The 99357-nt window shown below is 33.1% G+C and carries 85 protein-coding genes, 2 other RNA genes and 6 pseudogenes (1 of these 93 cut by a window edge); 39 read left to right on the forward strand and 54 right to left on the reverse strand.

Annotation, left to right across the window (positions count from 1 at the left end; genetic code table 11):
* Together ADIWIN_RS06160 and ADIWIN_RS06165 are read right to left on the reverse strand one after the other, a co-directional pair.
* Positions 1-569, reverse strand: partial view of a threonine aldolase family protein gene (locus ADIWIN_RS06160; RefSeq protein WP_020897861.1) — the 5' portion only. Its footprint begins 448 nt before the window's first position; 569 of the gene's 1017 nt are visible here — the first part of the coding sequence; its start codon is at positions 567-569; its stop codon lies off the left edge, out of view.
* A 107-nt stretch (positions 570-676) separates the two neighbouring features.
* Positions 677-3079 carry a zinc-dependent metalloprotease gene (locus ADIWIN_RS06165; protein ID WP_020897862.1) on the reverse strand — a complete coding sequence of 801 codons (2403 nt, stop codon included), beginning with the start codon at positions 3077-3079 and terminating at the stop codon, positions 677-679.
* A 103-nt stretch (positions 3080-3182) separates the two neighbouring features.
* Between ADIWIN_RS06165 and prfB the strand changes: the two genes are divergently transcribed.
* The 4 genes from prfB to ADIWIN_RS06185 all read left to right on the forward strand — a co-directional run bounded on the left by prfB (position 3183) and on the right by ADIWIN_RS06185 (position 7878).
* Positions 3183-4293 (forward strand): peptide chain release factor 2 gene (prfB, locus tag ADIWIN_RS06170; RefSeq protein WP_152487224.1). Its coding sequence is split into 2 segments (ribosomal slippage): positions 3183-3245 and positions 3247-4293, totalling 1110 coding nucleotides; the frame shifts between segments, so codons are not numbered across the junction.
* A 32-nt stretch (positions 4294-4325) separates the two neighbouring features.
* The gene (gene arsC / locus ADIWIN_RS06175; RefSeq protein WP_020897864.1) at positions 4326-4667 is read left to right on the forward strand and encodes an arsenate reductase (glutaredoxin); all 342 of its coding nucleotides are present in this window, start codon (positions 4326-4328) and stop codon (positions 4665-4667) included.
* Positions 4668-4764: 97 nt separating this feature from the next.
* Positions 4765-5220 (forward strand): hypothetical protein, encoded by a 456-nt coding sequence (locus ADIWIN_RS06180; RefSeq protein WP_020897865.1) that lies wholly within the window; start codon positions 4765-4767, stop codon positions 5218-5220.
* A gap of 120 nt (positions 5221-5340) precedes the next feature.
* Entirely contained in the window at positions 5341-7878 is a 2538-nt protein-coding gene (locus ADIWIN_RS06185; protein WP_040756651.1) for a TonB-dependent receptor, read from the forward strand.
* A gap of 73 nt (positions 7879-7951) precedes the next feature.
* Here the strand turns inward: ADIWIN_RS06185 and ADIWIN_RS06190 are convergent, their stop codons facing one another.
* From ADIWIN_RS06190 to ADIWIN_RS06200, 3 genes and pseudogenes are all read right to left on the reverse strand, one after another.
* Positions 7952-10540 carry a zinc-dependent metalloprotease gene (locus ADIWIN_RS06190; protein ID WP_020897867.1) on the reverse strand — a complete coding sequence of 863 codons (2589 nt, stop codon included), beginning with the start codon at positions 10538-10540 and terminating at the stop codon, positions 7952-7954.
* A 251-nt stretch (positions 10541-10791) separates the two neighbouring features.
* Positions 10792-12159 carry a serine hydrolase gene (locus tag ADIWIN_RS06195; RefSeq protein ID WP_020897868.1) on the reverse strand — a complete coding sequence of 456 codons (1368 nt, stop codon included), beginning with the start codon at positions 12157-12159 and terminating at the stop codon, positions 10792-10794.
* A 54-nt stretch (positions 12160-12213) separates the two neighbouring features.
* Positions 12214-12881: pseudogene (locus tag ADIWIN_RS06200) on the reverse strand (HAD family hydrolase).
* 127 nt (positions 12882-13008) lie between these two features.
* Here ADIWIN_RS06200 and ADIWIN_RS20820 point away from each other — a divergent pair.
* Positions 13009-13164 carry a hypothetical protein gene (locus ADIWIN_RS20820; protein ID WP_020897871.1) on the forward strand — a complete coding sequence of 52 codons (156 nt, stop codon included), beginning with the start codon at positions 13009-13011 and terminating at the stop codon, positions 13162-13164.
* Between the two features lie 79 nt (positions 13165-13243).
* Here ADIWIN_RS20820 and acs read toward each other — a convergent pair whose 3' ends face one another.
* From acs to ADIWIN_RS06215, 3 genes are all read right to left on the reverse strand, one after another.
* A complete protein-coding gene (gene acs, locus ADIWIN_RS06205) occupies positions 13244-15151 on the reverse strand; it encodes an acetate--CoA ligase (protein WP_020897872.1) in 1908 nt (635 codons plus the stop codon).
* Positions 15152-15185: 34 nt separating this feature from the next.
* Positions 15186-15542, reverse strand: a complete 357-nt coding sequence (locus ADIWIN_RS06210) for a DUF779 domain-containing protein (RefSeq protein ID WP_020897873.1) — start codon at positions 15540-15542, stop codon at positions 15186-15188.
* A 254-nt stretch (positions 15543-15796) separates the two neighbouring features.
* Entirely contained in the window at positions 15797-17296 is a 1500-nt protein-coding gene (locus ADIWIN_RS06215) for an aldehyde dehydrogenase family protein (RefSeq protein WP_020897874.1), read from the reverse strand.
* A gap of 172 nt (positions 17297-17468) precedes the next feature.
* Between ADIWIN_RS06215 and ADIWIN_RS06220 the strand changes: the two genes are divergently transcribed.
* A complete protein-coding gene (locus ADIWIN_RS06220) occupies positions 17469-18383 on the forward strand; it encodes an AraC family transcriptional regulator (RefSeq protein ID WP_020897875.1) in 915 nt (304 codons plus the stop codon).
* Here the strand turns inward: ADIWIN_RS06220 and ADIWIN_RS06225 are convergent, their stop codons facing one another.
* Positions 18384-19760 (reverse strand): alanine/glycine:cation symporter family protein, encoded by a 1377-nt coding sequence (locus ADIWIN_RS06225; RefSeq protein ID WP_020897876.1) that lies wholly within the window; start codon positions 19758-19760, stop codon positions 18384-18386.
* Between the two features lie 171 nt (positions 19761-19931).
* Here ADIWIN_RS06225 and ADIWIN_RS06230 point away from each other — a divergent pair, with 171 nt between their 5' ends.
* The 4 genes from ADIWIN_RS06230 (at position 19932) to ADIWIN_RS06245 (ending at position 22764) form a co-directional block, all read left to right on the forward strand.
* On the forward strand, positions 19932-20468 hold the full coding sequence (locus tag ADIWIN_RS06230) for a hypothetical protein (RefSeq protein WP_020897877.1): 537 nt from the start codon (positions 19932-19934) through the stop codon (positions 20466-20468).
* Positions 20469-20576: 108 nt separating this feature from the next.
* The gene (locus ADIWIN_RS06235; protein ID WP_020897878.1) at positions 20577-21674 is read left to right on the forward strand and encodes a heparan-alpha-glucosaminide N-acetyltransferase domain-containing protein; all 1098 of its coding nucleotides are present in this window, start codon (positions 20577-20579) and stop codon (positions 21672-21674) included.
* Between the two features lie 35 nt (positions 21675-21709).
* Positions 21710-22162, forward strand: coding sequence for a hypothetical protein (locus ADIWIN_RS06240; RefSeq protein ID WP_020897879.1), 453 nt, complete (start codon positions 21710-21712; stop codon positions 22160-22162).
* A 143-nt stretch (positions 22163-22305) separates the two neighbouring features.
* On the forward strand, positions 22306-22764 hold the full coding sequence (locus ADIWIN_RS06245; RefSeq protein WP_020897880.1) for a nuclear transport factor 2 family protein: 459 nt from the start codon (positions 22306-22308) through the stop codon (positions 22762-22764).
* Between the two features lie 132 nt (positions 22765-22896).
* On the opposite strand, the gene ADIWIN_RS06250 is transcribed toward ADIWIN_RS06245, so the two are convergent.
* Genes ADIWIN_RS06250 through ADIWIN_RS06280 form a run of 7 tightly spaced genes read right to left on the reverse strand, consistent with a single transcriptional unit; the run spans position 22897 to position 28688 of the window.
* The gene (locus ADIWIN_RS06250; RefSeq protein ID WP_020897881.1) at positions 22897-23445 is read right to left on the reverse strand and encodes a 1-acyl-sn-glycerol-3-phosphate acyltransferase; all 549 of its coding nucleotides are present in this window, start codon (positions 23443-23445) and stop codon (positions 22897-22899) included.
* 1 nt (position 23446) lies between these two features.
* Positions 23447-24529 carry an iron-containing alcohol dehydrogenase family protein gene (locus tag ADIWIN_RS06255; RefSeq protein ID WP_040756652.1) on the reverse strand — a complete coding sequence of 361 codons (1083 nt, stop codon included), beginning with the start codon at positions 24527-24529 and terminating at the stop codon, positions 23447-23449.
* A 41-nt stretch (positions 24530-24570) separates the two neighbouring features.
* Entirely contained in the window at positions 24571-25194 is a 624-nt protein-coding gene (locus ADIWIN_RS06260; RefSeq protein ID WP_040756653.1) for a CatA-like O-acetyltransferase, read from the reverse strand.
* Positions 25195-25198: 4 nt separating this feature from the next.
* On the reverse strand, positions 25199-25903 hold the full coding sequence (locus ADIWIN_RS06265; RefSeq protein ID WP_020897884.1) for an HAD family hydrolase: 705 nt from the start codon (positions 25901-25903) through the stop codon (positions 25199-25201).
* Complete coding sequence (gene kdsB / locus ADIWIN_RS06270) at positions 25894-26622, reverse strand: 3-deoxy-manno-octulosonate cytidylyltransferase (protein WP_040756654.1); 729 nt, start codon at positions 26620-26622, stop codon at positions 25894-25896. Before kdsB ends, ADIWIN_RS06265 begins: the two co-directional genes overlap by 10 nt.
* A 46-nt stretch (positions 26623-26668) precedes the next feature.
* Positions 26669-27241, reverse strand: coding sequence for a DUF4126 domain-containing protein (locus tag ADIWIN_RS06275; RefSeq protein ID WP_020897886.1), 573 nt, complete (start codon positions 27239-27241; stop codon positions 26669-26671).
* Positions 27242-27248: 7 nt separating this feature from the next.
* Positions 27249-28688, reverse strand: a complete 1440-nt coding sequence (locus ADIWIN_RS06280; protein WP_020897887.1) for an ATP-dependent DNA helicase — start codon at positions 28686-28688, stop codon at positions 27249-27251.
* 300 nt (positions 28689-28988) lie between these two features.
* On the opposite strand from ADIWIN_RS06280, the gene ADIWIN_RS06285 reads away from it, so the two are divergent.
* The 3 genes from ADIWIN_RS06285 to rsmD are packed head-to-tail and all read left to right on the forward strand — an operon-like array spanning position 28989 to position 30923.
* A complete protein-coding gene (locus ADIWIN_RS06285; protein WP_020897888.1) occupies positions 28989-29567 on the forward strand; it encodes a hypothetical protein in 579 nt (192 codons plus the stop codon).
* Between the two features lies 1 nt (position 29568).
* Positions 29569-30375 (forward strand): DUF3822 family protein, encoded by an 807-nt coding sequence (locus ADIWIN_RS06290; RefSeq protein ID WP_020897889.1) that lies wholly within the window; start codon positions 29569-29571, stop codon positions 30373-30375.
* Entirely contained in the window at positions 30375-30923 is a 549-nt protein-coding gene (gene rsmD / locus ADIWIN_RS06295) for a 16S rRNA (guanine(966)-N(2))-methyltransferase RsmD (RefSeq protein WP_020897890.1), read from the forward strand. The genes ADIWIN_RS06290 and rsmD overlap by 1 nt, the downstream gene beginning before the upstream one ends.
* 54 nt (positions 30924-30977) lie before the next feature.
* On the opposite strand, the gene rnpB is transcribed toward rsmD, so the two are convergent.
* An RNA gene (rnpB, locus tag ADIWIN_RS19490) (RNase P RNA component class A) lies at positions 30978-31314 on the reverse strand.
* A gap of 135 nt (positions 31315-31449) precedes the next feature.
* Here rnpB and dnaX point away from each other — a divergent pair.
* The 4 genes and pseudogenes from dnaX to ADIWIN_RS06325 all read left to right on the forward strand — a co-directional run bounded on the left by dnaX (position 31450) and on the right by ADIWIN_RS06325 (position 36136).
* Positions 31450-33127 (forward strand): annotated as a pseudogene (gene dnaX, locus ADIWIN_RS19480) (DNA polymerase III subunit gamma/tau).
* A 270-nt stretch (positions 33128-33397) separates the two neighbouring features.
* Positions 33398-34024: a hypothetical protein gene (locus tag ADIWIN_RS06315; RefSeq protein ID WP_020897894.1), complete on the forward strand. Its 627-nt coding sequence runs from the start codon at positions 33398-33400 to the stop codon at positions 34022-34024.
* Positions 33984-34565 carry a MiaE family protein gene (locus tag ADIWIN_RS06320; protein ID WP_020897895.1) on the forward strand — a complete coding sequence of 194 codons (582 nt, stop codon included), beginning with the start codon at positions 33984-33986 and terminating at the stop codon, positions 34563-34565. Before ADIWIN_RS06315 ends, ADIWIN_RS06320 begins: the two co-directional genes overlap by 41 nt.
* A 35-nt stretch (positions 34566-34600) precedes the next feature.
* Complete coding sequence (locus ADIWIN_RS06325; RefSeq protein WP_040756656.1) at positions 34601-36136, forward strand: META domain-containing protein; 1536 nt, start codon at positions 34601-34603, stop codon at positions 36134-36136.
* Between the two features lie 48 nt (positions 36137-36184).
* Here ADIWIN_RS06325 and ADIWIN_RS06330 read toward each other — a convergent pair whose 3' ends face one another.
* The 4 genes and pseudogenes from ADIWIN_RS06330 to ADIWIN_RS06345 all read right to left on the reverse strand — a co-directional run bounded on the left by ADIWIN_RS06330 (position 36185) and on the right by ADIWIN_RS06345 (position 40266).
* Positions 36185-36715: a porin family protein gene (locus tag ADIWIN_RS06330; protein WP_040756657.1), complete on the reverse strand. Its 531-nt coding sequence runs from the start codon at positions 36713-36715 to the stop codon at positions 36185-36187.
* Positions 36716-36819: 104 nt separating this feature from the next.
* Positions 36820-37724: pseudogene (locus tag ADIWIN_RS06335) on the reverse strand (Ppx/GppA phosphatase family protein).
* 2 nt (positions 37725-37726) lie between these two features.
* Complete coding sequence (ppk1, locus tag ADIWIN_RS06340; protein ID WP_020897900.1) at positions 37727-39781, reverse strand: polyphosphate kinase 1; 2055 nt, start codon at positions 39779-39781, stop codon at positions 37727-37729.
* Positions 39778-40266 (reverse strand): SixA phosphatase family protein, encoded by a 489-nt coding sequence (locus ADIWIN_RS06345; protein ID WP_020897901.1) that lies wholly within the window; start codon positions 40264-40266, stop codon positions 39778-39780. Before ADIWIN_RS06345 ends, ppk1 begins: the two co-directional genes overlap by 4 nt.
* A 615-nt stretch (positions 40267-40881) precedes the next feature.
* Between ADIWIN_RS06345 and ADIWIN_RS06355 the strand changes: the two genes are divergently transcribed.
* From ADIWIN_RS06355 to ADIWIN_RS06375, 5 genes are all read left to right on the forward strand, one after another.
* Positions 40882-46338: a DUF6923 family protein gene (locus ADIWIN_RS06355; protein ID WP_020897902.1), complete on the forward strand. Its 5457-nt coding sequence runs from the start codon at positions 40882-40884 to the stop codon at positions 46336-46338.
* A 15-nt stretch (positions 46339-46353) separates the two neighbouring features.
* Positions 46354-47289 carry a PorP/SprF family type IX secretion system membrane protein gene (locus ADIWIN_RS06360; protein WP_020897903.1) on the forward strand — a complete coding sequence of 312 codons (936 nt, stop codon included), beginning with the start codon at positions 46354-46356 and terminating at the stop codon, positions 47287-47289.
* A gap of 12 nt (positions 47290-47301) precedes the next feature.
* Positions 47302-49224, forward strand: coding sequence for an OmpA family protein (locus ADIWIN_RS06365; protein WP_020897904.1), 1923 nt, complete (start codon positions 47302-47304; stop codon positions 49222-49224).
* Between the two features lie 137 nt (positions 49225-49361).
* Positions 49362-49652 carry a carboxypeptidase-like regulatory domain-containing protein gene (locus ADIWIN_RS06370; protein WP_040756660.1) on the forward strand — a complete coding sequence of 97 codons (291 nt, stop codon included), beginning with the start codon at positions 49362-49364 and terminating at the stop codon, positions 49650-49652.
* A gap of 219 nt (positions 49653-49871) precedes the next feature.
* A complete protein-coding gene (locus ADIWIN_RS06375) occupies positions 49872-50261 on the forward strand; it encodes a hypothetical protein (RefSeq protein ID WP_040756661.1) in 390 nt (129 codons plus the stop codon).
* Positions 50262-50287: 26 nt separating this feature from the next.
* On the opposite strand, the gene ADIWIN_RS06380 is transcribed toward ADIWIN_RS06375, so the two are convergent.
* Both ADIWIN_RS06380 and pdxH read right to left on the reverse strand, forming a co-directional pair.
* Positions 50288-50785 (reverse strand): CAP domain-containing protein, encoded by a 498-nt coding sequence (locus tag ADIWIN_RS06380; protein ID WP_020897906.1) that lies wholly within the window; start codon positions 50783-50785, stop codon positions 50288-50290.
* Positions 50786-51043: 258 nt separating this feature from the next.
* Positions 51044-51691 carry a pyridoxamine 5'-phosphate oxidase gene (gene pdxH, locus ADIWIN_RS06385; RefSeq protein ID WP_020897907.1) on the reverse strand — a complete coding sequence of 216 codons (648 nt, stop codon included), beginning with the start codon at positions 51689-51691 and terminating at the stop codon, positions 51044-51046.
* A gap of 81 nt (positions 51692-51772) precedes the next feature.
* On the opposite strand from pdxH, the gene ADIWIN_RS06390 reads away from it, so the two are divergent.
* Complete coding sequence (locus ADIWIN_RS06390; protein ID WP_020897908.1) at positions 51773-52204, forward strand: hypothetical protein; 432 nt, start codon at positions 51773-51775, stop codon at positions 52202-52204.
* Here the strand turns inward: ADIWIN_RS06390 and ADIWIN_RS06395 are convergent.
* From ADIWIN_RS06395 to rpsA, 5 genes are all read right to left on the reverse strand, one after another.
* Positions 52191-53099, reverse strand: coding sequence for a ribonuclease Z (locus ADIWIN_RS06395; protein WP_020897909.1), 909 nt, complete (start codon positions 53097-53099; stop codon positions 52191-52193). The two genes, ADIWIN_RS06390 and ADIWIN_RS06395, sit on opposite strands and share 14 nt — an antisense overlap.
* Before the next feature lie 78 nt (positions 53100-53177).
* Complete coding sequence (locus ADIWIN_RS06400) at positions 53178-53510, reverse strand: hypothetical protein (protein ID WP_020897910.1); 333 nt, start codon at positions 53508-53510, stop codon at positions 53178-53180.
* 3 nt (positions 53511-53513) lie between these two features.
* Positions 53514-54443, reverse strand: coding sequence for an aspartate carbamoyltransferase catalytic subunit (locus ADIWIN_RS06405; RefSeq protein ID WP_020897911.1), 930 nt, complete (start codon positions 54441-54443; stop codon positions 53514-53516).
* A gap of 95 nt (positions 54444-54538) precedes the next feature.
* The gene (pyrR, locus tag ADIWIN_RS06410; RefSeq protein ID WP_020897912.1) at positions 54539-55078 is read right to left on the reverse strand and encodes a bifunctional pyr operon transcriptional regulator/uracil phosphoribosyltransferase PyrR; all 540 of its coding nucleotides are present in this window, start codon (positions 55076-55078) and stop codon (positions 54539-54541) included.
* 160 nt (positions 55079-55238) lie between these two features.
* Positions 55239-57074: a 30S ribosomal protein S1 gene (rpsA, locus tag ADIWIN_RS06415; protein ID WP_020897913.1), complete on the reverse strand. Its 1836-nt coding sequence runs from the start codon at positions 57072-57074 to the stop codon at positions 55239-55241.
* A gap of 272 nt (positions 57075-57346) precedes the next feature.
* Between rpsA and ADIWIN_RS06420 the strand changes: the two genes are divergently transcribed.
* Positions 57347-57724, forward strand: a complete 378-nt coding sequence (locus ADIWIN_RS06420) for a LysM peptidoglycan-binding domain-containing protein (RefSeq protein WP_020897914.1) — start codon at positions 57347-57349, stop codon at positions 57722-57724.
* Between the two features lie 71 nt (positions 57725-57795).
* Here ADIWIN_RS06420 and ADIWIN_RS06425 read toward each other — a convergent pair whose 3' ends face one another.
* The 5 genes from ADIWIN_RS06425 to lon all read right to left on the reverse strand — a co-directional run bounded on the left by ADIWIN_RS06425 (position 57796) and on the right by lon (position 63063).
* Complete coding sequence (locus ADIWIN_RS06425) at positions 57796-58197, reverse strand: hypothetical protein (RefSeq protein ID WP_020897915.1); 402 nt, start codon at positions 58195-58197, stop codon at positions 57796-57798.
* Positions 58198-58260: 63 nt separating this feature from the next.
* Entirely contained in the window at positions 58261-58950 is a 690-nt protein-coding gene (cmk, locus tag ADIWIN_RS06430; RefSeq protein WP_020897916.1) for a (d)CMP kinase, read from the reverse strand.
* A gap of 2 nt (positions 58951-58952) precedes the next feature.
* Positions 58953-59972, reverse strand: a complete 1020-nt coding sequence (gene porQ / locus ADIWIN_RS06435) for a type IX secretion system protein PorQ (protein WP_020897917.1) — start codon at positions 59970-59972, stop codon at positions 58953-58955.
* Between the two features lie 252 nt (positions 59973-60224).
* Positions 60225-60572 carry a LysM peptidoglycan-binding domain-containing protein gene (locus tag ADIWIN_RS06440; protein ID WP_020897918.1) on the reverse strand — a complete coding sequence of 116 codons (348 nt, stop codon included), beginning with the start codon at positions 60570-60572 and terminating at the stop codon, positions 60225-60227.
* 37 nt (positions 60573-60609) lie between these two features.
* Entirely contained in the window at positions 60610-63063 is a 2454-nt protein-coding gene (gene lon, locus ADIWIN_RS06445; protein ID WP_020897919.1) for an endopeptidase La, read from the reverse strand.
* A gap of 229 nt (positions 63064-63292) precedes the next feature.
* Here lon and ADIWIN_RS06450 point away from each other — a divergent pair, with 229 nt between their 5' ends.
* The 4 genes from ADIWIN_RS06450 to ADIWIN_RS06465 are packed head-to-tail and all read left to right on the forward strand — an operon-like array spanning position 63293 to position 66243.
* Positions 63293-63832, forward strand: a complete 540-nt coding sequence (locus ADIWIN_RS06450) for an RNA polymerase sigma factor (protein WP_020897920.1) — start codon at positions 63293-63295, stop codon at positions 63830-63832.
* A gap of 8 nt (positions 63833-63840) precedes the next feature.
* Complete coding sequence (locus tag ADIWIN_RS06455) at positions 63841-64398, forward strand: hypothetical protein (RefSeq protein ID WP_020897921.1); 558 nt, start codon at positions 63841-63843, stop codon at positions 64396-64398.
* The gene (locus ADIWIN_RS06460; protein WP_020897922.1) at positions 64382-65473 is read left to right on the forward strand and encodes a hypothetical protein; all 1092 of its coding nucleotides are present in this window, start codon (positions 64382-64384) and stop codon (positions 65471-65473) included. Before ADIWIN_RS06455 ends, ADIWIN_RS06460 begins: the two co-directional genes overlap by 17 nt.
* Before the next feature lie 44 nt (positions 65474-65517).
* Positions 65518-66243 carry a head GIN domain-containing protein gene (locus tag ADIWIN_RS06465; protein ID WP_020897923.1) on the forward strand — a complete coding sequence of 242 codons (726 nt, stop codon included), beginning with the start codon at positions 65518-65520 and terminating at the stop codon, positions 66241-66243.
* 136 nt (positions 66244-66379) lie between these two features.
* Here ADIWIN_RS06465 and ADIWIN_RS06470 read toward each other — a convergent pair whose 3' ends face one another.
* The 9 genes and pseudogenes from ADIWIN_RS06470 to ADIWIN_RS21785 all read right to left on the reverse strand — a co-directional run bounded on the left by ADIWIN_RS06470 (position 66380) and on the right by ADIWIN_RS21785 (position 77425).
* Positions 66380-67732 (reverse strand): MFS transporter, encoded by a 1353-nt coding sequence (locus ADIWIN_RS06470; protein ID WP_020897924.1) that lies wholly within the window; start codon positions 67730-67732, stop codon positions 66380-66382.
* A gap of 144 nt (positions 67733-67876) precedes the next feature.
* Positions 67877-68703, reverse strand: a pseudogene (locus tag ADIWIN_RS06475) (M48 family metallopeptidase).
* 90 nt (positions 68704-68793) lie between these two features.
* Entirely contained in the window at positions 68794-71211 is a 2418-nt protein-coding gene (locus ADIWIN_RS06480; protein ID WP_020897926.1) for a glycoside hydrolase family 31 protein, read from the reverse strand.
* 239 nt (positions 71212-71450) lie between these two features.
* Positions 71451-71930, reverse strand: coding sequence for a hypothetical protein (locus ADIWIN_RS20315; RefSeq protein ID WP_152487226.1), 480 nt, complete (start codon positions 71928-71930; stop codon positions 71451-71453).
* Positions 71931-72301: 371 nt separating this feature from the next.
* Positions 72302-72709 carry a hypothetical protein gene (locus tag ADIWIN_RS06490; protein ID WP_020897928.1) on the reverse strand — a complete coding sequence of 136 codons (408 nt, stop codon included), beginning with the start codon at positions 72707-72709 and terminating at the stop codon, positions 72302-72304.
* 79 nt (positions 72710-72788) lie between these two features.
* The gene (gene glgB / locus ADIWIN_RS06495) at positions 72789-74699 is read right to left on the reverse strand and encodes a 1,4-alpha-glucan branching protein GlgB (protein WP_020897929.1); all 1911 of its coding nucleotides are present in this window, start codon (positions 74697-74699) and stop codon (positions 72789-72791) included.
* Positions 74700-74702: 3 nt separating this feature from the next.
* Positions 74703-75967 (reverse strand): annotated as a pseudogene (locus tag ADIWIN_RS06500) (glucose-1-phosphate adenylyltransferase).
* A gap of 35 nt (positions 75968-76002) precedes the next feature.
* The gene (locus tag ADIWIN_RS06505) at positions 76003-77130 is read right to left on the reverse strand and encodes a glycogen synthase (protein ID WP_020897932.1); all 1128 of its coding nucleotides are present in this window, start codon (positions 77128-77130) and stop codon (positions 76003-76005) included.
* Positions 77131-77179: 49 nt separating this feature from the next.
* A complete protein-coding gene (locus ADIWIN_RS21785; protein ID WP_020897933.1) occupies positions 77180-77425 on the reverse strand; it encodes a glycogen/starch synthase in 246 nt (81 codons plus the stop codon).
* A 150-nt stretch (positions 77426-77575) separates the two neighbouring features.
* Here ADIWIN_RS21785 and msrB point away from each other — a divergent pair, with 150 nt between their 5' ends.
* The 3 genes and pseudogenes from msrB to lpdA all read left to right on the forward strand — a co-directional run bounded on the left by msrB (position 77576) and on the right by lpdA (position 80365).
* Positions 77576-78061 carry a peptide-methionine (R)-S-oxide reductase MsrB gene (gene msrB, locus ADIWIN_RS06510; protein ID WP_020897934.1) on the forward strand — a complete coding sequence of 162 codons (486 nt, stop codon included), beginning with the start codon at positions 77576-77578 and terminating at the stop codon, positions 78059-78061.
* A gap of 230 nt (positions 78062-78291) precedes the next feature.
* Entirely contained in the window at positions 78292-78846 is a 555-nt protein-coding gene (locus ADIWIN_RS06515) for a DUF1572 family protein (RefSeq protein WP_020897935.1), read from the forward strand.
* Positions 78847-78989: 143 nt separating this feature from the next.
* Positions 78990-80365 (forward strand): annotated as a pseudogene (gene lpdA / locus ADIWIN_RS06520) (dihydrolipoyl dehydrogenase).
* Positions 80366-80457: 92 nt separating this feature from the next.
* Here the strand turns inward: lpdA and ADIWIN_RS06525 are convergent.
* From ADIWIN_RS06525 to ADIWIN_RS06545, 5 genes are all read right to left on the reverse strand, one after another.
* Positions 80458-80886, reverse strand: coding sequence for a hypothetical protein (locus ADIWIN_RS06525; RefSeq protein ID WP_152487227.1), 429 nt, complete (start codon positions 80884-80886; stop codon positions 80458-80460).
* 375 nt (positions 80887-81261) lie between these two features.
* Complete coding sequence (locus ADIWIN_RS06530) at positions 81262-81900, reverse strand: porin family protein (RefSeq protein ID WP_020897939.1); 639 nt, start codon at positions 81898-81900, stop codon at positions 81262-81264.
* A 182-nt stretch (positions 81901-82082) separates the two neighbouring features.
* Positions 82083-82565, reverse strand: a complete 483-nt coding sequence (locus ADIWIN_RS19485; RefSeq protein WP_020897940.1) for a porin family protein — start codon at positions 82563-82565, stop codon at positions 82083-82085.
* Between the two features lie 64 nt (positions 82566-82629).
* Positions 82630-83052 carry a type II 3-dehydroquinate dehydratase gene (aroQ, locus tag ADIWIN_RS06540; protein WP_020897941.1) on the reverse strand — a complete coding sequence of 141 codons (423 nt, stop codon included), beginning with the start codon at positions 83050-83052 and terminating at the stop codon, positions 82630-82632.
* A 166-nt stretch (positions 83053-83218) separates the two neighbouring features.
* The gene (locus tag ADIWIN_RS06545; RefSeq protein ID WP_020897942.1) at positions 83219-83839 is read right to left on the reverse strand and encodes an outer membrane beta-barrel protein; all 621 of its coding nucleotides are present in this window, start codon (positions 83837-83839) and stop codon (positions 83219-83221) included.
* 378 nt (positions 83840-84217) lie between these two features.
* Here ADIWIN_RS06545 and xerA point away from each other — a divergent pair, with 378 nt between their 5' ends.
* A complete protein-coding gene (xerA, locus tag ADIWIN_RS06550) occupies positions 84218-85126 on the forward strand; it encodes a site-specific tyrosine recombinase/integron integrase (protein WP_020897943.1) in 909 nt (302 codons plus the stop codon).
* A 65-nt stretch (positions 85127-85191) separates the two neighbouring features.
* On the forward strand, positions 85192-86379 hold the full coding sequence (locus ADIWIN_RS06555; protein ID WP_020897944.1) for a PAS domain-containing sensor histidine kinase: 1188 nt from the start codon (positions 85192-85194) through the stop codon (positions 86377-86379).
* Positions 86380-86474: 95 nt separating this feature from the next.
* Here the strand turns inward: ADIWIN_RS06555 and rny are convergent, their stop codons facing one another.
* The 4 genes from rny to ADIWIN_RS06570 all read right to left on the reverse strand — a co-directional run bounded on the left by rny (position 86475) and on the right by ADIWIN_RS06570 (position 88897).
* The gene (gene rny, locus ADIWIN_RS06560) at positions 86475-88052 is read right to left on the reverse strand and encodes a ribonuclease Y (protein ID WP_040756666.1); all 1578 of its coding nucleotides are present in this window, start codon (positions 88050-88052) and stop codon (positions 86475-86477) included.
* Between the two features lie 56 nt (positions 88053-88108).
* Positions 88109-88239: non-coding RNA, 6S RNA (gene ssrS, locus ADIWIN_RS19980), on the reverse strand.
* Between the two features lie 59 nt (positions 88240-88298).
* The gene (locus ADIWIN_RS06565; RefSeq protein WP_020897946.1) at positions 88299-88586 is read right to left on the reverse strand and encodes a cell division protein ZapA; all 288 of its coding nucleotides are present in this window, start codon (positions 88584-88586) and stop codon (positions 88299-88301) included.
* A gap of 20 nt (positions 88587-88606) precedes the next feature.
* Positions 88607-88897 carry a coiled-coil domain-containing protein gene (locus ADIWIN_RS06570; RefSeq protein ID WP_020897947.1) on the reverse strand — a complete coding sequence of 97 codons (291 nt, stop codon included), beginning with the start codon at positions 88895-88897 and terminating at the stop codon, positions 88607-88609.
* A 178-nt stretch (positions 88898-89075) separates the two neighbouring features.
* Between ADIWIN_RS06570 and ADIWIN_RS06575 the strand changes: the two genes are divergently transcribed.
* The 3 genes from ADIWIN_RS06575 (at position 89076) to ADIWIN_RS06585 (ending at position 95505) form a co-directional block, all read left to right on the forward strand.
* Positions 89076-90764, forward strand: a complete 1689-nt coding sequence (locus ADIWIN_RS06575; protein ID WP_040756667.1) for a M23 family metallopeptidase — start codon at positions 89076-89078, stop codon at positions 90762-90764.
* 299 nt (positions 90765-91063) lie between these two features.
* Complete coding sequence (locus ADIWIN_RS06580) at positions 91064-93532, forward strand: TonB-dependent receptor (protein ID WP_040756668.1); 2469 nt, start codon at positions 91064-91066, stop codon at positions 93530-93532.
* A 143-nt stretch (positions 93533-93675) separates the two neighbouring features.
* Positions 93676-95505, forward strand: coding sequence for a DUF8693 domain-containing protein (locus tag ADIWIN_RS06585; protein ID WP_020897950.1), 1830 nt, complete (start codon positions 93676-93678; stop codon positions 95503-95505).
* A gap of 46 nt (positions 95506-95551) precedes the next feature.
* Here the strand turns inward: ADIWIN_RS06585 and ADIWIN_RS06590 are convergent, their stop codons facing one another.
* Positions 95552-96700 carry a cysteine desulfurase family protein gene (locus ADIWIN_RS06590; protein ID WP_020897951.1) on the reverse strand — a complete coding sequence of 383 codons (1149 nt, stop codon included), beginning with the start codon at positions 96698-96700 and terminating at the stop codon, positions 95552-95554.
* A gap of 125 nt (positions 96701-96825) precedes the next feature.
* On the opposite strand from ADIWIN_RS06590, the gene ADIWIN_RS20825 reads away from it, so the two are divergent.
* Positions 96826-97800 carry a hypothetical protein gene (locus ADIWIN_RS20825; protein WP_051155425.1) on the forward strand — a complete coding sequence of 325 codons (975 nt, stop codon included), beginning with the start codon at positions 96826-96828 and terminating at the stop codon, positions 97798-97800.
* Here ADIWIN_RS20825 and ADIWIN_RS06600 read toward each other — a convergent pair.
* Positions 97797-98354: a DUF8465 domain-containing protein gene (locus tag ADIWIN_RS06600; protein ID WP_020897953.1), complete on the reverse strand. Its 558-nt coding sequence runs from the start codon at positions 98352-98354 to the stop codon at positions 97797-97799. The genes ADIWIN_RS20825 and ADIWIN_RS06600 overlap by 4 nt on opposite strands.
* Complete coding sequence (locus tag ADIWIN_RS06605) at positions 98344-98556, reverse strand: hypothetical protein (RefSeq protein ID WP_020897954.1); 213 nt, start codon at positions 98554-98556, stop codon at positions 98344-98346. Before ADIWIN_RS06605 ends, ADIWIN_RS06600 begins: the two co-directional genes overlap by 11 nt.
* 179 nt (positions 98557-98735) lie before the next feature.
* On the opposite strand from ADIWIN_RS06605, the gene ADIWIN_RS06610 reads away from it, so the two are divergent.
* Both ADIWIN_RS06610 and ADIWIN_RS06615 read left to right on the forward strand, forming a co-directional pair.
* Positions 98736-98951 carry a DUF2752 domain-containing protein gene (locus ADIWIN_RS06610; RefSeq protein ID WP_438874655.1) on the forward strand — a complete coding sequence of 72 codons (216 nt, stop codon included), beginning with the start codon at positions 98736-98738 and terminating at the stop codon, positions 98949-98951.
* Between the two features lie 22 nt (positions 98952-98973).
* The gene (locus tag ADIWIN_RS06615) at positions 98974-99306 is read left to right on the forward strand and encodes a CCC motif membrane protein (protein WP_020897956.1); all 333 of its coding nucleotides are present in this window, start codon (positions 98974-98976) and stop codon (positions 99304-99306) included.
* The last annotated feature ends 51 nt before the right edge of the window (positions 99307-99357 follow it).

Raw genomic sequence — 99357 nt, forward strand, 5'->3', positions numbered from 1 at the left:
AGCTGACCATATTGCATCGTCGTTTCATTTTTAGCAACCATAGCATTCCATAAACGCGCTCCATCTAAATGAAAACCTAGATTATTAGTTTTACAGACGTTTTTAATGTTTTCTAATTCCTCAAAATCCCAACACGCTCCTCCACCTTTATTTGTGGTGTTTTCTACCTCAACTAAACTGGTTTGACTGTAATAGTACGCCGAAGGGTTAATGGCTTCTTTTACTTGTTCTGCCGTAAACATACCACGATGACCATCTATGAGTTTACAAGACGCTCCACTATGAAAAGCCACTCCCCCTACTTCATAATTATAGATGTGTGCGTATTTATCGCAAATCACCTGTTCCCCTGGATTGGTGTGTAACTTTATAGCGATTTGGTTCGCCATACTTCCTGATGGAAAAAACAATGCTTTTTGTTTGCCAAATAGCTTTGCTAAACGTTCTTCTAATTCATTAACTGTAGGATCTTCTCTAAAAACATCATCTCCAACTTGGGCAGACATCATAGCATCTAACATGCCTTTTGATGGTTTTGTAACGGTATCACTTCTTAAGTCTATTATCATATATATTTCCCATGAAAATGGGAATCTTTTTAGTTAAACAATTTTTTTAATAGGTTTTGACTTTAACTTATCTTGAGCATAGCCGAAAGATTCGACAAACATAGAGTTCAATTTGAACTATAATTACAAACAGCACTTCCTATTGGTGAACCGTCTGGTATTTTTGGTGAACTTTCTAATTTGAATTTTTCTGGATGCTCGTAAAACTCTTTAATCATAATTCCATATTGCATATGCATCGCTTCAAGATTCAAAGATTGTCTTAGAAGGTCAGATATCGTTTTATTGGCAATCGCTCTAGTTTGAAAATAGCTTTCTTCATTTGTTGCTAAATTCATAAGATATTTTAGAACATTGACATTGATTTGATATTGTATTTCTGTTAGATATGAATCCGTATGTGTTTTCTCAAAGGACGCTTTTAAAAGCGCATCGATAACATCTTGTAAACTCAATTGATTTTCATCTAAACTTTTCTGCAAAATTAAACGATTAGCACGTTGCGGATGCAATAAAAATTTCAATGTCATATCACTTGCCGTATTTGCAGCACTTAAGGGATCAAAAGCCACTCCCGTTTTACCTTTAAAAGATTCTCGCGAACTTTTATAACCAAAAGCTCTAGGAGGAAATAAGTCTAACTTATCTTTTGGTATCGCTAAAATAGACGCCTCCAATGTTTTTAAAACAGCAGTTAAAGTTTCCTTTTGTGTAGATGCACTAACAGATTTAGATCGTAACTGTTCATCTCCTTTAACGGCATAATTATAATCTAAACCACCAATAACCTTTGTAGCTGCTTCTACCTGAAAACGATGGTAAAAATATAGAGGCACAAATACATCTTCTAACACAGAATAAGGTTGGTAAGCTTTAATATTATCTTCGGAAAAATTAGCAATGGCTTGTTTTCGTAATTCTAAAACAGCATTCAACTCTTCCGTTGGTGTTTTTCCATTATCCCACAAATGTGCCAAAGCATGTGCTCCGCCAGCTGCTCTCGCATCAGAATCGGTAATAAAACGTAAACCATCATTTTGTGATTTTTTCAATATGCTACGTAAGGCTTCTTCCTCATTCGTCTTTTTATCCAATTCAGAATAACTATAAGCGACTGTGACTTTATCCCAATCACCAATTCCTGTGGCATAGGCATTACTAAAATCAATTTCACCATCTTTTAAAGTTACCTGAGGATGTGGATAATCCATAACCGATGCTCTATTATTTGTACTTGCGGCAAAATTGTGAGCAAAACCAATAGTGTGGCCGACTTCGTGTGCGCTTAATTGTCTAATTCTGGCTAAGGCCATATCTAGCATCGGTTGGTAGTTATCATCACGTTCTGCAAACGGCTTATTCATTAAAGCTTGCGCAATCAGAAAATCTTGACGAATACGTAAGCTTCCTAAACTCACATGCCCTTTAATAATTTCACCCGTTCTAGGATCCACAACACTAGCACCATAACTCCAACCTCTTGTACTACGATGCACCCACTGAATCACATTATATCTGCAATCCATAGGATCTGCATCTTTAGGTAACATTTTCACCTGAAATGCGTCTTTAAAACCAATGGCTTCGTAAGCTTCATTCCACCATTTCGCCCCATCTAATAAAGCAGAACGCACAGGTTCTGGTGTCCCAGGATCTAAATAATAGATAATTGGGTCTTTAGCCTCACTCATTTTAGACCTCGGGTTTTTCTTTTCCAAACGATGTCTAATAATAAATCGTTTTGTGATATCCTCTTCAATAGGTGCAGCATAATCCATATAAGACATCGAAATCGCTCCACTGCGGGTATCAAAAACTCTTGGTTTGTAATTATTATCCGGTAACTTAATAAACGAATGATGCTGAACAACACTCACTAAAGAAGCTGTTGGCGTAACACTTCGTAAATTCTTGCCCGTTGGTTCACCTTTAAAAGTTAACAAAGCTTCAAACTCAACATTCTTAGGAAACGCTTTTGTGCGCCCTAAGGATAACGCGCTTTTTGAAGCATCTAATTTGTAAGCTCCTTCTTTCATCTTTTTTAAACGATAGGCCACTCCATGGGTATCCTCCATTAAAAACGGTGTAAAATCAATGACGTAAACATCATCTTTATCAGACATAATTTTAAATCCAAATAAAACGGACTTTGCAAAAGCCTGCTCAATACTCTTCTTTTCTAAAGTGTTTTTAGTGTTTGCTCGGTATTTTAAATTGGGCTGAATGAGTAATAATTTGTTTCCCGCTTTTTCAAAATAGACAACACGTTCACTCCCTAATTGACCTCTATCTAAACCGATGTTGTTGCTTCCAATTCCTGACGCTAGAGAATTCACGTATAAGAATTGCTCATTCAATTTCTTAACTTTAAGAAAGATTTTATCGGTACTTTCATCATAATAAAAATCGAAGTAGCCTTCATAGGCTTTTAGGTCTTTCTTATCTAGAATTTGAGCTTGAAATTGAGAGCAGATAAAAAAGAATCCAAACAGAACGTATAATTTTTTCATAGTAAAGTATTGAATCATAAAACTACGGAATTTCCAAAAAACCGATTCAAAATTATGGCACTTTATTAACGCGCCTTATATTTGTATAAAATTATCTTACACTATGATAACATCAGATCAAATAAAAGATCTCAATTCCCGTCTAGACGTACTTAGACAATATCTTTGACTTAGATGCTAAGCTCATAGAAATCGCTAACGAAGAAGAGCAAACTTTTGACCCTAATTTTTGGAATGACTCAAAAGCTGCCGAATTGATTATGAAATCTATTCGTGAGAAAAAGAGTTGGGTTAACGACTATAATGATGCCAAATCACTTTTTGAAGATTTAGAAGTTATTTACGAATTCTACAAGGAAGACGAAGCTCCGATGGAAAATGTTGAAGAACGTTATGAAACCGTAGTTAATGCCATTGAAAAGCTAGAATTTAAAAACATGTTGTCTGAAGAAGGTGACAGTTTAAGTGCTGTACTACAAATTACAGCTGGTGCAGGCGGAACAGAATCTTGCGATTGGGCGAATATGTTAATGCGTATGTATCTCATGTATGCCGAAAAAAGCGGTTATAAAGTTAGAGAGCTTAACATGCAAGAAGGAGATGTTGCTGGGATAAAAACCGTAACTTTAGAAATTGAAGGCGATTTTGCTTTTGGTTGGCTTAAAGGCGAAAACGGAGTCCATCGTTTGGTACGTATTTCACCTTTTGATAGTAACGCAAAACGACACACGAGTTTTGCTTCAGTTTATGTTTACCCTTTGGTTGACGATACTATTGAAATAGACATTAATCCATCTGATATTGAAATCACAACAGCCAGATCTAGTGGAGCTGGTGGACAAAATGTAAACAAAGTTGAAACAAAAGTTCAGCTTTTACATAAACCTTCTGGAATTCAAATTCAATGTTCAGAAACACGTTCTCAGCACGATAACCGAAATAGAGCAATGCAAATGTTGAAGTCACAATTGTACGAAATTGAGTTACAAAAACAAATGGCACAGCGTGATGATATTGAAGCTGGAAAAATGAAAATTGAATGGGGAAGTCAAATCAGAAATTACGTGATGCATCCTTATAAATTAGTCAAAGATGTACGTTCTGCTCACGAAACAGGAAATGTTGATGCTGTTATGGATGGTGCTATTGAACCGTTTTTAAAAGCTTACTTAATGATGATGGGACAAAAAGAAGATTCGGCATTAAAATTGTAATATTATAGTTACTAAAATAAAATCTGCATAAAATGATTGAAATATACCACAACCCAAGATGTTCCAAATCGAGACAAGGCCTTTCTATATTAGAAGAATCCGGTAAAGCATTTGAAATCATAAAATATCTGGAAGAAGATTTAACATCTGTAGAACTACAAGACGTGATTATAAAATTGGGTATTAAACCTATCGATTTAATCCGAAAAAACGAAGCTATTTGGAAATCAGAATTCAAAGGAAAATCCCTTTCTGATAATGAAATTATTGCCGCTATGGTTAATCATCCAAAACTCATAGAACGTCCGATTGTAATTAACGGAGATAAGGCTGTAATTGGCAGGCCACCAGAAGCAATCAAAGAAATTATATAACTTTACAAACATGAAACGAGCCTGTTCAAATTTTTATCAACTAAGAAAATGATTTAAAGCGAACAGCATGTGACCATAAAACAATAATCCCAAACACATGAAAAAGATAGTTTTATTAATTTTCACTATTCTCTTAAGCTTAAATATTAACGCTCAAAGACAAGGGAATAACAGGAGTAACATCCCTCAAACGAATAGAGAACCCACTGAACAAGAAATCGCAAAGTACGAACGAGAAGCAGAAGAACGTAAAGAAGAATATATTGCAAATTTCTTAACGACTCTAGAAGCAGATGATTTTCAAAAGCAAATCATTAAACTAAACATAAATAGTTTTTTTGAAGAAAAAATAGCCATCTTTAAAACAAGGTTTGAGCATTCTCTTGATCGTGAAGCAGCCATAAAAAAATTGGAAGATACTCATTTTGCAGAATTAAAGGAGCTTATTTCAGAAGATGACATGGCCAAAATAAAGGAAATGATAAATGGAAAATTTGATGAAAAGGAAGTCGTAAAAAAGAAGCGAAAAAAGAAAAAGAAAAACAAAGACTAATGTTTTGTTAAAAACGCTTCATTTTTTGCTGTCTTTAACACAAGATTAACCAATCTCAACTAAACTAAAGGTATTTTTGCGAGTCTAATAGACTAATAACCTTTAAACATTTGTGATGAAATTACGCCTTATTACCGCTTTCTTGTTAATTTTTGTTTTAGTTTTTCTTTTGCTCAAAAAGACTTAAAAATTGAAGGAACCATTATTGAAGAAGACACTAATATTCCACTAGAATATGCTACAGTTGTCGTTAAAACTAAAACAGATAACAAAATTATAACTGGTGGTATTACTGATACTAAAGGTAGATTTAATATTGAAGTTCCTATAGGGACTTATATCATATCTGTAGAATACATTTCTTACAAAACAAAAAATTTCCCAGAACGAAATTTTGACAAAGATACCGATTTAGGGACCATTAGTTTGGCTTTAGATGTCGCTTCTTTAAATGAAGTTATGGTTGTTGCAGAACGTACTACAGTCGAAATAAAATTAGACAAAAAAGTTTATAACATTGGTAAAGATTTAACGACTGCTGGTGGAACCGTAAGCGATGCGCTTAACAATGTACCCTCTGTTGCAGTAGATGTAGAAGGAGCCATTAGTCTTAGAGGAAATGAGAACGTTCGTATCTTAATTAACGGAAAACCTTCCGCAATGGCAGGTTTTGGTGATAGCAATATATTAAGTCAATTACCCGCAGAAGCTATTGAGCGTGTCGAAGTGATTACCTCACCATCTGCAAGATACGATGCTGAAGGTACAGCAGGAATCCTTAATATTATTCTTAGACAAAAAGAAACATTAGGCTTTAATGGGTCTGTAAATTTAACCGCTGGTAATCCTGATAATTTAGGAGTATCTGCTACTTTAAATTACCGTAAAGAAAAATATAATCTTTTTTCAAATTTTGGATGGCGCTATTCTGATGCTCCACGTACAACATTCACTGATGTTGATTACTATGATACTTATGATGAAGATGGACAATTAAGAGAACTTGAATTTAGAAAAATTATTGAAGACCAAAATGTAGATCGTTTAAGCAGAAACTACAACGCTAACATCGGTATGGAGTACTTTCTAAATGAATCTTCATCTGTAACAGGTAGTTTGTTTTACAACTTCGGAAATGACTCTGATATCTCTACAAATAATAGTGATCGTTTTAATGATAGCTATACGCTTATTGAACAGACCTTAAGAAGAGAGAAAGAAACAGAGAAAGATAATAAGTATCAAGTGGCACTTAATTATGTAAAGCGCTTTGGCGAGGATAGTGACCATAAGTTAACTGCTGATTTTCAATATGAAAAAGATAAAGAAGATGGGCTTACTTACTTGAATGAAGATTACGTCTTCACAGATCCGTCTAATTCTGATGTATTTCAAATTGAACAAGAATATACATATGAAGATCAAAAAGAATATCTAGTTCAAGCAGATTACGTATTGCCTTTAGGAAAAGATTCTCGTTTTGAAGCTGGTTATCGTGGAAACTTTAAAAATAGCAATACAGATTATCAATTAGAGCAAGAAGATATAGAAAATGGAAACTTTGGAAACCTAGTCGTTAATGATACAATTTCTAATATTTTCGATTATACAGAAAACGTAAACGCACTCTATACGCAATACGGATCTAAAATTGGACGATTCTCTTACCTATTTGGGTTACGATTAGAAAACACGCAACTAAAAGGAAAAATTGATTCACGCCTAACAGAACAAGAATTGGTTGCTGAATTCGGTTTTCCTATCGATACTGATTTTAACAATAATTATTTAGGTCTATTCCCTACCGTTAACTTTATTTATAATCTAAACACATCGGATAACGGGAATGAAGAAAGTGTTACACTTGGATATAATAGAAGAATTAATCGTCCTCGTGGTTGGTATATTAACCCTTTCCCATCACGTTCTAGTAGAACTAATGTTTTTCAAGGAAACCCTAATTTAGATCCTGCATACTCTAGTACTTTTGATTTAGGATATTTAAAACGTTGGGAAAAGTTTACACTTACTTCATCAATTTACTACCAACACGAAACAGATTCTTTTGAGCGTGTACAAGAAAACACAGGTCAAACAACTACAGATGGTATTGATATCATTAGAACAATCCCTATTAACTTAGCGACTAACAAACGAACTGGTGCTGAACTTGGTTTGATGTACAACCCTGAAAAATGGCTGCGCTTAAACTCTAGTTTTAACTTCTTTCAATTTGAAACCGAAGGTGATTTTAATGGAGTCGATTATGGAGCAAAAAACACAAGTTGGTTCGCTCGTTTTAGTTCTAAAGTCACTTTACCTTTAGCTATAGATTGGCAAACCAGTGCTTTCTACAGGGGAGCAAGACAAGATGCACAATCGGATACCGAAGGTATTTTCTCTTTAGACTTAGCATTCAGTAAAGAAATACTAAACAAAAAAGCAACGGTATCTGTAAACGTTAGAGATTTACTTAATTCTAGAAAATACGAATCTGTAACCACTACAGATTTCTACAGTCGTTATAGCGAATTTCAATGGAGACAACGTCAAGTTAATGTTTCTTTCATCTATAGATTTAACCAAAGGTTAAACAACAAAGATCGTTCTGGTGAACGTGGAAATGGTGGCGGAGACGACATGGAATTCGAAGGTTAAGAATTAAATTACAACTAAAAAAAGCACAAATTGCAATGCAATTTGTGCTTTTTTCTATTCTAAACTCTTCTATTTATTTTACCTCTTTAAGTGCATTATCTATTAGTGTGCGCAGGTGTTCCTTATGAGCTTTGCTAGACACATTACCTGTAACGGCAGCCATAGATCTAATTTGCTTTAAATTGTATAATGCCATTGATTTTGCATTATTAGAATAACGACTACTCTGTTTTCCTGTTAACATATCTATGAGGGTATTGGTATATGAAATTTGTAAATTTTGTCTAAACGAATTCACATTACCATTAATATCCGCTTTAAAAACAGCCGAATTTAAATCTGTCATAAATGTAGACAAGCTATATTCGTTACCATACAACTCACTATCTGTTATTCTCTGTAAGGTATTATAATGTAAAACATGACTCAATACATTCTGTTGATATGTTAATACTTGTTGATGAATTTTAGGATCTTCTGTACCTCTCATAAAACCAAAACCACGTCGTTGCATAGCTAAATCATTATATAACTCACTTGGTGCACTAAAAGCTGTAGGCGCAAAAGCATATTTAGTTAAAGCATTCATTGCACGTTTTTGATCTTCTAAACTAACAGGAGTAAACGGTTGCGATCCGCCTTCTTGTCCGATCATTGCTCTATCGACATAAACGCCACCAATAAATCTTGAAATGACATTTACAGCAGTTGCACGTTGCCCACTTAATAAGTAATAAGCACGTCTTAATTCTTGATATGATTCTCCGGTTTTAGCAAATTTAGTTTTAACACCACTCATCATGCTATCAACTAACTTAATTCTATCAATAGAATACCCAATTTGGTCGTTAGACAAATCCCCAATCATTACTCTAGGATCAATTGCTTTTCCTGGTGCACGCATATCATCTGCATCATTACCAAATATTAATTCTGGTTCAGTACTTCTATTAAGCAACGCTACTTTTTCTTGTTCTGATTTAAAAGGCATGTATCCAAACTGAATTGCCCAAACATCGTAAGGACCGACTGATGTGTCATAATACTGACCTTGTTTAGCTCTATCATTTGTAATATTAATACCAGCATAATCCATTACAGATCCTGTTAAACATTTACCTTCAATAAAATCCTTGTCCGCTAATTCTTCAGGTGAAAATAACTGACTTGCTTTCATATTATGATTAAGTCCAAGTGTATGCCCCACCTCATGCATAATTAAAGCTAGCATCGATTCTTTTTTCATACGAGCCATTTCTAAATCTGAGCCACCTGTCGTTTCAATTAATGCTTGCCCAAATAAGCTGTTTTCGTGCATTACATGACCAAAAGAACATAATACTTTATTCTTTTTTAAATACTCTGATGCATTAAATTCAACATCAGCTTTTGCCAAATCAAATAACTGATCGTAGAAAACTCTATTTGTAAAATGCACATATTCTAACATAATATCTGCACCAATTATTTCACCTGATCTAGGATTTACAAAACTTGGTCCATAACCTCCAAAAGGTGGATTTGGAGAAGACGTCCAACGTAATACATTATAGTTAATATCACCAGCATCCCAATCGGCATCATCTGGTTGCATTTTTACGACCATTGCATTCTTAAATCCTGCTTTTTCAAACGCTTTATTCCATTCTAAAACTCCTTGTGTAATTGTTTCCCGCCATTCTACTGGTGTCGAATTTTCCATCCACCATGTAATTGGTTTTACAGGTTCTGAGATTGCCGCTTCAGGATCTTTTTTAATTAAATTCCAACGGTGCACTAAATCTTTATATGGCGTAGAATTAGTCGCTGTTTGGTCTTCAACTTGGGTTGTAAAATAACCAACTCTTGGATCATCGAAAAGAGGTTCATAACTATTATCTGGCATGGCTATTAAACTATGAAACACCTTAATACTTACGTTTCTGCCATCAGTTATAGCTTGAGATCCTCCATTTAATACAGAAGGACTTGAGTATACATATTCAACCTCAAGATTTGTATTATCTTCATAATTCTTTATTGAATTAATCTTTGTTTTTGTCTTATCTAGATTACCAAGACTAAAAGCCATTGGACTAGAGCCAGGGAAACGCGGTGGTTTTACCTGAGTAAACGTTTCTTTTAAAAATAAATCATCGGCTTTTATAAGGTATAAGCCTTCTTCTTTGTCATGTGCCTCAATTTTTACAGTTGCCATGATACCTTCACTAGTATTAGCATCTTTAGATTTAGAAATAGCACTTTCGGGATCGAAATAAAAGGATGTGTTTTGAGATACAAACTCTATTTTATCATAGTATTTCTTTACCTTAAAAACTTTTGAACCTCCATAGGCGCCTCTAAATCTACCAGCATCAGTAACACCATTTGCGACTTGATTAAAATGAATATAATCTTTACCTAAATGGGCATCACTGATAACCATCTGCAAACTACCTGTGATGGTATCTCTATACATTGTAAAAAGGCCTTCAATCTTTTTGCTTGACTTAGTAAGATCTTTTATGGATTTATCTTTTTTAGGTTTCGGTGCTTCAACTTCAGTTTTACTCTTTTTGTCTTTCTTTTTGCGCTGAGCTTCTAAATTTTGTGGTGCTATAAACGCACACACAAGTAACACTAAAGACAATAGTCTTAAGGTATTTCGTTTTTTGATATTCATAATGATAAATTGTTAATTAGTATATGTTTGATGACGTACAAGATAAGAAATATCTAAACAAGACATATTCGTAACTAATTAACTATTAGCCAACACCAACCTCAGCCCTAGAAAGCATAAGGTAAACAATTAATAAACTTATAGACTTAATCGCAAGAAAAACTCATGCAGAAGTATGACTAAGAAATAAATAGGCTTATGTACATCGATTAAAAAGCTATACTTCGAAATCCTAAAAAAGAAAAATAAAACTACTCTACCTTATTACCAGGTAAATTCTGTCCACCTTGATGCAAAGTCAAAGCACTCACTTCTCCTGCATCATTAGTGCTGAACGTAATACTTGCTTCAACAACTTTTAAAAAGAACTTATGTTTTGCCGATGGAAAAATTTTAAATTGTGGTTGATTAGTGGCTTGTAAATAAAGTTGATTTTCTATTCTTTTAATCGTCAATGAAAATTCAGGTGCTAATTGATATACTCCTATATAATTTTCTAAAACCGCAGCAGAAACTTCTATTTCGTCTGGAAACTCAGATTTCTTTGGCAATTCTAAAGTTAAAGGTGCGTCCAGTAATTTCATTCCTACAGCATCAACACTCGAAACAGAATTAGTTAAAACCACAACTCCTTTACTGAAATCCTTTAAAAAACCTGTAAAAGCTCTGTAACCACCAGTACCCCCATTATGCCAAGTTATTGTGTTATTATTAGCAAAGTGCCATCCTAATGCGATATTAAAGCTTTCACTTTCGTCAGAAAAAGCAATTTGATGACTTAACTTCATGGCTTTATTTAATGACGTGTCATTAGTAGAAGTATTCGCTTTTATAAATTTAACCATATCACTAGTTGTAGATCGTATTGCACCTGCACCAGCTAATACATTTAAATCCCAATTATTTACAACTTCTAATTGCTCATTGTGTCCTACGGCTAATTGAGCTTTCATGGCATCCGATAAAACAATACCAGTACTTTTCATTCCTAGTGGATCTATAATTCTCGTTTTAACTAGGTCTTCATAAGTTTTTCCTGTATGCAATTCTAAAATATGACCTAATAATCCCATTCCTAAATTTGAATATTCATACTGAGATCCTATATCTCTCAGTAATTCATAAGACGATAAAAATTCATAAAGTATTTCTACTGAATAATCAGCAAACGGATTAGAATAATCTGCGGGTTCAAAATTACCTGGCATTCTTGGCAAACCAGAGGTATGAGTTGCTAAATCTTTAATTGTAATTTGTTTTCCATTTCGCTGAGGTACAATTACCGTTTTAGGTAAGTATTTTGAAATAAGATCACTAAGATTCATATTTCCTTTTAATACTTCATCAGCTAGAATAATAGTTGTAAAAACTTTAGAAATTGACCCGATTTCATAAATCGTATTTTGATCTACTGGCTTTCCGTTTTTAACTTCGGTATTTCCATAATTAAAATAGGTGACATTTTCTCCAGCTATATAGGCTAATGCTACACTTGTATTAAAACCTTCATCTACGCGTGCTTTAATATGATCTTGAATTTCAGTAGTTAGTTCTGCATTCTGAGAAAACGTAAATTGAACAAAAGTTAGAATTATAAGTAAGGCTGAATTGAATTTCATACTAATAATGGGATTTATTATAATAAGACTATAAAAAAGTAAAATAGTTACAAATTACATAGACTGATTAAAAAACGTTTTATGATTTAAAAACGATAGTTCATCAAAACTAGAAACAATCACATTAGCTAAGGTATAATCCTGACCAGAAGAATGTTCACTTTTAAAGCCTGCACAAAAAATACCTGCGGAATGTGCTGCTTTTATACCATTGGTAGAATCTTCAATCACCATACATTCCGATTTATTAAAACCGGTGTGTTCTGCCGCTTTAATAAAGATCTCTGGATGCGGTTTCGATTTTTCTAAATCCGCACCACTGAATTTACCGACGAAAAATTGATTCAATTCAAAACGATTAAAAATGCGGTCTATATTCGGCATAGAAGCTGAAGACGCTACGACTAATTTTAAGCCGTTGGAATGGTAATCTTTTATACGTTCTAAAACACCTTCAATCAAAGTGAGATCAGAATCGTTTTCAAACAAAATTTAAAATGCTTTCGTTTAATACTAACTAAACGTTCTGGTGTTTCATTCAAACTAAAATGATCGACTAATCGTTTACAAATATTGATGGTAGATTGCCCTGTGAATGATTCATAAAGTAAATCATCAACTTCTATATTAACATCGTTGAACATTTGATAGTAGGCTTTTCGATGTAAAGGTTCCGTGTCAACAATAACACCATCCATATCAAATAATACTGCTTTTAGCATAACATTTTTTAATTTGAAGCGAAGATAAAAAAGTAAATGGTATTCTTAAATCTCAGAACCAAACAATACTATTATGTTTATATTAAATTATGCTTAGTTTTGCACCCTGAAAACAATTTTAAACACAATGGCAAAACAAGGCAAAGAGAAAAACACAAATAACAAAGCCAAGCATACGAAACTTATTAATCAGAAAAAGAATAAGAAAAAGTCTCAAGTTGAAGAGCGCAAAGCACGTTTAAAAGCTATTGTTCAAAAATCAAAAGATTCTAAATCTGAATAGATAACCCTACGGTTTCAAAAAAAAAAAAAATCCAAACTTAAATAAAGTTTTAGGATTTTAATTTTAGTCTTAATACACTTTATTTCACATTATTAATAATATCCTGAACGACTTCGGGATTCAATAATGTACTTGTATCGCCTAATTGATCCGTTTCATTAGCTGCAATTTTTCTTAAAATGCGTCGCATAATTTTACCAGATCTTGTTTTAGGTAAACCTTCTGTAAACTGAATTTTATCTAGCTTAGCAATAGGACCAATTCGATCTGTAATAAGCTGATTGATTTCCATTCTTAAATTTTCATGGTTTCGGCTTTCTCCAACATCTTTCAAGGTTACATAACCATATAAAGCATTTCCTTTAACATCATGTGGAAAACCTACAATGGCAGATTCTGAAACTGCTGGATGTTCGTTTATTGCATCTTCAATTGGAGCTGTTCCTAAATTATGACCAGAAACAATTATGACATCATCCACGCGACCGGTTATTCTATAATACCCAACCTCATCTCTTAAGGCGCCATCTCCTGTAAAGTACATATTATCATATGCAGAAAAATACGTGTCTTTATAGCGTTGATGATTGCCCCAAATCGTTCTCGCCATTGCTGGCCAAGGGAATTTAATACACAAGCGCCCTTCTACTTGGTTGCCTTTTAGCTCTTGACCATTTTCATCCATTAATGCTGGTTGAACACCAATAAACGGTAAGGTTGCATAGGTTGGTTTGGTTGGTGTAGAAAACGGAATTGGAGTAATCATAATGCCTCCTGTTTCGGTTTGCCACCAGGTATCTACAATCGGACTCTTCTTTTTTCCAACGTTTTCATCATACCAATGCCATGCTTCTTCATTTATAGGTTCGCCTACAGATCCTAATACTTTTAATGAGGATAAATCATATTTTTCTATAAATTCCGTACCCTGTTTTGCTAGTGCTCTAATAGCCGTTGGTGCAGTATAAAACTGTGTTATTTTATGTTTCTCTACAATATTCCAAAAACGTCCGTAGTCTGGATAACTTGGTACACCCTCAAACATTACAGATGTTGCTCCGTTTGCCAAAGGCCCATAAACAATATAACTATGCCCTGTAATCCAACCGATATCTGCTGTACACCAATAAATATCTTCCTCGCGATATTGGAAAACATTTTTAAATGTATAAGCTGTATAAACCATATAGCCGCCAATAGTATGAACCATTCCTTTTGGTTTTCCTGTAGAACCAGAGGTGTAGAGAATAAACAAAGGATCTTCAGCATCCATAACTTCTGCAGCACAATCTGAGGAGGTGTCTTCTAAAAGTGGTGCTAACCAAAAATCACGACCGTCTTTCATATTAATATCCGATTGAATGTGTTTAGCAACTAAAACCGATTCAATTCCTGGTGTTTCATTTAACGCTTCATCAACGATACTTTTCAAATCTATAGTTTTTGAACCTCGATAAGAACCGTCTGATGTAATCATCATTTTTGCGTTACAATCATTAATCCTAGACGATATTGCTGTTGCAGAAAAGCCAGCAAAAATTACTGAATGAATCGCTCCTATTCTTGCACAGGCCAAAATTGATATTGCTAATTCCGGAATCATAGGCAAGTAAATACAAACTACATCTCCTTTTTTTATGCCCTTACTTTTAAGAACATTAGCGAATTTACAAACCCTTTCATGTAATTGTTTATAAGTGATATGTTCTGCTTCATCATCTGGATTATTGGGCTCAAATAAAATAGCCGTTTTATCACCTCTAGTATGCAAATGTCTATCAATACAGTTTTCAGTAATATTAAGTTTGGCGTCTTCAAACCATTTAAATTCCGCTTTCTTAAAGTCATAACTTAAAACATTAGACCACCGCTTTTTCCACGTAAAATGTTCTTCGGCTATTTCTTCCCAAAATTGTTCTGGATTACGGACTGATTTTCTATAAACTTGAAAATATTCTTCAAATTGTTTAATGTGATAATTACTCATTTTCTATTCTTATTTTTTGAGTTTAAAAAGGTAGTTATTTTGGGTTAAAAAAAGAAGCTTCTTCTTCAGTTAATAATCGTGAATGAATTAAAAACCGAAGACCTAGCGGTATTTCTAACGAAAAGCTCGCGCCTCTACCTTCAGTAACATCAACGGTTAAGTGGGTGTGCTTCCAATATTCGAACTGATCTTGGTTCATATAAAAATTCACCCCTTCAACTTCACCTAAAAGAATATCACTTTCATCTAGATACATATCTCCTTTTTCAAAAATCATTGGAGCGGAACCATCACAACAACCTCCACTCTGATGAAAAATTAAATCGCCATGCTTAGTTTTAAGTTGTTTAACTATTTCTGCTGCTTTATCTGTTATTTCTACGCGTTTCATGTTTCTATATGATTAAAAGATTGAAGACCGCTTCGCTTTTAGAACAAAGAGCAAAGACTTGATTGTAACTAACTGATAAAATACGGTCTCATTTTAAAAAATTTTAGGAACCGAATACTATGATACGAGTTCTAAAATTTAATTATATTTTATCAGTGATTATGTTTTAATCTAAAAAAAAGAAGCCGTCAAAAAAAGTAATTTTAAATTATTTCTTAGTTTTAGACCGCTTCTTTCTATGAATTAATCAACTCCTAAAAGAAACCTAATTTATTCTTATCATAAGAAATTAGCATATTCTTAGTTTGTCTGTAATGACTCATCATCATTAAGTGATTTTCTCTACCAAATCCAGATTTTTTATAGCCACCAAATGGTGCATGTGCTGGATAAGCATGATAACAATTTACCCAAACACGACCTGCTTTAATCGCTCTCGGTATTTGGTATAGTTGATGTGCATCACGCGTCCAAACTCCTGCTCCAAGTCCATACATGGTATCATTAGCAATCTCTAATGCTTCAGCTTCATCTTTAAACTTTGTGACACAAACGACTGGTCCAAAAATTTCCTCTTGAAAAACGCGCATTTTGTTATGACCTTCTAATATCGTTGGTTTAATATAGAAACCATTAGCTAAATCACCTTCTAATTTATTGGCTTCACCACCTGTTAATACTTTTGCGCCTTCTTCTTTTCCAATTTTAAAATACGATTGTATTTTTTCATACTGATCGTTAGAAGCTTGCGCACCAACCTGTGTATTCACATCATAAGGATTGTCTTGAACAATAGCATTCGTTCTTGCTACGACGCGCTCCATAAATGCATCGTAAATATCTTCTTGCACTAAAATCCGTGAAGGACATGTACACACTTCACCTTTATTAAACGCAAATAAAACAGCTCCTTCAATGGCTTTGTCTAAAAAGGCATCATCCTCATCCATTACACTATTAAAGAATATGTTTGGCGATTTTCCACCTAATTCCATAGTCACTGGATTTAGGTTCTTAGATGCATATTGCATAATTAATTGGCCTGTAGTCGTTTCTCCTGTAAACGCCACTTTATCAATTTTAGAACTCGACGCTAAAGGTTTCCCTGCTTCTGGACCAAAACCATGAATAATATTTAATACACCAGGAGGGAAAACATCTGCAATTTTCTCCATTAATAATGTTGCTGACGATGGAGTTTGTTCTGCCGGCTTTAATACCACGCAATTACCGGTTGCCAATGCTGGAGGTAATTTCCAAGACAACATTAATAACGGAAAATTCCATGGAATAATTTGACCAATAACACCCAATGGTTCTTTAATATTCATGGATAAGGTATTTTGATCTAACTCTGTAGCACTACCTTCTTCTGCTCTGATACATGCAGCAAAATAACGCCAATGATCTACAGCTAAAGGAATATCTGCATTCAACGTTTCTCGGATAGGTTTTCCATTATCACAGGTTTCAACAACGGCAAATTCTTCTAAATTCGCTTCTATAATATCTGCGACCTCATTTAAAAGTTTAGCGCGTTCAGCTGCAGGCGTATTTCCCCAAGCTTCTTTTGCAGCATTTGCAGCGTCAACTGCATTTTCTACATCTTCTTTTTGTGATCTTGGATATTTTGCAATGACACTTCCATCAATAGGAGATGTATTTTCAAAATAGTCTCCACCAACTGGCGGCACAAACTTTCCGTTTATAAAATTGAAATACTTGTCTTTAAATTCTGGTTTTGAATAGCTCATACCTTAATTAGTTTTATTGTTAATAATTTATTTATTTAGCATAAAAATTATCTATACTTTAGTTTTGATAAAGTTATTTTATCAAATCCTAATTATCTTGAACATATTGATTATCTTTTTGAACATATCTATTATTAACAATTTTTAAGACTATTTTTTTGTAATATTGAACATGAGAGGTTTATTAGATAAACATAAAAGCCATAGAAAATTAAGCACATTAGTAGAAAATAGAACTACTTATAATGCTGAATATGCTGAATTGAACATTTATGAAACTCACGTTATTGCAGAGCAAGTATCTTTAAAATTTGATTTTCCTATTATAGCAAGTATGCTTACAGGAAAAAAAGTAATGCACCTAGAAGGTTTTGATGCTTTTGATTTTTTTCCTGGAGAATCCGTTGTAATGCCAACCAATAAGGAAATGGTCATAGATTTCCCAATTGCTACAAAACATAAACCTACGCAATGTTTAGCTTTAGGTATTGATGCGTTTAAGATTGAAGAAGTCGTTGGGAAATTTAATCATCATGTTGCCATAGAAAATGAAAACAATAATTGGGACTTAGACGCCACTAGTTCTCATTTAATCAATAATGTAGATGTCAATCATTTAATTGAACGCTTAACCTATACGTTTACCAACAGCAACACGTCTAAAGATGTATTGTTAGATTTAATGATTCAGGAATTAATTGTAAGATTGCTTCAAACTAAAGCCAAATCTTTAATCACTAATGACAGTCATATATTTACAGATACCAGAATAGGAACCGTTATTAAATTCATAAAAGACAATCTAACCAATAAAGATATTTCCGTTGATCAATTAGCAGAGAAAGCCTATATGAGTACATCTCACTTTCATAAGCAGTTTAAAAATACCTTAGGCATTTCACCTATCGACTATATAAATTCGGAAAAGATTAAGTTTTCTAAAAAGCTTATTAAAACATCTCAAAATTTAAGAATGTCTGAAATCGCTTTTCAATCTGGATTTAATAATACCAGTTATTTTAACAGACAGTTTAAGAAAACTGAAATGATGACGCCTCAGCAATTTAAAGCTTCAGTAAGTAAATAATTAGTCTTCTTTCATTCGTTTTATATACGCTTTAAGCTCAACTAAAACTTTTGGTGCTAAGATTAGCGTCGCCAACATCGTCGGAATTGCCATTAAAGCAAAGATGCCATCAATAAGGTTAATCATCATACTTAAACTTGTAGTTGCACCAATGAGAATACTCAAAATATAGAAATAATTGTAGTAATGCTTTTTGTCTGCACCAAAGAGAAACGACATGCATTTTGTGCCATAATATGAGTATGAAAATAGCGAGCTCATACTAAAAACAGCGATACAAACTAATAATAAGTATTTACCATAATTAGGCATAACATCTGCAAAGGCTGAAGCCGTTAGACTCACTCCATTATTGGAAGTCGTTTCCCAAACACCAGTAACCAAAATAGCTAAAGCTGTAAGTGTACAAACAATTAATGTATCTATTGCAGGGCCGAGCATAGCGACCAAACCTTCGCGTATAGGCTCATCAGTTTTAGCTGCTCCGTGAGCCATTGGTGCTGTACCAATTCCGGCTTCGTTTGAAAACGCTCCACGCTTAATTCCATGTAGAATTAGCGCTCCTAAAACTCCACCTAAAAAAGTATCGTCTTTTGGATAATAATTAGCAGCGAATGCATCTGTAAATATCAGTTTTAAATAGTATACTAAAACATCGCTATGCGCTACAAGAATGATAATAACCAATACAAAATATAAAGCGACCATAGTTGGTACTAATCGCGATGCTACATTTCCAATACGCTTTATACCACCTAAAATAACTAAAGCTGTAATGCTGATTAAAACAAAACCAATGATAAGATTCGATTTTAACCCGACTTCTACTCCATTCGGGATTAATAAAATGTCATTTAAAGCTTGCGTAAGCTGGTTGACATTAAAAACAGGTAAGGCGCCAATTAGTCCACAAAGACTAAAAAACACAGCTAAAGGCTTCCAAGATTTCCCTAAGCCTTCCGTAATAAAATACATTGGACCACCTTGAATTTCGCCAGCACTATCTTTACCTCTATACATAATCGCTAAGCTAGATGTGAAGAATTTTGTAGACATCCCAACTACGGCACTAATCCACATCCAAAACACGGCGCCAGGTCCACCAATAGATATAGCAACAGCAACACCTGCAATATTTCCCATACCAACGGTTGCTGATAATGCGGTTGACAACGCCTGAAAATGAGAAATTTCTCCAGGATCATTGGGGTCGTCATATTTTCCTCTAAGCACATTTAGCGCATGGCCTAAATACCGAAACGGTAAAAAGTGAGAGCGTATTAATAAATATAAACCTCCACCAATTAATAAAATAAGCAAAGGCAAACCCCAAGCTAATGATGAAAAGTCACTGAGTAGTTGATTTAAAAATTCCATAGATTATAAATGTAGTAAACCGTTTTAATTTATAATAGAATGTTTATAATTAATTTATAGACGAGAATCTAAGTTATTGATTTTTAATCAGGAAGATATTATCTTGGCTTAGCGCTTTATAACAGTCATTGAGAATGATGACTGTTATTTAAAGTTTAAAACATTTGAGAAATGAAGAACATATTAGCATATTCACTACTTTTAATTTTAACTTCCAGTTGCAATCAAAATGACTTTTCTGATACCGAAATGTATTTCCTAACAGATAAAGCATCATATAGAGTTAATGACAACTTTGAAATAACGGTTATAGTATCTCCTAGGAGTGGAGAAAAGAAAATCAGAATTAAGAAAAATCTTGATAATTTAAAAATTTCATTTCATACAACAAGCACGGAATTAGGATTCTCACAAGAATTAAAAAAACATTTCATTGAGGGACCAAGTTTGACGACAGACGAAAGCGAATATATCGATGAGTTTACCATTTCAAAAACGGAACCATTTAAAAAGACTTTTAAGGGACTAATTTCAGAATCAAAAGAAAGCATCATTTTAGAAATACATGAATTAAATATAATAGATAGTGTAGCTAAATCAGAACTTCTTGTAAACCCTAAAATAACTATAAAGGGAAATTTTCACACTATTTTCAGCGCAAAAGAAGAATACTTTACACCAAAAGATATTGAAATATTAATAAAATAATACTGTGGTACAACACAGTGAATAAAACGACAAGCACACTCCAAAAAATCGTTATATTATTTTATTCCAACTCTAAAATAGTACATTTGCATACCAACCAACTTTAACTTGAGCGCAAACCGTTTATATTTTATAGATGCTGTTAGAGCATTTGCTATCTTAATGATGCTACAAGGGCACTTTATAGATACACTGCTAGAACCTTCATACAGAAACCATAGTTATACCGCTTTTAAAGTTTGGGAATACTTAAGAGGAATTACGGCACCGACATTTTTCACGATTTCTGGCCTTATTTTTTCATATTTATTGATAAGAGCGAAACAAAACGGAACGATTAAGAAGCGTATGCAAAAAGGCCTAATGCGAGGCTTTATGCTTATTGGTATTGGTTATTTGTTGCGTGCCCCAATTTTTGAATGGTTAATGGGTAAATTTTCAAGTTATTTTTTAGTTATAGATGTACTGCAATGCATCGGACTCTCTCTTATACTTATTGTATTTATCTACAGGCTCGCATTTAAAAAAACTTTGCTGTTTTCAATCGTTATGTTACTTCTTGGTTTAGCTGTTTTTATGACCGAACCCTTGTATCGCTATCTAGAATTACCTGAAATCCCTGTGGTGTTTTCAAACTATTTATCTAAGGAAAATGGTTCTATTTTTACTATAATCCCATGGTTTGGTTATGTGGCCTTTGGTGCTTTTATAGCCACGTTATTTTATCGTTATGTAGAACGACCAAAATTCAAAACAGCTATAGTATCTGGCTTTTTTGTCTTCGGAATTGCGTTCATTTTTGGATCATCTGAATTATTAATGAGACTCTATTACGTCTTCGACTTTTCAATTTTAAAGGAGGTTGCTTATTATAATTATTTGTTTACCAGATTAGGAGATGTGTTAATTCTGTTCTCTTTATTCTATTTAGCAGAGAATTACATAAAACAACCGTTAATTTTAAAAATTGGACAGAAAACGCTATCCATTTACGTTATTCATTTTATAATCATTTATGGTAGTTTTACTGGTCTTGGACTACACCAACTCATTGGTAGAACCTTAGAGCCTTGGCAAGCTGTAATTGGCGCTATACTATTTCTTTCTGTTGTTTGCTTTATCTCGTTTTATTATGCAAAAACGAATGAATTTGTATATTATAATTTGCAGAAGATTATTGACAAGATTAAGAAATACACACGCTAAATTCGCTATTTAAAGTACGCTTAAACACCTTTATTATGAATCCATTCCGTATACTAATTCTACTTTTTGCTTTGTGCTTATTATCTTGTAACCGCATCGCAAACAAAACTAAAGAAGGTTTAAATAAAGGAGGTGAAATGGTTGGTGAATCTGCGACAGAATTCTTTGATGGTGTTTCAGAAGGCGTAGACAAAACCTTAGAATGCAAAATTATATTATCCGATAGCTTGTTGAAAAATGGTTTAAAAACGGGAGTCTACACTGTTGATAGTCGAAGCCATAATAATAACAACAAACTCACCTTATATTTAATTTTTGAAACAGCGCTTAACACCGAAGTGATTGCCAAGGCTTATAATAAATCTGGATTAGAAATCGGTAGAGCAAAAACTACAATACAAGGACAAAAAGGTGATGCTGGTTATTTTGAATTTTTATTTGACCAACAGACAGACATCGGTTTTAGAAATACAATTACTATCAACTAAAAAAAGACCATCTCGTTAAAGATGGCCTTTCCTTTTCATAGCAATTAAATCCCATTCGAAGAAAAGAATATGGGGTAATAGCACTCTACTTACGTATTTTTGTATGGAATGGTTTTATAAATCTTTAAACTAATTTTAACCTTATGGAAAACATCGTAGAAAAATTTTATACAGCTTTAAAAAAATGTGATGGACCAACCATGGCATCTTGCTATCATAAAGACGTTGTTTTTGAAGATCCTGCGTTTGGAATTTTGAAAGGCGAACGTGCTAAAGCCATGTGGTTAATGTTATGTGAATCTCAAAAAGGAAAAGGGTTTAACGTTGAATTTTCCGACATAAATGCTAACGATAAAACAGGTTCTGCACATTGGGAAGCTATTTATAATTTCAGCAAAACGGGACGCAAAGTTCATAATAAGATTGATGCGTCTTTTGAATTTAAAGATGGATTAATTATTAAACATACGGACGAATTCAACTTACATAAATGGGCAAAACAAGCTATGGGAATCAAAGGCATTTTCTTTGGAGGTATGCAGTTCTTTAAAAATAAGCTTCAAAGTCAGACCAATTATCTTTTGGATAAATTTATGGCATAAAAAAAGCTATCTAATTAAATTGGATAGCTTTTGGGGCAATGTTTCTTTTTAGGGACTTGGAGTTTACTTTATGTTTCATTGCAATATAAATACTTCAATTCTCGTGCCAAATTCTTATTAAGACATATCTAATTAGCTGTATTCTTTTACCTTTCCTTCAACACCTTTAAAAAATGCTTTCATCGCTTTAAAATCAGCTTCAATATCATCGGTAAGATAAAAAGGTTCTGATATCTTATTCTGCTTGTTCTTAAAATCTAGTGTAAACATTATAATTGGCACATTAGCTGTTTTAGCGATATAGTAGAATCCTGTTCTCCAATTTTCTACTTTTTTCCGAGTGCCTTCTGGTGCTAATGTTAATCGGAACACATCCTTTTCTGCAAATAGTTTTGCAATAGCTTCTACTTTATTTTGACCAGACGTTCTATCGAGTGCGCTGCCTCCAATAGCTCTAAAGTAATACCCAAATGGCCAAACAAATAATTCCTTTTTACCAACAAAATTGGTTTTAACACCAGTAACCTTGCGAAGCAATACGCCTATATAGAAGTCATGCCAACTGGTATGAGGCACAGCAATTATGATTGATTTTTTAATTTTATCTTTTGAGAAGTTAGTGTTTCCAACAACCTTCCAACCCAATACTTTAAAATATATAAATTTGGCTAACCAGCGCATGTTACATTTTTTTGTAAAGCTCTAAAAGCTTTTGTCTGGTAATAATGGTTTTCCAGTTTTTACCGATGGCATTTTCCCAAAGTGGCTCTAAACTTAGTGCTACGTCAATCATAATATCAAATTGACTTTGATCTAAATCGGCACAAATACCCGAAGGTATTTCAATATTATGTTTAGCTTTCATCTCTTTAAAAATAGCTACACCTTCAGGATAAAACGCTTCTAAATGATCAAAAACAATACAATTACCAATACCATGTTTTACACCTAAGAGATAGCCTAAACCATAACTCATTGCGTGTGCTACACCAACTTGCGAATAGGCAATACTCATACCTCCATGCCAAGAAGCCATCATTAATTTGTCTTGTGCTTCTTCCACACTTAAGGAATCTCCTAAAAAGATTTCTTTACAGAGCTCAAAAGCCTTTTCTCCATAACTTTCACTAAAGGCATTAAGGTATGTTCCTGTAAGCGACTCCACACAATGTACAAAGCAATCCATCCCAGTATAAAACCACTGATCTTTTGGAACATCTTTAGTTAATTCAGGATCTAAAATCACTTGATCAAAAGGAGTATAATCGCTATTGATACCTAATTTACGTACTGGGCCTGTTAAAATTGTGGTTCTAGATACTTCTGCTCCTGTACCAGAAATTGTTGGAATACCAACATGATAAATCGCAGCATGCTTAATTAAATCCCAACCTTGGTAATCTTTAGATTCTCCTTTATTGGTCAGCATTAAAGACACTGCTTTTGCAATATCTAAAACTGTACCTCCACCAATACCAATAATACCAGATGGAAGCTCACTATATTCTAATATAATATCTTCAACTAACTGATCGATTTGGCCTGTGCTGGGCTCTTCTTTAGTAGGTACATATATAATTTTATCCTTGTAGGATAATGTAATGCGAGACGTTAACCAATGATTGCCCTTAAAGACATCATCAACATAAAATATAAATGGTGCATTGCGTCCTTTACGCTTTAGAGAGAGGATGTCATCGAGTTGATTAAAACTTCCACGTCCGAAAACAACTCTGGACACCATTGGATAATTTTTGTATATCATTTACTTTATATCTTTAACAAAAATAACAACTTAGTTTATATTTAATAACTATTTAAATGAAATTGTAATTTTTCATTAAATAGCCCAATATGATAGCCATCTACCAAGGCATGATTTACACTGATAGCGACTTGCATTTCTTTTTTTGACCCTACACTTTCCATTTTGCTAAACGCTAATTTTGGTATAGATTCTTTATCTCCTTTAAATGGTTCTTTGTGACCTGTAAAATTCACCCATGGCAAAGACGAACAATGCACACAATCCATTGAATTTATAGGTGGAAATAATTCATTAGAACCAAATATTCTTTCTTTTTCTTTTAAAAAATTGCTCTGAAATTTAAGAATATCTGCATCATACTTTACAAATGAAAATCCGAAGGTTTTATTAGGCCTTAAAATTGTTGGTGAGGCATGAATGGTATCAAAAACAACAACCTCATTTGATTCATTTATTCTGTATTTTAGATTCTCAACGTCATTTATAGCCTGCATTGTAGCATGTAAATAGGTTACAAAAAAAGAGGGTTCATTATGACGTGAATACTCATAAGCATTTGTAACATCTACTTTAAATGTCACTCCGAAATAAGGATCTACAAATGTATTAAAGAACTCAAAATGAGCCTGCCTATTCCATGTATGCTTATCAAGTACTTTCAATTTCTTAATTAAAATATTTTAAAATTTCGGTTAAACTATGCTCCGTTTTATATTCTACTCCATTAGATTCTTGTTTAGAGACTTTTTCGTGTTGCCACGTGGTATGAAATGGAACATGAATAGCTTTTGAGCCAATCTTCACTAAAGGCAAAATGTCTGACTTTAATGAATTGCCAATCATTAAAAAGGACTCTGGCTCTATATCTAATCGTTTTAGCAATTGAATATAGTTAGTGTCATGCTTTTCACTTAACACTTCTATATGATGAAAATATTTTAACAATCCCGATTTTTCTAGTTTTCGCTCCTGATCTAATAAATCTCCTTTTGTAGCGACAATCAACTTGTAATCTTTAGACAATATTTTTAGCACCTCTTCTACTCCATCTAACAACTCAATCGGTTTATTAATCATGTCTTTACCGATGACTAATATTCTCGAAATAATAGCATTAGACACTGTTCCATTAGACAGCTCAACGGCCAATTCAATCATAGATAAAATAAAACCTTTTACACCATAACCGTATGTAGGAAGGTTTTCAATCTCCATTCTAAACAACTCTTGATCAATCTTATTAGGTGTTTCATAATGCGATAATAATTGACCTACTTCCTCTTCCGCTTCTCTAAAATAGGTTTCATTGACCCAAAGCGTATCATCGGCATCAAAACCGATTACTTTTATATTACTGTAATCTACTTCCACAAACGCTTCGCTTTTTCTAAATCTTCTGGGGTATCAATTTCGACACCTTGTATTTTGGTTTCTACCATTTTAATACGCTTACCATATTCTAAATATCTGATGCATTCAATTTTCTCAGATGCTTCAAGAAATTGCATTGGCAAAACCGTAAAATCTAATAAGGCTTGTTTTCTAAAGGCATAAATTCCTTTATGCTTAAAATAACGCGTGCCAACATCTTTACCTCTAGGAAAAGGAATTGGACTTCGAGAAAAATACAAAGCAAAATTCTGCTGATCTACAATTACTTTTACAGTGTTTGGGTTATTAATTTCTTCTAAATCTTCAATTTCTACCATTAAAGATGCTAAATCAATCTCTTTATTTTTATCGTCTTTAAAAACCTCAATCACTTTTGCTAGACTTTCACCTTCGGTAAAAGGTTCATCTCCTTGTACATTTATTACAATATCGCAATCGACATTAGCAACAGCTTCAGCAATTCTATCGCTTCCAGATTCATGTTCCTTTATACTCATAATGGCTTTGCCACCATTACTAACAATTTCATTAAAAATAATATCGCTATCTGTCACCACATAAACGTCACTAAATAACTTCGTAGCAACAGTAGCTTCATAAGTTCTTAGAATTACAGATTTGCCTGCTAAATTTTGCATCAATTTACCTGGAAATCGGGATGCACTATAGCGTGCAGGAATCATGGATATAATTTTCATCTATGTGATTTGTATAATGAACGAATTCAATTTCAAAAATAAGGTTTTAAGATGATTTTGGTCTATTTGGTCGCATCTTTTTATAGAGTTTATAAATCAAATAAAATATAAATAGGACTAGAATTATAGCTAAAATCGGTAAGAATATAGAGACAATAGACATTACAACCGAAGTACCTGTTTCAATGGTTGATACTATGGGATTTCCAAAACCCGCTGTAGAGACTGTAGAGCCCAAACGTGTTGCACTTGCAGAGCTTTTAACAGCGGCTGCAGTTCCACCTCCAGCAATAATCGCTAAAGCCCAAGTAATAACCGGACTTAAATCTGCAACTGTAGATACCATAACGGCTGTACCAGCAACGGTTGCTAACGGAATAGCGATGCTATCTAATAGATTATCTACAACAGGAATGTAATAGGCTGCAATTTCAACTAAAGTTGCTATACCAAGAGTAATTACTGCTGTTACACTGCCAATCCATTGCCAAGACTCATTAAGTTCCCATACATTAAAATAGGCAGCTAAGCTTAAGGCAAACAATGGCAAAAAGACTCTAAATCCCACAGAAGCTGAAAGTCCGATGCCTAAAAAAATACTTAGAATTGTTTCCGTCATAACTACATTAGTTTGAATCTTTTTCTACAAACATCTCATCTTTAAATCCAATTAGATAGAGTTTTTCCTTTGCTCTTGTAATTGCGGTATACAACCATCTAATATAATCTCTATCCATACCATTTGGCAAATATGGTTGTTCTACAAAAATGGTATTCCATTGCCCACCTTGAGATTTATGACAAGTAATCGCGTAAGAAAACTTAACTTGTAAAGCGTTGAAAAATTTATTGTTCTTCACTCCTAAAAAGCGTTTGTATTTTGTTTCACCTTCATAATCCTTAGATACTTCTTGGTATAGTCGGTTAGATTCTTCGTAACTTAATGAGGCACTTTCTACATCTATGGTGTCTAAAAGTAGCACCGTTTCAAAAGGAGTCATATTTGGGTAATCTACCATTCTTAACTTTACTTCTGCAAATCTAAAACCGTATAATTCTTTGATACTAAAAATCTCTAAGACTTCAATAATATCACCATTAGCAATAAAACCAGCTTCACTTGTGGGTTTCAACCAAAAATAATTATTCTTAACTACCATTAGGTAATCTCCTGCAGATAACTCAGTCTCATTAAATAAAATACGTTGTCTAATTTGTTGGTTATAGGCATTTGCACGTTTATTGCTTCTTACAATGATTGCTGTTTCCTCGTAACCATCCGCACTATACGCATCATTAATGGCATCCATAATTTCATAACCATCTATTAAACGAACACTATCTGTAAAACCATTAAGGTCGAATTTAAAGCTCTCGTAAAAATTAGATTCTAAAACCGCTCTGAGTTCTGTTGCATTACTTAAAATACCTGAGCCTTGTTCTTGTCGTACAACTTCATCTAACTCAATTCCTACAACATCTTTACTATAGTTTAAACTGAGCTTATTTTCATCTAAAGCAGGACTCAAATCGGATTTTACAGGAGGCAACTGTGCTTTATCTCCTATTAACAATAGTTTACATTCATGACCAGAATACACATATTGCATTAGATCATCGAGTAAAGAACTACTATCAAACGATTTTGTATCAGAAGGAGTATCAGGAATCATGGAAGCCTCATCAACAATAAAAATAGTATTGCGATGCTTATTAGGTTGCATTACAAAATTGACTCCTCCTCCCTTATCTTTTTTAGGAAAATAAATCTTTTTATGAATGGTAAATGCCTCCTTTTTAGAGTAATTTGAAATAACCTTAGCGGCTCTTCCTGTTGGTGCTAATAAAACCGCACTTTTTTTTGCTTGCCACAAATTGGAAACTATAGTCCCAATAATACTTGTTTTACCTGTACCTGCGTACCCTTTTAATAAGTAGATTGAATTTTTATTAGTATCAAAAATAAATTGAGATAACTGCATTAACACCATGTCTTGCTTAGAAGTTGGTGCAAATGGAAATTTAGATTTTAGTAGCGAATAGAATGCAGATGCATTAGAAATCATAGAGAAAATAAATATATAGCAAGATAGTATTATTCTCTCTTTTTAAAGCGCATATTTCAATTAGTTCAATATTTTTAATGTTTTTTATTTTAGATAGTTTTAACCAACAAAAAAAATTGTAGATTTGCGATAGACCTAATTAATAAAAACTAATATGAAAGTAATTATAGCGATTGTAGTTATTATAGCATTAACCATTGGAATTGTATGGTTAATAGACAAATTTGTACCAAAAAAATAAAACCAGTAATCAATATATTACTATGGGTCTTAATTATTTTCTTAGGTTATATAACTTACATGTCTGTTTATAGAGAAATAGAATTTAACGAATTAAAACAAAAGCGATTTGCTGTAGTTATTGATCGTTTAATTGATATTAGAGATGCACAATTAGCATATAAAGATGTTAACGGAACTTACACAGATAGCTTTGATAAATTAATCGGTTTCGTTGAAACTGGTAAAGTACCAATTACACAAAGACGTGACACTTTAGTCTTAGACGAAGAAAAGACAAAAGCATTTGGTGGTGTAGAAACTATGAAAACACTAACTCTAATTGATACGTTAAGTTTTTACTCTGTAAAAGACTCATTATTTAAAGGTAGCGATCGTTACAAAAAGATGATGGATGTTGGTATTGGTAAAGAAGGTGCTAAATTCACACTTAAAGCAGGTAAACTAGATGAGTTTTCTGTGTTTGAAGCAAGTGTAGAAAAATCTGTTATCTTAAACGACCAAGAACCTTATTTAATTCAAAAAGAAAATCAAGTGATGTCTGTAGATGGTGTTAACGGACCAACTTTAAAAGTAGGATCTATGACCGAAGTATTCACTAAAGGAAACTGGCCAAAGAGCTACACAAATAAAGAATAGTTTGAAAATAAACGATATTAAAGAACTGTCCATTCAAATTAATTTGAATGGGCTTTCTTTTTGTATTCTAAATAGAACTCTAAATACTATTGAGTTTCTCAAAACCATTTCGTTTGAGCAAAAAACAACTCCTGTTGAAGTTCTCAATCATTTAAAAGCAGAATTGAGTAGTAATACTGTTTTTTCAGAAGATTTTAATGCTGTTTTAGTAATTCATCAAAATGAATTAGCAACATTAGTCCCAGAGGAATTGTATAATGTTGAGCATAAGGCCGACTATTTAAAATTCAACTCAAAAATACTGAGAAACGATTTTATTACAGAAGATGACATCTCTATAAATAAAAGCGTGAATATTTATGTTCCCTATGTAAATATCAACAATTACATCTTTGACACATTTGGCGAATTTGTTTATAAACACTCATCAAGTGTACTTATAGATTCGCATTTACAACACACAGAATCCAAAGACGAGTCAATAGTTTATCTTAATATTAATAAAAGCACTGTTGAAGTCTCAGTCATTGAGAAAAATAAACTTCAACTATTTAATGTTTTTGAATACCACAGTAAAGAAGATTTCATCTACTATATTTTATTTGTGTTCGAACAATTAAAACTAGATGTAGAAACTACGACTGTTGAATTAACCGGTCAAGTTGAAAAGAATGATGAATTATACACTATTCTTTTCACGTATATAAGACATGTTGATTTTGTTGAAAAGAAATATAAGTTTTCAATTTCTAATGATATAGACAGACGATATTTACATAAACATTTTTTAATCTTAAATTCCTTTTAATGCGCATCATTTCCGGATTGTTTAAAGGCAGACGTATTACAGCTCCTAAAAAATTACCTGTTAGACCAACCACTGACATGGCAAAGGAAGCCCTATTCAATATTTTAAATAATCAGTATTATTTTGATGACATTTCGGTATTAGATTTGTTTTCAGGAACAGGAAACATAAGCTATGAATTTGCATCAAGAGGTACTGAGCACATTACGGCTGTAGATGAAAATTTTGGTTGTATCAAATTTATAAACGAAACCGCTGAAGCTTTTGAAATGACTATCAGCACTGTTAAAAGTGATGTTTTTAAATTTCTCGAAAAATCAAAACAAAAACATAGTATTATTTTTGCCGATCCGCCTTATGACTTTGAATTGGACGCTTTTTCTAAAATTCCGGAATTAGTTTTTAAGAATGAACTATTAGAAGACGAAGGAGTATTGGTTGTAGAGCATTCTAAACATACCGACTTAAGTCAGCTAGAACATTACTCACATTCTAAAGGCTATGGTGGTAATATGTTTAGTTTTTTCGATTATCCAGCTAAAAGCTAATTCACAAAGAAACAGTATAAAAACAAAGCTTCATGTTAAAACATGAAGCTTGTTTATTTAAGTAAATCTATAAGCCGAATTCTGTACATTTTCTTATTAGGAAATAAATTCCTAATAAAGAAAAAGCCCCTATCATTTATCTACGTTTACTGTTACCAGCAAACTTTAGCTGCCTACCCTCTAACAATCGCGCGTGTACGCTCAAACGTTAGTATACATGACATTGCACCACATAGAGTTTACCTGGTTTCACTACAGCATTACCTGTACATACTTTCTGTTGCACTTTTCCTCACCTTACGATGGATGGCTGTTAACCACTATGATTGCACTATGGTGTTCGGACTTTCCTACCCTAAATAAATTTAGAATCGATAAGGCGATCTACTTGGCGCAAAAGTACACAAATTGTTAATAACTCATGTTAAATTTTAGTCCTTATAAACTGCTTTTAAATGGTTATTCTTAAATTTGTAATGCTCAAAAATTTGGTATTAAAAAATGCCAAATTAAATTCAGCACTACCATGGAACATTTTGTAGTATCGGCTCGTAAGTACAGACCCCAAACATTTAAGGATGTTGTGGGTCAGCAAGCTATTACAAATACGTTACTCAACGCTATTGAAAACAATCACTTAGCCCAAGCTTTATTATTTACAGGTCCTCGTGGAGTTGGTAAAACGACATGTGCTCGTATTTTGGCTAAAATGATTAATAGTGACGAAAACACAAATGAAGACGAAGATTTCGCTTTTAACATTTTTGAATTAGATGCAGCGTCTAATAATGGTGTAGATCAAATAAGAGAGCTTACAGACCAAGTTCGTATTCCGCCACAAGTTGGAAAATACAAAGTGTATATTATTGATGAGGTACACATGCTATCTCAAGCCGCTTTTAATGCCTTTTTAAAGACTTTAGAAGAGCCACCAAAGCATTGTATTTTCATTTTAGCAACAACTGAAAAACATAAAATCATTCCGACGATATTATCGCGTTGTCAAATTTTCGATTTTAAACGTATTACGGTTTCCGATGCTAAAGATTACTTAAAATATATAGCTAAGGAACAAGACATCGACGCCGAAGATGATGCGCTTCATATTATTGCTCAAAAAGCGGATGGTGCCATGCGTGATGCCTTATCGATTTTTGATCGTGTCGTAAGTTTTTCGGGTAAAAATTTAACAAGACAGGCCGTTACAGAGAATTTAAACGTTCTCGATTACGAAACCTATTTTACAAGTACAGATTTCATCTTACAAAATAAAATTCCAGATTTACTAATACAATTCAATACCATCCTTTCTAAAGGATTTGATGGTCATCATTATATTGCTGGTTTGGCATCTCACTTTAGAGATTTAATGGTTTGTAAAAACCCTGCAACCATTCCGTTATTAGAAGTTGGTGAAGATACCAGTCTAAAATATATGGAACAGTCGCAGAAAACGACACATACTTTTCTAATGGAAGGCATTCGGTTAGCTAATGACTGTGATTTAAAATACAAGACCAGTAAAAATCAACGCTTACTCGTTGAGTTAACACTTATGCAACTTGCCTCTATCACTTTTGATGGAGAAAAAAAAATCTTAAGCACTTCATAATTCCTCCTTCGTATTTTAAAGCGAGAGGTATTACACCTATTCCTGTTACAAAACCAATAGCGGCAAAGAAAGAACCGGCTTCTGTAGTGGCAGAACCTGTCATCATTCCTAAAATATCTATAAATCAGCCTAAAAAATCAACTTCAGGATTATCTTTAAAAAGTATTAGAGAAAAGAAGGAGCATCAATTACGCCAAATGGAAGTGGTTATTGATGAAGAAAACCTTCCTAAAGAGCCTGTAACACAAGAAGCTTTAAGTGAAGCATGGAAACTTTACACCGATCAAATGGACAAGAAAGGTGAAAAAATTATGGCTTCTATTTTACAAATGGATCACCCTAAACTAGAAGGCACTACACTTTACTTAACGTATTCTAATAACACAAATAAGATTGAATTAGAACGTGCTGAGTTTCCTTTAATGGCTTTTTTGAAGAAAAACTTCTTAATTATGATCTTAAATTAGATATCACAGTTAATGAGGAGGTTGCTAAGAAATATGCCTTTACACCAATAGAGAAATACGAAAAGCTTAAAGAAAAGAATCCGAACATTGAAGTGTTACGACAGATGTTTGGGTTAGATATATAACTTAATATTAGTGACTTATTCACTTTAACCTAATTTATTATTATTTTTGATATTAGGAATCATTAAAAAATAATTGGATGAATAAAAAAACCTACCTTTAATTGTTATTATCGCTAGTGCTATTTTAATGGTTGCCAATTTCATATTCTCAGAAAAATTTGATCGAGGTTTTTGGATGTCAACGTTATCAAGTGTTTTAATTATTATTTCCATGGTTTTAACCATCAGAGAAAGAAATAAAAATAAGCTATTTTTTAAAAATTTAATGAGATGAAACATTTACTCACATTTTTAATCATTACTATAATTGGTTTCACAAGCTGTGAAGGCAGAAAAACGCAAAGCCAGGCTCTATCTGAAAGCATTGCAGAATTCAAAAAAACAGTGAGTTTTGAAACCAATGTTTATATCCCTGAAACCTATTTAGAACAAGAAATTGACACCTTAATGAGTAATGGTTTTCGTGTAAAGATAAAGACCTATTCTGACATGTCTAATGCCGTTCGTTTTTCTAAGATAAAAGACACTATTAATTATCAAACTCACTATAGAAATTTCAAGTTTGATGTTAGTGTTACTAAAGACAACAAACTAATTTACAATGAGAGCTTTGACAAGAAAAAAGTAAATAAAGACTTTAATTACAATGCCAATTTAGTTGCCGGCTCTGATTTATATAATTTTGATACTTTGGCGGTTTTAAAATCTATACAAGTTAACGACGACCCTACCTATATAAATATGGTCTTAATAGATATTATGCATGCTATTCCTGAATCTGATAAATACGCTTTGCATACCTTGTTTATAAATAAAACGGAAAATCGAATATTGTTCAAGTTGAAGTTAAATAATTATGTTAGGACTAAAATTACCAACCGATCCAAGATGGGTTAATATCGTTGAAAAGAATATTGAAGATATTTTAGTAGACCATGCCTATTGCGAGCAAAAGGCTGCAAGTACAGCGATTTCATTAATTGTCGGTTTCCCAGAATACACAGAACTCGTACAAGAAATGGTAGAACTCGTCAACGAAGAAATGAGCCATTTTAAAATGGTACACGATTTAATATTAGAAAACGGCTGGACACTTGGAAGAGATCGTAAAGATGATTATGTGATTTCTCTAATTACATTTTTTCCAAAAGGCGGAAGCAGAACGACGCAATTAGTCCACAGGTTATTGTATGCAGCGCTCATTGAAGCACGAAGCTGTGAGCGTTTTAGATTATTATCTGAAGAATTGGAAGATAAAAAACTAGCCAAGTTTTATAAAAAGCTTATGATTAGCGAAGCTGGTCATTACACTATGTTTTTAAATTTTGCCAGACAATATGGAGATCGTAAAGAAGTAGACCAAAAATGGGAAGCTCTTCTCAATTTTGAAGCTGATATTATGAGTAATTTAGGAAACAAGGAAACTATTCATGGATAATTTTGTAGATTTATAACATCTACAAAATCATCGATATGAAAAAAATCTACTTTGCTTTCCTGTTATTATCATCAATTTGTTATTCGCAAGATGAAGCTTTATTGGGTGAATGGACAATGAATTCATTCTTTGAATTCGATATCTTTTATGAGAACCCTTCTAATCCTATTACAGTAGAATTTAATAGTAATAGTATAACGATTCAAAGCTTTTGCGGTGAAACCTATCTCGATTTATATACAACATCCTCGGCAGAAAACACTATTGAAATTACTGAAGCAAATTGGGACATCTCTAGTTGTAGTGAAGACAACGTAGGTTGGGAAACAGCTATTAGTCTTCTTTTCAATATTAACGATGGAGAACCAAAAGATTTAACTTACAGTATTACAGATAATGGTACAACAACGTCATTAGAACTTAGCCATATTTTTTTTACGGATGATGATACACCCGAAGGTGTAACTGGCTACTTTACAAAAATCAATACTCCTAATGAGCAAATAGTTGATAATTGGTATTTAAAATCTGTTACTAAAAATGGAGCAACTTATAACAATATCTATGGTAATTTGCCTATTACCTTTACAGATACTAATTACTCGGACAATTACTTAGACTTTTCCGCTTCATCATCGTGTAACTCTATAAATGGCTCATATTCTTCATCAGATACTGAGATTATAATTAACCAAACTAATATTACATTAGCAGATTGCCATAATCAACCTAATGGCATTTACGAGAATTTCTATCTTCCGGTTTTAACTAATAACTATACCTATCCAAGCATTCACTCATACGTAATAGCTGGCAGTGGTGATGAAGAAACGTTAACACTTACCAATGCTAACGGAGATTCAATTGTATACCAAAAAGCAGAAACAAACGCTACATTACTTAGAACATGGTATTTACAATCCGTTACCGATAACGGAACAACCTACAGCCAGCAATCCACAGAATCACCTACTATTAGTATCGGAAGTGATACTGATCCTATTTTTGGATCTATTTCATTTAATGGCAATGGAGTCTGTAACACATTCAATGGAGATTACAACATCTATCTAGGTAATGGAGATAAAATTGATATTGCAACTTTTACACCAACAACAAATGTGTGCGAGCCATCTAGTGATTTTGAAAATGCTTATTTTTCAATGTTTAGCGATGACTCTGCAAACACTTTTGGTTTCGAAATCATCAATAATGGTGAGAACTTAATCCTGACTAGTATTTCTGATGATGGAGGTCGCTCTACTAATGATAATAGCAAAGTTTTAAGTTTTAGCAAGCAAGTACTTTCAGTGAATGATTTTGATTATAAAGCTAATTCGATAAGCATTGTAAAGAATCCTGTTGAAGACCAATTATTATTAAACTTTGGAGATAATTTAACATTTCAAAATTTAAAATATACCATATTCAACTTAGAAGGAAAATTGATTTTTACATCAGAACTCACCAAGGCAAACATAGATGTAAACCACTTATTATCCGGCGTTTATTTTATAAATTTTAGTGACAGTAACAAAACATTAACCACCTTAAAATTTGTAAAAAAATAAAGCCTCAACATCGGTTAAGGCTTATATGTTATTTGAAGTAATTTCGTTTTATAATTTTATTCCAAAACCAAATTGGATCACGTGATTCTTAGCTTCAACATCTGTTAAATCTTCATCTAAGATATTGGTTATGCCGTAATAATATCTTGCATCTAGAAATAGCTCATCTGTAATCATATATTCAACACCAGCAACTCCAGAAAATACAAACGTAGAAAAGCTATCTTCATATTCCCACGTTTTTAAAGCGATTTGAGGACCAACACCTAACAAAAAGTTATCTGATATTGAAAACCTAAGAAGGATAGGTAATTTAAGATAATCTGCTCTAAGGTTTCTTTCTTTAGCACCTTCTGCAGACCATTGTAACTCTGTTAATAATGATAAATTATCTGACAAATTAAAATCGGCAAACCCAGCAAAGGCAAAACCATTTCTGTGTTCGTTTTCAAAATTAGCATCAGGATCAAAGTCTAGATTAGAGACATTTAACGCACCTCTAACACCGTATAAAATATCCTGAGACATTCCTATAGATGTGAAAGCAACGCATAATAAAGCAACTACATATTTTTTCATAATTTTCAATTTGAGATTACGAAGATAAATTAAATAATAATTTCCGATCAATTAATAGGTCTATATAGTGAAAAATCGGACAAATGGATTATTATACACAAAAACTATACTACAACACTAGAAACAGTTTCATAATACATGCTCTTTATGATACCATCTGAGAGTCCTATTTTTGGTACATATATATCTTTTGCTCCACTCCATTTCATAGCAGACAGGTATATTCGGGTTGCCGGAATTATAACATCTGCTCTATCTTGATTTAGATTTAACTTCGTTATACGTTCTTCGTATGAATAGTTCTGAAGCATTTTATAATAACTTGTTAAATAGAAATAAGTTAATGGTTTACCAATATCTTTTCCAGAGATTTTAAAAATCTTATTGATGTTACCACCAGATCCTATCAATTCTATTTTATCGTATTGTTTGGTGTTTTCTTTAATCCAGTTTTCTAACTCTCTCCATGTTTCGCTCTTAACAATATCATTTAACAATCTTACAGTTCCAATTTTAAACGATCTAGACATTTTTTTATCTCCATTATGGATGATAGAAAACTCGGTACTACCCCCACCAACATCTACATAAAGGTATGTTTTATTCGGGTTTATAAAAGATTGTAAATCTGTTGCAGCAATTATCGCTGCCTCTTCTTCACCATCAATAGTTTCAATATTGATACCGCACGTTTCGAGAATTTTTTCAGATAAAGGTGCACTGTTTCTAGCTTCTCTCATCGCAGATGTTGCACAGGCTTTGTAACGCGTCACTCCATGAGACTTTATAATAAGACTAAAAGCTTTCATGGTATCTATCATTCGTTCTTGGTTATATTCTGATATTTCACCTTTTAGAAATACATCTGCACCTAATCTAATAGGCACACGAACTAATGAGTTTTTTTAAAAATTGTGGGTTCATCATCTTGTTCTATGATATTAGAAATTAATAACCTTACGGCATTCGATCCAATATCAATAGCTGCAAATTTCTGTATCTTCAACATAATTATCCTTCTAAATTATTTAAGTAATACTTATACGTATCAAACTGTGCTCTTACCTTAGGATTGTTGTTTCTTCGATAGGTATTATCTTGATTTTCGTTGATAATCCTTGCTTTTACATTATCATTCCAACAAATATCAAATAAGTGTTTTAGCTCTACTTTTATATCTTCATCATAGATTGGGCAACTGACTTCAACCCTATTATCGATATTTCTAGTCATCCAATCTGCCGAGGAAATGTAAATTTTAGGATCATTTTGGTTCGAGAAAATATACAAACGTGTGTGTTCTAAGAATTTATCAACGATACTAATAATTTCAATATTTTCGCTCATACCTTTAATTCCCGGTACCAGACAGCAAATTCCTCTTACAATCATTTGTATCTTTACTCCTGCTCTACTCGCTTCATATAACTTATCTATCATTTTATAGCTGCTTATGCTATTCATCTTAAGTTTAATATAAGCAGGCTTACCATTTTTGGCACATTCTATTTCTTTATCAATTAAACCGAATAATTTAGACTTCGTATAATGTGGTGACGTAATGAGGTGTTTATATCTATTAATTTTATAATTGACTTCAAAAAAGTCGAACACTTTGTTGACCTCTTTTAAGATTTTTGGACTTGCAGTCATTAAGGTAAAATCCGTGTAAATTTTAGCCGTAGATTCATTAAAGTTCCCTGTACTTATAAAACCATATCTTACTAATTTATAGTCTTCTTCGCGTTCAATAACACACATTTTACAATGTACCTTTAAGCCCGTAACACCAAAGAACATCTTAATACCTTCATCTTGCATTTGCTCAGCATAATTAATATTTGCTGCTTCATCAAAACGAGCTCTAAGCTCTATTGAAACGGTAACTTTTTTTCCGTTCTTAGCCGCATTAATTAAAGAACTAGCAACATGTGATATTTGAGCTAATCTATAAATAGTAATTTTTATGGTTTTTACTTTTGGATCTAAAGCTGCTTCTCTTAAAAATTTAACGATATAAGAAAAGGTATGATATGGTGTATAAACCAAATAATCCTTTTTAGCAATAGTTTTAAAAATACTCTCTTCTAAACTTAATCCTTTTACAGGGAGTGGTTTAATCTTTGCATAAAGCAAATCGGTTCTACCCAAGCTTGGAAAGCTCATATAATCTCTACGATTATGATATCTACCTCCAGGAATAAGACTCTCCTTCTCTTCAATAGACATGAGTTTTAAAAGAAGATTTAGAGTTTTCTGTTCGATATTCATGTCATAAACAAAACGCACAGGAGCACCACTTTGCCTATCTTTAACACTTTCTGAAAGTTTATCTATAAAACTTTTACTCAAATCGCTATCAAAGTCTAATTCACCATCTCTTGTAATCTTAATCATATGAGCACTAATACTGTCATATTTAAAGATGTTGAAAATATCATCTAAACAATACCTTAAAATATCATCGACCATTATAATATAATTACTACCGTTTTTACTCGGTAACACTACAAAACGATCCATTGCTGTAGAAATCTCAATCAATGCCACTTGATCTTTTTCATCTTTGCTAGACATTTTCACCGTTAAATAAGCTGAAATATCCATAAGTTCAGGCAAAGCAACATCCTCGTTAAGCATTATTACTACTAACGCTGGACTTATTTCTTGATAAAAGTAATTTTTGATAAACTCGTGATGATCGTCATCAATTTCTGTTTCATTAATGACATAAATATTCTCATTTTGAAGCTCTATATCAATCTCATCTAAAATCTCTAAACTATAACTTTGTTGCTCAATAACAATCTTAGTTATTTCTTCTAAAAGGTCACCTGCCTTAATACCTCCTAATTCTGATTTACCACCTTTTCCTGCTTCATAAATTCGCTTTACAGTGGCATATCTAACTTTAAAAAACTCATCTAAATTATTAGAGAAAATACCTAAAAATCGTAACCGCTCAATTAGTGGCACATCTTTGTCTGCAGCTTCTTGCAAAACACGCTCATTAAACTTTAACCAACTTAACTCTCTATTTATATAAATGTTTTTGTCTTTTGTCATTCTCTTAAATCCTTTGGAATTATAATAAACTCTGTAGTTCCTTGTTTCAGGTCTTTCCAATCTTCAATATCAAAATTAATTTTAACTAAACCACTTGTAGGAAGATTATCTATAAATGTATCCCCAAATATATTAGAAATTGACGTGAAAGCATGATTGTGACCGAAAATCATAACCTCTTTTAGGTCATTTGATAGGTTTTTTATAAAATTGATTACATTTCTCCCCTCAAAATCATACAAATCTTCATTAATAATTATCTGATTTTCAGATAGCTTTAATGACTTCAAAAAGACTTTACACGTACTTAAGGCCCTATTTGCTGGACTTGAAAATATAACATTAGGAACATGACCTCTCATTTCGAGCTCCTTAGCTACCAACTTAGAATCCTCAATACCTCTTTGTTTTAAAGGCCTATCGTAATCTATAACATCGTATTCCCATGATGATTTACCGTGTCTAACTAGTGTAATCGTTTTCATATTTTATCGATTAAGTGTGATTATTTTCGACAAAACGTTGCATATGTCCGTTTTGACGAGTATATTGCCGCTTTAACTTTATTATTTGCCTATGAATTTAGTTATAGGTTAATTTGCTATGTAAAATTAATGTAAAACACCCCAAATTAAAAACTATATTAATAAATCCATGTTTTGGTATTTAACTACCAAAATCCCTTCCCTCTAAATATTTTGATTACCCAATTAAACATAATAATATTATGTTTAACAAATAATTGATGTATTACATTATCAAAAAATAAGACATCGCTAAGCGACCATAAAATTTGTTAATCAATTTTAAATATGAAAATAATTTTACCTTTAATGTTTATTGCGTCAGGATTTTCATCATCAAGTAACCCAGAATTTAAGTTGCCTACTGTTAGTAGCACTACTGCGGAACAAGAAGTACCGGCAATCAGTTTTAAATCAGCTATAGTTAATACAACAGAAAATCACAGTTACTTAAATAAAAGTTTTAACATCGACCATAACCATTTACCGCGCTATTTTTATAAAACATTCCAACTTATATAACTCAAAATCATATTTTAAAGCAATCATAATCTGATTAACTTAAAAAAGCTTAAGATGAAACATTTATACAATCCCAAATCTAAAACACCTCGTAAACCTCTAATGAGTTTGGTGTTTATCATGACTCTAGTTATGGTCAATTTTTATTCTTTTGGTCAAACTATCGTGCCACTAAATAAAAAAGGATCAAAAACCCAACAGGTTCCTTCAGAGATTTTTAGTTCCGCAAATGAGGCCTTTCTTCTCCATAAGCCTTCAAATTATACAGATTTACAAAAAGCAAACATAGGTCAAGCCAATGTTGCTTTTAGTTGTGATGATGGTTTTGGATATATACTAACAAATGTTTCAAGTTCCAATGGAAATGTTACAGGGTTATATTCATTTGATTTATCTACAAATACACTAACCTTAATTAAGGATCCAATTATTGCTGAAACTAATACGTCTCAGTTTATAAATGCAATTGGCTACAATATTATTGATAATTACTTATACGGTATACTAAGTGGAAGTAGTAAAGTTGTTAAAATTGATAGCAACGGAGATATAGAATTATTAGATATTACAGGTTTTACAGGTACTAATTACGCATCTGGAGATATCGATGAGAATGGAATTTTATATCTATATGGGAACAACAAATTTGTAGCCATTAACTTAAACCCATCAAGTCCAGATTACTTAGTAGCTAACACTGTTTTACAGCATTCTAATTCTGTTAATGATATGGCGTTTAGCCCTGTTAACAACAAATTATATATGTTAACAAGTTCAGGTTCAAGATCTTTATTTGAATTTGACCCCGTTAGTAATACTATTATTAATTTAGGTAATGTCTCAGGCCTACAATCTGAATCTTCTAATTCATTTGGTACTGCTTACATGGACGCTCTAGGTAACATGTATGTTGCAAATAATTCATCTGGTAATACTTATAAAATAGCAACACCTCACTTAGGCGGAACAACAGCCACCTTCTATAGTAATTTACCAGGCGTAAGCCCAGGTGATGGCGCACGTTGTCCTTCACAGCCTACTAAACCAATTGCTATTGCTGATGATATTTGTATGACTTCTGATACTACAAATGTTACGATTAACGTCGCGAATAATGATTCTGAAGGCACATACGCAATTGATCCCAATTCTGTACAACTTATTGACCCTAACACGTCGTTACCATCTAATAGTATAACAGTTTCTGGTCAAGGTACTTTTACTTTAGGATCTAATGGAGACGTTACATTTCAAGCTTTAGCTAGCTTTACAGGTGTCTCTATTCAATATACAATTCTAGATGTCATAGGTTTTACTTCGACACCAGGAGTTATAACTATTAACTTAAATGATACAGAAGCACCAACAGGCTCAACCACGCAGCAATTTTGTGAAAGCGAAAATGCTACCGTAGCTGACTTAGAAGCGTCAGGAAGCAATATTATTTGGTATGCAAATGCAAATAGTGATACCCCATTAAATTCAGATGCAACGTTAAGCAATGGTGATACCTATTATGCATCTCAAACAAGTTCAGCAGGCTGTGAAAGTATCGAGAGATTAGCTGTCACAGTTAATTACAGCGCTGAAATCGCTTTAGTTTCTCAACAAGAAACAAGCTGTACCGTTGTTAATGGAACCTTATACACTATTGAAGCTACATTTACTGGTACAGCACCATTTACAGCTTCTGGAGATGGACAACCTGGAATTTTCACTGATAACAATGACGGCACAACCACTTGGGTTTCTAGCCCTATTGAAAGTGTGGTTGAAACTTATAATGTAACGATTAATGATAATTGTAGTGCACTGACGTTAACTGGAGCATCTCCTGCTGATTGCTTAAACACTCCTTTTGATTGTGACGATGGTTTTGCTTATATTATTGTAAATCAAAGAAATAGTGAAAACAATCGTGTTTCAGGATTATACTCTTATGATTTAGCAACACATGCCCAAACCTTAATTAAAGCTCCATTGATTACAGATACTTCTGTATCTCAATTCGTTAATGGTATTGGTTACAATATTTTAGATAATAACATTTATGGAATTCAACAAAACACTAACAACATTGTAAAAATTGATGCCTCAGCTAATGTAGAATTTTTACCTATAACAGGACCATTTACTATTGGAGATTACAGTTCTGGTGATATTAATGAAAATGGTATTCTATTTCTTTATGGTGAAAACAAATTTGTATCTATTGATCTAAATCCATCTAGTGCAGGCTATTTAACATCAACAAACTTATTAAATTATTCTGTAGCTATTAATGACATCGTAGTTAGCCCTGTTGACGGTAACATTTATATGGTTACAAGTACAAGTGGTAGAAAGTTATTACGTTTTAATATTGCTTCCAATACTATAGACGATCTTGGTTCAATTACGGGTTTAAGTTCAGAAACGACTAACGCTTTTGGAACGGCTTATATGGATGCCCTTGGAAATATGTACATTGCAAATAATGCTTCTGGAAATATTTATAGAATAGCATTACCACATACAGGAAATTTAATAGCAACAAATCATGCTGATTTAATTGATATAGAACCCGGAGATGGAGCGCGTTGTCCTTCACAATTAATTATACCTGAAGCAGATGATGACTCTATTTGTGCTACTTCTGATGAAATAGAGGCCGTAATAGAAATCAATGTTTTAGAAAATGATTCTGCAGGAACTTATAATATAGATATAACCGGTGTACAATTTATTGATCCTGTAACATTATTACCAACTACCACTGTTACAATTCCTGGTCAAGGAACATTTACAGTAAGTAGTGATGGTCTTGTATCATTTGAAGCAGTATCAGGTTTTTCTGGGACTTCTGTAGACTATATTATCACAGATGTTATTGGAACACCATCAATGCCAGCAACTATTACGGTTAATTTAAATACAACTGATGCTCCTACCGGAGATGTAAATCAAGAATTTTGCGAATCTAGTGATCCAACTGTTGCAGACTTAAATGTCACAGGTGAATCAATTCAATGGTATGCTAGTGAAAACGAAACAACTCCTATTGATCCTTCTGAGGCTTTAATAGATGGAAACACTTATTATGCGACTCAAACTTCTGCTGAAGGTTGTGAGAGTTTAGAACGCTTAGCAGTAACTGTAAGCTTGAATCCTGACGTAACTTTAGTAACTGCAGAAGTAACATTATGCTCTGATGATAATACAACTTATACTATTATAGCAACATTTATCGGTTCAGCACCATTTACGGCTACAGGAAATGGGCAGCCTGGTACTTGGGTCTCTAACAATGATGACTCTTTTACTTGGACATCAGATGCAATTCCTGCTGATCAACCTTATAACGTAGAAATAACAGATGAAAATTCTTGTAATACCATTACACTATCAGGTGAAGCAGCAATCTGTTGTGAGTTTATAGTAAGCTGTCCAACGTTCGAAGAAACTACTGTAGCATGTTATAGAGAATTACCTTCTCAAACAACTTACACTATTGATGAATTTGAAGAATTAGGTAATGCAGATGGGATTATCGGTGATGACGCTTGTGGTATAATAGAAATTACTGCTCAAAATAGTAGTGACGAAAACACGTGTAATCAAACAATTACACGTACGTATACGATTACCTCTTATGAAGATACGAACGGGAACGGATTACGTGACGGAAATGAAACTACAGTTTTAAATAGTACAGATTGTACACAAATTATTACATTAAACGATACTATCGCTCCGACATTTACGGTGCCAGATGATATCACAGTTGAATGTGATTACGATTCTACAGACCTAAATATTACAGGTTATGTGAGCGATGAAGCGGATAACTGTTCTACTGATTTAAAAGCGAGCTTTACGGATAGTATTGTAGATGGATCTTGCCCAGGATCATATGTTATTTCAAGAACATGGTCTTTAATCGATGGTTGTGATAATACGACAACGAAATTACAAACGATCACTGTTCAAGATACTACGGCTCCAACATTTACTGGTCCTGCCGATATAACTATTGAATGTGGTGTAGATATTACTGACTTATCAATTACAGGCGACGTTACTGACGTAACGGATAATTGTGCTGTTGATCTTGAGGCTGCTTATACAGATAGTGTTGAAGAAGGTACTTGTCCTGGCTCATCAGTTATTACAAGAACGTGGACCTTAGCCGATGATTGTGATAATGCAACAACATTTGTTCAAACTATTACAGTACAAGACACTACGGTTCCAACGTTTAGTGTTCCTGCAGATATCACTATTGAATGTGATGTAGATGTTACAGACCTATCTATTACAGGTGATGTTACTGATGAAGCTGATAATTGTGCTATTAATCTTGAAGCTGTCTTTACAGATAGTATTTCTGATGGCTCTTGTCCAAGTTCTTCTATTATTACAAGAACATGGTCTTTAACTGATGATTGTGATAATGCCACAACATTTGTTCAAACTATTACAGTTCAAGATACCACAGCACCATCTTTTAATGAGACTTTACCTGCAGATTTAGATGTAGAATGTGATGCTGTACCTACAGCAGAAACATTAACTGCAGCTGATAATTGTGGAACTGCAGACGTTTCTTTCTTAGAAGAAATAACAAATGGTTCTTGTATGGGAGATTACATTATTGTACGTACATGGACAGCAACAGATGATTGTGGAAATGACAGTGTACATACGCAAATTATCAACGTACAAGATAATACTGCGCCAACTTCAGTAACTGCTTTTGATGATACCTTAACTGTTTTATGTGATAATATTCCTGAACGACCAAGTTTAGTGTTCGAAGATTCATGTTCAAATGATATTGATGTTAGTTTCAACGAAGAATCGACACAAATTAATAACTCAGAAGATTATGATATTATTAGAACATGGACAGTTACTGATGATTGTGGTAATGAAGCTTTGTTCACACAAACAATCACTGTAGAATTAACTAATACTATGCAAGCTACGGATGCTAATCGTTGTATTCTAGATTCTGAATTTAATTTATTCGACCTGTTATCTGGTGACTTTGATACCAATGGAACCTGGAGTGTTATCTCTGGTAATGCTACAGTTAATGGTAGCTTATTTGATCCGTCTTCTGCAGAAGTTGGAGAGTATACATTTATGTACTCGATTGCAGATGCTGCTTGTCCTGCAGATATAGAGGTTAACGTTACTTTAGATGATGATTGTGTTGTATTAGCATGTGGTGAAGATGATGTTGTAATATCTAAAACAGTAACAGCAAATGGTGATGCTTATAATGAAACATTTACGATTACAGGTATTGAAGACTGTGGATTTGTAATTGAGCTTCAAATATTCAATCGTTGGGGTGCAGAGATTTATAAATCTAACAATTACTTAAATGATTGGCGTGGTGAAGCACACAGTTCTTCTATTGGAAGTTCTGGAAAAGTCCCTACTGGTACATATTATTACATTATTAACCTAAAAAATAGTGGATTGGAGCCAATGGCTGGACCTATCTACGTAGCAACAAATTAACAAAAAACTTAACCAATGAAGTTATCAAAAATTATAAGTATTGCGATACTATTTTTGAGTGTTTCTACAGCTTTTGCTCAGCAGTTACCTCAATTTACGCAGTATATGTTTAACACTATTTCTATTAATCCGGCATATGCAGGAAGTAGAGAAACGCTTAGTGTCGTAGGTTTACACAGAAGTCAATGGGTTGGTTTAGATGGTGGACCAGAAACACAAACCCTATCGGTTCACTCTCCATTACGTAACGAAAATATGGGGTTAGGAATTTCCTTTATCAATGATAAGCTAGGTTATGAAAATTTCTCATACCTCTATGCAGATTATTCGTATACCATTAAAGCAAGTGAAACTGTAAAATTAGCCTTTGGTATTAAAGGTGGACTTACACATTATAGCTTAGATGAAGAGTTATTAAATGATCCTTCTGTAATAAGCGATCAGTTTTTTAATGATGTATCGAATCGTTGGAGTCCAAATTTTGGTGCCGGTTTATATTTACATTCGTCACGTTGGTATCTTGGGCTTTCTGCACCTAGAATATTAAATACCGATTATAATAACGGAGGAAGTGGCTCTGTTGATTATGTCGCTTTAGAACGTATTAGTTATTATGCGACTGGTGGTTATGTTTTTGATCTAAGTGAAAACACAAAATTAAAGCCATCTGTATTATTAAAAGCTACAAATGGTGCTCCTTTATCATTTGATGTCTCTGCAAACTTCTTATTCCATGATAAAGTTTGGTTAGGAGGTGCTTATAGAGTTAACCAAAACGCAGCAGCAATTGGTGGTATAGCTGATTTTCAAGTCTCAAAACAACTGAGAATTGGTTATGCTTATGAATATCCAATTTCAGATATAAGACCTTACACTAGTGGTACACACGAAGTATTACTAATGTTCGAAGTCTTTAAAAGTAAACGTATTAAATCGCCTAGATATTTCTAAAAAGATCCAATTATGAAGACCAAAATATTAGCGTTCGTTATAGTTTTAAGCAGTACATTCTCTTTTGCCCAAACGAAATTGGCAGATAAATTTTTTGAGAATTATGGCTATGTAAAAGCCATTGAATTGTACGAAAAAGCTGTTGAAAAAGGAACAAATAGTGCCCATGTATTAACACGCTTAGGTGATGCTTATTACAATAATTCTAATTCTGAAAAAGCAGCGTATTGGTATGAGAAAGCCTTAGCTGAACACAAAAACATTGAAGCTGAGTATATTTATAAATATATTCAATCTCTAAGAAGTATTGGTAATTACAAAGAAGCTGATGTGTGGTTTAAAAAACTTAGTGAAGCTCAAAACGGAGATAGTAGACTTAAAGGATACAATCCTGATGAAGTTGATATTTTTGATAAATTAACTTCAAAGAACGATGACCTAATTGTTCAAATTGAAAATTTACCTTTCAATACTGAAAACTCTGATTTTGGATCGTATATGTTTAACAATACCCTTTATTTCGCTTCTTCAAGTAGTAGTGATAGTAAAGTGTACAACTGGAATAAAGAGCCTTTTTTAGACATATTCCAATTAGAAGTTACGGATGAAGACGATGGTTCTCAATCTTACGGTGCCTCATCTAAAATCAATGCAGACGGTATAAATACAGACTATCATGAAGCTTCCATTGCGATTACCAATGATGGAAAAACGATGTATTTTACAAGAGATAATACGACGAAGCGTAATAGATTAAAATACGATAAAGAAGGTACAACACATCTTCAAATTTACAAAGCTACTTTAGTTAATGATCAATGGACTGATGTTGAAGAATTACCTTTTAATGATGATTTATTTTCTACTGGTCATCCAGCATTAAGCCCAGATAACAAAACCTTATACTTTGTATCTGATAGAGATGGAGGTTTAGGTCAAACAGACATATATTCAGTGACTATTAATGAAGATAGTACTTATGGCGAACCTCAAAATTTAGGAGATGATGTCAATACAGAAGGCAGGGAAATGTTCCCTTTTATAAGTGACGATAATACCTTCTACTTTTCTTCAGATGGACATTTAAATTTAGGTCTCTTAGATATTTTTCAATCAAATATATTGAAAGATGACGCTACAAAAGCTCCTATTAATATTGGTGCACCTTTTAATAGTGGCTATGACGATTTTGCTTATTTCATAAACAATGAAACACAAAAAGGTTATTTCTCTTCAAACAGACCAGAAGGTAAAGGAAGTGATGATATCTATAGTTACTCAGTAACTGAATGTCGCCAGCAAATTACAGGTATTGCTAGAGAAAAAAGAACAGATATTATTTTAAGCGGAGTTACAGTACAACTTATTGACGAAACTGGTAAAATACTAGAAGAAGTTACAACGGCAGCCGATGGTTCATATACTTTTGATGTTGAATGTGGAAAAACATATACCATCTTAGGTTCTAAAACAGATTACGTAGATGATAAAGGCACTATTACAACGACTAATGAGAATGGAAAAGTAAATGAATTAGATTTATCCTTACGACCATTAATTATGGATAATCAGATTGTTATTAATCCAATATTCTTTGATTTTGATAAATCTAACATTAGAACAGACGCTGAATATGAATTAGAAAACATTATTGATGTCCTACGTAAGCATCCTGAAATGATTATTAAAATAGAATCACACACCGATAGTAGAGGTCGCGATAATTATAACTTAAAGTTATCTGATCGTCGTGCAAAATCTACTAGAGACTATCTTTTATCTAGAGACATAAGTCCAGAAAGAATAGAAAGTGCAATTGGTTTTGGTGAAACACAACTTTTAAATGATTGCGGAAATAATTCTAAATGTTCAGAAGAAGAACACCAATTAAACAGACGTTCATACTTCTACATTCTAGATAGAGATAGGAAATAATATCTCATTCATAAATATTAAAAAAGAGCAAGCTTTATGAGTTTGCTCTTTTTTTTTATACTTCAACTAAATTTCTTAATGTTGATAAGAAAGGGATTTAAAGAACATAATTTTGTTAAGACATTAAAGTTTTATAAATGAAGATTACAGTACTACTATTAGCGGTAATATCAACGTGTACAATTTACTCCCAAACTATAAAAGGAAGCCTTACAGACAGCCTAACTAAGGCTAAATTACCTTACGCTAACTTAGTTATTAAGGATACAAAAAATGAAGTATATAGCAATGAGGATGGAACTTTTAATTTAGATATCTCTAAAACCACTCAAACTGACACTTTGGTAATATCGCTGATAGGTTATCACAGACATCAAATAGCATTAACTAATTATAATAGTACAAATGATTATGTCCTAAATCTTTAATTATTACCAAAGTTTGAAACTCTAACGGAAGTTCTTATTTTAAGTAACACTAAAGTATATGAAAAACAGAAAACTAGTCTATCCACAGGTAAAAGAAAACAAGTATTCCCGACATCTATTCTTTTTGGATACGAAACAGCCACATTAATAGAAAACATAAAGCAACCTAGAGGTAAATTAATTGAAGTCGAATTGAAATTTAAAGATTCAAGCAGAGATATGTATAAAACATATCAAACGTTTTATCGATTAGCTTTTTATAGTGTAGATCACTTAGGGTTTCCTGCTGAGCTTATACATTATGAAAACATCATTATTAAGCCCGAAAAGGACACTAAGAATTATAAAATAGATTTAGAAGACAAGGCCCTTCCATTTGGAGAAAAAGGAATTTTTATCGGTATAGAAACCATAAAGCCAGACCATGTTGAAATCACCAATTCGATGTACTTAACAACACCAAGTATTCTGCATACGAACAGTGAAAAACAATTAAAATTTTCGCGCTTTCGTTCTAATAATTGGTCTAAGCATTCTCGGAAATCTGTTTTTAAAAAGAAATATTATGCAATTCCTTTTATAAAAACTAAAGTTGTGTTTGAAAAATAGGGATTATTGTGTAAAGCAAAGGCAAACTAGCGCTTAATAAAAATATTAGTAAAGTACCATTTCCCTGCACTATTCTGCTCTGCAGAGACATCAAAATCGGTATAATTACCTTCGATATTTTCTCTATGACTAGGACTAGCTATCCAAGCATTAACAACAGATTCTGCAGAACTAAAACCATAACCAACATTTTCAGTAACGATATTTGCACTTGCATTGGCCTGTAAGCTTTGCTTTCTTAAGAAGAAATTATCATGAGAAACATTATTAACCTCAATCATATACTCTGTATGTGTAGAGGCAACAGCTTTAACCGTATTATGATTATTTAGAGCATTTAATCCTTCGTTAATGCGATATGCATTAATAAGCTCCATAATTTCAATCTCTATGGACTTAGCTTCAGGTGCAACAGGAACTTCAATTGAATTTAGGGCTTCTTCTTCTGTATTGTCTTTGGCACAAGACGTAAAAGTAAAAAGGGCAACAATAGCCAAGATCGGCAAGAGTCTAGCTGCTTTCATAATGTAGGTTATTTAGGTTTGGGACTGCTAAATTAACCACACAGCTAAGTTAAACTGTTAAGGAAATGTTAAAATCGACAAACAACATGTAGTTTGTCGAAATTTAATGTAAATCATCGATGAAATACATTTTAAAGGACAAAAAAGATGTTTTTAAGCACGTGATAAATGTATTTCGTCGATAATTAGACGCATTGGTTTTTGTATTCTATAGCGTAACAAATTCAACTAGACTAATTATGTTAATTGATATAAACACTAGGGTGCCAAACGTTCAATTTTCCAATTATAATCGTCTTGAAGTTGGTATCGAATTCTATCGTGAAGCCTATTAGGTCTGCCTTGCCAAAATTCTAGCTCTACGGGTTTAATTATAAATCCACCCCAATTATGAGGGCGTTCAATCTCCATTCCTTCAAATTTAGCCTCTAAATCTTTCAATTTAAGTTCTAATTCCTTTCTGTCTTTTACAACTTCACTTTGATTAGAAACAATAGCGCCTAATTGGCTGCCTCTTGGTCGCGATTCAAAATAACCGTCACTTAGATTTTCTGAAATTTTTTCAGCTTTACCTTTTATTATAATTTGTCGCTCTGCAGCATGCCAAAAGAAGGATAAACACACATTAGGATTATCTGCAATAGCTTTACCTTTTTCACTGTTGTAATTGGTGTAGAATATAAATCCCTCGTGTGTGTACTTTTTAAGTAGCACTACTCTACTCTTTGGATAACCGTCTAAACCTACAGTAGAAATAGTCATAGCATTCGTTTCTCCCACATTAAAATGAGTATCTACTTCTATAAACCAATCTCTAAACAACTCAATCGGATTTTCTGGTACACTATTTAATAATAGCTCACCTTTCTCGTAAGATTTTCTATAATTACCTAAGTCTGCATCCATTACATTTTTATTTATTTTTTCTTCTTCTTTTATTTTTTACATCGCAATTTTCACTATAAATTTAAGGATTAAAATATATAAATGAAGTTTGAAGACAGTAAATATTCTAGGCATTTAGCTTATAAAAAAGAAACCTTTTCTTTTGGTACCGTATACGTAACAGAACATTTTTTATTATCTGAATTTAACGAAGGTATACATGTGGATAATAATATTGCCAAAGAATTAGTTTCTAGATTTAGCAACGTCATATCAAAAGGCATTAAAATAGGTTATATCGCCAATCGTTACAACTCGTATTCTTTTGATCCACAACTTTGGGTAGATTTCAATAAAGACTATGATGCTTTTGTAGCATCCGCTATTGTGACTTACTCAAACTTTAGTTATCTCAATGCTTCTTTAGAAAAGAAATTTTTTAATAAAAGTCTAAAACGCTGTAAAAGTGTAGAAGAGGCTATAGAATGGGTTCTGAATTTAGAGGAGTTTAAGACGGGTATTAATCAAAATTAAACGATTTACCATCTTTAGATAATAGCACATTATCGAAAACAGTTTTTGCTTCAGACTTAAAGTCCTCGTAACCATTATAACGTGTTGAATAATGTCCAAGTATTAAAGTTTCAACATTGGCTTTCTTGGCTATAGTAGCAGCTTGTTTTGCAGTACTGTGTTTTGTTGGAATACAAAGAGACTCGTTTTTATCTAAAAAAGTCGATTCGTGATACAAAATGGTACAATCTTTAATTATTGGGATTATGTCTTCATTATAAATAGTATCACTACAAAAGGCATAACTTTTTGCTGCTATTGGATCTTTAGTTACCTTTTGGTTACTAATTAATACTCCATCCTCATTCTCTACATCAAATCCTTGTTTTAACTTTCTGAAATACGCTTTATTAATGTTGGCTTCAGTAACTAAATTAATATCAATCTTACGTTCATTTTCTTTCTCCTTAAATAGAAATCCATTAGTGTAAATACGATGTTTTAATGGAATCGTGTGGACTTCAACTTTATCATCTTCGTAAATTAATTCAGATTCGTTAGCGCTTAACTCATGAAAAATAAGTGGATATTTTGTCCAACTAGCAGATAACTTCATTTGAAGTAATATGACTTCTTTTAAGCCTTTTGGTGCATAAATATGAAGTTCTGTCTCTCTTGTTAAAAGACTAAACGTATTCACTAAACCAATCAAACCAAAATAATGATCTCCATGAAGATGTGATATAAAAATGTGTTTAATCCTCGAAAACTTAACCTTACTTCGTCGCAATTGAACTTGCGTACCTTCTCCACAATCAATTAAAAACATATGGTTTTTAATCTCTAATACCTGAGCTGTTGGATTACTATTAATACCTGGAGTGGCACTGTGACAACCGAGAATGGTTAATTTCATTAATTATTTTTTGTGAAGTCTCAAACTGTTTAATCCTTAGATGCAAGTGACAAAGATATTAAAAACCAAATGCGATTTTTACAATTCTAAATCGCGTTCAATATCTTCCATTTCAATAATATCAAAAGCTTCTTTCATGGTTGGCACTACAACTATTTCGTCTGGCATTTGATTTAAATCCACGTTTTCAGAAACAATAACAAAACTCTTTTTATCGCCTCTATGATTATTACTTATTCGTAAAAACTCTATTACATCTTCAAGTGTAATTTTATCTAAACTCGATAAATTTACAATAAGATGATCATTTTTATACGTGTCATACGCTTGTTCAATATTTTGAACTAGTGTTTTTACAGTTGCTGTTTCTTGTGTAATTATGGCAATGTTACCATCTCTATCTATTATCATAATTTATTGTTTTATTTTAGAAGCTAAAAGATAAATCACTGCCATCCTAACTGCAACTCCATTTTCTACTTGATTTAAGATAATGGCTTGTTTAGAATCTGCGACATCACTTGTAATTTCTACTCCTCTGTTTATTGGTCCAGGGTGCATAATTACAATCTCTTTATCTAAGCTGTCTAATAGTTCTTTATTAACTCCAAATTGCTGTGTATACTCTCTTGTAGAAGGAAAATAACTAATATCCATACGTTCATTCTGCACGCGTAGCATATTAGCAACATCACACCATTCTAAAGCTTTTTTTAGATTGGTTTCTACCTTAACACCTAAATCTTTAATATATTTTGGTAGCAAGGTTTTAGGTCCACAAACCATAACGTTGGCTCCCTGCAGTTGTAACGCATAAATATTTGAAAGTGCTACACGACTATGTAAAATATCACCAACGATAACAACATTCTTGCCTTTAACACTTCCTAATTTCTCTCTAATTGAATACGAATCTAATAAGGCTTGTGTAGGGTGTTCGTGTGCTCCATCACCGGCATTAATGATACTGGCATTTACATGTTTTGAAAGAAATACACCTGCACCAGGATTCGGGTGACGCATAACCACCATATCTACTTTCATAGATAAGATATTATTAACGGTATCAATAAGCGTTTCTCCTTTTTTAACTGAAGATTGTGAAGCCGAAAAATTAATAACATCTGCTGACAATCGTTTTTCAGCCAACTCAAAAGATAATTTTGTTCTAGTTGAATTTTCAAAAAATAGATTCGCAATAGTAATATCTCTAAGTGATGGTACTTTTTTAATGGGTCTATTAATAACCTCTTTAAACTGATCGGCAGTTTCAAAAATAAGGTCGATATCTTCTTTAGTAAGATATTTAATTCCTAATAAGTGATTGACACTTAATTCGCTCATTTTTATTGGCTTTTGGCTTTTGGCTTTTGGCTATTAGTTTTTCGCCAATAGCAATTCACTTTATGTGGTAATCTATATTTATAAACTCCTTCGCATTACTTATCTACTAAATAAACGGCATCTTCTCCTTCATTTTCAACCCATTTTACTATGACTTTCTGATTATCAATAGCATCTACTTGTCGTCCTCTGTAATTGGGCTGAATAGGTAAATGTCTACTAAATCGTCTGTCTATTAAGGTTAATAGCTCAATATCTTTAGGCCTACCAAAAGATTGAATGGCAGTTAATGCAGATCTTATGCTTCTTCCGGTATATAAAACATCATCAATAAAGACGACATTTTTATCTTCGACTATAAAATCTATTTTGGTAGTGTTGGCTTCTAATGGTTTATCACCCCTTCTAAAATCGTCTCTAAAAAATGTGATATCTAAATGACCAAATTGAATATTCTTAATCTTATAATCGTCAGTGAGCATTTGCGCTAAACGATCTGCCAAAAATTTTCCTCTGGGCTGAATACCAATTAATACGGTTTCAGAAAAATCATCGTGATTTTCAATGAGTTGACAAGCCAATCTATGAAGGGTAATATTGACTTCTTTAGAGTTAAGTAGTACTTTCTGACTCATATAGTTTCCAAACGTTGTTGGCTTACAAAGTTAGGATAAATTATTTTGTTGGCAATACTTTTTTCTTCCAAAGGCATTGTATTATATAACTGCCAAACTAAGGTATAAAAAAGCCTCTCGAAAAATCGAGAGGCTTTAGTTTATTTAAAATTAGAGGAAATTATTTCTTTCCGTCCATTTTATCTTTAAGAGCTTGTAAAGCATCATTTGCATCACCTAAAGTTGGTTTAGCTTCTGCCGCTTGAGCTTCCTGTTTTCTAACAGCTTGCTTAACGATTTTAGCTTCTTCTTCTCTAAATACTGCTGTATGAGATGCTACAACACGTTTGAATTCTTTATTAAATTCAATGATCTTGAATTCTGCTTCTTCACCTTTACCAAGTTTAGAACCATCTTCTTTCTCTAAATGACGTGCTGGTACAAAGGCAACGATATCTTCGTTAAAATCAATTGTTGCTCCTTTATCTACCATCTCTGTGATAGCTGATTTATGTACAGTACCTAAAGCGAACTCAGTTTCGTACTTGTCCCAAGGATTATCTGTAGTTTGTTTATGACCTAAAGATAATTTACGTCCATCTACATCTAATTCTAATACAACTACATCTAAAGTATCACCTACGTTACAGAACTCAGATGGATGCTTAATTTTCTTAGTCCAAGATAAATCTGAGATATAAATTAATCCGTCGATACCTTCTTCTAATTCAACAAATACACCAAAGTTTGTAAAGTTACGTACAATACCAGTATGCTTAGAATCTACAGGATACTTAGTAGTGATGTCAGTCCATGGATCTGGTGTTAATTGCTTAATACCAAGAGACATTTTTCTGTCTTCTCTATCTAAAGTTAAGATAACAGCATCGATTTCGTCTCCAACAGATACGAAATCTTGAGCTGAACGTAAATGCGTAGACCAAGACATTTCACTTACGTGAACTAATCCTTCTACACCTTCTTCTACTTCAACAAAAGCACCGTAATCAGCGATAACCACTACTTTACCTTTTACTTTATCTCCAACTTTTACACCTTCACCTAAAGCTTCCCAAGGATGCTTAGATAATTGCTTAAGACCTAATTGGATTCTTGATTTGTTTTCATCAAAATCAAGGATTACAACATTTAATTTCTGATCTAACTCAACAATCTCATTTGGATGGTTGATACGAGACCAAGATAAATCTGTAATATGAACTAAACCATCTACACCACCTAAATCGATAAACACACCATAAGAAGTAATGTTCTTCACAATACCTTCTAATACTTGTCCTTTTTCTAGTTGACCAATGATTTCTTTCTTCTGTTCTTCAATATCAGCTTCGATTAACGCTTTATGAGAAACAACTATATTCTTGAATTCGTGGTTGATTTTCACAACTTTAAACTCCATAGTTTTGTTTACATACTGATCGTAATCTCTAATAGGCTTCACATCAATTTGAGAACCTGGTAAGAATGCTTCTATACCAAATACGTCAACGATCATACCACCTTTAGTTCTGCATTTTACAAAACCGTTTACAATTTCACCTGTATCGTGTGCATTATTAACACGTTCCCATGCTTTAATTACACGCGCTTTTCTGTGAGATAATACTAATTGACCAGTTGCATCTTCACGCACATCAATTAATACTTCAACCTTATCACCTACTGCTAAGTTTGGGTTGTAACGAAATTCGTTAAGTGAAATAACACCTTCAGATTTTGCGTTAATATCAATAATTGCATCACGATCCGTGATAGTAATTACAGTACCTTCTACAACTTCGTCATCTAAAGTGTCAACGAAATTTTCTGATACTAATTTTTCGAATTCTTCTAATTTAGTATCCGCTACTTGCTCAATTCCTTCTTCGTAATTGTGCCAATCGAATTCTTCTAAGAATTTTTCTGGGTTTGCTTGAGCTTCAGATATTACTGGAGCTACTGCTTGAGTCGCTTCAGTTGCTTCAACTTCAGCTTGGTTTGTTTCTTTTTCAGACATTTGTGCTGAATAAAAATTTGTATTCTGTATCTTTTGAAAGATTTGCGAAAAATCTACAGAAGTTATTATTAGATTTGTTTTATCCCTTTCCTTACTTTCTCTAATTCGCTAAAAAGGAGTGCAAAAGTACTGTATATTATTCTGAAAACCAAACACTAAATGATGTGACTTTATATTCATCCATGTGTCCTATATAATAGGATATCAATTTGATGCTTAGAACACTAAAAATTGGTATATTTACGAGAGTATTAATTTAAAAACATATAAAAATGGTTAGAGCTAAATACCAAGACGTTTTAGACTTAGGTGAAACATTAAACATTCAGAATGGAGATGTTAATGAAAAAGATGGTGTACTTCAAGTAACAGGAACTGCAGCCACACAATACGATAAAAACTTAATCTGGGATAAGATTAAAGAAGCAGGTGGTGATAACCCATCTGATATTATGGCCGATATTAAAGTAGCTGATGAATCTGTGTATGCAAGACATACCGTTGTTTCTGGTGAAACTTTAGGGAAAATTGCTAAGCAATATTATGGAGAGCCTGGTAAATATCAGAAAATCTTCCAAGCAAATACTGATATTTTAAAGAATCCGGATGTGATTCATCCTGGTCAGGAATTAATTATTCCTAATTTGTAATTAAGACCTAAAAAACGTTAAATAAGCGACTTTATTTGGTTACAATAAGTATCCTAAATAAAGTCGCTTTTTTAGTTTCTCTCAAATATTAAATCAGGTCCATCGACATGAGATATTCCTAATTTCATTATACCATTGGTTAAATCATAGGTCCAATACGTTTGATCTATTTTTACAGTAAAAATAACTAAATCAGAAATGCCTTCTACCACCCCTTCTTCTATCTCGTATTCGTATGTTCCATTATTATAAATACCTTGTTCTGTTCCTGACACTATCAAGGTTCCATTTTCACGAAAGTCATAAATAATATTAACATCTGAATAATCAATTATGGAATTTCCTGAAGGGGTATAATATCTTATTTCAGTTAATTTCCATTCATCAACAATTTTATTTACTGATGAGAAGTCGTCATCTGAACAACTAAATACGGTAACTAACATTACTATTAAAATAAGTTTATTTTTCATGTTATTCTTATTTTGTTAATTATGTAGATGTAATTTAGTAAAAGTAAGAAGATTATTTTTCTGTTATTTAGAAATCAACTCTTCAGCCAAACCAACAATAGTCTCCAGCTGCTCTTCTATTGTTAATTCAGAATTATCAATTTCAATAGCATCTTCTGCTTTTACTAAGGGAGAATCTTCTCTTGTAGAATCGATATGATCTCTAGTTGTTACATTTTCTAAAACATCTTCATAGCTCAATTCGTGACCACGATCAGTCAACTCTTTATAACGTCGTTTGGCTCTTGTTTCCGCAGAAGCGGTCATAAAGATTTTTAATTCAGCCTCAGGAAAAACTACAGTTCCTATATCTCGCCCATCCATAACGATACCCTTGTCTTTTCCCATGAGCTGTTGTTGTTCTACTAACTTTCGTCTTACTGCAGACAACGTAGCTACAGGACTCACGTATTTAGAAACTTTAAGCGTTCTAATTGCGGCTTCAATATTTTCTCCGTTTAAATACACTTCAGCAAAACCTGCAGTTTCATTGAACTTAAACGTAATACTAATGTCTCCTAACCTATTTACTAAATCATCTTCTTTAAAAAAACCATCACCAATCAATTCATTTTCTAAAGCAAAATAAGCCACTGCTCTATACATGGCACCAGTATCTACATAGATATAGTTCAGATTTTTTGCTAATTGTTTAGCTACCGTACTTTTTCCTGTAGATGAAAATCCATCTATGGCGATAATTATTTTACTCATATTTATTGTAAATCTATTTGAAGTCCGAAAAAACTAGAATTTGAAGCTCCATTATATCTTGCATGCGTATAACTAAAACGCATTTTATTTAATTTAATTCCAACACCTACTGAGAGTCCTGAAAAGTTTCTTTGGTCTTCTATTCGTAATTCTTCTGCTCGTCTAAAGTTATACCCTAATCTAACATTAAAACCACCTTCGGGAAATAATTCTGCACCCAAAATTAAATGTCGTAATCCTTTATTTAAAAATCCTACTTTTTCTTCTGTTTGATTACCATCTAAATCGGTTGTGGCTCGTGCAGGATTTGATACTGCTATTGGCCATTTTTGTAAATTCTCTAAAGTTAAATGCCAACGTAAAGGCACATTTTCTAGAGTTTGAGACATTCCAAAATTAACTTCGAATGGTAATGGTTCGTTTTGACCTGCGTAAGTTGAAAACTGAGTTCCTATATTTCTTACGGTTAATGCGGCATGAAAATCGAGCTTTTCATTAATATACATCGCCCCAAAATCTATAGCTCCTCCAATAGAATTGTATTGTTCTAATGCCGATGTAATGACCTTAACATTGGCTCCGACATAAAAATCCGTATATGGAATTTTATAATTGTAACCTGCGGATATCGCTGTTTCATTTCCGCTAAAAGTTCCTGTAGAATTTCCATTAACATCATAGCCATCAAATGAACCGTAATTAATATAGGTAACGCCAAAATGAAAGGTTTGCACTCGTCTATCCCAAGTGTAGGCATATGCGGCAGTTCCGTAACTTATACCTCCTAAATAGTTGGAATAATTTACAGCCAATTGATTATTCATTTTATAATTAATAGACGCAGGGTTGTAAAGTGCTTCAGTTACATCATGATCAAAGTTGGTAATTATTTTTCCACCTAAGGCAGCTTGTCTTGGAGAGGATACTAAATTAAGAAACTGATAGGTTGCTTCACCACCCAATTGCGCAAACATTGGTAGTGTTAAAAGCATTAAAAATAAGGTGGTAATCCTCTTAATCATAGATTTTGCAAAATAACTAAATCTATCTTAAAACGATGATATGATTTTTTTATTTTTTGAGTGTTGTTCTTTTCTATTTTAATTGCAACTTTTGACCGATTTTAATAACATCACTCTTTAAGTCATTGATGCGTTTAAGCACTTCTACTGTTGTTCCTTTTTCTTTCGCAATTCCGTATAAATTATCACCTTTTTTAACAATCCAAACTGATAATTGCTCATCCTCACTAACTTTATCAAGATTTCGGACTCTTAATTTTTGTCCTGTTTTATAAGTGTCGTCTCTAAATTATTGGCTTTTTTTAATTCACCTAAACTCGACTTATACTTTATAGATAATTGAAATAAATTATCTCCTTCTTTTACAATATGAAAATCAGATATAGTATCTAAACTAACTTCAGTATTATCTGAAGCAGTAATGCTATTAGAATCCGATACCAATATCGGTTTTGTTTCAACCGAATCTATTTTGGTTTCAACTACTTTATCTTCTAATTGAATAAGGGCAATCTCACCAGTAACTATATTTAATTTTGCAGGCTTTCCATCTAATACAACATCTTTAAATTTTACTTCGTTTTGAGCACATACACTCATTAACGAAGTAAAACTTATTAAAAATGTCAATATTAGTTTAAAGCTTTTTTGCATTATGTACTTTTTGCTTTGTAAGCGCTAGTTTTAAAACGTCGCTCATATCCTTAACATAGTGAAACGTTAAACCTTTTAAATATTCTGGTTTAATTTCCTCGATGTCTCTTCGGTTATCTTCACAAAGTAAAATCTCTTTAATACGTGCACGTTTGGCTGCTAAGATTTTTTCTTTGATACCACCAACAGGTAAGACTTTACCTCTTAAGGTAATTTCACCTGTCATCGCTAAGCTCTTTTTAACTTTGCGTTGTGTAAACAAAGATACTAAAGAAGTTAACATAGTAACACCTGCACTTGGACCATCTTTTGGAGTCGCTCCTTCTGGCACGTGAATGTGTACATTATATTTCCCAAAAACCTCTGGATCAATACCAAATTCATCTGCATTTGCCTTAATATATTCCATGGCAATAGTTGCAGACTCCTTCATTACTTTACCTAAGTTTCCTGTAATAGACAAAGTTCCTTTTCCTTTTGATAAAATAGATTCTATAAATAATATATCTCCACCAACACTTGTCCAAGCTAAACCTGTAACGACACCTGCAACATCATTGTTTTCGTATTTATCACGCTCCATTCTTGGGCTTCCTAGAATTTCAATAACATCTTCATTAGAAATCTTGATATTATACTCCTCTTCCATTGCAATATTCTTAGCGGCATAACGCACCATTTTTGCAATTTGTTTTTCTAAGCCTCTAACTCCAGATTCACGTGTGTAACCTTCAACTATTTTTTCGAGTTGTGGCTTTGCTATTTTTAAAGCTTTATCATCTAAACCATGTTCTTTTAACTGCTTTGGTAATAAATGACGTTTAGCAATCTCTACTTTTTCTTCAATAGTATACCCTGTAACATTAATGATTTCCATACGATCTCTTAATGCTGGCTGAATGGTATTCATACTATTAGACGTCGCAATAAACATCACTTTAGATAAATCGTATCCCATTTCTAGGAAATTATCGTAAAACTCATTGTTCTGTTCAGGATCTAAAACCTCTAACATCGCAGAAGATGGATCACCTTGGCTACCCGTAGATAATTTATCTATTTCATCTAATACAAAAACAGGATTAGACGTTTGTGCTTTTTTCAAACTTTGAATAATTCGTCCTGGCATAGCACCAATATAGGTTTTTCTATGACCACGGATTTCAGCTTCATCACGTAAACCACCTAACGAAATTCTAACATATTCTCGCCCTAAAGCTTCCGCTACAGACTTACCTAAAGACGTTTTACCAACACCTGGAGGTCCGTAAAGACATAGGATTGGTGACTTCATATCGTTACGCAGTTTTAAAACTGCTAAATATTCAATGATTCTTTTCTTTACATCTTCTAATCCAAAATGATCACGATCTAATATTTTCTGTGCTCTTTTTAAATCGAATTTATCCTTACTAAACTTATTCCAAGGTAAATCTAAGAAGAGATCTAAATAATTACGTTGAATAGAATACTCAGCAACCTGAGGATTCATACGTTGCATTTTAGCTAACTCCTTATCAAAATGTTCTTTTACTTTATCGTCCCATTTCTTTTTCTTAGCACGTGCACGCATCTCTTCAATCTCTTCACCAGAAGATACTCCACCACCCAATTCTTCTTGAATAGTTTTCATTTGCTGATGTAAGAAATACTCACGCTGCTGCTGATTCATATCACTCTGAACCTTGCTTTGAATATCATTTTTAAGCTCCAATTTTTGATACTCAAGATTCATAAATTTCAAGGTTTGAAGCGCACGTTCCTTAAGATCATTAATCTTTAACAATTCTTGCTTCTCCTCTACTTTAAGATTCATGTTAGACGACACAAAGTTGACTAAGAACGAATCGCTTTCAATATTTTTAATCGCAAAACTTGCTTCCGACGGAATATTTGGACTTTCTTTAATGATATCTAAAGACAAATCCTTAATAGAATCTATAATTGCTCTAAACTCTTCATTATCTTTTGCTGGTTTTGCTTCAGGAATATCCGTTATAGTTGCCGTTAAATAAGGCTTTTCAGAAATCACTTCTGTAATTTCAAAACGCTTTTTACCTTGTATAATAACAGTTGTGTTACCATCAGGCATTTTTAGCACTTTTAAAATGCGAGCAACAGTACCGGTTTTGTAAATGTCTTTTGCTGTTGGGTTTTCAACAGCTTCGTCCTTCTGAGACACCACACCTATTACTTTTCCGCCTTTATTGGCATCATTAATCAGTTTAATCGATGCATCTCTACCTGCTGTAATCGGAATGACAACACCTGGAAATAAAACGGTATTTCGTAACGGTAAAATTGGTAACGACTCTGGTAACGATTCGTTGTTTATTAATTCTTCATCTTCAGGAGTCATTAGTGGAATTAATTCTGAATTCTCATCAAAATCCTGAAATGACAGATTGTCTAAGTTTAAAAAATTTGATTTCGCCATATATATTTTTGAGCCATTCTGTCATTATCACGCACAGAATAACATTATTTTAAATGTATTAATAATTAACTTCATACTGAATATCAAAACGTTATAAGATATTCAAAGTTATTCACAGTACAGTAATTTCAATTGTTATGCCATTACCTTTATAACGACATAAATTTTTTTCATTTTAACTGTAACAAAAAATAAAAGTAGTTCTCTATAAGTAAAAGCAATTGTTTTTTTGAAACCAACCAATCAAAATATCGAACAGTTATTACAGCTTTGTCAATCTGGAAACCAACGTGCACAGTTGGAAATATACAACAGATATAACAAAGCTATTAGAATTGTAAAAGATTCTTTTAAAGCTGAGGACATTATGCAGGAGTCTTTTTTAACGGCTTTTACAAAATTGAACACGCTTCAAGACACCAATTTATTTGGCGCATGGTTAAAACGTATTGTTGTGAACAACAGCATTGGGTACTATAACAAAGCGGTAAAACAAAACGAAGTGTCTTTAGATAGTGTTATATATAAAGTTGAAGACGCTAACGGCATTAATGAAAATGAACAGAACAGCGAAAAAGTAAAACTGATTTTAGATGCGATGAAAACCTTAAAACCAAATTATAGTTTGGGCTTATCATTACATCTGATTGAAGGTTACGATTACGAAGAAATCTGTGAGATTATGAACATTTCTTATGCTAATTGTAGAACCTTAATATCGAGAGCAAAAGAAAGTTTGCGACAAAAATTACTATTAAAAGCATCATAAATTAACATATGGAAAAAGATAATTTAAATCGTTTATTTGATGATTTGAAAGGTGAATTTAATATTAAAACACCTCATAAAAACCATGAGCAACGCTTTTTAGACAAACTGAAAGCTGAAGACTCAGTTGCAATTGAAACCCAAAAACAATCTTGGTTTAACTGGAAACCTTTTTTAGCTATTGCTGCTTCTATCGTTATTTGTTTCGGGCTGTTTACAACATTACAACAGCAACCTGATGATTTAGATTTAGCAAGCGTATCTCCTAAAATGTCCGAAACACAGGATTTTTTTACTGTTACCATTGAAAATGAATTAAAAAAGCTGAATAAAGAACGTTCGCCATTAACTGAACAAATTATTAATGATGCATTAGTGCAAATTCAACTTTTAGAAACCGATTACAAAAAATTAAAAACAGATTTAACCGAAAGCGGAAAAAACCAACGTGTTATTTATGCGATGATTTCCAACTTTCAAACTAGAATAGATATTCTAAACACCGTATTAGAACAAATTGAAATCGTTAAACAATTCAAATCCAATTCCAATGAAAATATTATATAAAATCAGCTTTCTTTTATTACTGATGCCAAGTCTGATCTGGGCATCAAAAGAGATACCAAAAGCAGCAAAACACGAAAAACAGAAAACGATTAGAAAATCCTTTAATGTAAATGCGGATGCTACATTTAACATTACCAATCGCTATGGAAATATTGATATCATTACATGGAATGAAAATCGTATTGATATCCAAGTCATCATAAAAGTAGAAGGTAATAATGAAAGTAAGGTCAACGAAAAACTAAACGAATTAGATGTTGCTTTTCAATCTGCACCTCATAAAGTTTCAGCAATTACAGCAATTGAAGGTAATAGTTGGGACACCTCTTGGTGGAATAAAAAATTAGGCAACACTATAAAAATGGAAGTCAATTACGTTGTTAAAATGCCTATAACAAACAATGTTAGATTGTTTAACGATTACGGCTATATCAATTTAGACAAGCTTGAAGGCAACGCCTATATAAAATGTGATTATGGAAAAGTAACCACTAAGGAACTTATGGGAAAATCGAATACACTACGATTAGATTACACTAGAAACAGTTATTTTGAATATATAAATAACGGAACCATTGAAGCTGATTATAGCGAATTTACTGTTGCAAAAGCTAAAGATTTAAACTTAGAAGCAGATTACACAACCTCTGTAATCGAAATTGCTGAAAATGTAGTTTACAAATGTGATTATGGCTCACTCAAAATAGACAGCATCAACAACTTAGACGGAAAAGGTGATTATTTATCCTTAAGACTTGGCACCATTTATAAAACAGCAAAAATAAGAGCCGATTATGGTTCTATAAAAATTGACCGTTTAGCGCCGAACACTAAAAAATTAGATATTGATACTGAATTTGTTGGTATTACTATCGGAATTGATAGTGATTACAATTTCGATTTTAATATCGATATTGACTTTGGGTCGCTAAGAGAATCTGATGGTTTCAATTTTACAGAAAAAAACACAGACAACTTTGGAAAGAAATACATTGGCTATCACGGCAATCAAAATTCCAACAATTCTGTGCTCATAAAATCTGAATATGGCAGCATAACTTTTAAAAACAATTAAGAAAAAAATCAAATATTACATCAATCAAATAAAATCGAACACTTATGAAACTTTTAAAATCAATTACACTCTTAACGCTTCTTTTAAGTACTACATTAGTTTCTGCACAATGGGGGAAATCTAAAAAGATTAAAGGCGATGGCAACATTACAACCACAACCGTTTCTACAGATTCTTATGATGACATAAAAGCCTCGGGATCCATGGACTTTAAACTTGTTAATGGTACAGAAGGTAAAATTTCAATACAAGGAGATTCTAATTTAATGGACTATATAATTACTGAAGTTAAAGGTAATTCACTGCACGTTAAAATTAAGGATGGCTATAATTTAAAACCTAGCGAAACCATTGTTATCACTATACCTTATGAATTTATTAGCTCTGTGTCGCTTGCTGGTTCTGGTAATCTTGAAAATTCTGGCACCATAAAAGCAGATACGTTTAAAGTGGCTTTAGCGGGTTCTGGAGATATTAATTTAAATATAGAAGCGGAAGACATACAAAGTAAGATAGCCGGTTCTGGTGATATAGAGCTAAAAGGCACCACTAGAAATCTCACTACTGTTGTAGCTGGCTCTGGAGACTTTGATGGGGATGCTTTAAAAAGCACCAATGTAGAAGCTAAAATCTCCGGCTCAGGAGATATATCTGTGATTTGCAACGGAGAGCTTACTGTTAAAACAGCAGGTTCTGGTGATGTAAAATATTCAGGGAAACCAACAAAGAAGAATACCAGTATTGCAGGATCTGGTAGTGTTCACAATTAAATTTTATCATTACATATCTAATAGAAAAGGACGAGCGTTTGCTCGTCCTTTTCTATTATAATAATCTTATACAACAACTTTTATATTCAAGTGTTAAAAAGCAAATTAGATTGTCTAAAATAGTAACATCAAACTCTTATGCTTTATTTTTCTCATCTAATCTTGGCACCCTAAACAAGAGTACAATTCCTGCCACAAAAAAGACGACCAAAAACAAAATAGCATTCCTCATACTTCCGGTCACCTGGTCTATAGTCGCAAAAATGACCATTCCAATTACGATTCCTATTTTTTCTGCTACATCATAAAAACTAAAATATGAGGTAGTGTCCTCGGTTTCTGGTAAAAACTTAGAATATGTAGATCTCGCTAAGGCTTGTACTCCACCCATAACCAATCCTACAAAACCCGCAGCAATATAAAATTGAAATGGTGTTTCCATAAAATAAGCATAAAAACAAAGTAACATCCAAAAGAAATTGATAGCGATAAGTGTTTTAATATTTCCAAATTTTGAAGATGCCAAAGATGTTATGAGCGCCCCGATTATAGCAACTAATTGAATAACTAAGATACTCACAATAAGTCCAAAAGTTTTGGCATCATCGTCTCCCCAAGCAATTTCTTCTTCACCAAAATAAACCGCCACCAACATTATAGTTTGCACTGCCATACTAAATACAAAAAAAGCAACCAAGTAACGTTTTAATCTTAAGTTCTGTTTTAATTGGTGCCAAACTTGTCTCAGTTCTTTTAATCCATTAAAAACCACATCTTTTGTGACTTTCCCACCTTTTTTAACACCTTCCGGTAGTACTCTAAATGTATACTGGCTAAATAAAATCCACCATAAACCCACCATTATAAAAGAATACCGCATTCCGACTTGTGCTGCCGTTTCTAGTATTTCTCCATTTTCGCCTATGTTATCAGCTATATGAAAAAAGTTGGGGAACATCACCATCGCTAGGTTCAACACTAAGAGTAATACACTTCCAAAATAGCCTAAACTAAACCCTTTGGCACTAATGCTATCTTGTTGTTCCGGAAAGGCAATGTCTGGTAAATAGGAATTATAGAATACTAAACTTCCCCAATAGCCTATTAGTCCCATAAAATAAAACAGAAGGCTGAGATGAATACTTTCAAGACTAAACCAATACAAACCTATACAACCCAAGCCACCAACATAACAGAAGAATTTCATAAAACTCTTCTTATTACCAACGTAATCCGCTATCCCAGAAAGAATAGGAGAGGTAAAAGCAACTACTAAAAAAGTAAATGCGGTAACATAAGTAATCAATGCGGTGCTTTTAAAAACCATTCCGAAAGCAGGAACCGTTTTTTCAACTTGAGATACAAATAATGCGGAATAAAATATCGGAAATATAGACGACGCAATAGTTAAGGTATAAACTGAATTTGCCCAATCGTAAAATGCCCAGGCGTTGAGAAGTTTTTTACTCCCTTTTTTAAGTTCACTCATAAATGTTGGTTAGTTAATGGTGTCTATTGTTACAATAATTCTGTCTTATGATTTAATAACTAAATCATTATTAATAAGGCTATTTCATAAAAAAAAGCTGCTCAAATTGAGCAGCTTCTAAAGTAAACAAATATATTTATAATCTTAGTTTATTGGTCTAAATGATGTGACACCAAATTTCTTTGCTTCTACTTTAGCTTTCTCAGATAACGATTTTAAATTCTGAATTCTAGAATCGTTACTTGGGTGAGAACTTAAAAACGCTGGTGGAGATTCACCTCCACTATTTGCTTTCATACGTTCCCATAGAACAGAAGCTTCATCGGGATTGTAACCTGCAATTGCCATTAAATAAATACCAATTTGATCTGCTTCAGTTTCATGTGATCTACTAAAAGGTAACATTCCTGCCACATTAGAAACAACTCCATAAGATTGATTAAAAATCCCTAAAGCCTGGTCATCATTTGATAAAGCAACATTCCCTACAACAGCTAAACCTTGTTGTACATAAGCAGCACTCATACGTTGCTGTCCATGGTTAGCCAAAGCATGCGCCACCTCGTGTCCCATAATTGCAGCAATACCTGTCTCATTTGCTGCAATTGGTAAAATACCTGTGTAAAACGCAATTTTACCACCTGGCATACACCAAGCGTTTACTTGTTCAGATTCTATAAGTTTATATTCCCATTGGTAATCTTCCAAATAACCTTCAAAACCATTTGCTGTTAAATAACGTTCTGCAGCTACTGCAATACGTTGTCCGACACGTGTAATCATTTCGGCATCTTTGGTTCCTGTAATTACGCTACTTTCAGTAAGTACTTGGTTGTACTGTGCAAATGCAGATGGGAATAACTGATCGTTACCAACAAAGGCCATCGTTTTTTTCCTGTAAAAGGATTTGTTGCACATGAAGCCACAAAGGCAACTATTGCAAGACTCAATATTAATTTATTAAATTTCATAGCTAATTGTTTATTAAACATTACTAAAACATTAAAATTATTTTTCCTGTGTTTTAGTATCAATAGGACACTAAAATAAGTAAATGGTCACTATGAATTTGACTTAATCCCTATTATATGTAGCTCAGAAAAGTTCTTATCTACAACAATAGACTCCACTCCATTAACTCTTAAGCTCTTATGAGCTATTTTCTCATTATCTAATTGAACCTCTACAATGTCGAATGGTAAACCATGAAATTGAATATTAAAAGTTTGATAAGGTGTTGTAAACTTTCCTTCTTTGTGTTGGTTGATTATTAATTCACTAGATTTCCCTGTCAGTTTAAAATTTCTTAAACTATAGCGTCCTTTTGTATAATCAAAACCATCATTAGCATCACTATAAAGTTCACTTTCTTCTTTACCTTTTTTATAATACACATCTAAAGTAACCTCAGTGATTTCCTTTTCACCAACATACTGCTGAATAGGAAATTTAGGAATAATCGCTCCTTCTTTTATAAAAATTGGCATGCTATCAATATCTGCATCGACCCACATTTCTTTACCTCCTTTGATGATGGTGTCTGTCCAGAAATTATACCAATTCCCCTGCGGAATATACATACGTCTACCTTTAGCATTTGGCTCTAAAACAGGACAAGCTAATATTTGTTCTCCAAAAATAAACTCATCCGTTCTGTAATGTGTTTGTACATCTTCTTGATCATACAGTACTAAAGACTTTAATAATGGTTTCCCATGGTCTGTATAGTTCCAAAAAGCAGTATATAAATATGGTAATAATTGATATCTAATTTCAATAAATTTCTTTACAATCGCCGTTACATCTTCGTCAAAAGCCCAAGGTTCTTGGTCTCCATGATCTCCAGAAGAATGTACTCTAAAGAACGGATGAAAGATTCCTAATTGAATCCAACGTGTAAATAACTCTCCTTGTGGCTGCTCCGCAAATCCACCGATATCACTACCAGCAAATGAGAAACCAGACATTGCCATACGTTGCGCTTGTATATTTGCAATCCATAAATGTTCCCAAGTTGCGACGTTATCACCTGTCCAAGTTGACGTGTAACGTTGTGTCCCAGAATAGGCAGCACGTGTAATAACAAATGGACGTTTAGGGTATGAATATTTCTTTAACCCTTGATAGGTTGCTCTTGCCATCTGCATGCCATAAATATTATGAGCTTTTCTGTGACTACAAGGATTGCCATCATAATCGTGACGCACATCATCTGGGAATGTTTTATTTGGCACTTCCATAACGGCAGGCTCATTCATATCATTCCAAACTCCTTTGATACCGATATCTTCAATTAATTCTTGAAATAATCCAGACCACCAATCTCTCACTTTAGGGTTTGTAAAATCTGGAAAATAACATTCTCCAGGCCAAACTTTACCTTTCATATAATCACCATCTGCCCGTTTACAGAAATAATCATTTTCTAAAGCTTCTTTAAATACAGAATAGTCTTTATCAATTTTAATTCCTGGATCAATAATAGCAACAGTTTTAAATCCATCATCCAATAATTCCTTAACCATACGTTTTGGATCTGGGAAATACTCTTTGTTCCAAGTGAAACAACGGAAACCTTCCATATAGTCGATATCTAAATAAATAGCATCACATGGAATTTGAAGTTTTCTAAACGTTGATGTGATCTCCTTTACTTTACTTTCTGGGTAATAACTCCATTTACACTGATGAAAACCTAAAGCCCAAAGTGGCGGTAAATGATGTGGTTTTCCTGTTAAATCAGTATAACTTTCTACAACATCCATCATTTTAGGACCATAGAAAAAGTAATAATTCATTTCGCCTCCTTGTGCCCAGAAACTAGTAACGTTTCTGCGTTCTTGAGCAAAATCAAAAGATGTTTTAAACGTATTATCGAAGAAAACCCCATAAGCTTTACCATGATGCAACCCTGTATAAAATGGAATCGTTTTATATATAGGATCTGTATCTTTTCCGTAAGCATACGAATCCGTAACCCAATTACTATAACGCTTTCCTTTAAGATTTAGGTGATTTGGTTTATCTCCAAGACCGTAATAACTCTCACCATCGTTAGAGGTTTTACTCATCTTAACAATATTTCCTCCATGCTCGTAACTTTCTTCCCAATGAAAACCAGTTTCATCTTCATTAATAAGCATACCATCAATGGCATCATAAATAGAGACTCTCATATCATCTTTAGAAATCTTACATCGCAATTTGGATGTCAGTATTTCAAAATGATCCGTTTTCTCTTCTATCTCTAATTTGTTATAACCTATACTTGCGTATTTAGTAATAGCATAAGAAAAATCATTATCAAAATTTCCAACGGTTGTATATCTAAAACGAAATAAGCTATCTCTAACGACAGTTAATTCTAGAATAACATCATTATCCGCAGTAAAATAAAGTTTATCAACGTCCTTTTTAAAATCTATTATTTTTGAAGGAAACAAATTCCCTTTATTTTCTAATTCAGTATTTACAATCATAGGTTAATTTTTTGTCAAAATTACCAACAAAAAACGGAAAATTTAAACTTTTGAAAGGCTTAATTCTCGTTATTGGTAATTGTTGTTAACTATATCGTTTTCGACATGAGTTTTTGCGATTATATGAATTTTAAAGCGGTATTTAACGGTATTCGTAAAGCAAAACCTCTTCGATTTATTAACTTTAAAACACTGCTAAAAAGCCAGATTAAACTAATAATAAGCAAGTGATTATATTATCAATGGTACCCAAATTTAGTAATAATCAATGTGATACAGCCTAAAATAATTAAAACATATAACAGTTTCAGCTTAATGTTCTTACATAAATAAAGGCCACTTATAGCTAATAACGAAACAAAACCTGTTTCGAGTCTTGTAAATAGGATACCAAAAAGTAGGATAATAAAAATGATATGCGTCCCTATTTTCTTAGGTTTCCATAATATCGCGACAGCAACCAAAAACTCGAAAATTACAGTAAGCCAAGCGAAAACACGACTAACAAAACTAAGGTTAGGAAAAACATCTTTTAAAACGATATGTTCCGTAAGATTGGGATTTAACTCTTTCAAAGTCGTTAAGCTTTCAGAGTTGCTTTTTGCAATCTCTAAACTCTCAGGAAAAATAGTGAAGAAAAACTTAAATAATCCACCTAGATTAATAGCGTGATAATAGAAATCCCCACTCATAAACTGCTTAGATGTTATTTTTTGCATAACTGAAGCCAACAGCACAATTACTAAAAGTAACTGGATGTTTTTTAAAAGAATGTCACTTTGTTTATGATAGCTAAAAAGAATCACCGAAAGCACCATAAAAACTAACATAAAATGATGATTAGCAACCCAAAAATATGAGTAAAAAAGATCTATGGTGAGAAGCACAAAAAAGACTATCCAAATTATAGGATGCTTCGTTTTATTGCGAAAGAAAAGCCATGCAATAAGTCCGAAAAAAAGGACAAGAATTTTCCACAACTTATGTTCTTCTGCTAAAATAAAAACATAAGATCCTAGCATAAAAAGCAACAGCTGGGACGCTAAAGCAATTTGGTCTTTCAATTTAATTTCTATGGCTGACCAATAGTTCACAATTCTGATTTTTTCAAATGAATTTCATTAGCTAAAACCTTTTTATACAAACCGTTTTCAGAATTAACTATCGGTTTCCAAATTTGCAAATAAACACTATCTTTATGTGTTGTTTTGAGCACCAATTCTGCAGCTTTTTTAATGTTTTTATCATTAGGCATTAGCATTAAATACCCCAAAGTAGATCTCATACTAGGATCATCTTTAATTAAAGAATCGACAGACATCCCTGAAACATGAATTTGATTATAGAAATAATGGATTTCTGTATACATACCAAAACCTCCGCCTTTCCACCTACTCAAATCCTGAAAGTGAACTAAACATAACTGAATAGCAACAATGATAACAGCCAAGCTAGGAACGCCATATTTTAAGATAAATTCCTTTTTCACCTTTATCATTTGTTAATTTATTTTAAACAAAAACCTTTCTGATATTTTTTACCAGAAAGGTCTTAATAATAATTACTTGTTTTTCATTTTACTTCGCGTACCGAAAAGCAACCATTCCCAAAGGAGGAATATCGATATCTACCGAATTATCTCTAAAATGCCAAGCATCCGCTTTGGTCTTGTTTATTTTATTTTTGTATTGACCAGTACCAAAGTATTTTTTTAAATCACTATTAAATATCTCCTTCAGCTTTCCTTTCCGAGGAACTCCAATTTTATAATTTTCTTTAGGAACCGGAGTCATATTACAAGCAATAATAACATCGTCTTTTTCTTCATTTCCTTTTCTAATATAGGTAAATACAGAATTTTCAGAATCACCATAATCTATCCACTCAAAACCTTCTGCTTCAAATTGTTTTTGATGTAAGGCCGGTTCTTTTACATAAAGTGCATTTAAGTCTTTAACTAATTGTTGCACTCCTTGGTGAGGATCATATTGTAGTAAATGCCAATCGAGACTAGTTTTAAAATCCCACTCACCGCTTTGCCCAAATTCTGCTCCCTGAAATAATAAATTAGTTCCAGGATGGGTAAACATATAGCTATAAAGCAATCTTAAATTAGCAAAACGTTGCCATTCATCGCCAGGCATTTTACCTAACATAGAACTTTTGCCATACACTACTTCATCATGACTTAACGGTAACATAAAATTCTCTGTAAAAGCATAAGTCATTGAGAACGTTAAATCATTTTGATGAAATTTTCTATACACCGATTCTTTACTAAAATACTGAAGCGTATCATGCATCCAACCCATCATCCATTTCATACCAAAACCTAAACCTCCAATAGATACAGGTTTAGAAACCATAGGAAATGCTGTGGATTCTTCTGCTATAGTTTGTACATCTGGAAAAGCCGAATAAACCGCTTCGTTCATTTCTCTTAAAAATGACATGGCTTCTAAATTTTCTCGTCCACCAAACATATTTGGTTCCCATTCACCATCTTCTCTGCTATAATCTAAAAACAGCATTGATGCTACCGCATCTACTCTAAAACCATCTGCATGATATTGGTCTAACCAAAAAATAGCATTACTAATTAAAAATGATTTGACCTCGTTACGACCGTAATTAAAAATTAAACTCTTCCAATCTTGGTGATAGCCTTTTCGTTTATCTGGATGTTCATAAAGTGCAGAACCATCAAAAAGACCAAGTCCATGCGCATCTTCTGGAAAATGCGACGGTACCCAATCTAGGATAATACCAATATCGTTTTGGTGTAATTTATCAACTAATAATTTGAATTCTTCAGGATAACCAAAACGCGATGTTGGTGCAAAGTAGCCCGTAACCTGATAACCCCAAGAAGGATCATACGGAAACTCCATTATTGGCATTAGCTCCACATGTGTAAAGTTCATATCTTTTACGTAGCTAACTAATTCGTCGGCCATTTCTACGTAAGACAAAAAACGATTCTCTTCAATTTTCTTTTTCCAAGACCCTAAATGAACTTCATAAACAGAAAACGGTGCGTCTAAAGCGTTGTTCTTTTTACGCTTTTTCATCCATTTTGTATCTTTCCATTTATAGTTATCATCCCAAACGATTGATGCCGTGTTAGGATTGTGCTCTGCACGCCTAGCATAAGGATCTGCTTTTTCAGTTTTTATATCGTTATTACTACTTAGAATCTTGTATTTATACTTGCTGCCCTTGCCTGCACCAGGAATGAATCCTTCCCATATTCCGCTAGAATCCCAACGGACATTAAGTTTGTGTTCGCCTTCTGTCCAAAAATTAAAGTCGCCAATTACAGATACCATTTTAGCACTAGGAGCCCAAACCGCAAAGTATACACCTTCTACTCCATCTAAAGTCGTAATGTGTGAACCAAAATTTTCATATAAACGATAATGCTTTCCAGATTTAAATAGATTAATATCAAAATCTGTAAAACGACTGTGTGCTATGACTTCTCCCATAGGTTAAAGTACAAAACCTTTAGGGATTACTGCACCTTTTTTAATGACCACAATACCTTCTTTGACTACATAGGTCTCTGTTTCTGTATCTTCAAGATGAGGACCTCCATTGATTCTTACATCATCCCCAATGCGAACATTTTTATCTATAATTGTATTTTTAATAAAACAACGCTCACCTATTCCTACTAGAATTTCAGTATTATTTTGATGAATTCCTTCTAACGATTCGTAATCATCATTACCCATCATATAGGTATTAATAATCGTAGAATCTTTACCAATACGTGAACGAATGCCGATAACAGACTTTTCTATTTTAGCTGCTCCAATAATACAGCCTTCTGAAACTACAGCTCTATCTAAGCTAGTACCTGAAATCTTAGAAGTAGGAAGTATACGCGCATTAGTATATACGCGTTGCTTAGAATCGTAAAGATTGAATTGAGGTATATCATCAGTTAGTCCAATATTAGCTTCAAAAAATGAATCTATATTTCCAATATCTGTCCAATACCCCTCAAACGGATAACTCACGGTTTTATACTTGTTGATAGACTGTGGAATGATTTCTTTTCCAAAATCTACAGTGCTTTCATCTGCCATAAGCTTAATTAGTAACTCTCTATTGAAAACATATATGCCCATCGATCCTAAATATTCTCGACCTTGCTTTCGCATTTCTTCTCCAACATCAGATTTCCAATCAACTAATAAATCTGAAGATGGTTTCTCTATAAACGATGTAATAACATTTTCTTCATTAGACTTTAAAATCCCAAAAGACGTTGCATCTTTTGCATTAACAGGATATGTTGCAACAGAAATATCAGCTTTACTCTCTATATGCTTTTGAATAATGTCATTATAATCCATTTGATACAATTGATCTCCAGATAAAATTAGTGCATACTCAAATTCATGCTGTAAAAAATGATCCATACTTTGTCTAACGGCATCAGCTGTTCCTTGGAACCATTTATCACTTTTTATAGTTTGCTCCGCAGCAAGTACATCTACGAATGCAGAACTAAAAAACTAAAATGATATGTATTTTTAATATGTCTATTTAGAGAGGCTGAATTAAACTGCGTTAAGACATACATACGTTTCATATCCGAATTAATACAGTTAGAGATTGGTATATCTACCAGCCTGTATTTACCTGCAATTGGGACTGCTGGCTTAGAACGTTTTTCTGTTAATGGATATAATCGAGACCCTTGGCCTCCTCCTAGTATAATTGACAATACTTTATCGTTTATCATAGCTCATATTTAGTTTTTAGATTAGCGTGAATTCCTTAGTTGATTGATTTGTATAAATTTATATAGGCTTTAGCAGAGACCTTCCAAGAATGGTCTATGCTCATTATGTGTTTTCTATTGGCTTTAAATTCCTTTTGATTGTTATAAAATTCTTTTCCTCTATGAATTGAAAGCACTATATCTTGAACCGAAACTTCATTATGACAAATGCCAAAACCATGGTCTCCGATATCAACTACAGTATCTTTTAGTCCACCAATACGTCGTACTATTGGTACAGTTCCATATCGTAAGGAATACATCTGATTTAACCCACAAGGTTCTACACGAGATGGCATTAGTAAAAAATCTGCGCCAGCATATATGATATGTGAGAGTTTTTCATCGTAACCAATAAATGCATTATAATTTCCGGTATGGCGAGGTATTAAATCAAACAATTGTTTTTCGGTTTCTTTAGAGCCAGAACCTAAAACAATGACTGAGATATCTTTAGAGCGTAAGGCATAATCAAGTGCATAAGGCAAAAGTTCGGCTCCTTTTTCTCCTACTAAACGGCCAATAAAGGCAAATAAAGGTTTGCTTTCGTCTAAATTGAACTGAGAACACAACCACTTTTTATTCTCTTTTTTACCCGCTTCTACCGTCGCTTTTTTATAATTCTTAATGATGTATTTATCAGTTTCCGGATTCCACACATCAGAATCTATACCATTTAAAATCCCAATGGCTTTAGAGTTTTCATGAGATAATAAAGATTCAAGTCCATTGGCATTATATTTTAATTCTTCCATATAACTTGGTGATACTGTTGTAACACGCCAAGCACACTTTATTGCTGCAGCTAATGGATTAATCATGCCTTCCCACATTATTAACCCTACTTTTTCAATGTTAAATCTTGGTATTTTATACAAGTTATCATAAGCCATCCAGCCTTGGTACTGTGCATTATGAATTGTAGTTATAACAGGTATTTTATTTAAAGATTCATATTTATAACTTTCTTGAGCCATAAAAGGAATTAAACCTGTATGGTGATCATGACAATGAATAATATTTGGTTTTTCCTCTAAAGTTAAAATCCAATCTAAAGCGGCTATTTGAAACGCTAAAAAGCGATTAGTATCATTATCGGTGTATACTTTCTCTGTGTAAAGCAAATCTCCAACGTGAACAAAGAAAATATCGAAATCTAAAACCGTAGGATCTTCAATTTTTTAAAATATTATAAGGCAGCTCTTGGTTACCCAGTCTTAAATTTGCCTGATAAACGGAAGTAAACTTATGTGATTGCGTAAACTTATTGTTATAAAAAGGCATTATAACAGAACTATGAGCACCTATTTCATTTTGGTACTTAGGCAAAGCACCGACAACATCAGCCAAACCACCCACTTTAGCTATTGGATAGCATTCTGCACTTATATGTATAATTTTCATTAAATATCTATTCATTAATTGTTGTTGCTGTTAAATTTAACAATAATTAAAATAAAGTCAAGGTTATTTTGAATGTAATTTAAAATAAAAATATCTCTCATTTCGTAATGAATAAAACCTAATTACGACTCAACCAATAAACAACAATTTTAAAAAATTTAGATTTTGAAAAAAATAGCACTATTAACAATAATTGGTTTATTTCTTAGCTGTAACAGCTCGGCTCAGAAAAATGAAACCAAAGTAAAAGAAACCTTTGAGATTACAAAAACTGAAGCCGAATGGAAAGCACAACTCACCGATGCTCAATATAACGTTTTACGAAAAGCAGGAACAGAACGTCCATTCTCTAGCCCATTAGATAAAAACTACGGAAAAGGAGTTTATCATTGTGCTGCTTGTAACACTCCTTTATTTAAAAGTGAGCATAAATTTGACTCAGGTACAGGCTGGCCAAGTTTTGATCGTGTCATTGAAGGAAATGTTGCCTTTGGCACAGATACTAAAATTGGCTACACAAGAGATGAAGAGCATTGTGCCACTTGCGGAGGTCACTTAGGACATGTTTTTAGTGATGGGCCAAAAGACACCACAGGAGAACGTCATTGTATTAACGGTGTGGCTTTAAAATTTGTTCCCGCTGAAGGTTAATTAGCAAAAACTAAATTCCATTTTCAATAACTAAGGCTATTCAAGGGTTACTTATGCGTTTCTCATAAAGACGAAAAGGCACAAACTAAAAACTCTAAAAGCGATCTTTAGTTCGCTTAAATTTGAAAATGAGTTTCCAGATTTATAAATAGCGATATAACATCAAACTATTACAAATTATAGTTTATTTGATGTTGTATCGCTAATTTTATTGGACTAAATTAAATCTTATGGATCAGTCCTATTTACCCAGTGTTATCAAACAATTTGAATACTATAAATCTCTTGGTGATAAAACCATAGCTCAACTTTCTTTTAATGACTTACAAAAAGAGTTTGCTCAAGACTCTAATTCCGTAGCTATAATTGTAAAACATCTTGTTGGTAATATGTTGAGTCGCTGGACCAACTTTTTAACTGAAGATGGTGAAAAAGTATGGAGACAACGCGATGACGAATTTAATGATGACTTTAAATCTAAAGATGAATTACTAGCCAATTGGAATAAAGGTTGGGACTGCTTATTCATAGCCCTTAAGCCTTTAAAATCATCCGATTTAGATAAAGCGGTTTACATAAGAAATCAAGGCCATTCTTTAACTGAAGCTATCAACAGACAAATGATGCATTATGCCTATCACGTAGGTCAGATAGTGTTTATTGGCAAATTTATAAAAGGCGCTAAATGGCAATCGTTATCTATAGCCAAGGGACAGTCTAAAATTTATAATACCGATAAGTTTCAACAAGACAAACGTCGCACGCATTTTACAGATGAGTTATAGTTGTAATCCCCTAATAATAAGCCACAAACCTCAAATATTAACTCAGAAAACACTTATGGCAATTTAAACGTTTTGGAATTTGGCATTTTCTTTTTGGAATTTGTTATTTTTGTAACTTCAAAAATTCAATAAAAAACTTACCCATGAGTAAATACGATATTATAGTATTAGGAAGTGGTCCTGGTGGCTACGTAACTGCAATTAGAGCATCGCAATTAGGATTTAAAACTGCTGTTGTAGAAAAAGAAAGCCTTGGTGGTGTGTGCTTAAATTGGGGTTGTATTCCAACAAAGGCGCTTTTAAAATCTGCTCAAGTATTTGAATACCTTAAACATGCTGAAGATTACGGACTTAAAGTTTCTGGTGCTGAACACGATTTTGGCGCTGTTGTAAAACGTAGTCGTGGTGTTGCTGAAGGCATGAGTAATGGTGTGAAATTCTTAATGAAAAAGAATAAAATAGACGTTATTGAAGGTTTTGGAACACTAAAGACTGGAAAGAAGATTGATGTTGACGGAACTATATATTCTGCTGATCATATTATAATTGCTACAGGAGCGCGCTCTCGTGAGTTACCAAGTTTACCACAAGACGGTAAAAAAGTAATTGGCTACAGAGAAGCGATGACTTTAGAAAAGCAACCCAAAAAGATGATTGTTGTAGGTTCTGGAGCTATTGGTGTTGAGTTTGCCTATTTCTACAATTCTTTAGGAACAGACGTAACTATCGTAGAATATTTAGACAAAATCGTACCTGTTGAAGATGACGATGTATCTAAACAATTAGAGCGTAGCTTTAAAAAATCTGGCATTAAGATTATGACATCTGCTGAAGTAACTTCAGTTGATACCTCTGGATCTGGTGTTAAAGCAACCGTAAAAACTAAAAAGGAGAAGAAGTATTAGAAGCCGATATCGTATTATCTGCTGTTGGTATTAAATCTAATATTGAAAACATAGGCTTAGAAGACGTAGGTATTGCTGTTGATAGAGATAAAATCTTGGTTAACGATTTCTACCAAACTAACATTCCTGGCTATTATGCTATTGGAGATGTTACTCCAGGGCAAGCATTAGCGCACGTTGCTTCTGCTGAAGGTATTCTTTGTGTAGAAAAAATTGCAGGTCAGCATGTAGAGGCTTTAGACTACGGTAATATTCCTGGTTGTACATATTGTTCACCCGAAATTGCAAGTGTTGGTTTAACTGAAGCGCAAGCTAAAGAACAAGGCTTAGATGTGAAGATTGGTAAATTTCCATTCTCAGCATCTGGAAAAGCAAGTGCTAGTGGAGCAAAAGATGGTTTTGTAAAAGTAATTTTTGATGCTAAATACGGTGAATGGTTAGGTTGTCATATGATTGGTGCTGGTGTTACCGATATGATTGCAGAAGCTGTTTTAGGTCGTAAATTAGAAACTACAGGACATGAAGTACTAAAAACAGTGCATCCTCACCCAACAATGAGTGAAGCTGTTATGGAAGCTGTTGCAGCTGCCTATGATGAAGTAATTCATTTATAAGCCCATTCCAACCTTCCCTTTAGGAAGGATTTCTTACTCGGATGGTTCAATATATTATAAATGCGATTCAATTTTGAATCGCATTTTTTTATTTAAAACTTAAGTCCGGATTTTAAAATAAAGCTAGAATTATTGCCATAGTTATAATTGTAACCATAACCTGTGTTATTTATTTGGTAATTAAACCCTGCATTAATAAAAGCATTCTTATTTATATCGTATTGTAAGCCCGTAGATATTGAAACACCTACATCAGAAGACAGACGTTGTTGTACTTTGTAAAAATCTATTTTAGCACCAGACAGAAGACTCAATTTTTCTGATATCTTCACTTTAAATAACAAAGGAACCTCTATTAAGCTCGCTTCAGCATTTAAAAATTCAAACTGACTTGCGGTAAAAGAAACAGTTTTAGTTAAGAAAATCCCATTAACTACTAAATCCCAATTTTGTGACGCTAAATCTTCTTGAAAGGTAGCAAATTGTGAGCTCTGCTGTCCAAAACATGGTGTCATAGACATTAGATACATACTTAAAAAAGTAATAAGGCATATCTGGTGTTTTAAAGAAAATGTCATGGCGTCAATAGTTATAGCACTATCAAAAATAGCTCATTTTTCAATTATATCAAACAACTGCTTAGTTATAAATTAGTTAAATAATCTTAATACGTAATTTAAAGTTAAAAAGGGAACTTTAACACCGCTGTTAATCTCTTTTCGAATAATGGCCTTTCACTGATACTAAAATCGTGTAGCCTACTCCAAAACCTATGCTTCTATTTTTACCAAATTAGAAGGATAGCATTTCTATTATATTCAAAGGTTTAGCTGTAAAAAACAAAAAGTTCCAGATAATTCTGGAACTTTTTTTATATCCTTATTTATGGTTGTTGATTAAAACATAAATCCGACACCAAATTGCCATACTTCATTTTTTCCATCTACTCCTTCAAAAAAGGTATCGTCTTTAAAAATACTGGTTAAGCCCATAGTGTAACGTGCACTTACAAAGAAACCACCATCAAATTTATATGAGGTTCCTAAAGCTATACTTGTGTCAAAATCTTTAACGTAAGAATCATCTTCATCAATTTCAAAATCTCCACCATCAGAATTTGGTTCCGAATCAAATTCTTCATGAATTTTGAATCCAAATTGTGGACCTGCCTCTACACTTAATCCTTCTACTAAATACACTTTAAGTAATAAAGGTACTTGAATATAGTCTAATTGATATTCTACATTCTGATCGGTATCAAAAACATTATCCTGATCTCTTTCTAAGATATCAAAACCTTGTCCTGAATAAAATACCTCTGGCTGAAATGAAATACGCTCTGAAATTGGAATTTCTGCAATTAAACCGACATTGAAACTTGTTCTTGAATCTACATCATCAAAATCGTCACCAGTAAGCTTAGAAAAGTTAACACCTCCCTTGGCTCCTAGCTGAACAGTTTTTGAATCTGATTGTGCACTAACTGATGTTAATGCAAATAAAAATGCTCCTGTAAAAACTATTAATTTCTTCATAATTTATGATTGTTTTATTGGGTTTAAAACAACAAAACTAATAGCCAAAACAGCAGTAACAATAAGGCTTAACAGCAGTTTAACAAGTTTTAATATTTACCTAAAAAACAATCGGAAATGTTTAATAGTTCCATCAACTCAATGACTAAAATCATTAACTCTATTGAAGAAAATAGTGGAATTTATAATCTATACCCCAAACCTAAAAACAATCCATTAGGAGTAATTTCTTCAAAACCGATGGTGTATTTCATGTGTAAATCTACTTTTGGAGTAAAATTATAAGCAAATCCCAAATCGGCTCTGACTTTAAGTTTAGCATTAAAAAAATCGAAGAAATAATTGATACTTGGACCAACGAGAATAGTAAAACGTTCGTCTATATTGTATTTTAAATATATGGGAGCATTCAAAAAATTAAAATCGCCAAGACCTATAAAAAGTAATTCGGGTTGTAAATGAAAATCGTTTTCTATTTCAAAATCAGCAAAGGCACCTGCATAAAATCCTAGTTGTACATCTGTAGTCTCTCCAAAATTAGATTCAACCACTTTAAAAAAGGTGAAATTAAGTCCACCTTTAATACCAAATTCAGTTTGAGCTTGAACACCAAACGAGCTACTTATAAGACTAAAAATTAATAGGATTTTAATAAGAATCTTCATGCAAATCAATTTAAATAGTTTCAAAATTACAGTTCTTAATTCTTTGAGATTATTACAGTAAGCGTTAATTAGAAGTAAAACTCTCTATAGCTAACTCATAACTCTGTAAACCAAAACCTAAAATAACTCCTTTAGCATTAGGAGAAATAAACGACTTATGTCTAAATTTTTCTCTTGAGAATGTATTAGAAATATGCACTTCTACAACTGGAGTTGTAATAGCTTTAACGGCGTCACCAATACCAACAGACGTGTGTGTGTAAGCTGCAGCATTTAAAATAACCCCGTCGTAAGTAAAACCAACTTCTTGTAACTTATCTATAAGCTCACCTTCTATATTAGACTGAAAATGCTCTAGAGCCACATTAGGATACTTTTCTACTACTGAATCAAAAAACTCCATAAATGTGAGATTACCATATATATTGGTTTCGCGCTTACCTAACAGATTAAGATTAGGACCGTTTATGATAATTATTTTTTTCATATGATTTTTCTATTTTTAATTAACGTCACATGCTCTGTGCTATTAAACATTTCATTTGAGACGAAACTTTCAGCATGCTCGTTTTATGTAGTAAAGATATAAAATATGCGCATAAAAAAACCGAAGCAGATGCTTCGGTTTTTAATATAATAAATTGTTTTGTGTCTTATAACTTGAATAAGATACCAAAAGCAGCATTACCACCAAATGGGTTAGCAACATCACCAAAACCTAAGTTAAAGTTTGAAGTAGCTTCTGCTCCATCGTAATCACCTTTTTCAGTTGAGAAAGATAATACATTCTTTAAACCAAATGTTAAAGCGATTTTTTCAGTTACGAAATAATTGATACCTAAATCTAAACCTGCATTAACAGAATTGAAAGCTACGTCAGATAATTTATCTTTATCATTATTGTAAGCAACTCCAAATTCAGTATAAGTTTTAAAACGCTCTCCTAAATCTAAAAAGTAATAACGTGCAAATACACCTACTCCAAAACCATTTCTTTCAGAAATATCAACACCATTATCTTCTGTTTTTGAAGAATTGAAAGACAACATACCACCAATAGCTAAATCTTCGCTCATAAAGTAACCTACTTTTGGGCTAACATTAAAGCTATTAGACTTTAATTCAATTTCTTTATCATTTGTACTGTTAAAACCAACCATACCTTCAATGAAGATATCACCTTCAGTAAAACCAAAAGTCTTAGCTTCTTCTTGTGCACTTACACTTGTAAATCCTAATACTGCAACTGCAGCTGTAAACAATAATTTTTTCATAATTTAAGTTTAAATTTGATAATTAATTTGGTCGACAAAAGTAGACTTTACTCCCATAGTACAAATCCTAATTATGTTAAAATATCATGTATTTCAACGATATTAATAGTGTTTCAGCCAAGAAAAAGGCTAATTACCTCATTTCTAAAATATAAAAATTTCATAACTATCTCAATTAATAACCTAGAGTTAACTAAAAATCATAGATATCTTTATAACCATTATAAGCTGTTATTCACAAAAAAAAGAGAGGCGATTTGCCTCTTTAATATATCTAGTTAATTATCGATTTGAATTATTAACCCGTCTTACTAAAAGGCAAGATAAAATACATGCCGCTTTTACACCTTTATATATCGCAAATTACTATTTTTAACCATGAAATGGGAGCAAGCACTAACGGATTACAAACACTATCTTAGAATAGAACGCGGATTGTCTAAAAACTCCATTGAAAATTATAGTTACGACATTAAAAAGCTCATACTATATATTGAAACGCATGCTATTAAAGTATCACCTATTATCATAGACACTCATACGGTTAAAGATTTTATTTATTCCGTATCAAAAAGCCTAAATCCAAGATCGCAAGCACGGTTAATTTCGGGGCTTCGTAATTTTTTCGATTACTTAATTTTTGAAAACTACAGAACCACAAATCCTTTAGATTTAATAGAATCCCCAAGAATAGGTAGAAAGCTGCCCGATACATTATCGATTTCAGATATTGACAACCTCATTAAAGCCATAGATTTAAGTCACCACTATAATGGAGTCAATCTTGGAGAACGCAATAGAGCTATTATCGAAACCTTATATAGTTGTGGTTTGCGCGTTAGCGAATTAATAGAATTAAAAATATCGGATCTCTTTTTTGAAGAAGGCTTTATTAAAGTTACTGGTAAAGGAGACAAACAGCGTTTTGTGCCCATTGGTGAAACCACTCAAAAATTCATTAACATCTGGATTGCTATTAGAAACCATATTGATGTACAACCCCATTCTAAAGACATCGTCTTTTTAAACTACAAAGGAGGAAAACTGACACGAGCCATGATTTTTACCATTACAAAACAACTTGTAGAAAAAACCGGATTACATAAAAATGTATCACCACACACCTTTCGGCATTCCTTTGCGACACATTTATTAGAAAACGGTGCAGATCTTAGAGCTATACAAATGATGCTTGGTCACGAAAGCATTACTACCACTGAAATATACATGCATGTCGATCGTTCTCATTTAAGCGACATATTAAATAAGTATCACCCAAGAACATAATGTAAAAAAACATCATTATTTTTGTGACAATCGGATTGCTTTGGTGTCTTAAAACAAAGAGAAAAATGATGAAATTCCCAAATCTACATTTAAGAAATTACAGGTCAGCCTTTTATAAAACCCGAGAAACCTCCGAACCGACACTAGAAGATGAGAAGCACAGAATAGCGTTAGAATTATCTAATGTTGGCCTCTGGGATTGGAACATTCTTACCAACAAAGTATTTTACTCAAAAGAGTCGAAGCAAATTATTGGATATTCGAATAGTGAACTAAAAAACACCTCTGAGTTTTGGGACAGTAAAGTGCATTTAGATGATAAAGAAGCCTACTATAGCGAATTTAAGTCTCTATTAAAAGGGCATATTGAATTATACCAAAACGAATACCGTATTCAATGTAAAGATGGTAGTTACAAATGGATTTTAGATAAAGCAAAAGTTGTAAAAAGAGATTCTAAAGGTAAACCCTCTCATATTATTGGTACACATACAGACATTACCAATTCTAAAGACAAGGAAGCACAACTTAATAACAACTTACAGCTTATAACGAGCCAAAATAAACGGCTATATAGTTTTACCCATATTGTTTCTCACAATTTAAAAACACATATAGGGAATCTTAAAAACATATTAGAATTTTATGACGAAGCTAGTTCGGAAACTGAGAAAATAGAACTTGTTGAGCATTTAAAATCTATATCAGAATCTTTAACCACAACGATAGTCGATCTGGATGATATTGTAAGTATAAAATCTAAAATTAATATTAGTCAACTTAAGGAACGTGTGGATCTGCATGACTTTACAAATAAAATTATTGAAAGTCTAAAAATAGATAGCGACAAACAAGGGGTTACCATACACAATGCTTTGCGGAAAGATGAATCAATGCTAACGAATAGATCTTATTTAGAAAGTGTGTTTTATAATTTGATTTCTAATGGTATTAAGTATTCAGATCCAAATAAAAAATCTCAAATCGTCATTCAATCTATTCACACTAAGGATTCTGTTAAAATTCTTATCTCTGATAATGGTATTGGTATTGACATGAAGAAGTATAAAGATCAAATATTTCAAATGTATAAAACCTTTCATGGTACTGAGCGATCAGATTCTAGAGGTATTGGTTTATACATTACAAAAACGCAAGTTGAAGCTTTACAAGGGGAGATTTTAATGGAAAGCACACTAAACGAAGGCACGGCTTTTTCTATAACCTTCAAAAATAAAAAGAACTCTAATTAAGGAATCAATAGCGATTTTACATTTTAGTTCGCTTAAAATAAGGCATAAAAAAATCCGGTATAACACCGGATTTTTTATTTCATATATGTTGATTACTATTTAGCAATATTCACTGCTCTAGTTTCTCTAATCACTGTAACCTTTACTTGTCCTGGGTACGTCATATCTGTTTGAATTTTTTGAGAAATCTCAAACGATAAACTTGCCGCTCTCTCATCAGTAACTCTTTCGCTTTCTACAATAACACGTAATTCTCTACCTGCTTGTATCGCATAAGCTTTCTTTACACCTGTAAACCCAAAGGCAACATCTTCTAAATCCTTTAAACGCTGTATGTAAGAATCTAAAACTTGGCGTCTTGCTCCTGGTCTCGCCCCAGAAATAGCATCACACACTTGGATAATTGGTGCCAACAACGTTGTCATTTCAATTTCATCGTGGTGTGCTCCAATTGCATTGCAAACCTCTGGTTTTTCACCATGCTTCTCAGCCCATTGCATACCTAGGATAGCGTGTGGAGTTTCAACATCTACTTCAGACGATGGTACTTTTCCGATATCATGTAATAATCCTGCACGTTTAGCTAACTTAGGGTTCAAGCCTAATTCTGCCGCCATTACTCCACAAAGTTTAGCAACTTCACGCGAGTGTTGTAGTAAGTTTTGTCCGTAAGACGAACGGTATTTCATACGCCCTACCATTTTTATTAACTCAGGGTGTAAACCGTGAATTCCCAAATCGATAACCGTACGTTTACCTACTTCTATAATTTCTTGCTCAATTTGCTTTTCGGTTTTCTTTACAATCTCTTCAATTCTTGCAGGATGTATTCTTCCATCAGTTACCAACTTGTGTAATGATAAACGTGCAATTTCACGTCTTACAGAATCAAAACAAGATAAGATAATCGCTTCTGGTGTATCATCTACAATAATCTCAACACCTGTTGCAGCTTCGATAGCTCTAATGTTTCTACCTTCTCTACCAATAATTCTACCTTTAACATCATCCGATTCAATATTAAAAACAGACACACAGTTATCTACTGCTTCTTCGGTTCCAATACGTTGAATAGTGTTAATTATAATTTTCTTAGCTTCTTGCTGCGCTGTTAACTTAGCTTCTTCTATATGGCCTTGTATAAAAGCCATCGCATCTGTTTTGGCTTCTTCTTTAAGCGACTCTACCAATTGACTTTTAGCCTCTTCAGCAGATAATGAAGAAATAACTTCTAATTGTTTTATTTGGCTCTTATGCGCCTTTTCTATTTCCTCTTGTTTCTTATCAAGGAATTCTAATCTAAAATCATAATCTTTTATTTTATCATCAAGCGATTGATTAGACTTCTTAGATTTACTAAGTTCATTAGAGACATGAGATTCTTTATCTCTAATGCGCTTTTCAGCTTCAGCCATTTTTTTATCGCGAGATAAAATCACCTTTTCATGTTCTGATTTTAGCTCAATAAATTTTTCTTTAGCCTGTAGTATTTTATCCTTTTTTAACGATTCTCCATCTGATTTTGCTTGTTTTAAAAGCGATTGAGATTCTCGTTCTGCATTTTCTATTATTTTTGAAGCTTTTCCTTTTTCTAAAGATTTAGCGATTATATATCCTAGTATTACTCCTAATATTACTCCTCCAACAATATATATAATTGTGTTAGTGTCCATGTTCATTATTTAGTTTAGTGTATAAAAAAAGCCTACATCAGTTATCGGTTTTGTATAAACTCCTTAAAAACAAGTTTAGGGCTAACAAGCTGATCAAAAATCTGTCTAAGATACTGAAACGAGTTCAGCACTAACAGCACGATTTTACAACTTAAACTCACCCTTTTTAAAGAATTGATCGTTGAGTTTATCAAAAAATGTAACTAATGTAGGCAGTAACCTTATGTATTTAAAAGAACGTACGAGTTAAATATGTTGATTTAAAAGTTCATTTAAAGCTTCAAGCTTTTCCTGTACTTCTTCATTTACATACTCTTTATCTATTGACTTTTGCTCTACTTGAGCGGCAAATTGCAAGGCACACATGGCCAAAACATCTTGCTTATCTCTTACAGAATAATTCTGCTCAAATTGTCCAATCATAGCCTCAATTTTTTTTGTGGCTTTACGTAAACCTTCTTCTTGGCTTGGGTTTATCGTTAATGGATAAACTCTATTTGCTATAGAAAGTTTAATTTTTAATTGTTCTGACATTATAATCTAAATTTACAATATTATTCTGATAATTGTCCTATACAGTGGTCAATATCTCTAATAAGTGCATTTATTTTGAGCTTCGTTTCTCGTTTATTTTCGTCACTACCGAGCATTGAATTTGCCATTTTGAGTGTATCATGTTTTTCTACCCAAGCAGAAATTTCTTCTTGCTGCTCTAGAAGCCTTTGTTGTTGCTGTTCTAATTGATCTGAGAGTTTAGCGTTGGTCTGTTTTAAAACCTCTTGCTTGTGTAAAATCTTACTGATTTTATTCTCTAACGCATCAACAATGTCTTCTATTTTACTCATTAAAGCAATTCAATACTGTTGAAACAAAGTTAACATACCTAATGAAAAAATACAATTCTTTTACATTTATTTTTTATTATTATAAGTTCAACGGAATTAAACCGTTAATGAAAATAATACGGTTTTAGAATTTGAAAATCGTAATCAAATTGATATTTTAGCTGTAATAGTTGATTTTATGAAACAATTTTTGCTCCTTTTTTTAATAACATGTTCACTACATGGACAATCCGAATATCCTCAAGATTATTTTAGGCATCCCTTAGATATTCCATTAGTACTTTCTGGCACATTTGGAGAGTTACGATCTACACATTTTCATGGTGGATTAGATATAAAAACACAACAAAGACAAGGATTAAAAGTTTATGCTGCGGCAGAAGGCTATATCAGTCGGATTAAGATTTCTCATTTTGGCTACGGAAAAGCCATCTATATTACGCATCCAAACGGCTACACTACAGTTTACGGACATCTTAAGGCCTTCTCAAAACGTTTAGAAGATTATATAAAGCAATGTCAATACGATAAAGAAAGTTTTGAAGTCGAAGTGTTTCCACATACTGAAGAACTTCTAATTACGCCAGATGAAGTCATTGCCTTTTCGGGTAATACGGGGAGTTCTGGTGGACCTCACCTCCATTTTGAAATACGAGATAATGAAGAACGTCCAATGAATCCATTATTGTTTGGTATGGAAGTTAAAGACTCTAAGGCTCCTTATATTTCTGGTGTGTTTGCCTATCCGAAAGATAAAAATGCTATCATCAATGGAAAAAACGAGCGCGTTCCGTTACGATTAATTCCTCAAAAAACCGGTGACTATGCTGTTGAGAAAATATCCGCTTATGGTAATGTTGGTTTTGGAGTAATTTCTTTTGATAAGCAAGATTTAGCACCTAACAACAATGGTGTTAGTAATATTCAAACATTTTTTAATGAGAATAAAAGTTTAGAAATTGATTTTAAGCGCATTAGTTTTGAGGAAACCAAACACATAAAGCGCATGGTTGATTACGAGTATTATGTGCGAAAGAAAGCTAAAATTCAGAAACTTTTTATTGAAAAAAATAATCCTCTTAGCATTTATAAAGATGCTTATGATAACGGCTATGTTGAAGTAAAAGACAGTACTTCATCTGTATATAAAGTAAGAATAAGAGATTACCACCAAAATGAATCTTGGGTGGTAATACCCATAGACGGAAAACTTGAAACGATTAAGAAAGACAGTATTTTAGATGTTTCAAAAAAATCATTGGTTAGCACTGATAGCGCTACTAAATTAACCTCAGGAAACATTACTGTAGACTTCTATCAAAATACGGTATATGATGATTCTTATATTGATTTTAGAGTGAGTTCTGACACCCTTTTTCTTGGTGATGACAACATCGCCATGCAGAAAAACTTTTATATTAATTACGACTTAAGCAATTATAAAACAGAGCACCAAGACAAACTATATATTGCAAGGTTTTATGGTAATTACAAAAAGCCATATTATGTGTCTACCTCAAGAAAAGGTAATATCCTATCAGCAGGAAGTAAATCTTTAGGAACTTATGCCTTAGCCATAGACACTGAACCTCCAACGATAACACCGATTAATTTTACGGATAAAAAATGGATAAGTAATTATCGTTATCTAGAACTGAAGATTGATGACAAACTTACAGGTATTAGTAAATACAGAGCAACAGTTAATGGGCAGTGGATTTTAATGGAATATGATTATAAAACAGACACCCTTACACACGATTTTAATGATAATATCGTTAAAGATACCAAGAACGAATTAAAAATAATTGTAACAGATAATGTGGGAAATAGTTCTACATTTGAAGCAACGTTTTTTAGAAAATAGACAAAAAACAGATTTAAGACCGCTTTACTTCTAAAATTAAGAAGTAAGACGCCTTGTGTTCCTATTAAAATTTAGGTTTAATTTTTAATAAAAAATAAAATTATATTCTAAAAAGGATTTTTCTATAAATTGTCCCCTTGAGGATTATTGAAATAAAAGCAATCGCTTTTGTTGAAAGTACCGAGCGTAGCTCATTAGGGGTGTTTTTTTTAGGACAAAGTAAAATATAATAACAACCATAATATATAAGATTGAAATATAAACTCTAATTTCAACTTAACTAAAAAAATTAAAACCATTTGAAACGCTTACATTTTATAGTCTTAATAAGCTTACTGTTTAGTTTGCTTTCGTTTTCGCAATCTGCAATTATTAGAGGTGTTATATTAGATGAAGGTCATGTACCTATTGAAGGTGTTAATATTACGACGAGTACAGGAGAAGGAACTGCAACCAACAACAACGGCTTTTACGAACTTAAAATTCCTTTTGGAGTTGAAGTCACCGTAATGTTTACTCACGTTTCTCACAAGCGCGTAGAACAAAAATTCAATCTAAAAAACGGACAGGAGATTGAATACAATCCTGTAATGTTAATTGAAGTTGAGCAAATCGCAACCGTAATTATTAATACAAACACCAGACAATCGGTTGATGGAGTCACCTCCATTTCACCACAAATGATTAGAACTATCAAAGGAGCACAACCTGGAGTTGAGAACATTTTAAAAACATTACCTGGAGTTAATATTTCTAATGAATTAAGTACACAATACTCTGTACGTGGTGGAAATTTTGATGAAAACCTAGTTTACGTTAACGAAATTGAAGTGTATAGACCGTTTTTAATTCGTTCTGGAAACCAGGAAGGCTTAAGTTTTGTAAATACAGACATGGTTCATAATGTTGATTTTTCGGCTGGCGGTTTTCAAGCGAAGTATGGAGATAAATTATCATCTGTTTTAGATATTACTTATAGAAACCCTGTTGACTTTGGTATACGTGCAGATTTAAGTTTACTCGGAGGAAGTCTTACTGCCGAAACCGTTTCAAAAGATGGTAAATTTTCAGGAATAGCAGGTGTACGCTATAGAGATAATAGTTTGTTACTAAATAGTCTTGAAACTGAAGGCAATGTAGAACCTGTCTTTGCAGATGCACAAACGTATTTAACCTACCGTTTTTCTAGTAAATTTCATTTAAACTTTTTAGGGAATATCTCTTCAAACAAATACAACTTTCAACCCGAAAACAGACAAACTAATTTTGGAACCTTACAAGATCCGGTGGCTCTATTAGTGTTTTATGATGGTCAAGAAAAAGACCAATACCAAACTTATTTTGGTGCTTTTAAAGCTAATTATTTTGCTAGTGATGATTTAACACTTAAACTCGTTGCTTCCGCTTATCATACCACAGAACAAGAATATTTCGACATCTTAGCACAATACCGTTTAGGGGAAGTCAACACAAATATTGGAGATGAAAATTTAGGAGACGTAGAATTCAGTGAAGGAATTGGTTCGCAATTAACGCATGCACGTAACGATTTAGATGCTTTTATAATTAATGCCGAGCATAGAGGTGATTATAAAATTGACGACGAAAGCACTGTAGAATGGTCTGTAAAATACACCAATGAAGATATTAGAGACCGCTTGGTAGAATATGAAGTTATTGATTCTGCTGGTTTTTCAATTAGACCTCCAATATTTAGCCAAACCAATCCACAACCCTACAGTCCTTTTTCCGGACCGTTAGTTGCATTTGAAGATACTAGAGCAACAAATCGCATACAGATTAATAGATTCCAAGCTTTTTTGCAATACAGCAAACGTACAGATTGGAATGGCAACGACGTCTTTTATAACGCTGGGGTTAGAACACATACTTGGAATGTCAGTGGGGATGGCATTACAGATAATAAAACACAGACCGTTATTAGTCCAAGAGGACAGTTTGCTATTAAACCTAATTGGGAAAAAGACATGCTCTTTAGAGTTGCGGCAGGTTTGTATTACCAACCTCCTTTTTATAGAGAGTTGAGAGATTCTGAAGGTGTCGTAAATCCCAACGTAAAAGCACAAAAATCGTTTCATGTGGTTTTAGGAAACGAATATAGTTTTGAAATTTGGGACCGACCATTTAAATTGGTTACTGAAGGGTATTACAAAGGGATGACTGATGTTAATCCTTATACATTAGAGAATGTTAGAATTCGCTACAGCGCAGATAACAATGCAAAAGCTTATGCTTATGGTTTGGATTTAAGACTTAATGGCGAATTTGTACCAGGAACAGAATCGTGGTTTAGTTTTGGTTATTTAAAAACCGAAGAAAATATTGATAACCGTGGTTATATTGCAAGACCAACAGATCAGCGTTTAAAGTTTGGTGCGTTGTTTCAGGATTATGTACCTAACATGCCAGATTTAAAAATGTATTTAAATTTAGTGTATAATACAGGTGTTCCTGGTGGTTCTCCAAGTTATGCAGATCCTTATAATTACCAATTGAGACTACGTGATTATAGACGTGCCGATTTAGGAATTTCATACGAAATAGTTAATCCTGAAAAAACATACAATTCTAAATGGAAAGAATCATTTAGAGAATTGTCTATCGGTTTTGAAATCTATAACATGTTTAACAACCAAAACTCTATTACCAATACTTGGGTTAGAGATGTTTATAGCAAGCAACAATATGCAATTCCAAATTATTTAACACCACGTGTCTTTAACGTAAGATTGTCTGCTCGTTTTTAGATTATAGTCCTGTTTTAGAACGAAATGAGTATGCTTTTGGATGAATTCAGCAAAGCGAGACCATTTTATATAACTAATTTTGACTAGCTAAATTTATTTAGATACTTTACTCTCTCTAAACTTTAGTTCAAAATTTAAGAATTATGAAACTATCCCTCTATTCATTACTACTACTTTGCTCCTCCATATCTTTTGCCCAACTTAGTGTTCAAAATGACGCCTATATTTTTGTAAAAAATCAATATGTTTATGTTACTGACGATGTTAACATTGATGACGCAGATTCTAAACTATATCTAAGAGACGAAGCTCAGCTTCTTCAAGGAGATGGAGCTACTGGTAATTCTGGTGTTGGTCAATTAAGTGTTTATCAAACAGGCACCGTAAACCAATGGAGTTATAATTATTGGTGCTCACCTGTTGGAAATAATTCTGCCGCTTTTGGAAATGAAGATGCACGCGTTAATTTAATTGATGATGCTACGGGAATTCCGTCAATAGGCGACCCTTTTGGCTTAACATCTAGTGCGGATGCTGCATTTGTTGGAGGTTACGACGGTAGTTCTAGCCCATTATCTATAGCCCAACGTTGGTTATGGACGTATCAAACATCTGATCAATATCTCGATTGGGTTTTTGTAGGTGCTACCGGAAATATTAAACCAGGTCTTGGGTTTACAATGAAAGGTAATGGTACAAGTGATACCGAAAGTCAAGTGTATGATTTTAGAGGCAAACCAAATAATGGTACTATTACCAATGATGTTGCCACAGGCTTAAATACTTTAGTCGGCAATCCATATCCTAGTGCTATGGACTCTGCTGCGTTTATTCATGATACAGATAACCAAGCAACGATTAATGGTACAATACAATATTGGGAGCAAGATGGTAACGTGTCCTCTCATGTATTACAAGATTACATAGGTGGCTATTCTTTATTTACAATTGATGAATTTGGAGCAATAATTACTAACACTCCTGCTGTTTTCCTTACATACGACGAGCAAGACAACGTGTTTTCTTTGCCTCCTGGACCTGGAGGTACTGGAACAAAACAAGCTTCGCGCTACATACCAATTGGACAAGGTTTTATGGTTGAAGGTAGCGCAGGCACACCTAGTGTTCCTGCAACGGTATATACAAGAAATTCACATCGTGCGTTTGCAAAAGAATCTGATGGTGAGAGTTATTTCTTTAGAAATAGTAATGACAATAATACTAATACAAATGCAAACACAGGAATTCAATATCAAGACAATGGACTTTCTATTATACCTGAAGATTATAAGCGCTTTAGAATTAATGTCGATTTTATTGATGATGCATCACAATACACAAGACAATTGGTTTTGAATTTTCATGATTCTGCAACTGCCGGATTTGATTATGGGTTAGAATTAATCCGTACAGAAAGCTACAACTCAGATGCCTATTTTTCTTTAGATGACAAGGTGTATTCTGGTCAAGCGTTTCCTTTTGAAGAAGCCCTGGTTATTCCTTTAGCTATTGATATAGAGCAACAACAGCCGCTGCGTTTTAGAATCTTCGATATTCAGAATTTCGATGATTCCCAAGGCATTTACATTCATGATAATGACTCCGACACCTATGTTAATTTAAGACATTTAGATTACGAACTAAATATAGAGCCAGGCAATTACACGGATCGTTTTACTATTGTATTTACCAATCAAGTCTTAAATATTGAAGAATTTGATACAACCGCATTAACAATAAACCAAGACAATAAGCAACATCAACTTTCAGTACAAAATCCTAATGGTTTAGATATTAAGAGCATTGAGGTTTACGACGTTACTGGCAAACGTATCATTCAACTAAATGTCGATGCTATCGAAGATAACTATAATTTATCTACGTTACGTTTAAGCAATGGTGTATATGTTGTGAATGTTACTTCTCAGGCAAACACTACAGCTAAATCTCAAAAGGTAATTATTAAGAATTAGTCCTATTAGATTTCAAAATTACTAAACGAATTTATTGAGCCTAAATTTAGCTAGCACTAACAAATTCCTTTAAAACAGTAACCACATGGTCTAACTCTTCTTTAGTGTTATAAATACTAAAAGAGAACCGTACAGAAGGTTGTTTTAATTTTTCATCAGTTAATATTGCAGATAACACATGCGATTGTTGACTACTTCCACTTTGGCAAGCACTTCCTTTTGAACACGCTATCCCTTTTAAATCGAGTTGAAACTGTAGCATCGGAGCTTTTGCAGGTGCAATTGGTAAACAGACATTAACCAACGTGTATGTACTATTTTCAACAGTTTCGCAATTACCATTAAAACTCGCGTCAGGTAAATGTGTTTTTAGTTGCTGAATGAAATAGTCTTTTAATCCCGAAATGTATTTTTTATCTTCATCAAGATTAGCATACGCTATCTTCAAGGCTTCGTCCATACCTACAATATTGTGCGTAGCTTCTGTACCAGCTCTATAACCGCGCTCTTGTTCTCCTCCAAAAATCAACGGTTTTAAACCCGATTCTTTTCGGATAAAACAAAACCCTACTCCTTTTGGTCCATGAAACTTATGCGCACTTGCTGCCATAAAATCTATAGGGATTTCTTTTAAATTTATTTTATAATGCCCAACAGATTGTACCATATCCGAATGAAATAAGGCATTATGAGTTTTACAAAGTTGGGCTACTTTTTCAATATCTAAAATATTACCAATTTCATTATTAATATGCATTAAGCTTACGAGTGGCTTATTTGTAGATTGTAATAGCTGCTCTAAATGCAGATAATCTACGACACCGCAATCGTCTAAATTTACATACTGAATATCTATGTTGTATTCTTTTTGTAGTTGTTCTGCTGTATGCAAAACGGCATGATGCTCGATTTTGGTTGTAATAATATCTGTAACACCTAAATCTCTTACCGCACTTCGCATCGCCAAATTATCAGCTTCTGTGCCTCCAGATGTAAAAACAATCTCTGAAGCCGAAACATTAAAATAAGAGGCTATATTTTTTCTACATTGTTCTAAAAGCGCTTTTGATGAACGACCAAAACTGTGCGTGGATGAGGCATTGCCATAACTCTCGTTTAATACTTTTGTAATGCGTTCAACAACTTCTGGTCGTAAAGCGGTAGTGGCTGCGTTATCTAAATATACTGAATTCATGTGTTGATATGTATTGTGGGTTTATGGACACATGTGGTTGGCGATTCATCATTTCCTTGAATGATAAAATTTTGAACATGCTTATTTCGTCTTGCAAAAATATTGTAAATAAAATTATTTAGATAATGGAGCGTTATAATTTTACAAATCCGTTATTTTTGTTAAAAATTGAATCTATGATCCGTCGTTTTTTTATCCTATGTTGTTTTGCTTTTTTAACCACCTGCGATGATGGTGATATCTTAACTGTAGATTTAGAGTTTGATGAAATTTTGGCCCAATGTGATAATTTTGAAGATTACCATCTTGTTTATGATACAAGAGATGATCCGAATGAAGCACTTATTTTAATCTTCCCTAAGTCTACCACTAATGATGCGCTATTTACATCAGCGACCACAGTAGACGTACCTGCAGAATTAACGATTAACGAAGAAACAATTCGTTTCATATATAGAACCTACAATAGAGAATTAAGTGCTAGTGATATTTGCGCTGTAGTCCCTCCCTCTAATTTAACCATCCGAGAAGACTACGAAGCGGGTTCTGGCGACGTATATATAACGTCTACCATTGTAGATGATGATAATGATGGAGTACCAAGTATTTCTGAATACGGCCCAGGCGGTATAGAAAACCCACAAGATACAGACGGAGATGGTATACCAGATTATCTCGATATCGATGATGATGGTGATAATGTATTAACAAAAAATGAACTTGACGAATTAGACGAAGATGGAGATGATGATCCTTTAACCAATCCATTAGATACTGATGGAGATGGTATCCCAAATTATTTAGACACTGATGACGATGGAGATGGGGTACTTACACGTTTAGAAGACGCTAATGGTTTAAATGGCCCTGGAGATGACCGTATAGCTGTTAATGGTATTTTAGTACTGCTTTATTTAAATCCTTTGGAAGATACAACCTATGACTTTGAAGATTATGATGCTTTTGAGAACACATATACAAGAACAGTAACAACTAATTTTATTATAAAAGATACAGATTTAACGATATTCAGATCTACAGAAATTAACCTTGGTACATTAACCACGGTTATAGAAGACTTTGATCCTGAAGACGATTAAGGTTCAATATTTTGAAGGATCCTAACTTCTGTGGCTCCTAAACCATAAGTTTTGTAATCGGCATCATAAAACTTCACATTGTTATAACGGCCAAAAAGGGTTTCTAATTCTTGTCGTAAAACGCCTTCTCCTACTCCATGTATAAAAACAATTTTAGGAATACGTTTTCGCATGGCGAATTCGAGCTGACCTCTAGCCGTATCTAATTGAAGGTTTAGCATATCGTAATTTGACATGCTTCGAGATGATTTTGTTAAATGGTGAATATGTAAATCCACTTCAAACTTAGGAGCATGACGCTCTTTTGGCTTTACTGTAGGTTCTGACTTTCGTTTTTTAGATTCCTTCTCTTTTTTTACAGCTTCAAAATCTGTATTATAAACTGCATTTTCTAAACTATTACCAGAAGCCATTAACATGAGTTCTCTGGCTTCAAACTGAAAAACAAAACCATCGGAGTCCTCAACCGAAATCATATCTCCTGAAATTTTTGTGATGACTCCATAAATAGCGTCATCAATCGTTTCTACGGTATCACCAACTTTAAACTTCATCTTCTCTTTCTGTTTTTATAAAAGATTCTTCTTTATCAAATTTGCTCGGTATATTTCTAGACGTTCTATAAATACCAAAAATCAATAATACAATACCCCCCATTAAGATATAGGGGTTTTGTTCTTGTTGTGCTTGTGCATAAAAAGCGACTGCTCCACCGACCACAATACAGATAAAATTTATAAGTCTAGATATGTTCATCATTCAAATATTTAAAGCAGGCACAAAAATACGTTTTAGAAAAATAGTAATAGCAATAACAAAAGTATTTAGCAAATTGTTACTTTAGCGGTATGTTAATATTCGCAAAAGGACTCGATGATTATATGTTACCATGCCTATGGAAACAAACGTTTAATATCGACTGTATGGGTTGCGGGATGCAGCGCTCTATTTCATTAATTTTAAGTGGAGATTTCATTGCTGCTTTTTATATGTATCCGGCAATCTATTCACTTATTGTCCTATTTTCTTTCCTCTTATTGCATCTTAAATTTCAATTTAAAAATGGTCACAAAATAATTTTAGGTCTTTTTATCTTAAATATTAGTATTATTGTAATAAGTTTTATCATAAAAACCTTTTTAACCAACTAAAACAACTAAAACAATTAACACAATGGAGAAACAACAAATACCAAATGGCACCTTAGTCCTAATCATGGGAATCTTATCAATTATTGGCTGCTGTTGTTACGGTTTACCTGGATTAATTTTCGGAATCGTAGCAATTATTCTTGGAGGTAAAGCCACTAAGTTATACATGGAAGCACCTGAAAGCTATTCAGGTTTTGGAAATGTAAAAGCTGGAAAAATAATGGGAATTATTGGTGTCGTTTTAAGTATACTAATGGTTCTATTTTACGTTTGGGCAATTAATACTTTTGGATGGGACGCTTTACAGGATCAAGAATTGATGCAAGAAAAAATGCAAGAAATAATGGGACAATAGTCTTATCTACAAAACACAAAAAAGCGATTTTCTTAATTGAAAATCGCTTTT

Source organism: Winogradskyella psychrotolerans RS-3 (genome assembly GCF_000427335.1).
Classification (GTDB): Bacteria; Bacteroidota; Bacteroidia; order Flavobacteriales; family Flavobacteriaceae; genus Winogradskyella; species Winogradskyella psychrotolerans.

Excerpts from the sequence above, each read along its gene's own strand:
- ADIWIN_RS06460 (WP_020897922.1), top strand. The coding sequence starts at position 64,382 with ATGAAAATATTATATAAAATCAGCTTTCTTTTATTACTGATGCCAAGT.
- ADIWIN_RS06555 (WP_020897944.1), top strand. The coding sequence starts at position 85,192 with ATGATGAAATTCCCAAATCTACATTTAAGAAATTACAGGTCAGCCTTT.
- ADIWIN_RS06280 (WP_020897887.1), bottom strand. The coding sequence starts at position 28,688 with ATGATTTCTAATGCATCTGCATTCTATTCGCTACTAAAATCTAAATTT.
- rsmD (WP_020897890.1), top strand. The coding sequence starts at position 30,375 with ATGCGCATCATTTCCGGATTGTTTAAAGGCAGACGTATTACAGCTCCT.
- xerA (WP_020897943.1), top strand. The coding sequence starts at position 84,218 with ATGAAATGGGAGCAAGCACTAACGGATTACAAACACTATCTTAGAATA.
- ADIWIN_RS06590 (WP_020897951.1), bottom strand. The coding sequence starts at position 96,700 with ATGAATTCAGTATATTTAGATAACGCAGCCACTACCGCTTTACGACCA.
- ADIWIN_RS06390 (WP_020897908.1), top strand. The coding sequence starts at position 51,773 with ATGAAGTTTGAAGACAGTAAATATTCTAGGCATTTAGCTTATAAAAAA.
- ADIWIN_RS06545 (WP_020897942.1), bottom strand. The coding sequence starts at position 83,839 with ATGAAAAAATTATTGTTTACAGCTGCAGTTGCAGTATTAGGATTTACA.
- ADIWIN_RS06615 (WP_020897956.1), top strand. The coding sequence starts at position 98,974 with ATGGAGAAACAACAAATACCAAATGGCACCTTAGTCCTAATCATGGGA.
- ADIWIN_RS06395 (WP_020897909.1), bottom strand. The coding sequence starts at position 53,099 with ATGAAATTAACCATTCTCGGTTGTCACAGTGCCACTCCAGGTATTAAT.
- ADIWIN_RS06565 (WP_020897946.1), bottom strand. The coding sequence starts at position 88,586 with ATGTCAGAACAATTAAAAATTAAACTTTCTATAGCAAATAGAGTTTAT.
- kdsB (WP_040756654.1), bottom strand. The coding sequence starts at position 26,622 with ATGAAAATTATATCCATGATTCCTGCACGCTATAGTGCATCCCGATTT.
- rny (WP_040756666.1), bottom strand. The coding sequence starts at position 88,052 with ATGGACACTAACACAATTATATATATTGTTGGAGGAGTAATATTAGGA.
- acs (WP_020897872.1), bottom strand. The coding sequence starts at position 15,151 with ATGAGTAATTATCACATTAAACAATTTGAAGAATATTTTCAAGTTTAT.
- ADIWIN_RS06455 (WP_020897921.1), top strand. The coding sequence starts at position 63,841 with ATGGAAAAAGATAATTTAAATCGTTTATTTGATGATTTGAAAGGTGAA.
- ADIWIN_RS06250 (WP_020897881.1), bottom strand. The coding sequence starts at position 23,445 with ATGCGCTGGTTAGCCAAATTTATATATTTTAAAGTATTGGGTTGGAAG.
- ADIWIN_RS06585 (WP_020897950.1), top strand. The coding sequence starts at position 93,676 with ATGAAACTATCCCTCTATTCATTACTACTACTTTGCTCCTCCATATCT.
- ADIWIN_RS06465 (WP_020897923.1), top strand. The coding sequence starts at position 65,518 with ATGAAACTTTTAAAATCAATTACACTCTTAACGCTTCTTTTAAGTACT.
- ADIWIN_RS06220 (WP_020897875.1), top strand. The coding sequence starts at position 17,469 with ATGAGAGGTTTATTAGATAAACATAAAAGCCATAGAAAATTAAGCACA.
- ADIWIN_RS06255 (WP_040756652.1), bottom strand. The coding sequence starts at position 24,529 with ATGATATACAAAAATTATCCAATGGTGTCCAGAGTTGTTTTCGGACGT.
- ADIWIN_RS06370 (WP_040756660.1), top strand. The coding sequence starts at position 49,362 with ATGAAGATTACAGTACTACTATTAGCGGTAATATCAACGTGTACAATT.
- ADIWIN_RS06480 (WP_020897926.1), bottom strand. The coding sequence starts at position 71,211 with ATGATTGTAAATACTGAATTAGAAAATAAAGGGAATTTGTTTCCTTCA.
- porQ (WP_020897917.1), bottom strand. The coding sequence starts at position 59,972 with ATGATTAAGAGGATTACCACCTTATTTTTAATGCTTTTAACACTACCA.
- aroQ (WP_020897941.1), bottom strand. The coding sequence starts at position 83,052 with ATGAAAAAAATAATTATCATAAACGGTCCTAATCTTAATCTGTTAGGT.
- ADIWIN_RS06400 (WP_020897910.1), bottom strand. The coding sequence starts at position 53,510 with ATGATAATAGATAGAGATGGTAACATTGCCATAATTACACAAGAAACA.
- pdxH (WP_020897907.1), bottom strand. The coding sequence starts at position 51,691 with ATGGATGCAGACTTAGGTAATTATAGAAAATCTTACGAGAAAGGTGAG.
- rpsA (WP_020897913.1), bottom strand. The coding sequence starts at position 57,074 with ATGTCTGAAAAAGAAACAAACCAAGCTGAAGTTGAAGCAACTGAAGCG.
- ADIWIN_RS06365 (WP_020897904.1), top strand. The coding sequence starts at position 47,302 with ATGAAGACCAAAATATTAGCGTTCGTTATAGTTTTAAGCAGTACATTC.
- ADIWIN_RS06605 (WP_020897954.1), bottom strand. The coding sequence starts at position 98,556 with ATGAACATATCTAGACTTATAAATTTTATCTGTATTGTGGTCGGTGGA.
- ADIWIN_RS06330 (WP_040756657.1), bottom strand. The coding sequence starts at position 36,715 with ATGAAAAAATATGTAGTTGCTTTATTATGCGTTGCTTTCACATCTATA.
- cmk (WP_020897916.1), bottom strand. The coding sequence starts at position 58,950 with ATGAGTAAAATAATTATCGCCATAGATGGATTTTCATCTACAGGAAAA.
- ADIWIN_RS06610 (WP_438874655.1), top strand. The coding sequence starts at position 98,736 with ATGCAGCGCTCTATTTCATTAATTTTAAGTGGAGATTTCATTGCTGCT.
- ADIWIN_RS06405 (WP_020897911.1), bottom strand. The coding sequence starts at position 54,443 with ATGAGCGAATTAAGTGTCAATCACTTATTAGGAATTAAATATCTTACT.
- ADIWIN_RS06355 (WP_020897902.1), top strand. The coding sequence starts at position 40,882 with ATGAAACATTTATACAATCCCAAATCTAAAACACCTCGTAAACCTCTA.
- ADIWIN_RS06570 (WP_020897947.1), bottom strand. The coding sequence starts at position 88,897 with ATGAGTAAAATAGAAGACATTGTTGATGCGTTAGAGAATAAAATCAGT.
- ADIWIN_RS06530 (WP_020897939.1), bottom strand. The coding sequence starts at position 81,900 with ATGAAGAAATTAATAGTTTTTACAGGAGCATTTTTATTTGCATTAACA.
- ADIWIN_RS06360 (WP_020897903.1), top strand. The coding sequence starts at position 46,354 with ATGAAGTTATCAAAAATTATAAGTATTGCGATACTATTTTTGAGTGTT.
- ADIWIN_RS06425 (WP_020897915.1), bottom strand. The coding sequence starts at position 58,197 with ATGAAAAATAAACTTATTTTAATAGTAATGTTAGTTACCGTATTTAGT.
- ADIWIN_RS06240 (WP_020897879.1), top strand. The coding sequence starts at position 21,710 with ATGAATCCATTCCGTATACTAATTCTACTTTTTGCTTTGTGCTTATTA.
- ADIWIN_RS06380 (WP_020897906.1), bottom strand. The coding sequence starts at position 50,785 with ATGAAAGCAGCTAGACTCTTGCCGATCTTGGCTATTGTTGCCCTTTTT.
- ADIWIN_RS06245 (WP_020897880.1), top strand. The coding sequence starts at position 22,306 with ATGGAAAACATCGTAGAAAAATTTTATACAGCTTTAAAAAAATGTGAT.
- ADIWIN_RS06325 (WP_040756656.1), top strand. The coding sequence starts at position 34,601 with ATGAAAAAAATCTACTTTGCTTTCCTGTTATTATCATCAATTTGTTAT.
- ADIWIN_RS06600 (WP_020897953.1), bottom strand. The coding sequence starts at position 98,354 with ATGAAGTTTAAAGTTGGTGATACCGTAGAAACGATTGATGACGCTATT.
- glgB (WP_020897929.1), bottom strand. The coding sequence starts at position 74,699 with ATGGGAGAAGTCATAGCACACAGTCGTTTTACAGATTTTGATATTAAT.
- arsC (WP_020897864.1), top strand. The coding sequence starts at position 4,326 with ATGATTGAAATATACCACAACCCAAGATGTTCCAAATCGAGACAAGGC.
- ADIWIN_RS19485 (WP_020897940.1), bottom strand. The coding sequence starts at position 82,565 with ATGAAGATTCTTATTAAAATCCTATTAATTTTTAGTCTTATAAGTAGC.
- ADIWIN_RS06315 (WP_020897894.1), top strand. The coding sequence starts at position 33,398 with ATGAAACATTTACTCACATTTTTAATCATTACTATAATTGGTTTCACA.
- pyrR (WP_020897912.1), bottom strand. The coding sequence starts at position 55,078 with ATGAGTCAGAAAGTACTACTTAACTCTAAAGAAGTCAATATTACCCTT.
- ADIWIN_RS21785 (WP_020897933.1), bottom strand. The coding sequence starts at position 77,425 with ATGAATAGATATTTAATGAAAATTATACATATAAGTGCAGAATGCTAT.
- ADIWIN_RS06575 (WP_040756667.1), top strand. The coding sequence starts at position 89,076 with ATGAAACAATTTTTGCTCCTTTTTTTAATAACATGTTCACTACATGGA.
- ADIWIN_RS06190 (WP_020897867.1), bottom strand. The coding sequence starts at position 10,540 with ATGAATATCAAAAAACGAAATACCTTAAGACTATTGTCTTTAGTGTTA.
- ADIWIN_RS06320 (WP_020897895.1), top strand. The coding sequence starts at position 33,984 with ATGTTAGGACTAAAATTACCAACCGATCCAAGATGGGTTAATATCGTT.
- ADIWIN_RS20825 (WP_051155425.1), top strand. The coding sequence starts at position 96,826 with ATGGAGCGTTATAATTTTACAAATCCGTTATTTTTGTTAAAAATTGAA.
- ADIWIN_RS06470 (WP_020897924.1), bottom strand. The coding sequence starts at position 67,732 with ATGAGTGAACTTAAAAAAGGGAGTAAAAAACTTCTCAACGCCTGGGCA.
- ADIWIN_RS06215 (WP_020897874.1), bottom strand. The coding sequence starts at position 17,296 with ATGAGCTATTCAAAACCAGAATTTAAAGACAAGTATTTCAATTTTATA.
- ADIWIN_RS06230 (WP_020897877.1), top strand. The coding sequence starts at position 19,932 with ATGAAGAACATATTAGCATATTCACTACTTTTAATTTTAACTTCCAGT.
- ADIWIN_RS06210 (WP_020897873.1), bottom strand. The coding sequence starts at position 15,542 with ATGAAACGCGTAGAAATAACAGATAAAGCAGCAGAAATAGTTAAACAA.
- ADIWIN_RS06225 (WP_020897876.1), bottom strand. The coding sequence starts at position 19,760 with ATGGAATTTTTAAATCAACTACTCAGTGACTTTTCATCATTAGCTTGG.
- ADIWIN_RS06275 (WP_020897886.1), bottom strand. The coding sequence starts at position 27,241 with ATGACGGAAACAATTCTAAGTATTTTTTTAGGCATCGGACTTTCAGCT.
- ADIWIN_RS06345 (WP_020897901.1), bottom strand. The coding sequence starts at position 40,266 with ATGAAAACGATTACACTAGTTAGACACGGTAAATCATCATGGGAATAC.
- ADIWIN_RS06525 (WP_152487227.1), bottom strand. The coding sequence starts at position 80,886 with ATGTCTATGACACCATGTTTTGGACAGCAGAGCTCACAATTTGCTACC.
- ADIWIN_RS06375 (WP_040756661.1), top strand. The coding sequence starts at position 49,872 with ATGTATAAAACATATCAAACGTTTTATCGATTAGCTTTTTATAGTGTA.
- lon (WP_020897919.1), bottom strand. The coding sequence starts at position 63,063 with ATGGCGAAATCAAATTTTTTAAACTTAGACAATCTGTCATTTCAGGAT.
- ADIWIN_RS06490 (WP_020897928.1), bottom strand. The coding sequence starts at position 72,709 with ATGATAAAGGTGAAAAAGGAATTTATCTTAAAATATGGCGTTCCTAGC.
- ADIWIN_RS06195 (WP_020897868.1), bottom strand. The coding sequence starts at position 12,159 with ATGAAATTCAATTCAGCCTTACTTATAATTCTAACTTTTGTTCAATTT.
- ADIWIN_RS20820 (WP_020897871.1), top strand. The coding sequence starts at position 13,009 with ATGGCAAAACAAGGCAAAGAGAAAAACACAAATAACAAAGCCAAGCAT.
- ppk1 (WP_020897900.1), bottom strand. The coding sequence starts at position 39,781 with ATGACAAAAGACAAAAACATTTATATAAATAGAGAGTTAAGTTGGTTA.
- ADIWIN_RS06515 (WP_020897935.1), top strand. The coding sequence starts at position 78,292 with ATGGATCAGTCCTATTTACCCAGTGTTATCAAACAATTTGAATACTAT.
- ADIWIN_RS06180 (WP_020897865.1), top strand. The coding sequence starts at position 4,765 with ATGAAAAAGATAGTTTTATTAATTTTCACTATTCTCTTAAGCTTAAAT.
- ADIWIN_RS06165 (WP_020897862.1), bottom strand. The coding sequence starts at position 3,079 with ATGAAAAAATTATACGTTCTGTTTGGATTCTTTTTTATCTGCTCTCAA.
- ADIWIN_RS06420 (WP_020897914.1), top strand. The coding sequence starts at position 57,347 with ATGGTTAGAGCTAAATACCAAGACGTTTTAGACTTAGGTGAAACATTA.
- ADIWIN_RS06285 (WP_020897888.1), top strand. The coding sequence starts at position 28,989 with ATGTCTGTTTATAGAGAAATAGAATTTAACGAATTAAAACAAAAGCGA.
- ADIWIN_RS20315 (WP_152487226.1), bottom strand. The coding sequence starts at position 71,930 with ATGCAAAAAATAACATCTAAGCAGTTTATGAGTGGGGATTTCTATTAT.
- ADIWIN_RS06440 (WP_020897918.1), bottom strand. The coding sequence starts at position 60,572 with ATGAGTGTATGTGCTCAAAACGAAGTAAAATTTAAAGATGTTGTATTA.